103 protein-coding genes, 2 tRNA genes and 1 pseudogene (2 of these 106 only partly in view) are annotated in these 111,653 nt (G+C 66.8%); 50 read left to right on the top strand and 56 right to left on the bottom strand.

Going from position 1 to position 111,653, the window contains the following annotated elements:
* The 4 genes from ABAZ39_RS09710 to ABAZ39_RS09695 form a co-directional block, all read right to left on the bottom strand.
* Positions 1-369: the 5' portion of a hypothetical protein gene (locus tag ABAZ39_RS09710; RefSeq protein WP_051657910.1), read on the bottom strand. The gene continues 198 nt to the left of window position 1, outside the view; the window shows 369 of its 567 coding nt (coding positions 1-369); it begins with the start codon at positions 367-369; the stop codon falls past the left edge of the window.
* Positions 370-413: 44 nt separating this feature from the next.
* A complete protein-coding gene (locus ABAZ39_RS09705; RefSeq protein ID WP_014239802.1) occupies positions 414-605 on the bottom strand; it encodes a 4Fe-4S binding protein in 192 nt (63 codons plus the stop codon).
* A 79-nt stretch (positions 606-684) separates the two neighbouring features.
* Positions 685-2,241: a nitrogenase cofactor biosynthesis protein NifB gene (gene nifB, locus ABAZ39_RS09700; protein WP_038528945.1), complete on the bottom strand. Its 1,557-nt coding sequence runs from the start codon at positions 2,239-2,241 to the stop codon at positions 685-687.
* A 379-nt stretch (positions 2,242-2,620) separates the two neighbouring features.
* Positions 2,621-3,511 carry an adenylate/guanylate cyclase domain-containing protein gene (locus ABAZ39_RS09695; protein WP_038528942.1) on the bottom strand — a complete coding sequence of 297 codons (891 nt, stop codon included), beginning with the start codon at positions 3,509-3,511 and terminating at the stop codon, positions 2,621-2,623.
* A gap of 264 nt (positions 3,512-3,775) precedes the next feature.
* On the opposite strand from ABAZ39_RS09695, the gene ABAZ39_RS09690 reads away from it, so the two are divergent.
* Positions 3,776-4,801 (top strand): hypothetical protein, encoded by a 1,026-nt coding sequence (locus tag ABAZ39_RS09690; protein ID WP_144243494.1) that lies wholly within the window; start codon positions 3,776-3,778, stop codon positions 4,799-4,801.
* A 44-nt stretch (positions 4,802-4,845) separates the two neighbouring features.
* Here the strand turns inward: ABAZ39_RS09690 and nifA are convergent, their stop codons facing one another.
* Entirely contained in the window at positions 4,846-6,729 is a 1,884-nt protein-coding gene (gene nifA, locus ABAZ39_RS09685) for a nif-specific transcriptional activator NifA (RefSeq protein WP_051658094.1), read from the bottom strand.
* Positions 6,730-7,096: 367 nt separating this feature from the next.
* Here nifA and ABAZ39_RS09680 point away from each other — a divergent pair, with 367 nt between their 5' ends.
* The 7 genes from ABAZ39_RS09680 (at position 7,097) to ykgO (ending at position 13,201) form a co-directional block, all read left to right on the top strand.
* Positions 7,097-7,747: a TetR/AcrR family transcriptional regulator gene (locus ABAZ39_RS09680; protein ID WP_038528934.1), complete on the top strand. Its 651-nt coding sequence runs from the start codon at positions 7,097-7,099 to the stop codon at positions 7,745-7,747.
* Positions 7,744-8,691 carry an HlyD family secretion protein gene (locus ABAZ39_RS09675; RefSeq protein WP_038528931.1) on the top strand — a complete coding sequence of 316 codons (948 nt, stop codon included), beginning with the start codon at positions 7,744-7,746 and terminating at the stop codon, positions 8,689-8,691. Before ABAZ39_RS09680 ends, ABAZ39_RS09675 begins: the two co-directional genes overlap by 4 nt.
* Positions 8,688-9,629: an ABC transporter ATP-binding protein gene (locus ABAZ39_RS09670; RefSeq protein ID WP_038528928.1), complete on the top strand. Its 942-nt coding sequence runs from the start codon at positions 8,688-8,690 to the stop codon at positions 9,627-9,629. Before ABAZ39_RS09675 ends, ABAZ39_RS09670 begins: the two co-directional genes overlap by 4 nt.
* Before the next feature lie 25 nt (positions 9,630-9,654).
* Positions 9,655-10,788, top strand: a complete 1,134-nt coding sequence (locus tag ABAZ39_RS09665; RefSeq protein WP_038528925.1) for an ABC transporter permease — start codon at positions 9,655-9,657, stop codon at positions 10,786-10,788.
* Between the two features lie 138 nt (positions 10,789-10,926).
* Complete coding sequence (gene mepA, locus ABAZ39_RS09660) at positions 10,927-11,886, top strand: penicillin-insensitive murein endopeptidase (protein ID WP_038528922.1); 960 nt, start codon at positions 10,927-10,929, stop codon at positions 11,884-11,886.
* Between the two features lie 103 nt (positions 11,887-11,989).
* On the top strand, positions 11,990-12,955 hold the full coding sequence (locus tag ABAZ39_RS09655) for an SAM-dependent methyltransferase (protein WP_038528919.1): 966 nt from the start codon (positions 11,990-11,992) through the stop codon (positions 12,953-12,955).
* A 120-nt stretch (positions 12,956-13,075) separates the two neighbouring features.
* A complete protein-coding gene (ykgO, locus tag ABAZ39_RS09650; RefSeq protein ID WP_012973122.1) occupies positions 13,076-13,201 on the top strand; it encodes a type B 50S ribosomal protein L36 in 126 nt (41 codons plus the stop codon).
* Between the two features lie 109 nt (positions 13,202-13,310).
* On the opposite strand, the gene ABAZ39_RS09645 is transcribed toward ykgO, so the two are convergent.
* On the bottom strand, positions 13,311-13,571 hold the full coding sequence (locus tag ABAZ39_RS09645; protein WP_038528916.1) for a phage tail protein: 261 nt from the start codon (positions 13,569-13,571) through the stop codon (positions 13,311-13,313).
* A 257-nt stretch (positions 13,572-13,828) separates the two neighbouring features.
* Between ABAZ39_RS09645 and ABAZ39_RS09640 the strand changes: the two genes are divergently transcribed.
* The 4 genes from ABAZ39_RS09640 (at position 13,829) to pcsA (ending at position 18,949) form a co-directional block, all read left to right on the top strand.
* A complete protein-coding gene (locus ABAZ39_RS09640) occupies positions 13,829-15,316 on the top strand; it encodes an FAD-linked oxidase C-terminal domain-containing protein (RefSeq protein WP_038528913.1) in 1,488 nt (495 codons plus the stop codon).
* A 10-nt stretch (positions 15,317-15,326) separates the two neighbouring features.
* A complete protein-coding gene (gene glcE / locus ABAZ39_RS09635) occupies positions 15,327-16,592 on the top strand; it encodes a glycolate oxidase subunit GlcE (protein WP_038528910.1) in 1,266 nt (421 codons plus the stop codon).
* Between the two features lie 7 nt (positions 16,593-16,599).
* Positions 16,600-17,946: a glycolate oxidase subunit GlcF gene (gene glcF, locus ABAZ39_RS09630; protein ID WP_038528907.1), complete on the top strand. Its 1,347-nt coding sequence runs from the start codon at positions 16,600-16,602 to the stop codon at positions 17,944-17,946.
* Between the two features lie 265 nt (positions 17,947-18,211).
* Positions 18,212-18,949 (top strand): phosphatidylcholine synthase, encoded by a 738-nt coding sequence (pcsA, locus tag ABAZ39_RS09625; RefSeq protein ID WP_144243493.1) that lies wholly within the window; start codon positions 18,212-18,214, stop codon positions 18,947-18,949.
* 20 nt (positions 18,950-18,969) lie between these two features.
* On the opposite strand, the gene ABAZ39_RS09620 is transcribed toward pcsA, so the two are convergent.
* From ABAZ39_RS09620 to ABAZ39_RS09610, 3 genes are all read right to left on the bottom strand, one after another.
* Positions 18,970-19,245 carry a hypothetical protein gene (locus ABAZ39_RS09620; RefSeq protein WP_014239820.1) on the bottom strand — a complete coding sequence of 92 codons (276 nt, stop codon included), beginning with the start codon at positions 19,243-19,245 and terminating at the stop codon, positions 18,970-18,972.
* A gap of 68 nt (positions 19,246-19,313) precedes the next feature.
* A complete protein-coding gene (locus tag ABAZ39_RS32945; protein WP_051657908.1) occupies positions 19,314-19,991 on the bottom strand; it encodes a hypothetical protein in 678 nt (225 codons plus the stop codon).
* Positions 19,992-20,126: 135 nt separating this feature from the next.
* Complete coding sequence (locus ABAZ39_RS09610; RefSeq protein WP_014239822.1) at positions 20,127-21,926, bottom strand: acyl-CoA dehydrogenase; 1,800 nt, start codon at positions 21,924-21,926, stop codon at positions 20,127-20,129.
* A gap of 252 nt (positions 21,927-22,178) precedes the next feature.
* Between ABAZ39_RS09610 and ABAZ39_RS09605 the strand changes: the two genes are divergently transcribed.
* Positions 22,179-23,231, top strand: a complete 1,053-nt coding sequence (locus ABAZ39_RS09605) for a lysozyme family protein (protein WP_038528904.1) — start codon at positions 22,179-22,181, stop codon at positions 23,229-23,231.
* A gap of 16 nt (positions 23,232-23,247) precedes the next feature.
* Here the strand turns inward: ABAZ39_RS09605 and ABAZ39_RS09600 are convergent, their stop codons facing one another.
* The 3 genes from ABAZ39_RS09600 to ABAZ39_RS09590 all read right to left on the bottom strand — a co-directional run bounded on the left by ABAZ39_RS09600 (position 23,248) and on the right by ABAZ39_RS09590 (position 26,698).
* Positions 23,248-23,913: a hypothetical protein gene (locus tag ABAZ39_RS09600; protein ID WP_038528902.1), complete on the bottom strand. Its 666-nt coding sequence runs from the start codon at positions 23,911-23,913 to the stop codon at positions 23,248-23,250.
* Between the two features lie 103 nt (positions 23,914-24,016).
* On the bottom strand, positions 24,017-25,468 hold the full coding sequence (locus ABAZ39_RS09595; protein ID WP_051657907.1) for an FAD-binding oxidoreductase: 1,452 nt from the start codon (positions 25,466-25,468) through the stop codon (positions 24,017-24,019).
* Positions 25,469-25,726: 258 nt separating this feature from the next.
* Entirely contained in the window at positions 25,727-26,698 is a 972-nt protein-coding gene (locus ABAZ39_RS09590) for an L-threonylcarbamoyladenylate synthase (RefSeq protein WP_038528899.1), read from the bottom strand.
* Between the two features lie 111 nt (positions 26,699-26,809).
* Here ABAZ39_RS09590 and parA point away from each other — a divergent pair, with 111 nt between their 5' ends.
* A complete protein-coding gene (gene parA / locus ABAZ39_RS09585) occupies positions 26,810-27,457 on the top strand; it encodes a ParA family partition ATPase (RefSeq protein WP_038531107.1) in 648 nt (215 codons plus the stop codon).
* Between the two features lie 144 nt (positions 27,458-27,601).
* On the opposite strand, the gene bcp is transcribed toward parA, so the two are convergent.
* Positions 27,602-28,084, bottom strand: coding sequence for a thioredoxin-dependent thiol peroxidase (bcp, locus tag ABAZ39_RS09580; protein ID WP_038528897.1), 483 nt, complete (start codon positions 28,082-28,084; stop codon positions 27,602-27,604).
* Entirely contained in the window at positions 28,081-31,101 is a 3,021-nt protein-coding gene (locus tag ABAZ39_RS09575) for a bifunctional [glutamine synthetase] adenylyltransferase/[glutamine synthetase]-adenylyl-L-tyrosine phosphorylase (RefSeq protein ID WP_038528894.1), read from the bottom strand. Before ABAZ39_RS09575 ends, bcp begins: the two co-directional genes overlap by 4 nt.
* Before the next feature lie 102 nt (positions 31,102-31,203).
* Between ABAZ39_RS09575 and ABAZ39_RS09570 the strand changes: the two genes are divergently transcribed.
* On the top strand, positions 31,204-34,836 hold the full coding sequence (locus ABAZ39_RS09570; protein WP_038528891.1) for a YhdP family protein: 3,633 nt from the start codon (positions 31,204-31,206) through the stop codon (positions 34,834-34,836).
* A gap of 170 nt (positions 34,837-35,006) precedes the next feature.
* Here ABAZ39_RS09570 and tyrS read toward each other — a convergent pair whose 3' ends face one another.
* Positions 35,007-36,260 carry a tyrosine--tRNA ligase gene (gene tyrS / locus ABAZ39_RS09565; RefSeq protein ID WP_038528887.1) on the bottom strand — a complete coding sequence of 418 codons (1,254 nt, stop codon included), beginning with the start codon at positions 36,258-36,260 and terminating at the stop codon, positions 35,007-35,009.
* A 93-nt stretch (positions 36,261-36,353) separates the two neighbouring features.
* On the opposite strand from tyrS, the gene ABAZ39_RS09560 reads away from it, so the two are divergent.
* Positions 36,354-37,445: an anhydro-N-acetylmuramic acid kinase gene (locus ABAZ39_RS09560; RefSeq protein ID WP_372684150.1), complete on the top strand. Its 1,092-nt coding sequence runs from the start codon at positions 36,354-36,356 to the stop codon at positions 37,443-37,445.
* A 9-nt stretch (positions 37,446-37,454) separates the two neighbouring features.
* Here the strand turns inward: ABAZ39_RS09560 and ABAZ39_RS36110 are convergent, their stop codons facing one another.
* Positions 37,455-37,598, bottom strand: a complete 144-nt coding sequence (locus tag ABAZ39_RS36110; RefSeq protein ID WP_160174813.1) for a hypothetical protein — start codon at positions 37,596-37,598, stop codon at positions 37,455-37,457.
* Positions 37,599-37,603: 5 nt separating this feature from the next.
* On the bottom strand, positions 37,604-38,266 hold the full coding sequence (locus ABAZ39_RS09555) for an alpha/beta hydrolase (RefSeq protein WP_014239834.1): 663 nt from the start codon (positions 38,264-38,266) through the stop codon (positions 37,604-37,606).
* Between the two features lie 265 nt (positions 38,267-38,531).
* On the opposite strand from ABAZ39_RS09555, the gene epsC reads away from it, so the two are divergent.
* The 7 genes from epsC to ABAZ39_RS09520 all read left to right on the top strand — a co-directional run bounded on the left by epsC (position 38,532) and on the right by ABAZ39_RS09520 (position 43,669).
* The gene (gene epsC, locus ABAZ39_RS09550; protein WP_109138512.1) at positions 38,532-39,305 is read left to right on the top strand and encodes a serine O-acetyltransferase EpsC; all 774 of its coding nucleotides are present in this window, start codon (positions 38,532-38,534) and stop codon (positions 39,303-39,305) included.
* Positions 39,306-39,382: 77 nt separating this feature from the next.
* Positions 39,383-39,865: an Rrf2 family transcriptional regulator gene (locus ABAZ39_RS09545; RefSeq protein ID WP_014239836.1), complete on the top strand. Its 483-nt coding sequence runs from the start codon at positions 39,383-39,385 to the stop codon at positions 39,863-39,865.
* Positions 39,866-39,892: 27 nt separating this feature from the next.
* Positions 39,893-41,005, top strand: coding sequence for a cysteine desulfurase family protein (locus ABAZ39_RS09540; RefSeq protein ID WP_038528881.1), 1,113 nt, complete (start codon positions 39,893-39,895; stop codon positions 41,003-41,005).
* 144 nt (positions 41,006-41,149) lie between these two features.
* Positions 41,150-41,815: a molecular chaperone DnaJ gene (locus tag ABAZ39_RS09535; RefSeq protein WP_014239838.1), complete on the top strand. Its 666-nt coding sequence runs from the start codon at positions 41,150-41,152 to the stop codon at positions 41,813-41,815.
* A 46-nt stretch (positions 41,816-41,861) separates the two neighbouring features.
* Positions 41,862-42,191: a ferredoxin family 2Fe-2S iron-sulfur cluster binding protein gene (locus tag ABAZ39_RS09530; protein ID WP_035672428.1), complete on the top strand. Its 330-nt coding sequence runs from the start codon at positions 41,862-41,864 to the stop codon at positions 42,189-42,191.
* 138 nt (positions 42,192-42,329) lie between these two features.
* Positions 42,330-43,463: a tRNA 2-thiouridine(34) synthase MnmA gene (mnmA, locus tag ABAZ39_RS09525; protein ID WP_038528877.1), complete on the top strand. Its 1,134-nt coding sequence runs from the start codon at positions 42,330-42,332 to the stop codon at positions 43,461-43,463.
* Between the two features lie 131 nt (positions 43,464-43,594).
* Positions 43,595-43,669: transfer RNA gene (locus ABAZ39_RS09520), tRNA-Met, on the top strand.
* A 595-nt stretch (positions 43,670-44,264) separates the two neighbouring features.
* On the opposite strand, the gene ABAZ39_RS35480 is transcribed toward ABAZ39_RS09520, so the two are convergent.
* From ABAZ39_RS35480 to ABAZ39_RS35470, 3 genes are all read right to left on the bottom strand, one after another.
* Positions 44,265-44,606, bottom strand: a complete 342-nt coding sequence (locus tag ABAZ39_RS35480) for a DUF6626 family protein (protein ID WP_144243492.1) — start codon at positions 44,604-44,606, stop codon at positions 44,265-44,267.
* Positions 44,603-44,965: a hypothetical protein gene (locus ABAZ39_RS35475; protein ID WP_144243491.1), complete on the bottom strand. Its 363-nt coding sequence runs from the start codon at positions 44,963-44,965 to the stop codon at positions 44,603-44,605. Before ABAZ39_RS35475 ends, ABAZ39_RS35480 begins: the two co-directional genes overlap by 4 nt.
* A 91-nt stretch (positions 44,966-45,056) precedes the next feature.
* On the bottom strand, positions 45,057-45,413 hold the full coding sequence (locus ABAZ39_RS35470) for a hypothetical protein (RefSeq protein ID WP_144243490.1): 357 nt from the start codon (positions 45,411-45,413) through the stop codon (positions 45,057-45,059).
* Between the two features lie 595 nt (positions 45,414-46,008).
* Here ABAZ39_RS35470 and ABAZ39_RS33985 point away from each other — a divergent pair.
* The 5 genes from ABAZ39_RS33985 to ABAZ39_RS35465 all read left to right on the top strand — a co-directional run bounded on the left by ABAZ39_RS33985 (position 46,009) and on the right by ABAZ39_RS35465 (position 51,461).
* Complete coding sequence (locus tag ABAZ39_RS33985; protein WP_144243489.1) at positions 46,009-46,890, top strand: DUF2971 domain-containing protein; 882 nt, start codon at positions 46,009-46,011, stop codon at positions 46,888-46,890.
* A 247-nt stretch (positions 46,891-47,137) separates the two neighbouring features.
* A protein-coding gene (locus ABAZ39_RS33980; RefSeq protein WP_088123925.1) for an IS5 family transposase occupies positions 47,138-47,943 on the top strand; the annotation gives its coding sequence in 2 pieces (ribosomal slippage) (positions 47,138-47,465 and positions 47,465-47,943; 807 coding nt in all).
* The gene (locus ABAZ39_RS33975) at positions 47,931-48,287 is read left to right on the top strand and encodes a M48 family metallopeptidase (protein ID WP_081862939.1); all 357 of its coding nucleotides are present in this window, start codon (positions 47,931-47,933) and stop codon (positions 48,285-48,287) included. The genes ABAZ39_RS33980 and ABAZ39_RS33975 overlap by 13 nt, the downstream gene beginning before the upstream one ends.
* Positions 48,288-48,558: 271 nt before the next feature.
* Positions 48,559-50,790: a DEAD/DEAH box helicase gene (locus tag ABAZ39_RS33970; protein WP_081862938.1), complete on the top strand. Its 2,232-nt coding sequence runs from the start codon at positions 48,559-48,561 to the stop codon at positions 50,788-50,790.
* Positions 50,787-51,461 (top strand): DUF2290 domain-containing protein, encoded by a 675-nt coding sequence (locus tag ABAZ39_RS35465; protein WP_144243488.1) that lies wholly within the window; start codon positions 50,787-50,789, stop codon positions 51,459-51,461. The genes ABAZ39_RS33970 and ABAZ39_RS35465 overlap by 4 nt, the downstream gene beginning before the upstream one ends.
* A 227-nt stretch (positions 51,462-51,688) precedes the next feature.
* On the opposite strand, the gene ABAZ39_RS09490 is transcribed toward ABAZ39_RS35465, so the two are convergent.
* A complete protein-coding gene (locus ABAZ39_RS09490; protein WP_038528869.1) occupies positions 51,689-52,363 on the bottom strand; it encodes a recombinase family protein in 675 nt (224 codons plus the stop codon).
* Between the two features lie 265 nt (positions 52,364-52,628).
* On the opposite strand from ABAZ39_RS09490, the gene ABAZ39_RS09485 reads away from it, so the two are divergent.
* Positions 52,629-53,039 carry a recombinase family protein gene (locus ABAZ39_RS09485; protein ID WP_051657905.1) on the top strand — a complete coding sequence of 137 codons (411 nt, stop codon included), beginning with the start codon at positions 52,629-52,631 and terminating at the stop codon, positions 53,037-53,039.
* A 120-nt stretch (positions 53,040-53,159) separates the two neighbouring features.
* Here the strand turns inward: ABAZ39_RS09485 and ABAZ39_RS33965 are convergent, their stop codons facing one another.
* On the bottom strand, positions 53,160-54,941 hold the full coding sequence (locus ABAZ39_RS33965; protein ID WP_081862937.1) for an ATP-dependent nuclease: 1,782 nt from the start codon (positions 54,939-54,941) through the stop codon (positions 53,160-53,162).
* A gap of 187 nt (positions 54,942-55,128) precedes the next feature.
* Between ABAZ39_RS33965 and ABAZ39_RS36105 the strand changes: the two genes are divergently transcribed.
* Positions 55,129-55,278: a hypothetical protein gene (locus ABAZ39_RS36105; protein WP_160174812.1), complete on the top strand. Its 150-nt coding sequence runs from the start codon at positions 55,129-55,131 to the stop codon at positions 55,276-55,278.
* 684 nt (positions 55,279-55,962) lie between these two features.
* Positions 55,963-56,364 carry a hypothetical protein gene (locus tag ABAZ39_RS09470; protein ID WP_038528864.1) on the top strand — a complete coding sequence of 134 codons (402 nt, stop codon included), beginning with the start codon at positions 55,963-55,965 and terminating at the stop codon, positions 56,362-56,364.
* 87 nt (positions 56,365-56,451) lie between these two features.
* Here ABAZ39_RS09470 and ABAZ39_RS33960 read toward each other — a convergent pair whose 3' ends face one another.
* On the bottom strand, positions 56,452-58,704 hold the full coding sequence (locus ABAZ39_RS33960; protein ID WP_081862936.1) for a flagellin N-terminal helical domain-containing protein: 2,253 nt from the start codon (positions 58,702-58,704) through the stop codon (positions 56,452-56,454).
* A gap of 195 nt (positions 58,705-58,899) precedes the next feature.
* Here ABAZ39_RS33960 and ABAZ39_RS09455 point away from each other — a divergent pair, with 195 nt between their 5' ends.
* On the top strand, positions 58,900-59,208 hold the full coding sequence (locus ABAZ39_RS09455) for a hypothetical protein (protein ID WP_038528858.1): 309 nt from the start codon (positions 58,900-58,902) through the stop codon (positions 59,206-59,208).
* A 7-nt stretch (positions 59,209-59,215) separates the two neighbouring features.
* Here the strand turns inward: ABAZ39_RS09455 and ABAZ39_RS09450 are convergent, their stop codons facing one another.
* From ABAZ39_RS09450 to ABAZ39_RS09410, 9 genes are all read right to left on the bottom strand, one after another.
* Positions 59,216-59,803, bottom strand: coding sequence for a hypothetical protein (locus ABAZ39_RS09450; RefSeq protein ID WP_144243487.1), 588 nt, complete (start codon positions 59,801-59,803; stop codon positions 59,216-59,218).
* 14 nt (positions 59,804-59,817) lie between these two features.
* Entirely contained in the window at positions 59,818-60,258 is a 441-nt protein-coding gene (locus ABAZ39_RS09445; RefSeq protein WP_144243486.1) for a hypothetical protein, read from the bottom strand.
* A gap of 44 nt (positions 60,259-60,302) precedes the next feature.
* Positions 60,303-60,710 (bottom strand): hypothetical protein, encoded by a 408-nt coding sequence (locus tag ABAZ39_RS09440; RefSeq protein ID WP_038528850.1) that lies wholly within the window; start codon positions 60,708-60,710, stop codon positions 60,303-60,305.
* 34 nt (positions 60,711-60,744) lie between these two features.
* Entirely contained in the window at positions 60,745-61,116 is a 372-nt protein-coding gene (locus ABAZ39_RS09435; protein ID WP_038528847.1) for a hypothetical protein, read from the bottom strand.
* Between the two features lie 266 nt (positions 61,117-61,382).
* Positions 61,383-61,745 carry a helix-turn-helix transcriptional regulator gene (locus ABAZ39_RS36100; protein WP_051657903.1) on the bottom strand — a complete coding sequence of 121 codons (363 nt, stop codon included), beginning with the start codon at positions 61,743-61,745 and terminating at the stop codon, positions 61,383-61,385.
* 488 nt (positions 61,746-62,233) lie between these two features.
* A complete protein-coding gene (locus ABAZ39_RS09425) occupies positions 62,234-62,659 on the bottom strand; it encodes a hypothetical protein (RefSeq protein ID WP_144243485.1) in 426 nt (141 codons plus the stop codon).
* Between the two features lie 202 nt (positions 62,660-62,861).
* The gene (locus ABAZ39_RS09420; RefSeq protein WP_038528841.1) at positions 62,862-63,215 is read right to left on the bottom strand and encodes an HVO_A0114 family putative DNA-binding protein; all 354 of its coding nucleotides are present in this window, start codon (positions 63,213-63,215) and stop codon (positions 62,862-62,864) included.
* Positions 63,212-63,505: a toxin-antitoxin system TumE family protein gene (locus tag ABAZ39_RS09415; RefSeq protein ID WP_038528838.1), complete on the bottom strand. Its 294-nt coding sequence runs from the start codon at positions 63,503-63,505 to the stop codon at positions 63,212-63,214. Before ABAZ39_RS09415 ends, ABAZ39_RS09420 begins: the two co-directional genes overlap by 4 nt.
* Positions 63,506-63,750: 245 nt before the next feature.
* Positions 63,751-65,181, bottom strand: a complete 1,431-nt coding sequence (locus tag ABAZ39_RS09410; RefSeq protein WP_144243484.1) for a site-specific integrase — start codon at positions 65,179-65,181, stop codon at positions 63,751-63,753.
* 692 nt (positions 65,182-65,873) lie between these two features.
* Here ABAZ39_RS09410 and ABAZ39_RS35460 point away from each other — a divergent pair.
* Positions 65,874-66,386 (top strand): hypothetical protein, encoded by a 513-nt coding sequence (locus ABAZ39_RS35460; RefSeq protein WP_144243483.1) that lies wholly within the window; start codon positions 65,874-65,876, stop codon positions 66,384-66,386.
* A 433-nt stretch (positions 66,387-66,819) separates the two neighbouring features.
* Complete coding sequence (locus tag ABAZ39_RS37480; protein WP_144243482.1) at positions 66,820-68,517, top strand: Calx-beta domain-containing protein; 1,698 nt, start codon at positions 66,820-66,822, stop codon at positions 68,515-68,517.
* A 160-nt stretch (positions 68,518-68,677) separates the two neighbouring features.
* Here the strand turns inward: ABAZ39_RS37480 and ABAZ39_RS09400 are convergent, their stop codons facing one another.
* From ABAZ39_RS09400 to ABAZ39_RS09375, 6 genes are all read right to left on the bottom strand, one after another.
* Positions 68,678-70,015, bottom strand: coding sequence for an HlyD family type I secretion periplasmic adaptor subunit (locus ABAZ39_RS09400; protein WP_051657902.1), 1,338 nt, complete (start codon positions 70,013-70,015; stop codon positions 68,678-68,680).
* A gap of 14 nt (positions 70,016-70,029) precedes the next feature.
* On the bottom strand, positions 70,030-71,763 hold the full coding sequence (locus ABAZ39_RS09395; RefSeq protein WP_051657901.1) for a type I secretion system permease/ATPase: 1,734 nt from the start codon (positions 71,761-71,763) through the stop codon (positions 70,030-70,032).
* Positions 71,764-71,844: 81 nt separating this feature from the next.
* Positions 71,845-72,474: a calcium-binding protein gene (locus ABAZ39_RS32935; protein WP_051657900.1), complete on the bottom strand. Its 630-nt coding sequence runs from the start codon at positions 72,472-72,474 to the stop codon at positions 71,845-71,847.
* A 191-nt stretch (positions 72,475-72,665) separates the two neighbouring features.
* Entirely contained in the window at positions 72,666-73,022 is a 357-nt protein-coding gene (locus ABAZ39_RS09385; protein WP_038528828.1) for an Atu4866 domain-containing protein, read from the bottom strand.
* Complete coding sequence (locus ABAZ39_RS09380; RefSeq protein ID WP_051657899.1) at positions 73,019-73,528, bottom strand: carboxymuconolactone decarboxylase family protein; 510 nt, start codon at positions 73,526-73,528, stop codon at positions 73,019-73,021. The genes ABAZ39_RS09385 and ABAZ39_RS09380 overlap by 4 nt, the downstream gene beginning before the upstream one ends.
* Before the next feature lie 25 nt (positions 73,529-73,553).
* Entirely contained in the window at positions 73,554-74,285 is a 732-nt protein-coding gene (locus tag ABAZ39_RS09375) for an SDR family oxidoreductase (RefSeq protein WP_038528825.1), read from the bottom strand.
* A gap of 107 nt (positions 74,286-74,392) precedes the next feature.
* Here ABAZ39_RS09375 and ABAZ39_RS09370 point away from each other — a divergent pair, with 107 nt between their 5' ends.
* Positions 74,393-75,301, top strand: coding sequence for a LysR family transcriptional regulator (locus ABAZ39_RS09370; protein ID WP_038528822.1), 909 nt, complete (start codon positions 74,393-74,395; stop codon positions 75,299-75,301).
* Positions 75,302-75,397: 96 nt separating this feature from the next.
* Here the strand turns inward: ABAZ39_RS09370 and ABAZ39_RS36090 are convergent, their stop codons facing one another.
* The 6 genes from ABAZ39_RS36090 to ABAZ39_RS09345 all read right to left on the bottom strand — a co-directional run bounded on the left by ABAZ39_RS36090 (position 75,398) and on the right by ABAZ39_RS09345 (position 87,432).
* Complete coding sequence (locus ABAZ39_RS36090) at positions 75,398-75,571, bottom strand: hypothetical protein (RefSeq protein WP_160174811.1); 174 nt, start codon at positions 75,569-75,571, stop codon at positions 75,398-75,400.
* Positions 75,571-81,258 (bottom strand): SwmB domain-containing protein, encoded by a 5,688-nt coding sequence (locus ABAZ39_RS09365; protein ID WP_038528819.1) that lies wholly within the window; start codon positions 81,256-81,258, stop codon positions 75,571-75,573. Before ABAZ39_RS09365 ends, ABAZ39_RS36090 begins: the two co-directional genes overlap by 1 nt.
* A 506-nt stretch (positions 81,259-81,764) precedes the next feature.
* Positions 81,765-84,014, bottom strand: a complete 2,250-nt coding sequence (locus tag ABAZ39_RS09360) for a xanthine dehydrogenase family protein molybdopterin-binding subunit (RefSeq protein ID WP_038528816.1) — start codon at positions 84,012-84,014, stop codon at positions 81,765-81,767.
* The gene (locus ABAZ39_RS09355; protein WP_038528813.1) at positions 84,014-84,511 is read right to left on the bottom strand and encodes a (2Fe-2S)-binding protein; all 498 of its coding nucleotides are present in this window, start codon (positions 84,509-84,511) and stop codon (positions 84,014-84,016) included. The genes ABAZ39_RS09360 and ABAZ39_RS09355 overlap by 1 nt, the downstream gene beginning before the upstream one ends.
* 46 nt (positions 84,512-84,557) lie before the next feature.
* Positions 84,558-86,009: a cytochrome c gene (locus ABAZ39_RS09350; protein ID WP_051657898.1), complete on the bottom strand. Its 1,452-nt coding sequence runs from the start codon at positions 86,007-86,009 to the stop codon at positions 84,558-84,560.
* Between the two features lie 52 nt (positions 86,010-86,061).
* A complete protein-coding gene (locus ABAZ39_RS09345) occupies positions 86,062-87,432 on the bottom strand; it encodes an ATP-binding response regulator (RefSeq protein ID WP_051657897.1) in 1,371 nt (456 codons plus the stop codon).
* 621 nt (positions 87,433-88,053) lie between these two features.
* Between ABAZ39_RS09345 and ABAZ39_RS09340 the strand changes: the two genes are divergently transcribed.
* The 3 genes from ABAZ39_RS09340 to ABAZ39_RS09330 all read left to right on the top strand — a co-directional run bounded on the left by ABAZ39_RS09340 (position 88,054) and on the right by ABAZ39_RS09330 (position 89,447).
* Positions 88,054-88,434, top strand: coding sequence for a hypothetical protein (locus ABAZ39_RS09340; RefSeq protein ID WP_137102623.1), 381 nt, complete (start codon positions 88,054-88,056; stop codon positions 88,432-88,434).
* Positions 88,435-88,671: 237 nt separating this feature from the next.
* Entirely contained in the window at positions 88,672-89,076 is a 405-nt protein-coding gene (locus ABAZ39_RS09335) for a response regulator (protein WP_038528807.1), read from the top strand.
* 8 nt (positions 89,077-89,084) lie between these two features.
* Positions 89,085-89,447 carry a hypothetical protein gene (locus ABAZ39_RS09330; RefSeq protein WP_038528804.1) on the top strand — a complete coding sequence of 121 codons (363 nt, stop codon included), beginning with the start codon at positions 89,085-89,087 and terminating at the stop codon, positions 89,445-89,447.
* A 74-nt stretch (positions 89,448-89,521) separates the two neighbouring features.
* Here the strand turns inward: ABAZ39_RS09330 and ABAZ39_RS09325 are convergent.
* From ABAZ39_RS09325 to ABAZ39_RS09315, 3 genes are all read right to left on the bottom strand, one after another.
* Positions 89,522-89,607: transfer RNA gene (locus tag ABAZ39_RS09325), tRNA-Tyr, on the bottom strand.
* A gap of 149 nt (positions 89,608-89,756) precedes the next feature.
* Positions 89,757-90,383 carry a nitrogen fixation protein NifQ gene (locus ABAZ39_RS09320; RefSeq protein ID WP_038528801.1) on the bottom strand — a complete coding sequence of 209 codons (627 nt, stop codon included), beginning with the start codon at positions 90,381-90,383 and terminating at the stop codon, positions 89,757-89,759.
* 119 nt (positions 90,384-90,502) lie between these two features.
* Positions 90,503-90,946, bottom strand: a complete 444-nt coding sequence (locus tag ABAZ39_RS09315; RefSeq protein WP_038528798.1) for an SRPBCC family protein — start codon at positions 90,944-90,946, stop codon at positions 90,503-90,505.
* 92 nt (positions 90,947-91,038) lie between these two features.
* Between ABAZ39_RS09315 and ABAZ39_RS09310 the strand changes: the two genes are divergently transcribed.
* The gene (locus tag ABAZ39_RS09310; RefSeq protein WP_038528795.1) at positions 91,039-91,458 is read left to right on the top strand and encodes a secondary thiamine-phosphate synthase enzyme YjbQ; all 420 of its coding nucleotides are present in this window, start codon (positions 91,039-91,041) and stop codon (positions 91,456-91,458) included.
* A 19-nt stretch (positions 91,459-91,477) separates the two neighbouring features.
* Here the strand turns inward: ABAZ39_RS09310 and ABAZ39_RS09305 are convergent.
* A pseudogene (locus ABAZ39_RS09305) lies at positions 91,478-91,861 on the bottom strand (YkvA family protein); the annotation flags it as partial.
* Positions 91,862-91,876: 15 nt separating this feature from the next.
* Positions 91,877-93,187, bottom strand: a complete 1,311-nt coding sequence (locus ABAZ39_RS09300; RefSeq protein ID WP_038528789.1) for a lytic murein transglycosylase — start codon at positions 93,185-93,187, stop codon at positions 91,877-91,879.
* Between the two features lie 230 nt (positions 93,188-93,417).
* On the opposite strand from ABAZ39_RS09300, the gene ABAZ39_RS09295 reads away from it, so the two are divergent.
* The 4 genes from ABAZ39_RS09295 (at position 93,418) to ABAZ39_RS09280 (ending at position 98,647) form a co-directional block, all read left to right on the top strand.
* A complete protein-coding gene (locus tag ABAZ39_RS09295; protein WP_038528786.1) occupies positions 93,418-93,768 on the top strand; it encodes a hypothetical protein in 351 nt (116 codons plus the stop codon).
* A 34-nt stretch (positions 93,769-93,802) separates the two neighbouring features.
* Positions 93,803-94,573 carry a DUF72 domain-containing protein gene (locus ABAZ39_RS09290; protein WP_038528783.1) on the top strand — a complete coding sequence of 257 codons (771 nt, stop codon included), beginning with the start codon at positions 93,803-93,805 and terminating at the stop codon, positions 94,571-94,573.
* Positions 94,574-94,617: 44 nt separating this feature from the next.
* A complete protein-coding gene (locus ABAZ39_RS09285; RefSeq protein WP_038528781.1) occupies positions 94,618-97,257 on the top strand; it encodes a DUF2339 domain-containing protein in 2,640 nt (879 codons plus the stop codon).
* Positions 97,258-97,339: 82 nt separating this feature from the next.
* On the top strand, positions 97,340-98,647 hold the full coding sequence (locus ABAZ39_RS09280) for a hydroxyacid-oxoacid transhydrogenase (RefSeq protein WP_038528777.1): 1,308 nt from the start codon (positions 97,340-97,342) through the stop codon (positions 98,645-98,647).
* Between the two features lie 51 nt (positions 98,648-98,698).
* Here the strand turns inward: ABAZ39_RS09280 and ABAZ39_RS32930 are convergent, their stop codons facing one another.
* Positions 98,699-99,466 carry a phage tail protein gene (locus ABAZ39_RS32930; protein ID WP_051657896.1) on the bottom strand — a complete coding sequence of 256 codons (768 nt, stop codon included), beginning with the start codon at positions 99,464-99,466 and terminating at the stop codon, positions 98,699-98,701.
* A 48-nt stretch (positions 99,467-99,514) separates the two neighbouring features.
* Positions 99,515-100,282: a phage tail protein gene (locus ABAZ39_RS37475; protein WP_038528774.1), complete on the bottom strand. Its 768-nt coding sequence runs from the start codon at positions 100,280-100,282 to the stop codon at positions 99,515-99,517.
* Between the two features lie 334 nt (positions 100,283-100,616).
* On the opposite strand from ABAZ39_RS37475, the gene ABAZ39_RS09265 reads away from it, so the two are divergent.
* Positions 100,617-101,693, top strand: coding sequence for a CgeB family protein (locus ABAZ39_RS09265; protein WP_038528770.1), 1,077 nt, complete (start codon positions 100,617-100,619; stop codon positions 101,691-101,693).
* A 401-nt stretch (positions 101,694-102,094) separates the two neighbouring features.
* Positions 102,095-103,177, top strand: a complete 1,083-nt coding sequence (locus ABAZ39_RS09260; RefSeq protein ID WP_038528767.1) for a glycosyltransferase — start codon at positions 102,095-102,097, stop codon at positions 103,175-103,177.
* 11 nt (positions 103,178-103,188) lie between these two features.
* On the opposite strand, the gene ABAZ39_RS32925 is transcribed toward ABAZ39_RS09260, so the two are convergent.
* Entirely contained in the window at positions 103,189-104,313 is a 1,125-nt protein-coding gene (locus ABAZ39_RS32925; protein ID WP_051657895.1) for a GNAT family N-acetyltransferase, read from the bottom strand.
* A gap of 98 nt (positions 104,314-104,411) precedes the next feature.
* Here ABAZ39_RS32925 and ABAZ39_RS09245 point away from each other — a divergent pair, with 98 nt between their 5' ends.
* Positions 104,412-104,903, top strand: a complete 492-nt coding sequence (locus ABAZ39_RS09245) for a GNAT family N-acetyltransferase (RefSeq protein ID WP_038528764.1) — start codon at positions 104,412-104,414, stop codon at positions 104,901-104,903.
* 107 nt (positions 104,904-105,010) lie between these two features.
* Here the strand turns inward: ABAZ39_RS09245 and ABAZ39_RS09240 are convergent, their stop codons facing one another.
* Both ABAZ39_RS09240 and ABAZ39_RS09235 read right to left on the bottom strand, forming a co-directional pair.
* Positions 105,011-105,226 carry a hypothetical protein gene (locus ABAZ39_RS09240; protein ID WP_038528762.1) on the bottom strand — a complete coding sequence of 72 codons (216 nt, stop codon included), beginning with the start codon at positions 105,224-105,226 and terminating at the stop codon, positions 105,011-105,013.
* 369 nt (positions 105,227-105,595) lie between these two features.
* Positions 105,596-105,850 (bottom strand): hypothetical protein, encoded by a 255-nt coding sequence (locus ABAZ39_RS09235; protein ID WP_038528759.1) that lies wholly within the window; start codon positions 105,848-105,850, stop codon positions 105,596-105,598.
* A 218-nt stretch (positions 105,851-106,068) separates the two neighbouring features.
* Between ABAZ39_RS09235 and fumC the strand changes: the two genes are divergently transcribed.
* The 4 genes from fumC to ABAZ39_RS36085 all read left to right on the top strand — a co-directional run bounded on the left by fumC (position 106,069) and on the right by ABAZ39_RS36085 (position 108,829).
* Positions 106,069-107,469 carry a class II fumarate hydratase gene (fumC, locus tag ABAZ39_RS09230; RefSeq protein ID WP_014239902.1) on the top strand — a complete coding sequence of 467 codons (1,401 nt, stop codon included), beginning with the start codon at positions 106,069-106,071 and terminating at the stop codon, positions 107,467-107,469.
* 19 nt (positions 107,470-107,488) lie between these two features.
* On the top strand, positions 107,489-107,692 hold the full coding sequence (locus ABAZ39_RS09225) for a ribbon-helix-helix domain-containing protein (RefSeq protein WP_014239903.1): 204 nt from the start codon (positions 107,489-107,491) through the stop codon (positions 107,690-107,692).
* Between the two features lie 103 nt (positions 107,693-107,795).
* Complete coding sequence (locus ABAZ39_RS09220; protein ID WP_014239904.1) at positions 107,796-108,509, top strand: DUF599 domain-containing protein; 714 nt, start codon at positions 107,796-107,798, stop codon at positions 108,507-108,509.
* Positions 108,510-108,652: 143 nt separating this feature from the next.
* Positions 108,653-108,829: a hypothetical protein gene (locus ABAZ39_RS36085; RefSeq protein ID WP_155903422.1), complete on the top strand. Its 177-nt coding sequence runs from the start codon at positions 108,653-108,655 to the stop codon at positions 108,827-108,829.
* Between the two features lie 66 nt (positions 108,830-108,895).
* Here ABAZ39_RS36085 and ABAZ39_RS09215 read toward each other — a convergent pair whose 3' ends face one another.
* Positions 108,896-110,611, bottom strand: a complete 1,716-nt coding sequence (locus ABAZ39_RS09215; protein WP_051657894.1) for an EAL domain-containing protein — start codon at positions 110,609-110,611, stop codon at positions 108,896-108,898.
* A gap of 274 nt (positions 110,612-110,885) precedes the next feature.
* Positions 110,886-111,653: the 3' portion of a 5-(carboxyamino)imidazole ribonucleotide synthase gene (locus ABAZ39_RS09210; protein WP_038528756.1), read on the bottom strand. Its footprint extends 315 nt past the window's final position; the window shows 768 of its 1,083 coding nt (coding positions 316-1,083); its start codon lies off the right edge, out of view; the stop codon is at positions 110,886-110,888.

The following is a 111,653-nucleotide window of genomic DNA, read 5'->3' as shown; positions in this document are numbered from 1 at the left end:
CGGGGCCGGCTCCAGACCCGCGAAGTCGACCCCCAATGACTTGGAAGAATTGTTGCCGACCATGCGCCAGTCGGTGTGGTTCAGGCCGATGGCCGCCATGGCGTGGCCGAGCATCCGCTCGCCGTAGAGCAGGGCGGTGTCCAGGTTCGCTTTGTAGAAGTGGAACTTGTAATGGCCGAGATCGACCAGCCGATGACCCGGCGCCAGCTCGGCGGCGTGGGCGAGGTAACGCTGCGCCGTCTCGGCGTCGGCGTGGCTGGCGGCGGCGAGATGCAGGAACCGCTCCGCCTCGGGCGGCAGGTCGCCGCCGTAGTAACGGCGGTTGAGCCAGCCTTCATCCACCTCGTCCAGCATGGCGGTGCGCTCCATGGACACCCTCTCCCGTGATGGGACGGGAGAGGGGTTTCGGGCGATCAGGCCGGGACGCAGCAGTCGGCCGGGCAGACCGAGGCGCATTGCGGGCTGGAGAACTGGCCCTTGCACTCGGTGCACAGGTCCGCGTTGATGGCGTAGGCGCCCTTCTTGAAGCTGATGGCGTTGTTCGGGCACTCGGCCTCGCAGGCGCCGCAGGCGGTGCAGTCGGAAGCCTTGATCTTGTAAGCCATGACACTCTCCTTGCAGGTGGGGCGGCTGTTGCGGTGGGCCGCCGGGTAAATCCGTGGGTTCTGGTCGGTCTCTTGGGTGTCAGGCGCGCAGGGCGGTGAAGGCGCCGGTGCGGATCACCGCGTCCTGCCCCTCGCGGGCGTTGATCGCACCTTGGCCGAGGCGCTCGGCGTAGTCCTTGAAGTAGGTCAATGCCGACTCCTCGATGTATTCGAAGGCGAAGCGGTCAACCGGCTCGATGCCCGCGTCCTTGAGGTTCCGCGACGGGCAGCCGCCGATCTTGGCGACGAAGACCGCGGTGCAGTCGTTGATCGCCGACAGCACGCCGCCGAGCGCGTCCTCGTCGCCCGAGCCGCCTTCGCAATACTGGTCGACGCGGCGGTGGCCGACGAACTTGGCGCCCTTCGGACCGACCTCGTAGATCTGGAATTCCTTGGCGTGGCCGAAATGCTCGTTGATGCGCTCGCCGCCCTTGGTGGCGACGGCGATCAGGATCGGCTGCACCTCGGTGCCGACCGTCTCGGCGACGTCAGCCTGTGCTGCGGCCTTGGCGGCGTTGCGACCGGCGCGCTCGCCTTCGACATGCTCGCGGTAGGTGCGGGCGGCTTCCTGATCGTACTCCACCTCGCCCATCGCCTCGATCTGGTCGATGGTGAATTCGGAACCGCGGTCCTCGCCCAGCAGGCCGACCGCGTCGGCGCGGCACTGGCGGCAGTGGCGCATCAGCTTGGCCCCGCCCTCGCACTGGTCCTGCAGGACCTTCAACTCCTGCGCGGTCGGGCCGCGCTGGCCGGTCAGGCCGAAATGCGTGCCGTGCGCCGGGTCGGAGATCAGCGGCATGATGTTGTGCAGGAAGGCGCCGCGCGACTTCACGGCCTTGTTCACGTCCATCAGGTGCTCGTCGTTGATCCCCGGGATCATGACGGAGTTCACCTTCACCAGGATGCCGCGAGAGGTCAGCATCTCCAGCCCGAGCATCTGGCGCTCGTGCAGGATCTTGGCGGCGTCCAGGCCGGTCCAGCGCTTGTGGTCGTGGAAGATCCAGGGGTAGATGTGCTGCCCGACCTCGGGATCGACCATGTTGATGGTGATCGTGACGTGGTCGATGTTGTAGTTCGCGATGGTGTCCACATGGTCGGGCAGGGCCAGACCGTTGGTGGACAGGCACAGCTTGAGGTCCGGCGCCTTCTTCGCCAGCATCTCGAAGGTCTTGAAGGTGTTCTTGCCGCCCGCCGCCAGACTGTCGCCGGGGCCGGCGATGCCGATGACGGAGAGCTGCGGGATTTCCTTGGCCACCGCCATGATCTTGCGGAGCGCCTGATCGGGGGTCAGCTTCTCGGAGACCACGCCCGGCCGGCTCTCGTTCGAACAGTCGTATTTCCGGTTGCAGTAGTTGCACTGGATGTTGCAGGCCGGCGCCACGGCGACGTGCATGCGGGCGAAATAGTGATGCGCCTCCTCGGAGTAGCAGGGATGGTTCTTCACCTTCTCCCACACCTCCGGCGCCATGTCGGCGGGGCCGTCCGACGACCCGCAGGAGGAGGAGGCGCAGCCGGAGGCGGCGGCAGGCGGCGCCTCGGCGGCGGCTTTCAGCTCACCCACGCCCAGGATGCTGTCGAGCGAAATAACGTTGGCCATCGTCCACTCCCTTCCCAGCCGCGCCGTCGGCGCCCTTGGTCGGGTCGTTAAAAGCAAGTTCGGGGCCAACCTGGTGAAGTGTGGAGTTTCAATGGGTTATGGGAATGTGTCGGGCTTGTGGACCATGTCGGCAATCCGACAAAGGCGGACAAAGCCCAACAATGGCCGACAAACACGCCGCCTGTCGGGGACCCGACATGGGGCGCTGATGGGGTAACGGACTGGCATCGATTTCCCTCTCCCGTCCCGAGAGAGGGGGGCGCCAAAGGCGCCGGGCGAGGGTCGTGCGAGGATCAGCGGCTCGATCCTTGCCGGCACCCTCACCCTTCCACCGCTGCCGCGGCGGGTCCCTGCCTCTCCCGGGGCGGGAGAGGGTTGATCACGCGCTCCCCACCTGGAAGGTCAGGACATGGTCGTCGTCCGGCCGCAGCGGCTCTCCCCCGAACCCGATCAGCCCGCTGCCGGTCAGTTTCGTCGAATCGCGGCGCAGCAACAGGGAGGGGGACTTGCCCGTGCGGATGAAGGTGCCGTTGGTCGAATGGTCGGTCAGCAGGAAGCCGCCGCGGCTGAAGTCGATCACCGCGTGCTGGCGCGAGGTGCGGCGCGACGGGATACGCAGGCCGCAGCCCTCGTCGCGCCCCACCGTGACGCGCGGCAGCAGGGGAGTCAGCGTCGCCTCGGCGCGGCGCCCGGACAGGCGCAGGGACGGCAGGCCGCGCCCGCTGCCGGGAACCGATGTGGTCAGGGCGACGGTGGCGTTGTCCTCGGCCTCCGTCGGGGCGCTGCCGTCGCGGATCTGGTGGACGCGGACCGGGGCCGCCTTTCCCTTCACCGCAACGCTGTTCAGAAGGCGGGTCCGCGTCCGCAGGGGCGGTGAGAGGCGGTCGACCAGATCGTCGGTTGCCAGGATCTCGCCGGGGCGGGCGATGGATTCCAGCCGGGCGGCGACGTTGCAGGCGTCGCCGTAGAGGTCGCCGGGGCCGGCGATCACCGGGCCGAAATTCAGTCCGGCGCGCAGGCGCAGCCCGAACTCGCCTTGCCGCTCCATCATGGCAAGCGCGGCGCGGGTGGCGCCGTCGCTCATGGGGAAGCAGGCGAGCAGCCCGTCACCCAGGCTTTTCACCACCGTGCCGTCGTTCTCTCCGACGATCCGGCGCAAGCCCTCCAGCACCCGCTGGGTCAGAGCCGCCGCCTTGCGGTCGCCCGCCAATTCATAGAGCAGCGTGCTGTCGGCGATGTCCACGAAGAGGAGCGCGAGGGGCTTTTCCATCCCGTGCAAAGGCCCGAAGCTGGAGGTTGCGGGAAGCGGGGCACAGCGTAAAGCCGGTGTTCCACTGTCATATCACAACCGTTCGTAACGGTTACAGGGGCCTTGGAACCAGCAGGCTGCACGGCTGACGTGTCGCAGCCGGATCGCCGATTAGCCCTCAAGGGTTATATTGCGCGTTTATTTCTTCCCTCATAAGATGCAGCGAAGAGAATTCGCCGCGGTTGGACGTGCATCGCCGCCGGCCTGCCTTTCAGGGAGGGGATCATGACGGTATCGGGTGTGACCTCGGCGGCTTCGTCGTTTCCGGTCCTGCCCCGATCCACCGAGGCGCCCGCATCGCCAGGGGCGACCGCCGCGAGTGGCGGTGCCGCGTCCGATCGTGTGGCGCTGAGCGGGCTGGGCGGGGCGCTTCGCGGCGACGGCTTGGCCGCCTTCGGCGCGCTTTCGGACGCTCAGCGCCAGCAATTGGCCGATCTCGTCGACAGCGGGAAGATCAGTGGCGAGACGGTCAACGATGCCCTCACACAGCGGTTGAAGCAGGCCCGCGTCAGCGCGATGGGCGCGACGCAGCGCATGTACAACAACGATCACGCCGCCCTTTTCCTCGATGAGACGACCAGCAGCGATGACCTGCGCGGTGCTTTGTCACAGACGCTGGCCCGGCGGTCGTCGCTGATGGACAAGCTGACCGCGGCGATGAGCGAGGACGAGCGGGCGTCGGCGTCGAACGATTTAGCGGCGCGCACGGTGAATCCGCTCCTGGCGAAGGACCGGACGGGGATGTCACGGCACATCATGCCGGGCTTCTTCTCCATGGACTTTTCCGATTCCCGCCTGAACTCCACCAAAAAACAAGGGGATGCCACCTACAGCCTGAAGGCGTTGGGCGTCGATCTCGACGCGATCGACCAGGCACTGCGCAAGACCGGCGAAGAGGACGCCGCTGCCATCCTGTCGGAGCGGGCGGGCTTGCCGACATCCCGAAAGGTGGCGGCCGATCAGGATTATTCGTCGGACGACGCCCTGGTGAAGCCCCTGACCGTGCCATCGGGCGGTTCGTCGTCGGATGCCCTTCTCACCTACGGTGAAAAGCTGAGGTCATTCCTCCAAGCCTCTTCGGCGGAAACCCGTAAGGCCGGCACGTTGGCGGGCCACACGGTCTATCAGATCGACCGGCCCAACCATCTGACGCCTCCCTCGCTTCCGGCGCCGTCCCCGACGAGCGCCGCCGATGCCCAGGCGCAGGAGGCGCACATGAAGTACATAACCGGTCTGGCGGTTCGCTATTGATTGGCTGCTCCTGATCGGCCGCAATTGCCGGAGAGCACCGTCCCTCAGAAGCGCTTGATCTCGATGTTGTACTTGCGCAAGGCGTAGCTCACCTGACGGGTCGTCATGCCGAGAAGGCGGGCGGCCTTGGCCTGCACCCAGCCGGTGCGCTCCATCGCCCAGAGCAGGCGGTCGCGCAGCGATCCCGACTCCGGCTCGTCCAGCGGCACCTCGGCGGCGGGCGGCGGAGCGGCGTTGGCCGTCGATGCGGGTGCGGGAGCCGCGACGGCGGGCGCGCTCGGCTCGGGCAGGGGCAGCGGGATCAGGGGAACCGGAACCACCGGCTGGGCGGCGCCGCAGACCGGCGACGGGCCGGCGGAACAGCCCGACGCGCAGGCCGGCCACGCGCCGCCGCCGGCACCCGCCGGTTCCGGCACCGGGGCGGGCATGGCCGGGGTCTTCGGCGCGTTGGCCGGCGCCGGACCGCCGGGGCGTCCGGGAGGAACACGGTTGACGGACCCCGGCCCCATGGACGGGGCGAGCCCGCCGACCGACGCGCCCAGCGTGCGGTACTGGAACAGAACCGAGGAGTTGCAGAGGTTCAGGCTGCAGGACAGGGACTCGGTGCGGATGATGCCGTCGCGCGACTGGGTGGCCGCGCGCTCGATACAGTTCTCCAGCTCGCGCACGTTGCCGGGCCAGGTGCAGCGGTTCAGCACCTCCAACGCCTGGTCCTCCATGACGAGATTCATACCGTTGTCTTTGGCGAACTTCGCCACGAAATGGCGGGCCAGCGGGCCGATGTCCTGGCGCCGTTCGCGCAGCGGCGGCAGATGGATCGTCACCACGTTGATGCGGAAATACAGGTCGGCACGGAACTTGCCGTGGCCGACCGCCTCCTCCAGGTTCAGGTTGGTGGCGCAGATCAGCCGGACGTCGGTCTTGATCGTCTTGGACCCGCCGACCCGTTCGAACTCCTGCTCCTGCAGCACGCGCAGCAGCTTGGCCTGGAAGTTCGGCGAGATGTCGCCGATCTCGTCGAGGAACAGCGTGCCGCCCGACGCCAGTTCGAACCGGCCCTTGTGGTCCTTCTGCGCGCCGGTGAAGGCGCCCTTCTCATGGCCGAACAGCTCCGATTCCAGGAGCGATTCGGGCAGGGCGGCGCAGTTCACGCGGATGAAGGGGGCGTCCTTGCGCGGCGACATGTTGTGGATGGCCCGCGCGATCAATTCCTTGCCGGTGCCGCTCTCGCCGCGGATCAGCACGGTGGACTTGAAGGGCGCCACCCGGTGGACCTGGGCCATCACCTCCAGCATGTTGGGGCTGGTGCAGACCACGTCGTTGATCGGGGCGGCGACGGGCCGCAGCTCCTTCTGCATGCGGAAGGTTTCCCGCATCATGAAGCGGCGTTCCTCGGCCACGGTGCGGTGCAGCCGCACGGTCTGGCCGATCAGGTTGGCGACCATGGTCAGGAAGCGCACGTCGCTGCCGAAATGGCCCTGCGGCCCTTCGTCGGAAATGCGGTCGATGGTCAGCACGCCGACCACCACCCCCGCCGCCTTGATCGGCACGCCAACCAGCGAGGCCACCTGCTCGTCCAGGTCCTCGCGCCCGCCGGTGCGGTTGAGGAACAACGGTTCCTCCGCCAAGTTCGGGACGACGGCGGGCATGCCGGTCTTCAGGATGCGGCCGGTGATGCCTTCCCCGTCGCGGAATTCGATCTGCGCCGCGGCCTCGTTCGACAGGCCGTTCGCGGCGACCAGCCGCAGCACATTGTCCTCGCCGACCAGATAGACGCGCCCGCGGTGCATCTGCAGCTGGTAGGCCAGCGCGCGAAGCACCTCGCGCAAGGTCTGCTGGAGGTCGAGAGAGGAACCGAGGATCTTGCTGACCTCATAGATGGTCAGCAGTTCCAGGTTCGACGTGGACTGGCGCATTGCACCCGGCATGATCGACACCCCCTGCTCAACCGGGACTCCGGACGTCGCGCACCGGCGCGCTCGTCGCATTGATCCCGGCACGGCGCCTTGAACCGTTCCTCCCGGGGTGGGGTGTGCGCTCGTTGCTGATCGGCGCCTTTGACCACCGGTGCGCCCGCCGCGCGTGCTTCCGTGACAAGCCGTTCGCGCTGCGGACTGTCGAAAGTTTCGGAAACTCTCGGTCGAAAGGCAAGCCCTTTTGCATATCAGTTGCTGCGCCGCACAATGACTTACGGCTGCGGCAGAACGGCGCAACCCTTGAGAAAACTGGAATTTCTGCCGGCAAACAGCTAATAACTGACCGGTCAGTAATATTTTCTCCACCCTGGAGGACGGCATGCCGGAGGATGATCCCGCCGTTCCGCGCTGGCGCCGCCGGAAGGAGGCGCGCCCCCGGGAGATCGTCGACGCGGCCCTGACCGTCTTCGGCGAGCGCGGCTTCGCGGCGGCCCGGCTGGACGACGTCGCGGCGCAGGCCGGGGTCAGCAAGGGCACGCTCTACCTCTACTTCCCGAACAAGGAGGAGTTGTTCAAGGCGGTGGTCCGCGAGGCCATCCTGCCCAACCTGGACATGGCCGAGCGTCTGCTGGCTGGAGCGCAGGGGCCGAGCTTCGCCGTGCTGGAAACGCTGCTGACCCTCTTCGCGACGCGCATCCTGAAATCCCGCGCCGGCGCCATCCCCAAGCTGATCATCGCCGAGGCCGGCAATTTCCCCGACCTCGCCCGCTTCTATTACGACGAGGTGATCCGCCGCGCCTTCGCCCTGCTGGCGGCGGTGCTGGAGCGCGGCATGGCGCGCGGGGAGTTCCGCCCGGTGGACGTCGACTCGACCGTCCGGCTGATCGTCGCGCCGATGCTGATGAGCGCGCTGTGGCGCTCCTCCTTCGAAGCGCTGGAGGGCCGCCCGCCGGACGTCGCGGCTCTGCTGGCCGCCCATCTCGACGCACTGCGCCGGACCCTCGCTCCGGAGGGAGGGCCGCCGTCATGAGCTGGATCGCCGAAACGCTGGCGGCGGCCCTGTCCGTCCTCGGGCTGGGTGGCGGGGACGCCGTGCCGCTGGCCCATGGCTATGCGGAGGGCGAGTATCTGCGCATCGCCGCCCCGGTGGCCGGGACGCTCGACACGCTGGCGGTGACGCGCGGCGGGCGGGTGGAGGCGGGCGCGCCCCTCTTCGCGCTCGACCGCACCAGCGCGCGGGCGGAGCGCGACCGGCTGGCCGCCGCGCTGGGGCAGGCGTGGGCGCAACTGGCCGACCTGCGGACGGGCCGGCGCCCCGACGAACTGGCGGTGGTCGCCGCCCAGCGCGCGCAGGCCGAGGCGGCGCTGCGCTATTCCGAAGCGGAACTGGCGCGGCAGCAGACGCTGGTGGCGCGCAAGGTCAGTTCCGACGACCGGCTGGACGCCGCCCGCGCCAGCCGCGACGGCGACCGGGCGCGGTTGGAGGAGCTGACCGCGCAATTGGCCGTCTCCAACCTGCCGGCCCGCCCCGACCAGATCCGCGCCGCCGAGGACGCCGTGGCCCAGGCCGAGGCGGCGCTGGCCCAGGCGGACAAGCGCTTGGCCGAGCTGGCCCCGTCGGCGCCCGAGGCGGCGCTGGTCGAGGACACGTTGTTCAACCCCGGCGAATGGGTGCCGGCGGGCGCCCCGGTGGTCTCGCTGCTGCCGCCGGGGAAGCGGAAGCTGGTGGTCTTCGTCCCGGAACCGCTGATGACCCGCGTCCGTCCGGGCGACCGGGTGACGGTGCGCTGCGACGGCTGCCCGCTCGGCCTGACGGCGCGCGTGACCTATGTGGCGCCGCGGGTGGAATACACCCCGCCGGTGATCTACAGCGTCGGCAGCCGCGAGAAGCTGGTCTTCCGCGTCGAGGCGCGGCTGGAGGACGGGGCGACGCTCAACCCCGGTTTGCCGGTGGACGTGGAACTGCCGCCATGACCGGAGACGCCGTCATCGACGTACGCGGTCTGGTCAAGCGCTTCGGCGCCAAGACGGTGGTGGACGGCTTCTCCATCCGGGTGGCGCGCGGGCAGATCTACGGTTTCCTGGGGCCGAACGGGTCGGGCAAGACGACGACCATCCGCATGCTCTGCGGGCTGCTGACTCCCGACGCGGGGGAGGGGACCTGCCTCGGGCTCGACATCCGCCGCCAGTGCGCCGCCATCAAGCGGCAGGTCGGCTACATGACCCAGAAGTTCAGCTTCTGGGAGGATTTGAGCATCGCCGAGAATCTGGATTTCGTCGCCCGCATGTACGGGCTGCCGGACCGGCGGCAGAAGGTCGCCGCGGCGCTGGAGCGGCTGGGGCTGGGCAACCGGCGGGCGCAGCTGGCGGGGGAATTGTCCGGCGGCTGGAAGCAGCGCTTGGCGCTGGCCGCCTGCATCCTGCACGAGCCGAAGCTGCTGCTGCTCGACGAGCCGACCGCCGGGGTGGACCCCAAGGCGCGGCGGGAGTTCTGGGACGAAATCCACCGGCTGGCCGCCGAGGGCCTGACCGTGCTGGTCAGCACCCATTACATGGACGAGGCCGAACGCTGCCACGCCATCGCTTACCTCGCCTACGGCCGGCTGATGACCCAGGGCAGCGTGGAGGAGGTGATCGCCACCTCGGGTCTGGTCACCTATGAGGTCGGCGCGCGGGGGCGTGGTGGGCCGGACCTCGGGCACGTCGCGGCGGCGCTGCGCGACCGTCCGGGTGTCGAGATGGTCGCCGCCTTCGGCGCCCGGCTGCATGTCAGCGGCGGCGATGGTGCGGAACTGGAGGAGGCGTTGCGCCCCTGGGCCGCCGACTCGGGCCTGCTGGTGCGGCGGACGGAGCCGACCTTGGAGGACGTGTTCATCCACCTGATGAACCGCAGCACGGACAACTTCGCATGACCGCGCCGGTGGAAGGAGGAATGCCATGACGCACTTTTCCTTCGCGCGCTTCGTCGCGGTGATGGTGAAGGAGTTCATCCAGATGCGGCGCGACCGGCTGACCTTCGCCATGATGGTGGGGGTGCCGGTGCTCCAGCTCGTGCTGTTCGGTTTCGCCATCAACTCCGATCCCAAGAGCCTGCCGACCGCCGTCCACGCCGCCGACTCCAGCCCCTTCGCGCGCACGCTGGTGTCGGCCATGGCGAATTCCGGCTATTTCGACGTCACCCGCGCCGCCGGCAGCCCGGCGGAACTGGACCGCCTGCTGGCCGAGGGGCGGGTGCAGTTCGCCGTCACCATTCCCGCCGGATTCTCCCGCGATTTGCAGCGGGGCGAGCGGCCCGTGCTGCTGGTCGAGGCCGACGCGACCGACCCGGCGGCGACCAGCAACGCGCTGGCCGCCCTGTCCACCCTCGCGCGGCAGGCGCTGGACCCCGACCTGACCGGACCGCTGGCCTCCCTGCGCTCCACCCCCGACCCGGTCGAACTGCGGGTCCACCGCCGCTACAACCCGGAGGGCATCACCCAGTACAACGTGGTGCCCGGCCTGATGGGGGTGGTCCTGACCATGACCATGGTGATGATGACCGCGCTGGCCGTCACCCGCGAGCGGGAGCGCGGGACGATGGAGAACCTGCTGGCCATGCCGGTCCGCCCGTTCGAAGTGATGCTGGGCAAGATCGTGCCCTTCATCCTGGTCGGCTACATCCAGGTCGTCATCATCGTCCTGGCCGCCCGGCTGCTGTTCGGCGTGCCCATCGTCGGCAGTCTGGCCCTGCTGTCCGCCGTGCTGGTGCTGTTCATCGCCGCCAATCTGGCGGTGGGCTTCACCTTCTCCACCGTGGCGAAGAACCAGCTCCAGGCGATGCAGATGTCCTTCTTCTTCTTTCTGCCGTCCATGCTGCTGTCCGGCTTCATGTTCCCCTTCCGCGGCATGCCCGGCTGGGCGCAGGCGGTGGGAGAGGTGCTGCCGCTGACCCATTTCCTGCGCATCGTCCGCGGCATCCTCCTGAAGGGCAACGGTCCGGCGGAAATCGCGGGGGAGGTGGCGGCGCTGCTGATTTTCCTGGCGGTGGTCACCGTCGTCGCGCTGAAGCGCTACCGGCAGACCTTGGACTGAGCAGTAAACGGAGGCCGGGCACGGCTCTTCATCGTAGCCGGCAAGTTGAAATCGGCTGTGACATGAGCGTGAGCCTCACATTTCGTTAAGGAACATTGGCTCTAATCTTTCCCGATTGGCGGTCCGTGGGGGAAGATGATGGGGCGCTTGGCGATTGGCCCGACGATCGGGATTCTTGCGGCGGCCTTGGTCGCAGCCGGCTTGGTCGCCGCCGCTCTCGCCGGACCGGCCGAAGCCGGATCGTCCAAGAAGAAGAAGCCCGCACCGCCGGCTCCCAATTCCATCGCCTGGAGTCAGGTGAGCGGCCCCGCCCTGGGACCGGCCCAGTCCATCGGCGGCTACGCCGCGGGCTGCATTACGGGGGCGCAGGCGCTGCCGGGGGAGGGCACCGGCTATCAGGTGATCCGCATGTCCCGCCAGCGCTATTACGGCCATCCGGAACTGATCGACTATCTGAAGGGCTTCGGGCGGAAGGTCGCGGCGGCCGGGCTGGGGACCGCGCTGATCGGCGACATGGGGCAGGCGCGCGGCGGCCCGATGAGCTTCGGCCACGCCAGCCACCAGATCGGGCTCGACGCCGACGTCTGGTTGCGCCTCGACCACCCGCCGATGGGGCGCAACGCGCGGGAAAGCCTGAACGAGATCAAATACGTCGATTACGGGCGCGTCCGCGTCACCGAGGACTGGTCGGAGCGGCAGGCCCAACTCGTCCGCATCGCCGCCAGCGACCCTCGGGTGACCCGCATCTTCGTCAACCCGGCGATCAAGCTCGCCATGTGCCGCCATTCCTGGCCGGATCGCGCCTTCCTGCGCAAGCTGCGGCCCTGGCATGGCCATGACGGGCACATGCACATCCGCCTGGGCTGCCCGGCGGGAAGCCCGCAGTGCGAGGACCAGCGCGACATTCCCGACGGCGATGGCTGCGGCGACGAGGTCGCGTCCTGGCTCGGCTCCGTCTATCCGGTGGTGGAGAGGCACAACGGCAAGCCGCAGCCGCGCTACGTCAGCATGCCGCCCGCCTGCACCGCGGTGCTGCGCGCCGCCGGGACGCGGGTCGCCGCCATGGACGATCCGCACGTGGAGAAGGCACTACGGTAATGTGACGCAGGATTTTGCGCTTGCGCGAACGGAGCGCCCGGATACTGTGAAAGTCGGAATGAATTCGTCCGGCGGTCCAGGCAACGGGGCAGGCGCGAAGGCGATGAGCGATAACAGCGGACACGATCACGCGGGCGCTCCCCGCATCACGCTCAAGACCCGCCTTCACGCCTGGTGGGAGGGGTACGACCTCTCCGGCCTGAAGGGCCGGGGCGGGGAAGGGGACGGCAAGCCGCAGGCTGGCGCCGCTCCGGCCCAGCCCGCCGCCCGCGGGCATGGCCCCGGCGTGAACCGCTGGGGAAAGCCGCTGTGGAGCGCCACGCGGATCGAGGTCGCGGAGAAGCTGTGGGGCGAGGGCTTCAACACGCCGGGCGGCCACGACCACATCCCCTATCTGGTGAAACCGCTCGGCCTCAACCCGGCGATGAGCGTGCTGGACCTGTCCGCTGGGCTGGGTGGCACCAGCCGCACCATGGCGAGCAAGTACGGCTGCTGGGTCACCGGCCTGGAGGCCTCGGAGCTTCTGGCGAAGGAGGGGATGATCCGCTCCTTCAAGGAGGGGCTGGAGAAGAAGGCCCCGATCGAAACCTACGACCCGGAGAATTTCAGCTATCCCAAGCGCGTGGACGCCATCGTCTACAAGGAAGGGATGTTCTCCGTCCGCGGCAAGGACCAGCTTTTCGACGGGATGGAACTGGCGCTGAAGCCGCGCGGCCACCTGCTGATGACCGATTACGTGATCGAGCCGGCGCTGGCCGGGGCCAAGGCCGTCCAGATCTGGTGCGACAAGGAGCCGATGCAGCCGCATCTGTGGTCCAAGGACCAGATGGCCGCCGCCTTCGCCCAGCGGAACCTGGACCTGCGAATCGCCGAGGACATCACCGACACCCACCGCGGCCTGATCGTGAGCGCCATCCAGGGGCTGGTCGAGCATCTGGAGCGCCATCATCTGGATCACGAAACCAAGCTCGCCGTGATGGACGAGGTCGAACTGTGGGTCCGCCGCGTGTCCGCCATCGAGGCGGGCATGAAGGTGTGCCGTTTCTACGCGCTGAAACCGGCGGAGTAGCGTCGAAACGGCCGCGTCCGGCGGGAAACGCAACCGCGACGGGGGCCGTTGACAGCGGGGGTGCGCCGCACTATGGTGCGCGCCTTCGATCGAGCCGCCGACCGACCAGGATGAAGAACTATGAAGATCGTTAACTCTCTCAAGTCGATGAAGACGCGCCACAAGGCCTGCCGCGTGATCCGCCGCAAGGGCCGCGTCTACGTCATCAACAAGCAGAACCCGCGCTTCAAGGCCCGCCAGGGCTGAGACCGGCGGCCGGGTCCGCCCGGCCGACGAGTGCTGTGTTGTTGAACGCGACGCCGCGCCGTTCCCTTGGGACGGCGCGGCGTCGCGTTTTGGCGTGTCCGGAAAGCGTTCAGTCTTGCAGGCGCGGAAACACGCCACCAACGGCAATGCAGTATTGCAAGCCGGGAGCGGGCGACTCCAGCGTCGGCAAAGCGAATTCCTTCTCCCCATCGCCGCCATAGGTCGTGCCGATCAGCGAGAAAAGCGCGATGAAATGGTTGACCGAGAGCCGGCGTCCATCCGCCGGCAACCACCCGAGGGGCAGCCGGGCGTAGGAGAACAGGCGGATTTCGCCGATGTAGACATCGATCTCGGGATTGCCGGGGTGCATTCACGCGTCTCCGTTCCGTGGCATTCGTAAGGTGTGGCCGGCGCGCCGGGGCGCCGCGCCGTGGTTCCCTTTTTATCGGCTGCCGTAAAAATGGCAATCCGGGCATCGTTCTTCCGTTAAGGTTGAAGAGGTAAACCTGCCTATGGCAGGGCGGAACGCAAGGGGGGGCTGGCATCGCCCGCCGTCCGATGTTACCTGTGGAAGGGAACGCCGCGGGAACAATCCGGGCGACGGACTATGGGGGAGGACGGCCGGCCATGCGGATGCCCGCGCCCGACGACGGCGTCATCGCGCGCCGCCGCGAGATCATCGCAGCGCTGCGGGCCATCGTGCCCGGCGAGGGGGTGATCGTCGACGAAAGCGAACTGCGCGCCTATGAATGCGACGGGCTGACCGCCTACCGCCAGCTTCCCATGGTCGTGGTGCTCCCCAGCACGACGGAGCAGGTGAGCCGGGTGCTCAGGACCTGCAAGGAGATGGGGGTGAAGGTGGTGCCGCGTGGCGCCGGCACCTCCCTGTCGGGCGGGGCGCTGCCGCTGGCCGACGGCGTGCTGCTGGGGATGGGCAAGTTCAACCGCATCCTCGACATCGACTTCGCCAACCGCTGCGTGGTGACCCAGCCGGGGGTGACCAACCTCGGCATCTCCAACGCGGTGGCGCATGAGGCCTTCTATTACGCGCCCGACCCCTCCAGCCAGATCGCCTGCACCATCGGCGGCAACATCGCCGAGAATTCCGGCGGGGTGCATTGCCTGAAATACGGGCTGACCACCAACAACGTGCTGGGGCTGGAGATGGTGCTGATGGACGGCACCATCCTGCGGCTGGGTGGCAAGCATCTCGACGCCGGTGGCTACGACCTGATGGGCGTCGTCACCGGCTCCGAGGGGCTGCTCGGGGTGGTGACCGAGGTCACGGTTCGCATCCTGAAGAAGCCGGCCACCGCCCGCGCCGTGCTGATCGGCTTCCCGACCAGCGAGCAGGGTGGCGACTGCGTGGCCGCCATCATCGCCGCGGGCATCATCCCCGGCGGCATGGAGATGATGGACAAGCCGGCCATCCACGCGGCGGAGGATTTCGTCCACGCCGGCTACCCGCTGGACGTGGAAGCCCTGCTGATCGTCGAGCTGGACGGCCCGGCGGCGGAGGTCGACCATCTGATTGAGCAGGTGGCGGAGATCGCGCGGTCCAAGGGCTGCTGCTACTCCCGAGTCTCGACCTCGGAGGAGGAGCGGCTGTCCTTCTGGGCCGGGCGCAAGGCGGCCTTCCCGGCGGTGGGGCGCATCAGCCCCGACTACTACTGCATGGACGGCACCATCCCGCGCAAGGCGCTGCCCCTGGTGCTGCACCGCATGCAGGAGATGTCGGACCGCTACGCGCTGCGGGTCGCCAACGTTTTCCACGCGGGCGACGGCAACCTGCACCCGCTGATCCTCTACGACGCCAACAAGCCGGGCGAGCTGGAGCGGGCGGAGGCCTTCGGCAACGACATCCTGCGCCTGTGCGTCGAGGTCGGCGGCGTGCTGACCGGCGAGCATGGCGTGGGGGTGGAGAAGCGCGACCTGATGACCGACCAGTTCGACGAGGTCGATCTCGACCAGCAGCAGCGGATCAAATGCGCCTTCGACCCCGACGGGCTGCTGAACCCCGGCAAGGTCTTCCCCAAGCTGCACCGCTGCGCCGAGCTGGGCCGCGTGCACATCCACAAGGGGGAGCTGCGCTTCCCCGACATTCCCCGCTTCTGAGGCCACCCGCATGACCGTGACCACCGTCAAGCCCGATTCGGCGGCCCAGACCGCCGACGCGGTGCGCTGGGCCTTATCGGAAGGGACGCCGCTGGACGTCGCCGGTTCGGGGTCCAAGCGCGGCCTCGGGCGTCCGATCCAGACCGCCTGCACCCTCGACCTCTCCGGCCTGTCCGGTGTCGTCGCCTACGAGGCGGAGGAGCTGGTGCTGACCGCCAAAGCCGGCACGCCGATGGCCGAGATCCTGCCGATGCTGGCCGAGCGCCGGCAGCAGCTCGCCTTCGAGCCGCAGGACCTCGGGCCGCTGTTCGGGCAGCCGGAGGGGCAGGGGACGCTGGGCGGGGTGATATCCTGCGGGCTGACCGGGCCGCGGCGCATCAGCGCCGGCTCCGCCCGCGACCACACGCTGGGCATCGAGGGGGTGAACGGGCGCGGCGACCTCTACAAGGGCGGCGGCAAGGTGGTGAAGAACGTCACCGGCTACGACGTGCCCAAGCTGATGGCCGGGTCCTTCGGCACGCTGACCGTCCTGACCGAACTGACGGTGAAGGTGCTGCCGGCGCCGGAGGATGGCCGGACGCTGCTGCTGGCCGGACGCGAGGACGCCGGGGCCGTGGCGGCGCTGACCGCGGCGCTGCAGAGCCCCTACGATGTGTCCGGCGCCGCCCATCTGCCGGCCGCGGTGGCGGCGCGGTCCCATGTGCGAACGGTCGCCGGGGTGGGCGGGGCGGTCACGCTGCTGCGGGTGGAGGGCTTCGGCCCGTCCGTCACCGCCCGCGTCGCCGCGCTGAAGGAGGAGCTTGGCGCCGACGCCGTGCTCGACCGGGACGAGTCGCTGGCGGTGTGGAGGGAAATCAAGGACGTGGCGTATTTTGGGCCTACTCCCTCCCCTGCGTCAGCGGGGGAGGGCTGGGGTGGGGGCGACGACTCCCGCCACTCCTCCCGCCACGTCTGGAAAATCTCCGTCCAGCCCTCCGAAGGGGCGCGCGTGGCGGAGTCGATCCGCTGGGCGCTGGACGCGGACCTGTACTTCGACTGGGGCGGCGGCCTGATCTGGGCGGCGGTGGCGCCGACGCCCGACGCCGCCTCCGCGATCCGTGGCGCGCTGGGCACCGCCGGCCACGCGACGCTGGTGCGTGCGCCCGAGAACGTGCGGACCACGACGGAGGTGTTCCACCCGCTGCCCGACCCGGTGATGGCGCTCAGCCGCCGGGTGAAGGAGAGCTTCGACCCCTGCGGCATCCTGAACCCCGGCCGCATGTACGCGGGAGTGTAAGGCATCCATGCAGACCAACTTCACGCTCACCCAGCTCGCCAACGCCGATTACCGGAACTCGGAAGCGATCCTGCGCAAGTGCGTCCATTGCGGCTTCTGCACGGCGACCTGTCCGACCTACGTCCTGCTGGGCGACGAGCTGGACAGCCCGCGCGGCCGCATCTACCAGATCAAGGACATGCTGGAGAAGGGCGGGCCGCCCACCGAGCATCAGGTGAAGCACATCGACCGCTGCCTCTCCTGCCTGTCCTGCATGACGACCTGCCCGTCGGGCGTCAATTACATGCATCTGGTCGATCACGCCCGCGCCCATATCGAGTCGACCCACGCCCGCCCGCCGGCCGACCGGGCCATCCGCGATCTGCTGGCCCGCGTGCTGCCCAACCCGCGGCTGTTCCGGCTGGCCCTGATCGCCGCTTGGTTCGGCAAGCCCTTCGCCGGTCTGCTGCCGGGTCGGCTGGGAGCGCTGCTGGCGCTGGCCCCGAAGTCGGTGCCGGGGCCGAGCCACAGCGACCGTCCGGGCAGCCACCCGGCGGTCGGGCCGCGCCGCAAGCGCGCCGCCCTGTTGGTCGGCTGCGCCCAGCAGGTGCTGGCCCCGCAGATCAACGAGGCGACCATCCGCCTGCTGAACCGCCAGGGAGTGGAGGTGGTGGTGGCCAAGGGGGCCGACTGTTGCGGCGCCCTGACCCATCACATGGGCAAGACCGACCTCAGCGACGCCGCGGCGAAGAAGACCATTGACGCCTGGATCGCGGAGATGGACGGGGAGGGGCTGGACGCCATCATCGTCAACACCTCGGGCTGCGGCACCACGGTGAAGGACTACGCCTTCCAGTTCCGCGAGGACGCGGAATACGCGCCCAAGGCGCTGCGCGTGGCGGCCATCGCCCGCGACGTGACGGAGTTCCTGGCGGAGATCGGTTTGTCCGCTCCCGTGATCGAGACGGGGCAGGCCATCGCCTACCACTCCGCCTGTTCCATGCAGCATGGCCAGCGCATCAAGGACCCGCCGCGCCATCTGCTGCGCGGCGCCGGTTTCGAGGTGAAGGAGATCCCGGAGGCGCACATCTGCTGCGGTTCCGCCGGCACCTACAACATGCTTCAGCCGGAGATCGCCGTGCAGTTGCGCGACCGCAAGGTCCGCAACATCGAAAGCACGAAGGCCGCCGCCATCGCCGCCGGCAACCTTGGCTGCATCACCCAGATCGCCACCGGCACCGGGCTGCCCGTCGTTCACACGGTGGAACTGCTCGACTGGGCGACCGGCGGCCCGAAACCCGACGCGCTGAGGGACAGCCCGGCCTTCGCCGGTCCTACCCAGGCGCCGGGTGCTGCGCCGCGCGCCGCGGAGTAGGTCGGCCATATCCCCTCTCCCTTCCGGGGAGAGGGTTAGGGTGAGGGGGTTGTGCTTGTGCCGGACGTACCGCCATGTACAATTGTGCTTGTGCCGGACGTACCGCCATGTACAACCCCCTCACCGGCCCTTCGGGCCACCCTCTCCCCAGAGGGGAGAGGGCTATTTTGGCTCATCCGGCCTCCTTGCGAGGGGACCCACTGACCCCCTTGGACTTTTTGCGGCGTATGGCTAGGTTGGCGCCAACGGGACGATGAGGCGCTCAGTGGACAGCGGGTTCAAGGACGACAGCGACGGCGGGTACGGGATCGTGCGGCGGCTGTCGGCCTGGGGGGTGCACGCCTTCACGGGCAGCGGCGTGGTGCTGGGATTGCTGGCGCTGCTCGCCGCGGTCAACGGCGAGGCCAAGGCGTGCCTCGGCTGGCTGGGGCTGGCGCTGGTGGTCGACGGGGTGGACGGCACGCTGGCCCGCCGCGCCTCGGTGAAGGAGGTGCTGCCGGGCATCGACGGGTCGGCGCTGGACCTCGTGGTCGATTATCTGACCTACGTCGTTGTTCCGGCGGTCTTCCTGTACCGTTTCGGCCTGCTGCCCGACGGGCTGGGCGTGGCGCTGGCCGCCTTCATCATGATGACGTCGCTCTACTGCTTCTCGAACACCGGGATGAAGAGCGGCGACAACTACTTCGTCGGCTTTCCGGCGATCTGGAACGTGGTCGCGCTCTATCTGTGGCTTCTGGCGCTCGACCCGTGGGTCAACACCGCCGTGGTGCTGGTTCTCGGCCTGCTGACCTTCACGACGGTGAAGTTCCTGCACCCCTTCCGGGTGCGCCGCTGGATGCGCCTTAATCTTCTGGTCAGCGGGGCGTGGCTGGCCTCCAGCGCGGCGCTGGTGGTCCTGTATCCGGACCGTCCCGACGCCGTCTGGTACGTCTGGCTGGCCAGCAGCGCCTACTACGCGGCGGTCTGCCTGTGGCGGACGCTGCGCGGGCCGGTCGAGGCGTAAGGCGCGCCTCAGGGCTTCCCTCAGGGCTTTTCGGGGGCGGTTTCCCGGTTGATGTCGTCCTTGGCGTCGCGGGCCTTCTGCTGGATGGCCGCGCCGGCGTCCTGCATCATCCGGCCGGCCTCGGCGCCGATGCCCTTGGCGGCCTCGCCCACGCGCTCCGCCGTCTGATCCACCGCGCGCCCGATCTCCTGGCCGGTCTTTTCCGCCGACTGCTGGTCGTCGCAGGCGGCCAGCAGCGGCAGGGCCAGAAGGGGAAGGGCAAGGACGGCGGTGCGAATCCCGTTACGACGAGCCATGGGATGGTCTCCACAGTTGATCCATGGAGGCGTAACGGCTCACGGGGGTGTTTGGTGCCCGCCTTCCCTCAAAAGCGGTAGGAGGCGGTGATCGCGACGACCGGCCAGAAGCGGGCGGCGCGGATCGAATCCTCCACCTCGCGGCGCTGGTCCTCCAGAACGGCGGCGATGGCCGGCGTGGTCGCCACGCCGGGGGCGCTCAGGCTGACCCGCGGCTTGCCCTGGAACAGCACGCCGAGATCCACGCCGACGCTGAAGTTGGGGCTGAACACCGTGCCGTTGTAGCCGATGCCGGCATAGGGGGCGAAGCGGTCGAACTTGGCCTCGCCGTCGAGCTGGCCGGCCTGCTGCGGCGTGACCACCACCCCGCCGAAGCTGCGCGGGCCGGACAGGGTGCCCGTCAGGTCGGCCTTGTTGTAGTTGATCCGCGCGCCGCCGCTGATGCGGAAGCCGGTGCCGGCGACCGGATAGACGTCCAGCACCGCGCCGAAGCTGCGCAGTTTCACATCCAAATCGTAATCGACGCCGGAGATGCCGCGGTCGGTGCTGAAGGTGAACATGTTGCCGCCCAGGCGCAGCCCGAACATCGGATTCACCCGGTAACCCGCCTCCAGCCCAAGACCCAGCGTGCTGGCCTGCGCGCCGACATGGAAGGGGGACTCGACCGGGCCATCCATGGTCTGGGCGGTGGCGGCGGAGGCTCCGGCAGCAGCGAGGGCGAAGGCGAGAAGGGCGGCGGTGCGCATGCGGCGTTTCCCCTTGAGACGTCTCGATCGAACGGGGAACGCGGAGCAACCGCAAAGGTTGCGGCCGGCGTGGGGCGCCGGCCGCGTTTCAGCTGGCTGTGGCCGAACTGCCACAGTGATGGGGCATGACTTTGCTTAGAACTGGTCCTCGCTCAGCGCCATGACCGTGCGGTGGGCGGTCAGGATCGGCAGCAGCAGGCCCGGCCCCTGGGCCAGGATCTGCTCGGCGTAGAAGCGGGCGGTGACCAGCTTGGCCTCCAGGAAGGGCGCGTTGGCGCCGGGCTGGCGCAGCCCTTCCAGCGCCTTGGCGGCGGAGCGGGCGAGCATCCAGCCGCCGGCCACCGTGCCCCACAGCTTCAGATAGTTCACCGCCCCCGCGGCGGCGGCGCGCAGGTCGCCGTCGGCCTGTGTCTTCACCACCCAGGCCACCGCCTGCTCCAGCGCGTCCAGACCGGCGGACAGGTTGGTGCGGATCGCCTCCATGTCGTCGCCGGGGATGCTCTCCAGCTCCGCCACCGTGGCGCGCATCTCCGCGATGAAGGTCCGGGCCGACTCGCCGCCGTCACGGCCGGTCTTGCGGAAAGTCAGGTCGTTGGCGTGGATGCCGTTGGTGCCTTCGTAGATCGGGGTGATGCGGGCGTCGCGGTAATGCTGCGCGGCGCCGGTCTCCTCGATGAAGCCCATGCCGCCGTGGATCTGCACGCCGGTCGAGGCGACGTCGCAGCCGATGTCGGTGCTCCACGCCTTCACGATGGGGGTCAGGATGTCCACGCGGGCGGTGGCGGCGGCGCGCACCGTGGCGTCCTCGTGGTGGCGGGACACGTCGAGCTGGGTGCCGGCGTAGAGCGCCAGCGCGCGGGCGGCTTCCGTCTTGGCGCGCATGTCCAGCAGCATCCGGCGCACGTCGGGGTGGCGGATGATGGCGACGCCGGAGCCCTTCGGGTCGGCCAGATCCTTGCTCTGCACGCGGCCCTTGGCGTAGTCGCGGGCCTGCTGGTAGGCGCGCTCGGCGATCGCCACGCCCTGGATGCCGACGCCGAGGCGGGCGTTGTTCATCATGGTGAACATGTATTCGATGCCGCGGTTCTCCTGGCCGACCAGGAAGCCGACGGCTCCGCCATCGTCGCCGAAGGCCATCACGGCGGTGGGGCTGGCCATGATGCCCAGCTTGTGCTCCAGGCTGGCGCAGCGCAGGTCGTTGCGCGCGCCCGGCGTGCCGTCCGCGTTGGGCAGGAACTTCGGCACGATGAACAGGCTGATGCCCTTGATGCCCGGAGGCGCGTCGGGCAGGCGGGCCAGCACGAGATGGACGATGTTGTCCGTCAGGTCATGCTCGCCGTAGGTGATGAAGATCTTCTGGCCGGTGATGCGGTAGGTCCCGTCGTCGGCCCGCACCGCGCGGGTGCGCACGGCGGCGAGGTCGGAGCCGGCCTGCGGCTCCGTCAGGTTCATGGTGCCGTTCCATTCGCCGGCGATCATCTTCGGCAGGTAGAGCGCTTTTTGCTCCGCGCTGGCGTGCTCGGTCAGCAGATCGACGGCGCCCTGGGTCAGCAGGGGGCACAGGCCGAAGGACAGGTTGGCCGCCTGCCACATCTCGTTCACCGCGAAGGCGACGGTCCAGGGCAGGCCCTGCCCGCCATACTCCGGCTCGAAGGGCAGGCTGTTCCAGCCGCTCTCGGTGAACTGGCTGTAGGCGTCCTTCCAGCCGGTCGGCGTGCGGACCACGCCGTTCTCCAGCACCGAGCCCTCCTTGTCGCCGACCCGGTTCAGCGGGGCGAGAACGCCGGAGGCGAACTTGCCGGCCTCCTCCAGCACGGCGTCGACCAGATCGGGGGCCGCCGAATCGCAGTTCGGAAGCGCGGCGACCGTTTCGAGGCCGACCACCTCGTTCAAGACAAAGCGGAGGTCATCGACCGGAGCGGTGTAGGGAATCATGGATGGAGCGGCCTCCCGTGACCCGATTGTGCGTGCGTTTCTGCGTGCCCGATTGCGCGTGAACACGCCTTGGGCGGTTTACGTGCGCGTCACCATACCGTACCGAATGGTGCATGGCGAGCCTCACCGTCGGACAGGAATATTGGCATCTGGGTTGCGGCGCGAACAGCGCGGCTGCGACGCAGGAGGAGACGTCCAACTTGGCATCCCGGTTGCAGGAGTGGGGCAGCACCGCTCACAGGGGTTCCTCCCATGACCATCGCCGCCGCCCTTGCCCGTCAGGCCGAATCCGCCGTCCAGGCCGCGAAGACCAGCCGCGGGCCGGAGAATGTCGAGGCGGCGGTCCGCAACGCCAGCGCCAAGACCGGGGTCGATTTTTCCTACCTCATGGAAAAAGCTGCCGTGGAGAGCGGGTACCGGACGGACGTGAAGTCCTCCTCCTCCTCGGCGACCGGGCTCTACCAGTTCATCGACAGCACATGGCTGGCGACGATGCGCGACCACGGGGCGGACCACGGCTACGCCAAATACGCCAACGCGATCCAGACGCGCGGCGACGGGCGCCCCTACGTCACCGATCCCGACCTGAAGCGCGAGATCCTGGACCTGCGCAAGGACCCCAACGCCTCGGCCCTGATGGCCGCGGAATACACCCGCGACAACAAGGAGTATCTGGAGGACACGGTCAAAGGGAAGGTCGGGTCCACCGAACTCTACATGGCGCATTTCCTCGGGGCGGGCGGGGCCTCGAAGTTCCTGAACGCCATGCAGGACAACCCGAACCGCGCCGCCAAGGAGCTGTTCCCCGACGCCGCCTCGGCCAACAAGGCGGTGTTCTTCGACAAGGACACCGGCCGGGCCAAGTCGCTGAAGGACATCTACGACCGCTTCGCGACGAAGTTCGCGGAGTCGCCCAACGCCGACTTCGCCCCGGCCCAGACCGCCATCGACCGGGTGCGCCGCCAGGACATGCCGGACGGCTTCACCACCCAGGTGCCCAGCATGCCGCAGAAGGCGCTGAACGGCACGCCGCTGTCGATCTACCATGTGCTGGCCCTGAACGCGCTGGAGACGCCGGACGAGGTGGACAGCATCTCCGGCAGGCCCGCGCGCGGCCGCCGCCCGGACGGCGAGGACAAGGACAACCGCCGCATGCGCGACCAGCCGGTCCGCACGGATCAGAACGAGCACACCGGGCTTGGCCTCGGGCTGGGCCTGTCCAGGGTGATCGGCCAGGGGATTGCCGCCGGGACTGCGGCGACGGACACGACGGCGGCCGCAACGGCGGCCGCAACGGCGGCCTGATCGGCTGAGCGTCGGCCTACACGTCCTTGAGGCGGTCGCGGGCGTCCGCCGCGATGGACGCGAAGACCCGGCGGTCGCCGGGCAGCAGCGCGTCGGCGGTCAGCCGGCGGTGCGGCTCGAACCGCAACCCCGCCCGGTGCGCTGCCGCGGCGCTTCCCCAGAAGGCCGGCGGCTGATGGCGCAGGCCCGGGGCATGGCGCGGTTCGCGCAGCCTTACCTCCCGCAGCACGTTGGTCAGGTCGAAGTCGATGAGGAGCCGCCGCCCGCCGGGGCCGGTGAGGCGAATCCAGGCGTGGAACGGGAAGGATTCCGCCTCCTGCCGCCGTTGCGCCGGATCGGGAGGACGGACGTCGGCGGGCGCCGCCGGATAGCCGAGCCAGCGCCCCCGGCCGTGGGCCTCAGACTTGCGGAACGCCACGCGGCCCAGCGCGACCTCCGTTTTGCCGTGGCCCAGGGCCTCCAGCAGCATCGCCCCGGCGAAGGCGTAATACTGGCAGCCGCCCAGCCGGTGGGTGTGGACCAACTCGCGGTGCAGCGGATGGGCGGTCACGGCGTCATGCACCGCCCGCCGGATGCGCTCCCGCTCCGGCGGCAGGGCGCATGTGGTGGACGTGCCGTGCACCGGCGCCGTCTCGGCCTCGCCCAACATCAGGCGCATCCACGCCGACATCGCGAGAAGCATCGCCGCCTCCGTTCCGCGGTTACCGACCTGCACGACGACGAACAGGTCGGAACCGTGAAAGGTTGCCCGAGGCGGGCAGGGGACCTCTTTCGGATGGCGCCCCTTACGGCAGCATCTTGCCGGGGTTCAGCAAGCCCTTGGGGTCGAGCGCCGCCTTCATGGCGCGCAGCAGGTCGAACTCGACCGGGCTCTTGATGACCGGCATCTCGTCTTTCTTGAAGCGGCCCACGCCGTGCTCGGCGGAGATCGAGCCGTCCAGGTCGAAGATGACCTCGTTCACGACGTGGCAGATCTCGTCCCAGCGGGCGAGGTAGGCGGCGGTGTCGGCGCCCTCCGGCTGGCTGAGGTTGAAGTGGATGTTGCCGTCGCCGACATGGCCGAAGGGGGTGGGGCGGATGCCGGGGCAGGCCGCGGCCACCGCGGCCTCGGCGCGCTCGATGAACTCGGCGACGCGCGACACCGGGACCGACACGTCGTTCTTGATCGAGCCGCCCTCGAACTTCTGCGCCTCGACGATGGCCTCGCGGATGAACCAGAGCTGGTTGGCCTGGGTCTCCGACTGGGCGATGGTGGCGTCGGTGGCGAGCTCCGCCTCGAAGGCCTCGCCCAGCGCCGCCTCGACCGTCTCGCGGAAGGCGTCGGACTGGGTGCCGGCGGTCAGCTCGGTCAGCACGTACCAGGGCGACGGCTCCGCCAGCGGGTCGATGGTACCGGCGACGTGCTTGAGAGCGAACTCCAGGCAGCGGCGCGACATCAGCTCGAAGGCGGCGACGGCGTCGCCCGACGCCTCGCGCAGGCGGGCCAGCAGCTCGATGGCGGCGGCGGGGCTGGGCACGGCGATGAAGGCCGTCTCCGCCTGGCGCGGGCGCGGGTAGAGCTTCAGCACCGCGGCGGTGACGATGCCCAGCGTGCCCTCCGCCCCGATGAACAGGTGCTTCAGGTCGTAGCCGGTGTTGTTCTTGCGAAGGCTGCGCAGCCCGTTCCAGACGCGCCCGTCGGCCAGCACGACCTCAAGACCCAGCACGAGGTCGCGCATGTTGCCGTAGCGCAGCACGTTGATGCCGCCGGCGTTGGTGGAGATCAGCCCGCCGATCTGGCAGGTGCCCTCCGCCCCCAGGCTCATCGGCAGCAGGCGGTCCTTGTCCTTCGCGGCCTCCTGCGCGGTCTTCAGCACGACGCCGGCCTCCACCGTCATGGTGTAGTTCAGCGTGTCGATGCCGCGGATTTTGTTCATCCGCGACAGGCTGATGACGATCTCGCGCCCTTCCTCGTAGGGGATGGAGCCGCCGACGAGGCTGGTGTTGCCGCCCTGCGGGACGACCGGGATGCCGGCCTCCGCGCAGATTTTCACCACCGCCGCGACCTCCTCGGTGCTGGCCGGGCGGACCACCGCCGGGCTGTTGCCCTTGAAGCGCCCGCGCCATTCCGACAGGTAGGGAGCCATGTCCTCCGGCGCGGTGAGAAGGCCGTTCGGCCCGACGATGGTGCGGATCCGGTCGAGGGCGGCGGCGAGGCTGGCGGCGTCAGGGCTGGAGGCAGGGCTGGCGGAGGTCATGGGCAGGGCGTCCGAGGCTGGTGTAAGCGCTGGGCCCCCTCCCTAACCCTGCCTCGCGCGGCGGCGGGACGGCCGGCCGCCGTCGTCGACTGGTGTAAGCGCTGGGCCCCTCCCTACCCTCCCCCGCCTGCGCGGGAGAGGGGACCGCCGCCGTCCTTGCAAATCGGCCCTCTCCCGCGCAGCGGGGGAGGGAGGGACCCGCGGAGCGGGAGGGTGGGGGCAAACCGCAGAACTTCTACAGCCTTGCGGGCCGGGATTCTAGCTCCGCGGCGCGGCGGCCCGCCGCAGCCGGTCGTTGATGGCCACACCCAGCCCCTCGTCCGGGATCGGCATCACGGCGATGGCGCGGGCACCCTCCTGGTCGAGCGCGCGGAGATGGGCGAACAGGTTCGCCGCCGCCTCGTTCAGGTCGCCCTGGAGGCTCAGGTTCAGCCGGGCCTTGCCGCCGCGGATGAAGCGGTCGGGGCCGAAGGTCAGGAACGCCTCGTCCTCCTCGGCGCTTGTGGCGTTCAGCCGCACCGGGGCGTTGGGGGCGTAGTGGCTTTCCAGCTGGCCGGGCGACTTCGGGGCGTCCGGGTTGCCGGCGGAAACCTGGATGGGGCCGATCAGCCGCTCGATCTCCTCGCGCAGCACCGCGCCGGGGCGCAGCAGCACGGGCGTCGCGCCGGTCAGGTCGAGCACGGTGGATTCCACCCCGACCTGGCACTTGCCGCCGGCCACCACCATGCTGACCCGGTCGCCCAGGCTCTCGATGACGTGGTGCGGGGCGGTCGGGCTGACCGCGCCGGAGCGGTTGGCGCTGGGTGCGGCGATCGGCTTGCCGGCGGCCTTGAGCAGCGCCTGCGCCACCGGATGGCCGGGCACCCGCACCGCCACGCTGTCCAGCCCGGCGGACACCAGCAGCGACAGCCCGGCCTCGGCCCGGCGGGGCAGGACCAGGGTCAGCGGGCCGGGCCAGAACTGGTGGGCCAGCTCCACCGCCCGCTCGTCGAGCACGGCGATGGCCTCGGCCGATTCCAGGTCCGGCACATGGGCGATCAGCGGGTTGAACTGCGGGCGGCCCTTGGCGGCGAAGATCGCGGCCACGGCCCGGTCGTCGGTGGCGTCGCCGCCGAGGCCGTAGACGGTCTCGGTCGGGAAGGCGACCAAGTCGCCTTTGCGCAGGGCCTCGCCGGCGCGGGCGAGGCCGGCGGGCGTGGCGGGGATGATGTCGGGATGCTTGTCGGTCACGGGACGATTTGTAAAGCGTGGGAGGATGAAGTCAATTCGCGCGGTTGCGCCGTCTCGGTCCAAGCCTTATGACGGGTGTGCGCGATAAACAACCAAATGATGGGTGTGGGCATGGCGGGCAAGGTCTTCACCGTGGCTCAGCAGAAGGGCGGGGCCGGAAAGACCACGCTGGTGGCGCACCTCGCCATTGCCTGGATGCAGCTTGGCCGCTCGGTCGCCACGGTGGACATCGACCCGCAGGGCAGCCTGACCCGCTGGCAGGCGGTGCGGGCGGAGGCCACGGGCGGGGCGCCCGGATTCACCCATGTCCAGATCACCGGCTGGCGCACCCAGACCGAGGTCGAGAAGCTGGCCCGCGACCACGACATCGTGCTAATCGACAGCCCGCCCCACGCCCAGACGGAGGCGCGCATCGCCGTGCGCGCCGCCAGCCTCGTCATTGCCCCGGTGCAGCCCAGCCCGATGGACCTGTGGGCGGTGCAGCCGACGCTCGACCTCGCCGCGCAGGAGAAGCGCCGGCTGCTGCTGGTGCTGAACCGCGTGCCGCCGCGCGCCCGCATCGCCGACGAACTGATCGCGCGGGTGCGCGATCTGGTCAACCCGCCCGCCGTGGACATCGCGGAGTCGCAGATCGGCAACCGCACCGCCTACGCCGGGACCCTGCTGTCCGGCCTGTCGGTGACCGAGGCGGCGCGCAAGACCCAGGCGGCGGCGGAGATGCAGGCGCTGGCCGAGGAAATCCTGCGCCGGGCGACGTGAGGGGGAATGGCACTCGTGCCGAGTGTAACGACACGCGCAACCCCCTCACCCTAACCCTCTCCCCGCTTTCGGCGGACCGAAGGTCCGCCTGTCGCGTCAGCGCAAACTTCGTTTGCGCGAGAGCGGAGGGGAGAGGGGACACCATTACAGCGCCTGCAGCGCCTTCAGCACCGCGGCGACATGGCCGGTGACCTTCACCTTGCGCCAGACGTTGCGGACGATGCCGTCCTTGTCGATCAGGAAGGTCGCGCGCTCCAGGCCCATGTACTTGCGGCCGTACATGCTTTTCTCGACCCAGACGCCGTAGGCCTCGGCGACGCCGGTCTCCTTGTCGGAGGCCAGCGTGAAGGGCAGCTCGTACTTCGCCTTGAACTTGTCGTGGCTGGCCACGCTGTCCTTGGACACGCCGATGATGACGGCGTCGAGCCCGCTGAAATCCGGGAGCTGGTCGCGGAAGCCGCAGGCCTCCGACGTGCAGCCGGAGGTGTCGTCCTTCGGATAGAAGTACAGGATCACCGGCTTGCCCCGCAGGGCGGACAGCGTGACGCTGCCGCCGCCGTCGGTCGGCATGGTGAAGTCCGGGGCCGGGGTGCCGGCCTCGATGGCGGGCGCTTGGGTCTCACTCATGGGAGTCTGGCTTCTTCGTTGGTCTCTGGGGGAGGCAGCCTTGACGCCGGCTCCTCGACCAGCGCCACGAAATGGCGATGGGCGCGGGCGGCGATGTCCCGGATTCTGCTGTCGAGCGCGGCGAAGTCAACCGCCGGTTCCTCGTCCGGGAAGGCGGCGCGGGACAGGCCCTCGCGCAGAGTGGGCGAAACCTGCTGCGGATCGAGCACGCCGTCGGTGGTCAGGCGCAGGAAGCCCTGGACGCGGCGCCACAGCTTCAGCGTCGCCACCAGTTCCTCGGCCACTTTCGGGGCCAGCAGCCCGGCCGCGGCGGCGTTGAGCAGGGCGCGGCTGGTGGCGATGGACAGGATATCCGGATGCGCGTGCCCGTGGCGGAGCTGGAGATACTGGGCGGTGAACTCGATGTCGATCAGGCCGCCGCGGGCGTATTTGACGTTCCACGGGTTGGTGGTGCCAAACTCCTTGTCGATGCGGCGGCGCATGTCGGCGACGTCCCGCAGCACCTTGGCCGGATCGCGCGGGCCGGTCAGCACGCCGCGGATCGCCGACTCGACCTTATGACCCAGCGCCGGATCGCCGCCGCCGGAATCACTGCCGATGACGCGGGCGCGGGTCAGGGCCATGTGCTCCCACGTCCAGGCGTCCTTGGCCTGATAGGCGGTGAAGGCGTCCAGCGCGGTGGCGAGCGGCCCGGCGTTGCCCGACGGGCGCAGCCGCATGTCCACCTCGTACAGCCGCCCGTCGGCCATCGGGGCGGTGATGGCGTTGGTCAGGCGCTGCGTCAGCTTGATGTAATACTCGTTGGGGGCCAGCGGCTTGGCTCCGTCCGACTGGCGGGTGCCCGGCGGCACCTCGTAGACCACGATCAGGTCGATGTCGGAGGTGATGGTGAGCTGCCGGCTGCCCAGCTTGCCCATCGCCACCACCACCCAGGCGCCGCCGGGGATGCGGCCGTGGCGGGCGGCGAACTCCTCCTCGACGCGGGCGGCCAGTTCCGGAACCACCACGTCGGCCAGATCGGCGAGGAAGGGGCCGCAGCGGTCGCCGTCGGTGATGCCGCGCAGGATGTGCGCCCCGGCGCGGAAGCGCTGGTCGTTGGTCCAGCGCCGCGACAGGGTCAGCACATCCTCGAAATTGTGCGCCCCCGCGATGAAGCGCTGGTACTCCGGCGTTAGCCCCGCCGCGTCGGGCAGCGGGTCGAAGAAGTCGGGCGACAGCACGGCGTCGAGCAGAGACGGGTTGCGCGACAGCGTCTCGGCCAACTGCGGCGCCGTGCCCATGATCTCCGCGACCAGGGCGAGCAGCCAGGGGTTGGCGATGAACAGTGAGAACAGCCCGACCCCCGCCGGCAGCCGCTCCAGGAAGCTGTCGAACTTGACCAGCGCGTCGTCCGGGGCGGGCGTCTTCGCCAGCTCGTTCAGCATGGCCGGCACCAGCTCGGTCAGCAGCTCCCGCGCGCGGCCCGAGCGGGTGGAGCGGTAGCGCCCGCGGTGCCAGGTGGAGACCACGGCGATGACCCGGCTGGGGTCGCGGTAGCCCATGCCGGCCAGCGTCTTCACCGTGCCGGGGTCGTCGTCGGTGCCGGTGAAGACAAGATTGCCGGGGCCGGACAGCGACGGCGCCTCCTCGAAAAGCTCGGCGTAGCGGTCCTCCACCCGGCCGAGCTGGGCCAGCAGATCGGCGCGGAAATCCTCTGCCTGGGCGTAGCCAAGGAAGGTCGCGAGATGCGCCACCCCCTCGTCGTCCGCCGGGATCTGGTGGGTCTGGCGGTCGTCGGTCATCTGGATGCGGTGCTCGACCCGGCGCAGGAAGCGGTAGGCCTCCTCCAACTCCTCCACCGCCGCCTCCGGCACGCGGCCGACCGCGCACAGCGCCTTGTTGGCCAGCAGGGTGGGGGCGATGCGCACGCGGATGTCGCGCCCGCCGAAGATCAGCTGCTGGGTCTGGGCGAAGAACTCGATCTCGCGGATTCCGCCCCGGCCGACCTTGATGTCGTGGCCGTTCACCGTCACTTCACGATGGCCCTTGTGGGCGTTGATCTGACGCTTGATGGAATGGATGTCCTGGATGGCCGCGAAGTCGAGGTGGCGCCGCCACACGAACGGTTCGAGGAAACGCAGGAAATGCGCCCCCGCTTCCGGATCGCCGGCGATGGGGCGGGCCTTGATCATGGCCGCGCGCTCCCAGTTCTGCCCGACGCTGCCGTAATAAATTTCGGCCGCCGAGACGGACACCGCGAGCGGCGTCGCACCGGGATCGGGGCGCAGCCGCAGATCTGTACGGAAGACGTAGCCGTCCTTGGTCCGTTCATCCATAATGCGGACAAGATCGCGCGCGATACGAATGAACGTGCGGGCGAGGTTGTCCGGCTGGGGCGTTTGAACGACGGCGTCGTCGTACAGGACGATCAGGTCGATATCGCTGGAATAGTTGAGTTCGCGCGCACCAAGTTTGCCCATGCCAAGCACGATCAGGCCCGACCCGACCCATGGCCGCTGCGGTTCCGGCAGCGTCAGCGTCCCCGCCTCCGCGGCGCGGCGCAGCAGGTGGTTTGCCGCCATCCGAACCGACGTCTCGGCGATGTCGGACAGCGCGCCGGTGACGGCTTCCAGCTCCCACGCGCCGGTGATGTCGGCGATGGCGATCAGCAGCGCCGCCCGCCGCTTGGCGATGCGCAGGGCGGTCATCAGCCGGTCGATGTTGCGCTCCTCCGCGCAGTCCGCCTCCAGCCGGCGCAGCAGCGTCGCGAAGGCGTCGTCGTACCCCCGCGTCACCATCTCGCGGACGAAGGGCAGCTCACGCGTCAGGATCTGGCCGAGATACGGGCTGTTGCCGCACACCGCGTCGATCAGCGCCCGGCCCTCGGCCGAATCGGCGTACGCCTCGGCCCAGGCGCGCAAGGCGTCGCCGGTGCTGTCGCCGTCGTTGTCGGCGGCGTTCGCCGCCTCGGCGCGCCAGCGCTCCAGGCCGCGCTCGGCGAGGGCGGTGTCGAAGGGTTTCGGCAGCGTGGTGGTCATGGTCGCGGCTATCCCTGCACAAGAACTGAGCAGGAAGGTGCGCGGTCGCGAGGGTCCGGTCAACTGTGTCAACGCGCGGGCATCGTCGCCGGGACACCGACCGTGATCCGGCGCACCGCGAAGATTCTCGCCTGGACCACCGCGGGCGCGGTCGTCGTCGTCGGCGCCGCCGGCGGGCTGTTCGCGTGGCGGCTGGCCCAGGGGCCGATCGCCCTCGACCCGCTGACCCCCTATGTGGAGCGGGCGCTGAGCGACCCGCAGGGCCGCTACAGCGTCGATGTCGGCCAGCTCGTCCTGTCCTGGGTGGACGAGGAGGAGAGCGACGGGCTGACCCGCCTGGACCTGCGCGCCATCGACGTGCACGCGGTCAACGCCGAGGGGGACGAGCTTGCCGCGGTGCCGGAGCTGGGCGTCGGCTTCTCCGTGCGCGCGCTGTTCCAGGGCAAGCTGTCGCCGACCCGGCTCGACCTCGTGCGGCCCCGCCTCCAGGTGGTGCGCCGGGCCGATGGCAGCCTGGATTTCGACGTGCGCTCGATTCCGTCTCCCGGCGAGCCGGAGAAGGAAGAGCCGGACGGCGGCCCCGATTTCGCGGGGGAGATCGTCTCCACCCTGATGCAGCCCCCGGACATTGCCCGCCCGCTGGGCCTGCTGCGGCGGTTGACCGTCGTCGGCGCCGACCTGACGGTGACGAACCGGATGCTGGGCCTGTCCTGGCACGCCAACCGTGCCGACATCGTGCTGACCCGCGACGGGACGGAGATCGTCGGCGGAGCGCGGCTTCTGCTCGACCTCGACGGGCGGACGGCGGCGGTGGAGGCGTCGGGCGTCCATCGCATGGCCGACGCGGAAACCGCGCTGTCCACCCGCTTCGACGGGCTGCAGCCGGCGGCGCTGGCCAAGATCGGCCCGCTGCTGGCGCCGCTGTCGGCGGTGACCGTTCCCCTTGGCGGGCGCATCGACGCGACGCTAGATTCGCGGTTCGAGCCGGTGCGCTTCAGCTTCGACCTGCAGGGCGGCGCCGGGGAGGTCAGCCTGCCCGCGCTGCGGCCCGACCCCTACCGCGTCGAGCGTGTGCGGCTGCGCGGCGGGCTGGACGTGCCGGGCCGGCGGGCGGAGCTGGAGCGGCTGGATCTCGCGTTCGACGGGATGGCGATGGCCGGGCGGGGCGACCTGCGGGAGCAGGGCGGGCAGCGCAGCGGCAGCCTGCGGCTCGACCTGACGGCGGGTGGCACGCGGGCCTCGCTCGACCTCGACGGCACGCAGATTCCCGACAAGGGCGCGTCGGTCGCCGCAACGCTCGACGGGCTGGTGCCCGCCGCGCTGGCCGGTCTCGTCCCGGCGTTGGCGCCGCTTGCCGCGGCGCAGCTTCCCCTGTCCGGCACGGCCAGCCTGGAGCTGGACCCCGACGGGCAGCCGCGCAGCGGCCGGGCGGAGCTGAAGGCCGGCGCCGGGCGCGTCGTTCGGCCGGACCTGTTCCCGGAGCCGCTGCCCGTCGCCTCCGCCGCCCTGACGGTGGCCGGCGACCGCGCTTCGGGCAAGCTGGAGGTGGAGCGGCTGGCGGTCGACCTCGGCGGGCCGACCGTGGAGGGAACGGCGCACGCCACCATCGACCAGTTCGGCACGCCGGACGCCCGCCTGTCGGTGGAGGCCGCCGTGACGGCCAAACGGGTGCCGGCTGATGAGCTGCCCCGGTTGTGGCCGCTGGGGGTGGGCAAGAACCCGCGGGAGTGGGTCACCGCAAACCTGTCGCGCGGCGTCGTGCCGGAGGCGACGGCGACCGTCCGGGCCAGCGGACCGCTGTCCGACCTCGCGGCGATCGACGTGACGCATTTCCAGGCCGGCATCAGGGCCGAGGACATGACGGTGGACTATTTCCACCCGTTGCCCAAGGTCACCGGCTTGGGGGCGGAGGTGTCCACCGACGGCAAGACCTTCACCATCCACACCAAGGGCGGGCGGATCGACGACGTCCAGCTCGGCGAGGGCACGATCGTCATCGGCGGCCTGGACACCGGCAAGGAGACCATGGACATCCGCGTTCCGGTCCGCGGGCCGGTGCGCACCATCCTGACCGTTCTGGACAGCCCGCCGCTGGGTTATCCCAGCCGCCTCGACCTCGACCCCAAGCGCACCCAGGGGCAGGCCGACGCGCAGCTCCACTTCCAGTTTCCGCTGCTGGTCGATCTGAAGGTGGAGCAGCTGAACCTGGACGTCGCGGCGAAGCTGCGCGGCGTCGGGGTGGAGAAGGTGGCCGCCGGACTGACCGCGACCGAGGGCGAGCTGACGCTGGCGCTCGACATGAACGCCATGACGGTGAAGGGCAACACCAAACTGGACGGCATTCCCGTCACCATCGACTGGAAGGAGCAGTTCACCTCCACCGCCAAGGGGCCGCGCACCCGCATCGCCGTGAAGGGCGACGTGGACGCCCAGGATCTGCGCAGCCACGGCATCGACCTCGGCGAGCATGTCGCGGGGCCGCTGGGGGCGGACGTGCTGTTCACCGTGGACCAGCGCCGCCGCTTCGGCCTGACCGCCGGGCTGAACCTGGAGAAGACCCACCTGCGCATCGACGAGCTGGGCTGGGAGAAGCGGCCCGGCGTCCCCGGCACCGGCAAGCTGGCGCTGGAGTTCCAGAAGGACCGGGTGACCCGCATCACCGGCCTGTCCGTCGATGCCGGGGGGCTGCGTGCCCAGGCGGTCGTCGACCTCGCGCCGCAGACCATGGCGGTCACCAAGGTGGCGGTCAGCCAGATGTCGGTGGGCCAGACCGACCTGAAGGCCGACGTGACGGTGCATGACGGCGGCAAGAGCGGCTATTCCGGGACCATCACCGGCCAGAGCTTCGACGCCCGCGTCCTGGCCGGCAAGGCCGACCCGCCCGGCGGCAAGAAGCAGGGGCCGGCCGACGAGAAGCCGCTGCCGCTCGACTTCGACCTGAAGCTGAACCGCGTCGTCTTCGGGGATGGCCGCCATCTGTCCGACGTGGCCGGGCGGATCAAGCGCGACCGCCTGTCCTGGACGGCGCTCGACGTGACGGCGAAGGCGGGGCGCGACGGGACGGTGTCCCTGCGCTATCTGCCGGGCGCCCAGGGGTTCCACGACGTGGCCATCTCGGCCAGCGACGCGGGGGCGACCTTCCGCGCGCTCGACATCAACGACCGGGTGCAGGGCGGCGCGCTGGCGATCACCGGCCGCACGGTGGAGCCGCGGGCCGACGCCGCCATCGAAGGGCGGATGGAGCTGACCGACTACGCGCTGGTCGACCCGCCGGTGCTGGCGCGCATCCTGAACTCCATTTCCCCCTCCGGCTTCGCCGAGCTGATGGGCGGCGGCAAGGGCATTCGCTTCGGGCGGGCGGTCAGCGACTACCGCAAGGACGGGCGCCTGCTGACCGTGAAGGACCTGCGCACCTCCGGCTCCGCGCTCGGCCTGACGCTGACGGGGGAGGTGGACATCGAGACGGACACCGCCAACCTGCGCGGCACCATCGTGCCCATCTACGGGCTGAACCGGCTGATCGGCCAGATTCCGCTGCTGGGCGACGCGCTGAGCGGTGGCGAGGGGCAGGGCATCTTCAGCGCCACTTGGCACGTCCGCGGCCCGCTGGCCGACCCGGACGTGACGGTGAACCCGCTCGCCATGCTGGCGCCGGGCTTTCTGCGCAACCTGTTCTTCCTGGGTGACGGAGGCGACGGCAAGGAAGCGCCGTCGCCGGGGACTTTCGAGAAGTAGGGGGACACCCCTCGCCCCTCTGGGGAGAGGGTGCCCGCGAAGCGGGCGGGTGAGGGGGTTGCGCTTTTGCCGGACGTACCGCCACGCGCTTGCGCTTTGCCGGACGTACCGCCACGCGCCAACCCCCTCACCTAACCCTCTCCCCGGAGGGGAGAGGGAACATTGGTCTCTCACACCGCCTTGACCAGAGCGTGGCGCTTCTTGCCGGCGCTCAGCTTGATGACGCCGTCGGCGTTCAGGTCGGCGGCGGTGGCCTTGGCGGCCTCGTCGGGGATGGCGGCGTCGTTCATCTTGGCGCCGGCGCCTTTGATGAGGCGACGGGCCTCGCCCTTCGAGGCGGCCAGCCCGGCGGAGACCAGCAGGTCCACCACCGCGACGCCGGCCTCGAGCTCGGCGCGGGGCACGTCGATGGTCGGCAGGCCCTCGGCGGCGGCGCCCTGCTCGAAGGTGCGGCGGGCGGTCTCGGCGGCCTCCAGGGCGGCCGCCTCGCCGTGGGCAAGCTTGGTCACCTCATGGGCGAGGATCTTCTTGGCCTCGTTGATGCCAGCGCCCTCAAGGGCTTCCAGCCGCGCCACCTCGTCCAGCGGCAACTCGGTGTAGAGGCGCAGGAAGCGGCCGACGTCGGCGTCCTCGGTGTTGCGCCAGTACTGCCAGAAATCATAGGCGCTGAGCTTGTCGGCGGTCAGCCACACCGCACCCGCGGCGGTCTTGCCCATCTTGGCGCCCGACGAGGTGGTGAGCAGCGGCGTGGTCAGGCCGAACAGCTCCGCCCCGTCGGTGCGGCGGCCCAGCTCGACGCCGTTGATGATGTTGCCCCACTGGTCCGACCCGCCCATCTGGAGCATGCACTTCTCGCGCCGGAACAGCTCCACGAAATCATAGGCCTGGAGAATCATGTAGTTGAATTCCAGGAAGGTCAGCGGCTGCTCACGATCCAGCCGCAGCTTGACCGATTCGAAGGTCATCATGCGGTTGATCGTGAAGTGCCGGCCGATGTCGCGCAGCAGCGGGATGTATTTCAGCTCATCCAGCCAGTCGGCGTTGTTGACCATCACCGCGTCGGTCGGCCCGTCACCGAAGGACAGGTAGCGCCCGAAGATGCGCTTGATGCCCGCCATGTTGGCGTTGATGGCCTCGTCAGTGAGGAGCTGGCGCGCCTCGTCCTTGCCCGAGGGATCGCCGATCTTGGTCGTGCCGCCGCCCATCAGGACGATCGGCTTGTGGCCGGTCTTCTGCAGCCAGCGCAGCATCATGATCGGCAGCAGGCTGCCCACATGCAGGCTGTCCGCCGTGCAGTCGAAGCCGATGTAGGCGATGATCGGCCCCTTCGCCGCGCGCTCGTCGAGCCCGGCGAGGTCGGTGCACTGGTGGATGAAGCCGCGTTCCTGCAGCGTGCGGAGGAAATCCGATGTCAGCGTCGTCATGGCCGCGATCCGGCTGTCGTGGTAGGGTCCAGGGTCGCGTCTGTTAGCATGGAACGCGCGGCCCCACAATTCTCGGGGCCGGTTTGATCGGAGATGAGGCCCGATAGAATGAGGCAGGGAATGCAGACGGTCGTCGGGCTGATGAGCGGCACCTCCATGGACGGGATCGACGCGGCCCTGGTCCGCACCGACGGCGAACGCCGGGTGGAGCCGCTGGCCTTCGTCACCATCCCCTACGCGGACGGCTTCCGCGCCGAGCTGCGCTCCTGCCTCGGCGGCAAGGGGCCGGTGGAGGCGGTCGAGCGGGCCCTGACCGACGCCCACGCCGACGCCGTGCGCCGCCTGCTGGCGGAGGCCGGGACGGACGCTGCCGCGGTGGACCTGATCGGCTTCCACGGCCAGACGATCTTCCACGACCCGGCGCAGCGCCGCACCTGGCAGATCGGCGACGGCGCGCGGCTGGCGCGGGCGACCGGCATCGCCGTGGTCAACGACTTCCGCACGGCGGACGTGGCGGCGGGCGGGCAGGGCGCCCCGCTGGTGCCGCTGTTCCACCGCGCGCTGGCCGACGCCCTGCCGCGCCCGCTGGCCGTGCTGAACATCGGCGGCGTCGCCAACGTCACCTGGATCGGGGAGGGTGCGGACGCGGTCATCGCCTGCGACACCGGGCCGGGCAACGCGCTGGTGGACGATTGGGTGCTGTCCGGCCAGGGCGCCCGCTACGATTCCGGCGGGGCGCTGGCGGCGCGCGGCACGGTGGACGAGGGCGCCTTGGCGGCGCTGCTCGCCCATCCCTATTTCGACCTGCCGGCGCCGAAGTCGCTCGACCGCGACGCCTTCGACCCGGCGCCGGTCCGCGGCCTGTCGGTGGAGGATGGGGCGGCGACCCTGACCGCCTTCACCGCCGCGTCGGTCGCCCGCATCGTCCCGCATCTGCCGGACGCGCCGGTGCGCTGGCTGGTCTGCGGCGGCGGGCGGCACAACGCGACGCTGATGGGGATGCTGGCCGACCGGCTGGGCGTGCCCGTCGATCCGGTGGAGGCGGTGGGCTGGAACGGCGACGCGCTGGAGGCAGAGGCCTTCGCCTATCTGGCGGTGCGCAGCCGCAAGGGCCTGCCGCTCAGCCTGCCGGCCACGACCGGCGCGCCCCGGCCGATGACCGGCGGGCGCTTCCACCCGGTGTGACGCCGGAGGTTACGGGCGCGTCCGGCTGTTGTCGGTGCAATTGTCGGCGTGTTTGCACCAGTTGCCGAAGGCGCTGGCGATCTGGGTGTTGCTGCAACCGGACAGCAGGACCCCCGCGAGGCCGGTCATGATGGCGAGGCGAAGGATGGTCATGGCCGTCATTCCGCCACCGCGGCGACGGGGTTGCCCATGGCGCGGTCCAGATAGTCGTCCACCTGCACCGCCAGATCGTCGCTGCGGTTGGCGAAGAAATGGTTGGCGCCGGGCACGACGCGGTGGTCGATGCGGATGTCCTTCTGGTGCGACAGCTTGGTGACCAGCTTGTTCACCGCCGCCCCCGGAACCAGCTCGTCCTTGTCGCCGTGGATGATCAGGCCGGAGGAGGGGCAGGGCGCCAGGAAGGAGAAGTCGAACAGGTTGGCCGGCGGGGAGACGGACACGAAGCCGTCGATCTCCGGGCGGCGCATCAGAAGCTGCATGCCGATCCACGCCCCGAAGGAGACCCCGGCGATCCAGCAGACCGGGGCGTTGGGGTTGTGGGTCTGCAGCCAGTCCAGCGCGGCCGCCGCGTCGGCCAGTTCCCCTTCGCCCTTGTCGTAGGTACCCTGGCTGCGGCCGACCCCGCGGAAATTGAAGCGCAGGGCCGAGTAGCCGCGCTTCGTGAAGGACTGGAACAGGGTGAAGACCACCTTGTTGTTCATGGTCCCGTTGTGATGCGGGTGCGGATGCAGCAGCAAGGCCATCGGCGCGTTGGGGATCGTGCCGTGTGTGTAGCGCCCTTCCAGACGTCCGGCCGGACCGTTGATCATCACTTCAGGCATGGGAACGGCGATCCTGACGCGAATATAAGGTGATCCGGACCACCGGCGGAGCGGTGAGCGGACGCCACGGCAAGCGGACGTGGTTGCCCATGGACAAGCATGGATTTTTCGCACACAATTCTTGACCGTTTTGCTTGGTCATCATATATGCGTCGATGCGTCCTTCCAGGGCAACCCGCGCGACCGGCGAGGCACGGGTCGAGGGCTCTTGCGAAAGATCACCTCTTCCGGCAAGAGGGCGGACTATACCACGGCGGGTGTTCCGGTGTTCAAGCATCTTCGCGAAGAGATCGACGGTATCATGGCCCGCGACCCGGCCGCGCGGTCACGGGCCGAGGTCGCGTTGTGCTATCCGGGCTTCCATGCCATCGTCCTGCACCGCGTCGCGCGCTATTGCTGGGATCGCCGCTGGCACCTGATGGCGCGCGCCGTTTCGCAGATCGCCCGCGCGCTGACCGGCATCGAGATCCATCCGGGCGCCACCATCGGGCGCCGTTTCTTCATCGACCACGGCATGGGCGTCGTCATCGGCGAGACCGCCGAGATCGGCGACGACGTGATGCTCTATCATGGGGTTACGCTGGGCGGCACCTCGCTGAACCAGGGCAAGCGCCATCCCACGCTGGAAAGCGGCGTGATCGTCGGCGCTGGGGCCAAGGTGCTGGGCGCCATCACCATCGGGCGCGGAGCCCGCGTCGGCGCCAACGCCGTCGTGGTGGCGGATGTGGCGCCGGGCATCGCGGTGGTCGGCATCCCGGCCAAGGCGGTGGTGACGCGCGACCGCGTCGAGACGCAGAAGTTCATGCCCTACGGCACGCCCTGTGGCGACATCCCCGATCCGGTGGCGCGCGCGCTGAACGGCCTGCTCGATCAGGTGTCGACCCTGCGCCGGCGCGTCGAGGAACTGGAATCGGAGCGCGGGGACGCGCATAATTCATCCGTATACGAAACATCGGGCGTTCCCAACGGGAGCGCCCGGCCCGACAATGGGGTGCGCCAGCCGGTGTCCGTCGACGGCGGTCCGGCGGCGTCCTGTTGAACCAAACACAAACACGAGGCTTGGCGCCGATCCGCTGGACGGTCGGGCCGGGGTGAAGGAAGGGTAAGGAGGGTAAAATGAGACTCAGCACCAAGGGACGCTATGCCGTCATGGCCATGGTCGATCTTGCTGCCACCAGCCAGGGGAGCCCCGTCGCCCTTGCCGACATCGCCGACCGGCAGGAGATTTCGCTCTCCTATCTGGAGCAGCTGTTCGCCAAGCTGCGCAAGGGCGGTCTGGTCAAGAGCGTGCGCGGTCCCGGCGGCGGTTATCTGCTGGCCCATCCGGCGGACGCAACCCGCGTGTCCGACATCATCCTGGCGGTGGACGAGCCGATCCGCACGACGCGCTGCGCCAACGGCACGCCGCAGGGTTGCCGCACCAACCGCTCGCGCTGCCTGACCCACGACCTGTGGGAGGAGCTGGGCAACCAGATCCACATGTATCTCAGCTCGGTCACCGTGGCGGACGTGGTGGAGCGGCGGATCATCGGCACCAGCAGCCTGACCATCCGCGGCCCGCAGCCGGCGGACGAGGGCGCTGCGGTCGCGGCGGAGTAAGGGAGCGCCCTCCGGCCCTTCGTTCCGATGACCCGCGTCTATCTCGACCACAACGCCTCGGCGCCTCTGAAGCCGGCGGTGAAGACGGCGATGATCCAGGCCATGGATCTCGCCGGCAACCCGTCCTCGGTGCACGGCTTCGGCCGCACGGTCCGCCGCGCGGTGGAGGAGGCGCGCGCCCAGGTCGCCGCCCTGGCCGGGGTGCGGCCCGCCCAGGTCTTCTTCACCGGAAGCGGGACGGAAGCCAACAATCTGGCGCTGCGCGGCTTTCCCGGCCGGACGGTGGTCACCTCAGCGATCGAGCATGACTCGGTGCTGGAGGCGGTGCCCGGCGCCGCCCGCGTCCCGGTGGACCGCGACGGCGTCGCCGATATGGCCGCGCTCGACCGCCGGCTCGCCGACGCAGACGGTCCCGTGCTCGTTTCCCTGATGCTCGCCAACAACGAGACCGGCGTGATCCAGCCGGTGGCCGAGACGGCGCGGCTCGCCCACGCGCGCGGCGCGCTGGTCCATTGCGACGCGGTGCAGGCCGCCGGGCGGCTGCCCCTCGACCTTGCGACGCTCGGCGCCGACCTGCTGACCCTGTCGGCTCACAAGATCGGCGGCCCCGCCGGCGTGGGCGCCCTGATCCTCGCCGACGGGCTGGAGCCGGAGGCGCTGATCCGCGGCGGCGGGCAGGAGAAGCGCCGCCGCGCCGGGACCGAGAATGTCGTCGGCATCGCCGGCTTCGGCGCCGCCGCCCGCCTCGCGCGGGAGGAGTTGCCCGACAGCGCCCGCCTGACCGCCCTGCGCGACGCGCTGGAGGCGTCGGCGCTCGCCGCCGTTCCGGCTGCGCGGGTGATGGGGGCCGGCGCGGCGCGGGTCGGCAACACCAGCAACCTGCTGCTGCCCGGCGTGGCGGGGGAGACGCAGGTGATGGCGCTGGACCTCGCCGGGGTGGCGGTCAGCGCCGGGTCGGCCTGCTCCAGCGGCAAGGTGAAGCCGTCCCACGTCCTGGCGGCCATGGGCGAGAGCGCCGGGGACGCCGCCTGCGCCATCCGGATCAGCCTGGGCTGGGACAGCGACGGCGCGGCGGTGGAGCGTTTCTCCGCCGCCTACGCCGCGATGGCGGCAAGGCTGGCCCGTGCCCCTGCGGCGTAATCGCCTCTCCATGACCTCCACCTCCCGCCGCGGGCCGTGTAAGGTTGCGCGGCGCCCCGCTTCTGGGTATCACCCGGCCGAAGGGACGGCGGCGACCCGCCGCCCTCACGGCCGACCTGTGCAGCGTTTCAACGGACGGCAAGCATGACGACATCCGATTCCGGCCCGCCGCGCTTTCCCAAGGGAGAGTCTCCCAAGGGCATCGCCGGGACCATCGACGGCGATCTGGAGCCGTGCTGGCTGTGCGGCCGTTCGGTCGCGGCGCGCGCGATGTTCTGCCATTCCTGCGGGGCGGTGCAGGCGCCGCGCCCGCTCGACCATTTCTCCCGGCTGGGTCTGGAGCGCCGCTTCGACATCGAGCCGGAGGCTTTGGCCCGCCAGCACGCCGGCTTCTCCCGCGCCATGGACCCGGAGCGCTTCGCGGCGCGCGGCGCGCGGCAGCAGGCCAACGCCCGCGCCCAGGCCGACGCGCTGGGCGAAGCCCATGAGACGCTGCGCGACCCGGTGCGCCGCGCCCGCTATCTGTTGGACCTGCTGGACGCTCCCGCCGCCGCGTTGACCGCGGAGGAGGACGAGGAGGTGACGGCGCTGGCGGACCGGCTGAACGGCGCCCCGGACGCCGCCGCGGTGGACCGGCTGGCCCAGGACATCGGGCAGCGCGTGGAAAGTTGCATCAAGTATCTTGCCATTGCCTTCCGCAACGGGCAGACCGACAACGCCGCGCGCATCCTCGCGCGGCTGGAGCGGTTGGAGGCGCTGGCGGCCGAATCCCGGACGCGGCGCTCCGGCCTTGCTCCGAAGACACTCTAACCATCGCCACTCGCACACCGACGCCTTTGTTCAGGAGAGCACCCCAATGCCCAAGATGACCTTCATCGAGCCGAACGGCACCCGCCACGAGGTGGACGCCCCGCTCGGCCTGTCCGTGCTCGAGGTCGCGCACAAGCACGGCCTGGACCTGGAAGGCGCCTGCGAGGGCTCGCTTGCCTGCTCGACCTGCCACGTCATCGTGGAGCCGGAGTGGTTCGACGTTCTGAACGAGGCCTCGGAGGACGAGGAGGACATGCTCGACCTCGCCTTCGGCCTGACCAAGACCTCGCGCCTGGGCTGCCAGATCATCATCAGCGAGGAACTGGACGGTCTGGCCGTGCGCCTTCCCGGCGGCACCAACAACGCCATGCGCTGACCTACCGCCGCGGCGCCTTGCGGGGCCGCCGCGGTCTGCACCCGCCACCGGGGAACCGGCGCGCCAGCCCGCTCGCGGGCGCGGCGCCCCCGGTTCCCCGGTGGTGAATTTTTTGGGAACCAGCCCATATAGGGCGCCATGATCTCCTACGCCAATTCCCTCGGCATCGCCAAGCGTCCCCAGGACACCCGCGTGGTCGTCGCCATGTCCGGCGGCGTCGATTCCTCCGTCACCGCCGCCGTCCTGCGGGAGGAGGGCTACGACGTGGTCGGCATCACGCTTCAGCTCTACGACCACGGCATCGCCCTGCAGAAGCCGGGCGCCTGCTGCGCCGGGCAGGACATCTACGACGCCCGTCAGGTGGCCGACCGCATCGGCATCCCGCATTATGTGCTGGATTACGAGGGCAAGTTCTCCCAGGACGTGATCGACGACTTCGCCGACACCTATCTGCGCGGCGAGACGCCGATCCCCTGCGTGCGCTGCAACCAGCGGGTCAAGTTCCGCGACCTGCTGAACACCGCCCGCGACCTCGGCGCCGACGCGCTGGCGACCGGCCATTACGTGCGCCGCGTCCAGGGGGCGGCGGGGGCGGAACTGCACCGCGCCATCGATCCCGGCCGCGACCAGAGCTACTTCCTGTTCGCCACGACCCGCGAGCAGCTGGAGTTCCTGCGTTTCCCGCTGGGCGGCCTGACCAAGCCGGAGACCCGCGCCCTGGCCGAGCGCCACGGGCTGGAGGTGGCGGCCAAGCCGGACAGCCAGGACATCTGCTTCGTCCCCAACGGCTCCTACGCCGACGTGGTGGCAAAGCTGCGCCCCGGCTCGGTCGAGCCCGGCGACATCGTCCATGTCGACGGGCGCGTCCTGGGCCGCCACCGCGGCGTGGTCCATTACACGGTGGGCCAGCGCAAGGGGCTGGGCATTGGCGGCATCCGGGGCGAGGAGGAGCCGCTGTTCGTCGTCCGCCTGGAGCCCGGCCAGCGCCGCGTCGTCGTCGGCCCGCGCCGCGATCTGGCGCGCCGCGTGGTGACGATCCGCGAGGTCAACTGGCTCGGCCCCGCCCTGACCCCCGGCGAGGGGCTGGAGGTCGAGGTGAAGCTCCGCTCCGCCCAGCCGCCGGCCCCGGCGGTGTGGCGGCTGGGTGCGGACGGCACCGCACAGGCCGAACTGCACGAGCCGCAATACGGCGTGGCGCCCGGCCAAGCCTGCGTCGTTTACCAGGGCGACCGGGTGCTGGGCGGCGGCTGGATCGCCGGAACGGGGGCCTGACGAAAACTTCGCAAAAAGTGAAATTTCAGCGTTGACACCCCGGTCCCCCTGGAATACATAAGCGGCCCCGGCACGAACCGCGGCGGCCAACACCGAAACGGACCGCGCCGGGAGATGATGGTAAGCACGATGGCAGCGTAGCTCAGTGGTAGAGCAGGGGAATCATAATCCCTTGGTCGGGGGTTCAAATCCCTCCGCTGCTACCATCACAAAAGCCAGTCAGCCCAATGGGTTGGCTGGCTTTTTCTTTTCTGGAAACGATCAGAAAACCCGTCCCTTGGCGTCTTTGGGCTCACATCGGGCTCACGCCTGCGACTTAGCAATTCTTGCGTGGTGACCCCGGTTGGCTGGGGCAGGACCCACTGGCCGGGCTCCCGCGGGGGCTCGCCCCGACTCGGGGTCAACAATCCGACCCGCATCCAGACGATCCTCCAGGCCCATCAGGCAGGATTCCCGTGGCCCCTGGCTGGTCTACATGCACCGCCCCGGAAACGGGTGCGTTGGCCTTCAGCCGGCCCGGCTGGCTGCCCGTGGGGCTTGTGGTGGAGTGGGATTAGAACCGCAACAACTGGATGGCCAGAGCTTTGGATGCCCTCCAGGAGGATCTCCGAGGGAACCATGGCGGAGATGATCCTCTCCCCAGGCCGGGCCTACTAACGGAAGCGGTGAGCCGTTTCGGTCTGGCGACGGGAAATTCGGACCTGGAGGCCGAGGCCGAGCGGTATCGGGAGGAGGCCGCCCATTTCCGGCGAATCCAGGAGGGACGGTTCGAACTTGAACTCGGCTTTGCCATTCTACATTTCAACCACCGGGGATTCCGACCCAGCAAGCGGAGGAAAGAAAGGAATGGTGCTCAGGATGCTCTGGGGCACGGGGAACCCGATCCATGATCTCGATCCAGACCTGTTCAGCGAGCCGTTCCAGTTTCGCTCTTTGGAATCCTGAGTCTTCGACATGCTGGCGGAGTCGACTGTAGAGGGTCAGGAGTGCATCAGTGCTCGGTCGCCGGGCGGCCCTTCGGGCCACCATGGATGAGAAATACGAGGAGCGTTTCCCCAACCATTCGGTCGAAAATTCCCGCTGGCTGCTGACGCAGCCGACGGTCTTCAAGCTGTCAAATGCGTCGTTGATCACAGACATCATGACCGGGTATTCCGGTGTTCGATGTGGTGTTCGATGTCACGGGCGACCTCTGCCACCGACCGACTGGATTCAACGACGGAGACCTGCAATTCGGCCTGGAATGCCCCGAAGAGGGAGTAGGCGTCGTGCTTGGTGCTGACACTGATAACCGCGTGATCATCGGCAAAGAATTTGATCGCGTACGGTTCCATGGTGGAGTTCCTGAGCCACGCCAGGAGTTCCCGTGATGGCCTTTTGGAAGTCACAAACACTCCCATCAAGGGAAAATCAAATTCGATGTCGGGAGTTCGACGCTCGCCCAGGCATGAATCGGGTTCAGTTAACTTCTTGGGCGATTTGATCAGGGATGCAATTTTCATGGATTTTCCTCGTTGCTTGACCCCAACGTGCCGGACGGCGTTGACCGCCGTCTGTGGGGTATCGCAGGCGGATGTGCCTCAGCGGCGGCGATCAGGCGTTCGCCCGGCCGATGTTTTTGATGAAATTCCGAACCCGTTCCGGGCCGCCGCTCGTCGAAATGACGCTGAAGTCGAATTCAGCGGCGAACACCGACCGCAGCATGTCGGCGTCGAGCCGAGTGCCGACGGCGATCACGGCACGCCCATCGGCGAGGTGCTGGACAGAGGCGGGTCCGGTGGACTTGGCCTCCAACCAGTTCAGCAACCGCCGAGACGGGACGCTGGTGGTGACGAAAACATCGAATAGTGGGAAATCCACCTTCACTGTCGCCACCAGTGATCCCATCCATGTCGCGAAGGACCCAGGGGTCAGTGAAGCTCCGGATATCCAGAGCGATATCGATTTCATTTTTGCTTTTCCTGTATTTTTGATGTACTTGCTGCCTCAGCAGGCGACGTATTTAAATGACTTGGTGAGGGAATAAAGTCTGTATTAAACGGCATATTGCGGGGCTGTCAGCTGACGATCCCCGATGCCGTCGGTGCCCAAGGCCAGCTTGTTGCCTTCGGGAAACAACGACGTACCCTGACGGGTCCTGCCCAGGTCATCTTCGGTGGGGACGCGGACCGATCGAGGCGACAACGCGGGCTTCCGATGCTGGAGGTCGCGTGGCCGGCAACGTTGCGGAGGAGGACGACGTGGCTGATGCAGGCCCATGTCAAGAGGCCGTGTGGGGGCGAGGCTTGTTCGGTGAACGGTATAACCCTTGCTAGATACACTTTTCCTGCTAGATTTCTTTAATGTATCTTTACTTATAGGAGATATGAATGCATGAAATGCGACTGGATGCGAGAACAGGGTCAAGCCCATTTTTCGCAAACTAACAGCCTTTTGTTGTGGCGGAGTCAATTGGCCTCTTGATTGAGTGAAGATGGTAAATTTTTCCCAGATAGATCTATGATAATGCTTCCCAGTGTCCACTTGACCAGAGTTGGAGGGTTTCTTGTCAAATAAGCTAAAAACATTACTTTCACTTGATGTCAGGCCAAGTAAATCTGTATTAATGTACCATTATTGTAGTAGTAATAGTTTTTGGTCTATCGTTGAAGGGCAGGCGATATGGCTGTCTGATATATTTAAGATGAATGACTACTCTGAATTAACATGGGGTCGTGATGTCTTTTTAGGCGTTATAAATGCCAATCGGCATGCTTTTAGTTGCGATTTTATTGCATCTATCGAGAAAATTGTTCTAGAGATTGATGATTATGTTCGGCCATTTATTGCATCGTTCTCCGCAGAAGGAGACTTGATGAGTCAATGGCGGCTTTATGCCGATGATGCACGCGGATTTTCTTTGGGTATTAAGGCCATAGAGGCTTGTGATCACTGGGGAATTAGGTTGAAGAAGGTTTTATACGATAAAGAAAAGCAGAAGCACCTTGTGCAAAATTCATTAATTGAATTATTTAATGGCTGGATAGCGATTGATGAAAATATACCGGCCTTAATCGACGTGGTGTCGGAATTCGCCATTGACCTCTGTGCCTTAAAGAACCCCGCGTTTTTTGAGGAGAGGGAGTACAGAGTAGTCCGGTTGACAACTGTTTTGCAGAATGCAGAAGAAGGTTTATTTTCCGATCACGGCGGACATACCTCCGAACACGGTGTTGTGCCACCTATTCCCGTCCAGGTTCGGTTTCCGGAAAAAGACGAAATATTCTATGTTTCACTCCCGATCGATCCGCAACAGCATGGTACCGTAATTGGAAAAGTGCTGTTGGGGTCAAAGAATGAAATGAAGCCAACAGATGTTGAAACTAAACTAAAGGAATTGGGATATTCCAAGTTCAGCGTAGGGCTATCGGCAGCGACATACCGCTGAAGTGACCTGCCAATGGCCTCGCGGTGCCTTATGACGGCCCTGAATGTTTTATACAGGGCCATACCCTTGGTCTCCGGCACCACCTTCACGATGACCTGATCGAGTCGGCGTTGCGGCTGTGGCTTAGAGTGCGGATCAAAACCGGGTAGGGCTGAGGTAAATCAACGGCTTCAGCCCACTTTCCACGGGTTTTGATAGGAGCTCTTAGAGTGCGTAACAAAACCGGCTGGGAACGGTTGGTAGGGGCATGGCAGCCCCTCTTGTTTGCGACGCCTTGTGGGCGATCATCGAACCTCTGATCCCGCCGGAGCCGCCCAAGCCGAAAGGCGGACGGCCCCGGCTGTGCGATCGTGCTGCGCTGACCGGCATCCTGTTCGTGCTGCGCACGGGTATTCCTTGGGAGCTTCTGCCGGTGGAGATGGGCTGCGGCTCGGGTATGACCTGCTGGCGGCGTCTGCACGAGTGGCATCGGGCTGGCGTGTGGGAACGGCTGCATCGTGTGCTGCTCGACCGTCTCGGCTATGCCAACGCCATCAACTGGGATCGTGCGGCGGTGGACAGCGCCAGCGTCCCGGCAAAAAGGGGGGTGAGGAGACCGGCCCGAACCCGACGGATCGCGGCAAGCCGGGCTCCAAGCGCCACATCCTCGTCGATGCTAACGGCATCCCGCTCGCCCTGAGGATCTCGCCAGCCAACCGGCACGACAGCAAGCTGCTGGAGGCGCTGGTCGATGCCGTGCCGGCGATCCGCCAGTGTGCGGGCCGGCCCCGGCGGCGACCGGCCAAGCTGCATGCCGACAAGGGCTACGACTTCGCTCACTGCCGGCGGGCGCTGCGCCAACGAGCGATCATTCCGCGGATTGCCCGGCGTGGCGTCGAAAGCAGCGAGCGTCTCGGCCGATATCGATGGGTGGTCGAGCGTACGCTCGCTTGGTTTGCCCGCTTCCGCCGCATCGCCGTCCGCTACGAACGGCGCGCCGACATCTTCACTGCCTTTCACCATATCGCGGCCAGCCTCATCTGCTGGCGCTTCGTCCAGAGATGGTTCTGTTAGGCGCTCTTAGGAAGCGGCTCCTCCAGGATGTCGCCGACCCGGTCCGCCGGCACGGCGAGCCGAACGGGCTGAAGCCTAAGGATGTCTGGGCCAAGGACCAGAAGCATGCCTGGGGAAGCTGCGGGATCGACCGCGTCGTGAACCTGAACTGGCAGTTGGTCTTCGCCCCCCGGACGGTGCTGGAATACGCCGTGGTCCATGAACTCTGCCACCTGCGGCACCGCAACCACGACCGGGCCTTCTGGGGCTTGGTCGGAACCATTCTGCCGGACTGGGAGGCCCGGAAGGCGTGGCTGGACCAGAACGAACATTTCCTGACGTTGCGACGCGTGGAGCCGACCTGATGGCCATTCCCGAACTTCAAAAGCTCATACTTCTGGTTCTGAAGACCGTAACCGATGGGGCCGGGAAGCAGACGCATTGATCGACTCTGGGCAGAGTCACTGCTAAGCTCGCAGCAAACGCCGGTGGCAACATACTCGATCCATGCCCGCGTGCCATGCTGCGTTCCGAGATCGTTCTCTTTCGAATGTGCTATAATATGCAAATTCCCATTTAGACCGCCAACGGGCGTCTGGGGACGTGTGGGTCGTTCCAATTTGCAGGCGATGAGTCATGGAATACGTAGCCGGATCAATTGCTCTGGATTCAAATGTTTCTGCCAGAGAAATTGGAGCCATCCTTAAAGACCGCTTAAAAGATTTTGACGGGCAGATTGGCTACCGGCAACCCTCTGTCGGGACAAGAAATAAAGCTGAAATACCATCATTTATCATCATTTCGCCTAATTTTGGCGTAGTGATCATCGATGTTATTGACGACAAGATTACGTCCATCGATGAATCTTTAGAATTTTTCAAGACCTCTGAGGGAAGAGACGTTCGATCAAGGGATGTGATATGCGACGAGTTCGAGCAAGAAGTACAGAACCGTCTCAAGAAGGACGGCCGGCTCTATAACAGGGCAAGGAAAGAATTGTACATTAGAACTAACAAGATTATTCTGTTCTGCAGAAACACTAGAGATGAAGTCAATGACCTGAACAGCGGGGGAGCCGTACTGTCAGACACTCTTTCCAAGGAAGAGATTAGAGAGGGTCTTTTTTCCTACCTCAAGGGGCTCTATGATCCTACTGGTGTACCCAGCGACCTGATTGATGTCGCGATCTCCATGCTTGAGGGCACGTCGGCATATGATAAGGCTCGGAAAGCTGGTCCGATTATTGACCCCGAGACGAAGAATGACTTTATCAGGATATCACTAAGTAACACATTCAAGCTCGATCAAACGCAGCGACGTATCTCTATGCAGATTCCTGACGGACCACAGCGAATTCGTGGTCTTGCCGGCACTGGAAAGACCGTCATCCTGAGCTTGAAAGCCGCACTTGCTCATAAGGATTTTCCTGATTTTAAAATACTCTTTTTGTTTAACACGCAAAGCATGTATCCCCAGATCCGAAGCCTTATATCTGAATATTACGTTTCGGAGACTAAGCAAACAGTGGATTGGGGAAATTTGCATGTCTATCACGCCTGGGGGGGGAAATCTCAGGCAGGCCTATACTCATCTATCTGCGAAGAATATGGCCTAAAGCCTCTTACGTTCTCTGACGTGAAGGGCAGCTCAGATGCACTAGGTAGCATATATTCTTCCCTACTCAGGACGCATTCGTCGGTAATCAAGCCATATTATGATTTAGTGCTAATCGATGAAGCTCAAGATTTTTCGTCTCCAGTGTTTGAGGCAGCATTCCGCCTGTGCAAAGACCCCAAAAGGCTAGTTTGGGCGTATGACGAGTTTCAATCCATGACTGACATACGCATGCCTGCTCCTGAGGAGCTATTTGGGAAGAATGCTGACGGTCAGCCGAACATGCCGAATTCGGTCTTGGACGGGAGCTACCCAGGCGACATTGAGAAAGATTTTATTCTGCCTAACTCTTATAGAAACCCGAGAATTACACTTCTAAGTGCCCATAGCCTTGCCCTTGGCTTATGCCGTCAAGACGGAGCCATTGACATGATCGAGAGTCGGCGGGATTGGGAGGCTCTCGGCTATAAGGTGCTGCAACCCGCTGAGAAAAGCTCCTATGAATCCGGCGATCCCATGGTCATCGAAAGGCCACTGGAAAATAGCAGAAACATACTCGAAAACCTGATGAGGGATCATCACCGAAACGAGAAAGAGTTGATGCAGTTCCAGGTATTTGACTCAAGAGCAGATGAGATAGACTTTGTCGCTAAAGAAGTTTGCTCGCTTGTGCGTGATGAAAATGTTGCTCCTGAGGAGATAATAGTAGTCACTCTCGACATCGCAAATTCGAAGTCCGACTTCACTAAAATAAGGTCAATTCTGAACGCGGAACATATCCGCTGCATAATGCCTGGTTTTATTGAAAAGCCGTCTGCCTTCAAAGAGAAGGGGGCCGTGACTCTTACGACACCGTTTAGGGCTAAGGGCAATGAAGCAAACATTGTGTTTGTGATCGGGGCCGAGGCGGTTCCTCGTGACGCTACGTTCAGAAGCCGGAACGCTCTATTCGTCGGAATCACAAGATCTCGCGGCTGGACATATGTGTCCGGTGTTGGAGATCGAGCAAATGAGATGCGGCATGAATTTGAGTGTATCTTCAATGATTATCCTCATCTTAAATTTTCCTACCCCAGCCCCGAGGATCTTAAACGCCGGCGTATAATTTTGTCGAGAGATGACGCTGAAATTCAGAAAAAGCAAGCTGTACTTGAGGAAGTTATTGCTACGGACAAGGAGCTTCTCATAGAAATGCTAAGGTCCAATCCGGAACTTTTGCAGCAGATTGTGAAAGAGACGGAGAGCAAGAAATGAACGTCAGGGATGTTTGTCGGGAGCTTGAGCTCATAGGCAGGGAAATGTCGGGAATTATTATCGACACAAATTTCTGCCAAGTAGGCTCATCAGTAACGTGGGGAAAATACAAGACTGGTATTGCGTCCGGAGTAAACTATCTGTCGCAATACCGAAAAGTAATCGATGATAGGCAGTACAGCTTTCTGTTGTCTGGGGGGCATGCCCTGCAAATTTATTATGAGTGGCATGGCAATGATCTCATTGCGGCGAAACAGGCCATCTATCCCGCCCCATACGTCATTGATGGTTGGGAGGACGAGTGGCCAGACTTCGAGCTAAGTGAGGCTGAGCTTCTCCAGGACCCTGATCCGGAGAGCGAAGCAGGCTTAGACATGGTCCGAGCATCATGCTGGAGTCACATTCGTTTTGATTTTGATCTTAGTGCGGAGAGTCACGACATAGCCCATATACAGAACAGTTCCATAAACGAGTTTAGAGTACCAAGCACTATTGTTGTGCCTCCTTTTATGTTCATGGTGATGGCTGTTAGGCTTCTGCATCCAGCTTACTATGAGACCGTTAGAGAGCGAGGCTGGTTCCTTGAAGCGGTTGCAAGAGCAAAGCGGCAATGTGTCAAGGTCGCGGTGCTAGACACCTCGTATCCGTTCTTATCAATTGAATGCCAATAGTCAGATTCTACCTTGCCGTCCTTACCTCAGTGAGAATCACAAATTCAGCAAGTATCGTGTCTTAATAGCTTTCAATCTGATAAAAGGAGAACCCGATCTAAAATTCCCATATAGGTCATTGATGTAGGGTATGAATATTATTCGTTGTTGTCGATACCTAAACGATATCTCAGATCGCCGACTTGGATACTCAGGTTGCTGAATTTACTCGAATGGAGTAACGCAAGTCACATAGGCGTCGCCGCCAACGGCTTGTGGCGGCGAATGATATCCCGCACTGTGCTGGGGTGCCATCGTCCCCCGCGTGCTGACCGCACGCCACGTGCGTTCAGGGCATCGGCGATCCCCTGGAGTGTCGTGACGCCCGCCCGCCGGATCTCGGCGATGATCGGCATGACCCTGGCGGCGTGTTCGTCAGCCTGGGCCTGCCGGCGGGCGGTCCCGGCTTTGGCGACCTCGGCCATATTCGGGCTCCCCAGGGGTTCGCCGCGGTCACGTTTCGCCAACAGAGCCTGACGGGTCCGGTCGGCAATCAGCCGGCGTTCCTTTTCCGCCAAGGCGGCCCACAGGTGCAGAGTAAAGGGATCGACATCAAGGCCAAGTTCGGCAACGACGAACTGGACTCGGTGTCGCATCAGACCGGAAATGAAGTGCACGTCGCGGCCAAGGCGGTCGAGCTTGGCGACCACCAGCGGACACCTCTCCCGTTGTGCCTGGGCGATGGCAGCGTTCAGGCCAGGGCGGTCGTCGTCGGCACCCGACTGGATGTCGCGGTAGTAGTCGGAGACGACGTAGCCGTTCCCGGAGGCGAAACGGAAGATGGCGTCCTGCTGGGCGTCAAGTCCAAGACCAGACCGCCCCTGTCGGGAGGTCGAGACCCGTAGGTATCCGATGCAGTTCATCCCGATCCTCCATCGCCGTTTTCGAAACCAAGACGAACGTCTTGATCTCGTAAATCGACGATCTCATGGTTCCGGAAACTGTCAAGCGGAGCACTGGTAAGGCCTTGGGCACGTGCCCAAGGATGTGCAGGCGTGTTCAGATGCCGGGGCGGTAGCGAGAGGGTAAAGAAGGAGTTTAACTTGGACGAGGGTATATCTAGCACGAAAGGGCAGGATTGCCGCCCCGGCCTAGGTCCGCTCCTGAAGGGCGTGGTCAGGGGGCAGTTTGGCACGGAGGCCTGTAGCATGGATCGGCTCGGTCCGTTCCCTCGAGCATCTTGTCGAACTCCTTGGCGAACTCCTTGGCGAGATCTGGTACCGCAGTGTTGACCTCTACCTACACCAGCAGGGCCTCGACCCCGCTGGCTGGGTTATGTTCCATATGCTCAACGTCTTTTCCGAATTTGAGTGTGTCACGATCATAGACCGCACCAAGGCCGGCCTGAACCGAGCCAAGGCCCAGGAACAGCAGTACGGCTGGCCGCCAGCCTACCCCGCCAAAGAGAAGGTGATCGGCGATCTGCTGACCAGCGGCAAAGGCGTTATCAAGGTACCCCGCGAGGCAGGCGTCGGCGTCGGGATCGTTCACCGCATCCGAAAGAACATAACTGACCTCTCTCCTAACCCGACGCACTGACAAGGTGTGGCTGATGGATCTCCGATATGTCGGGCCAAGGTATCGCCGCCAGTGCTTCGACGGCACCTTCACTCGACGAAGGTGCCCGCCAATCCGTGAAGGGACAGGGCTCTTGGGCCGCTAAGCTACTGCCTCATCAGCCGTCGTTTTCACCGCGTTGATTTCGTCACCTGGGGTGGGCTCGATGCAGCACGTGGTAGCGAAAACTGTCCTCAGGGCCAGCAGCTTTACGGTATCTATAGTATTGTCGGCCAATGCTTTCAGGATTTCGATAGGCTTTTTGTCCCCGCGATCGCCGCCCGGCTTCGTAGTTCCGAGAAAGCCTTCGAGATCATCGGGGAATTGGAAAATGCCCAGCCGGTGCGAGCCGCAGAGGGAATGCACAAGATTGTTGATCGCTTCATGCTCGTTCCGGTTCGCATCGCCATCCAGGAATACCGCATGAGGGATGCCGAACGCCTCAAACAACATAATGAACCGGTGAAAATTGTACTTACCAAGGGCGTCAAGAACAAAGACGCTGCCTCGCCGTAGGTCAGACCATTGGTTCTCAAGAAGATAGTTGAACAGGGCTTTCTCGGAGGCCCCCTCGCAGATTACAACCTTCTCGGCGAAGAAGGCCGATGCCCTCTCGCTATCGAGCCAAAGCTGATACCGGAAGCAATCTTCCTGAGCCGCAACTTCTTCCGTGGGAAAGGCAGCCACAAGGTTTCTGGCCTTTTTCTTCTTCCCCTCATCTACATTCGGATCTTTGACGAACGCGTCAAGAGCGTCGATGAGCTTCTTCCCGCCCGTGAGAAGCTCGTTCAGGTCATTTTCCGAAATTTGATGGACCTTACTGACGCCGCCGCTACGGCAGAGCCTGATGATCTGTTTTAGATCACTTGCAGCTTTTCCTGCAAAAATGGGCGAGTGGGTTGTAAGGAGTACTTGTTGATCGGGCTCTTTGCCAAGCTGACGCAGGCTAAACGCCATATTTTCCTGCTGATTTGGGTGCAAAAACGCCTCAGGCTCTTCGAAAAGGATCAGAGTGTAGGCAGGATCGAATACCTTCTTCTCGGCTTGCTTGCTCTCTTGGAGGCTTGGGGCCAACCTAATCAGTTCATAAATAACGGAACGCTGAAACCCGTGGCCAAACTTGTCGATGGATAAGTCTCCATCAAAGCTGTGGTCACGGAAGGCGTGTGCGATCTGATTCTTGACAATGTCTTCTGGCGTGACGGGCTTCACGTCCAATACCATGCTCACGCCCCATTTACCTAGGGCATTGTTCATTGGTGTGGTGAGTTGAGACAGGAAACCGGCCTCGCCCTTGGCTTCGTTGTTTAGTTTCTCGAATGCTTTTCCAAGGTCTGCATAGCTCTCGCTCTTCTCAACGACTTTCTTCAGGAGGAATGAGACGATGTTACGGAATGGTGAGGCTCCGCTTACCTTCAGCGTTTCTGTAGGTGTACTAAGTACGGGTACATATATTACATCCCCAAGCTTCGCTTGGCTGATACTTCTTGCACCAAAAAAGAGAGATTCCTCTATAGTCCCATCGGGAAGGTGGGCGTAGAGGTTGCTCTGCTTTGCCTTGACCCTTGTCGGGTGCTCATCGGACCTGAGGTACTTGCGTACCTTTAGGTGATGGTGGCCTCCCTTATATTTGTCGGGAAGGGAGTCGTACTCTTGCTCGGTCAGCCTGTACTCAATGTCGATCCAAGCCTCCTTATTCTCGCCTGCAACACGCGGCAGGTCACCATCTGCCCAGGTGATGTCATCGTAAAACACTCTGAGAGCGTTTATGACTGTTGATTTACCAGCATTATTCGATCCGACAAGCATAGTGTAATCGTATAAGTCGAATGAGGCATAGTGAATGGACCGAAAATTTTTGATATCCACCTTTGTGATCTTCACTTGTCCCTCCGGGGCAAATTCGAAAGTGGTAAGATGCGGAGACGCTACCCCATTGAAGCGTCTTTGGCTATGCACTGTTCTCTGTTCTGGACGCATCAGAATAATCGATGCAATAATAAGGTAGAATTTTCTATGGCTGTCTCATGTTGCTTCCAGATCGGCCGTTGACATAGAGCCAACGGGACCGGTGAGCACCCTTGCCGCGGCCTATCTGGGCTGCACCGTCGAGCCGCTCGGGATTCCGCTCAAGGCCGAGCCGAATCGGCAGCGAATGCAAATCCGGTCGTACCGCAAGGTCGTCCAGCAGATCATGCAGATCGTCGAGGCCGCCGGCTAATTTGGGGCCAAGCACCCGGACACCAACTTAGAGCTCCTATCAAAACCCGTGGAAAGTGGGCTGAAGCCGTTGATTTACCTCAGCCCTACCCGGTTTTGATCCGCACTCTTACCCCGCCACGGCATCGACGCCAGCAAGTTCACGCCGTGCTCGTTGTTCTACCTGCCGTGTCGGGCCCGGAACACGGTCGACTCCTTCTTCCACGACCACAATCAGGTCCGGCGGCGTCTCCTCGACGTGGAGGCGTGGATCAAGCGGTCGTTCCTTCGGGAGGCGGAGGAATTCGCCTGGATGCCCGACGCGGTCGAGGCTAAGGTCCTGCCGCCGAGGCGGTCGGCGACCGCCGGGCCGAACTTGTGCATCGCCACGCTGGTGAGTACCAGGGGATTCCCGACGGAGCCGGCCGTCACTGGGGCTTCTTCCGGCTGGCGTGGAAGCTCCACTCCTTGTGCGGGATCGGGCTCTTGGACCTCGACTGGTACATGCAGTCGGCCGACACGGTCCCGCACCACACCGACGCCGACCTGAAGTCGCTGGCTTCCGGTCGGTACGCTCCGGTGTGGCGGTCGATTCGGATAGGACGACGGGACCGATGAGCAGAGGGGGGGGAGTGGGACGATGGGCTATTGGACAGCCGTTGCGTCACCATGTTGCAGTTGAACCGCTATCAGGAAGACAACGCATATGCATGGAGCAGACCAGCTTTTGGATGCACTCCGGGAGGGGCTCGTCGGGAGGGAGCGGTTCGAACATGAGATGGAGGCCGCTGGCTGGCGGCTAACGCGTGACCTGCACCTGCGGGCCTTTCTGGAGCTTGTGGCCGGCGGATTGCCGGATGGCTCCCCGTTTTCGCTACGAGGCGAGTGTCCGTCCCTCGGCGGCGAACTGGTGCACCACGACTATCCTGACCTGCCGGTCAGGCGGGCCGCTCTTGATGATGTCTGGCTGCCGCCGTGGCCACCGGAGATCATGGACGAACTCTGGTCGGAAGTGATCCGGTTTGCCCTGCGGTATCCGGAAAAATTCCGGGAAGCCGTCCAAACAATTTCCGAAACGGATCTGGACTTCAACCTCTACCCGTTGTGAATAGTTGGGGGATACTGCTCTCGGCCATGCGATGCCACGAGGAGGGACGCAGACCGACACCGGCCCTACCACTGCCTGCCAGGGGCGTCACCTGAACAGGGACAGGATCGCCTGCTGGTTCTGGTTCGCCAGCCCCAGGGCGGTCTGGGAAAGCTGCTGCCGGGTTTGGAGCGTCAGGAGGGTGGCCCCCTCCTTGTTCTGGTCGGCCAGGGTCAGTTTCGCGGCTCCCTCGTCCAGTACATCGGAGAATCCCTTCAGGAAATCCTCGCGGGTCGTGATGATGCCGAGCCCGGTCATGAAGGCTTGGGACGCCGACCGGACCCGCTGTTCGGCCGTGTCGAGGCCCGTGATGGCGTTCTCGATGTCGGCCCGGTCCATCCAGCCATTCTGGCTGAAATCGACGTGCAGCCCCTTGCCATCGACCTGTAGGTTCTGGGATTCGACGGTGATGCCGTTCTGGTAGGCGGCGTCAAAGGCCACAAACATGTCGTTCGAGCGGCTCGCCGGATTGACCAGGGCAGTCTCCAGATTTGCTTCACTGCTTGAGCCGCCCGGCCAGTAAATTTGTGATTCTTGCCAGCCGGGTTCTGGGAAAGCAGTGAAATTATATGAGAAACCAAGTATCACTGATGAAGCTGGGTAAGTGTCATTCTCCGGGAAATGCACTTCCAAACCTCCGGATAAGCTGGAAGATTCATTTGGTAGGTTGGTCGAAAATCTGCGTCCACTGTCGTCGATGACATCAAATGTTGTAAAGCCGGGTCCGCCGCTGTCGAGCCCTCCCCAGAGCATTCGTAATTTTGTGTTAATCCCAGGATTGAACCCTGTAATGGTGTCAAGCTGGAAACCTGCTGAAGCATGGAAGTATCGGTCGCTACGACTAGTTTCTGAAAGTATAGGGCTGTCAATGGCCAATCCGCTCCACCCAACAGTTTGGGTGGATGGGGTAACGTTGGCAGATAAATTGACACGTATATTTATTCCATTATCTGGCGTCCCATCACTGAGGAAAATTGGATAATTGGTAACAGCGGAATTCGGCACAAACGTGCTTGCAGTGTAGCCATATCGGAAATCATAGGCTTCTAAAGTTCGAAAACCTGGGGCATAACTGTCTTCTACCCCGGTGCCATATGTTATAATGTTTGATCGATCAAATGGAAGATATTGTCTGGCAAGAGATTTTGGAACCCCGGCGACACTCAGAGGGGGGATGCCAGTATTATCATATCCAAGATCATTGAATTCAGCGTACCACTCCCCTTGTGGAGATATGCTTTTCAGATCAACGTCCAAGCGTACTGTACCTGATGGAAAGACAAAAGAATTCTCACCGTCGTTTAGCTTGACCATGCCCTGAGCATTTTTACCATTCCGTGTTGCTGAATAGCCGGTCGAGTCGGTGACCGAGACCGCGAGATCAATTTGCTTTTCGATCTGGGCGATTCGGGTGCCGACGTTCTGGGGCGTGGCGTCGATCAAGTCAAAGTCCACATCGAACCGAATCCGTGCTCCGCCGGGGAACGAGTGGTCGAACTTCAACGGGGTGGCAGCGGCATCAGCAGCATGCCACTGGGCTGCGGTGAACCGCTGGGTGAAGCTGTCCGGCGGGTTGGTGGCCGTGATGACCTTGTCGGTCCCTGGCCCGCCCGAGACCGTGATCGAGATTGGGTTGAAGTCACCGCTGGTTGGGCTTTTGACGCCGGTGATCTTCACCGCAGCGAGACCGAGGGCCTGCTCCGCATTGGCAATGTCGCCGGCCGCCCCCGTGATTCGTCCGCTGCCGGTAATCGTGATCTGGTAATCATCGGGCTCCGAGATGTCGGTCACCCTGGCCCGACGGATGCCGATGAGATTTTGGACAGCGAGCTTTGACTCCGTGGTCGCCTCCATCTTCGAGCCGTCGCCCATCAGAAGGTTCTTGCAGCCGTAGCCGGAGTCCCCGGCGGTGCCGTTGATCTGTTCCAGGATGCCGTCGAACTGATCGGCAAGGTTCCGTCGCGTCTGGATAGACCCTGCGTCCATGCCGAGGCTGGTCAGGGCGGCCGTTGTGAGCCCTCGGGCCTGCTTGAGCAGGCTGCCGATACCGCTGACGCCTTTGTCTCCGGCCTTGATCGTGGAAATCGCCTGCCCGATGGAGTCCTTCATCGCCGACAGATCGCTGGCCCGCTGCGTCAGGGCCTTGGCGGCGAAATAGACCGGCGGGTTGTCCAGGGCAGCATTGATCTTCAACCCGGTCGCCAACCGCTGCTGGGCAGCCGACATCTGCTGCTGTCCAGCCTGGATGGTCAGCAGATTTGCCCTCATCGCGGTGGGAAGCTGGAGGTCGGGCGATACCATCGTGTCAGGTTCGTGTTTGCATGATTATTCAATAAAATAATATCAAGCAAACTTGATACAAGAAGCTAAAACCTTACACTGTGACGATCGTCACCATGTGAGGTGGTCGTGTTGCGTCGGTCAAAGAGCGAACGCCGGGCAGGTTGTTCCTGGCTGGGGAAAATTCTACCGGGTAGCTTGGGGTAGAGAAGCATCATGATCAGGGAAACCATGGCCTGGATAGCTCTGGTCACCGCCGCGACCTTGGTGATGCCGGCTGCTGCCGACACCTATGAGCCACCGCAGGTTCGTCCACTTGCCGATCCGTTCGGCCGCGACGCTCCACCAGCGGGCGGCATGGCCCCTGACCTGCGGCCCGATCCGTTTCCGGCCTACCGGGACTTTCCTCACCGGTGGAAGCTGATGCAGCAGCCGTTGTGCCAGCCGATGTTCGACCCACAGACCGGCAGAACTACGGCGTGGCATTGCCGGATGGCTGACGGTACCGTGCAGGAAGTCCGGTAGCCTCAGCCTATCGTTGAAGCGGCGGGAACTTCTCGGTCACGTTCAGGATCTGAACCTTCCAGAACAGAATCCGCTCGCGGCAGAGTTCGGGGCGAGCCCCGGCGTTGATGATCTGGGTGTACTCGATCATCGAAAAGGCCGAGGCCATCTGCTCGATAGCATGGGTCGATTCCTCGACCACCGGGTGCGGAAGGTACCCGGTCTCCATGTTCCACTGCCGGTCCTTCTGGCGGAGTTCGTTCCGCTTGCCCCGCACCCAGTCGCCGAACTCGTTCCGCAACTGGACGCAGGTCAGAAAGCCCTCGCGGAGAGCAGGGGCTTCCCGCTGGTACTGCTCCCAGAACTCACGAGGCTGCTGGTGCAGGAAGCGGAGACACCCGCCGCCCACGATATCGTCATTCGGGCACGTCGTGCGACTGGACGCCTCAGCCGGCAGATCACCGCCTCGCCCCGATGGGACGGCCACGTCGCGGTAAGGTGTCGCCCCGTCATAGGGCTGGCGGATTCCACCTTCTGGCCCTGCCTGCCGGCAGCCGGGCACCGCTCCCAACATGACCAGCAGCACCGCCGAGGTCGCCGTGATCCGGTGCAGCACCGCCGGGTCCCCGCCTACCGGCCGCACGCCTGGGCCAACCCCTTGCTGACCTCATCGAAGCCGAAATTGTCGAATGACGCTCCGGATTGGTCGGCCAGATGAACATCGATCATGAACGCGTCGCTCATCTTCTCAACCAGTTCGACGACTGCGGAGTAGTCCTTGGCGGCCACCCCACCCTGAAAGATCTGCCAGGACCCGGCGGGAACCAGCGTGCCGTTCAGTCCGAGTGTGACATCCAGTTGGCCCGAGCCCCGCACCGGGATCTTGGGCAAGTACAGGATCGCCGCCCGCTCCTGGATGGCTGCGTCGCAGGTGATGATCAGTTTGTTCCCCGCCGCATCGAGCTTGGTCGCGACGAACCAACCTTTCGCGTTTCCCATAGCCCAGGGTAGGCCCTGAGCGTGGGCGGTGCCGCCGACAAAAAGGAACACGAGGACGATCAAAATTCTCATGATAGCCCCTGCCATTGATGAGGCTGCATTTGGATCGACCCGGATCACTTGATCAGATCGGCCCGCAGCATCGCCTTGACGATCTTCTGGACCTCGCGAGACCGGCACCCGTAGTCGTTGGCGAGTTTGTTAGCGTCGTTTTCACCGCTCGCCGCCGATAGGATCAGCGGCATGCCGCTGGCTGCTCCAAGGACTTCGGCGACGCCCAAAGTGAACTTGTCGGCGTCACTCAGGACGGAGCACCGCTTATCCAACTTGTCCAGGAAGCCGATGGTGTAGCCCATCATCGCGGTGTTCTCGGTCTCGTTCCGCGGCTTCACCGATCCGGTGTCCCCGCTCAGCATCGCGGCGAGGACCTCGGGACGGTGGTACTTGTCTTGGCCCATGGCCGGGGCGGCGATGCCCACCACGCCGGCCAGGACGGGGATCATCAAGATCGACATCGACCGCATGATGGTCTCCTTGGGTGGGGTGGAGCGTAAGGCGTCAGGCCGCGATGGACCACTTCGAGCGGGCCGCTTGGGCCAGTTCGCCTTCCGGGTTTTGGAACCGGTAGCCGCGGGCCAGCAGGGCCTTGGCGTACTGCTCCGAACCCTTCACGCCGAACGCAACTGCGACCCCGACGAAAAGGCCCAAGTACACGAGGAGGGTGATCGTCAATCCTTTGTCGTCGAGGGGCATCATCAAGGGCGTCAGCGAAAACAAGTTCAAAGCGATAATGATACCACCATGGACATGGAGACCACGGAGGAAGTGTGGAATCCCAAAGACGAATACAGACAGGAAGGCACCCCAGTCGAACTCGGTCGTCAAGCTGCGGATGTCTTTGGTGGAGGGATGCACCATTTGGATCTTCATAGCCTGCTCGCGATTTAATGGCGTCAATGGGCCGGCTGAGGTGTCCCCGTGTCCGCCACAGGCTTGAACACACCACCTCATCCCAAGCACCCACTTTCCATTGTGGTATCGCACATAATGTTAAAGCAAGCTTTAACTATCAACCGATAGGAGCGGCGTCACCGGTTTATCACCTAAACCGATGGCGAACGGGTTCAACTGGAGGGTGATAACGCCTTAGTGCTCAAATTAGACCGGGAATACGCGGAAGTCCTCACCGCCTAAAGTTATGACCGCTTCCGCGATTTCCGGGTTCGTTCGGCATGCTCAACCAAGGCTTCGATCTGCCTGATGGCCACCAACAAGAGGTCATCGTCGAGTCGGCGGAAGAGCGACTTGGCCTTGGCTTCTTGGACGAGGCGTCGTTCGGGCACATGCGACGGAGAGACCACATCAGTGACATCGAGGCCAAGGATTTCAACCAGATCCACGAGGGTGTCGAGGGCCGGCAGGTACTTGGCGTTTTCCAGTGCGGAGATGGACTGCACGCTGAGGTTCGCCCGGTCAGCAAGGTCTTCCTGCGTCATCCCACGCCCCGTGCGGCTTGCCCGAATCAATGCGGCCACCTGGGCCTTGAGGTCTTCCGCCATCCACTTCGCCTCCGGTTTTAACGGAGGCAGCTTCAGGTTTCCTTGATGCCAGGGCCATAATGGTTGCTTGATGATAGTTGAGGAATTCGACAAGGAAACTGCAATACGGGATGTGGTGGTGTCCCAATTGGCATCCTGCCGTTTGACGGTTGGATCTGCGGCTGAACTTCTGGTGTCCTGACCAGAAGTCGGGAATCCAATACGAACGGTACGGTCACGACAAGGGACAGTGCGGATTCCAGTTGTTGGCAACATCCAAACCAACCTGGAGTTTGGTCGCAGGGGTACTGCCCGGTGTGTGCCGCGTCGGGGCCGCACCATCGCTGTCGGCTGCTGACCTATTCATCGTCGTAGCCCCGGCGATGTCGGACTGTGAGGAATAGGTGTCGTGCGAGTTCGGCGGATTAGACCCAAACTCCATCCACCAGTCCGATGATCAGACTGGCGGATGCGGCCCTGTGAAGCCGTATTGCCCCGCCCGGCAGGGGTTACTGATCGCATCGAAGCTCGCGAAGCCGGTGGGCAAGGAGGCTGAGGAGCATGGCCTCGGCGTAGATCAGCATCGGCTCCAGGTGGTACACCCGCGGGCGGCCAGTCGCGTGATCCCACGTCACCGGCTCGGGCCAGCCCTGGTCTGGAAGCGTCAGAAAAATCAGGTACACGACGAGTCGCTGCACCTCCATGGCGTCGGCGATCGTGAACCGCTCATGGAATGCCTGAGCCTTGTCGGCCACGGCGTCGTCGTTGGCGACCTCCAACATCCCTCCCAGGATTTCCAGGATTCGACTGCGGTACTGGGCCTCCTGTTCGGCGTTCCACGGGGTGGGATGATCGGCGGCCAGTACCATCAGCTTGATGATGGCGGCGGGCCGGTAGGCGTAGCGGTCGGCGAGCCAATCGAGGGGATCGGGCATGGGGTGCTGCTCCTGCCTTGATCCTATTTGGATACACCCGACCGGCGACCTGTCAAGTGAGCCCCCCTGGAGGCCGTACATCGGCACTGCATGCGGTCCTGCCTCCGGGGGCGGTCAAATGATTTTCGTCATGCTTCCAGGGAGCCGCGGTAACGGTTGTCAGGCTTGGTTCCGGGGCAGGCACAGCCGATTGCCGCTCTGGTTACAGTGCGATTTGAGTCTGGATCGTATTGTACTCGGCCGTTAGCCCGCCGGCAGCATCGCGTTCGATCAGGCCAGCCGAAACCAGTGCCACGACATCAGCGTGGACGTTGCGGTAGTCCCGACCCAATGCCTTGGCCAGGGCATTAATGCTGGCCGTGGGATGGCGGTGCAGGTGGCGGAGGAGTTCCAGCCGCTTGGCCGTCAGGGTCCGGGTCAGGGTGTCCCAATCGGCGAAGTTCACCGACGCCTCGGCCTGAATGACTTCGCCCCGCTCGGCCCGGTGGACCGCATCGACGATTTCCGCCGAAATCTCCCGCCACGTCTTCCCCACGGTGATCTTGAGATCGGTCATAGCGGTTCTCCTCGAATGGCCTCTACGTCGCTGGTGAAATCCTCGAACAACCGGTCGATGGTCGTGAAAGCGTATGGGGTCTCGATTCCGTTAACGTGCCGGTGGTCTCCCTTGCCCCGTTCGTTGTCGTACCCGACCACCCGCTCTCCGTCCTTGCCGTAGTAGAGGCTGTACTTGTACCGGTGGACACAGGGTGGGACCGGTTCCGGCAGTAGCCACACCCGAACTTGAATGATGGCCCCGTCGGGGAGGACGAACTTGTCGTTGCGGAGCGGTGCAGCTTTCGACATGCCTGACCGTGACGGATTTTGGTTATGGTGTCAATGCACATATGGTAAGTTTAGACACAGGCTGCTGATCAGTCTGCGGCCTGCATGCTACGTTGCTGTTCCATCTCGACCCGGCAGGTACGGGTGGTCAGGGGGGCTTGTATTGCTTCTGGATCAAGGTGACAGTCCTCGGCAGCGGATTTGCCGGGTGGCCCATTGGAACTACGTGCCGTGAGTGGTGGTGACGCCCCCACCACTGGGCACCGTCAGGACCCAACGATCCGGTCGAACACTGAAGTCCGACGTTTTTCCCGCTCCTGGGACAGCGGGCGGGAGTGCATCTCCGCAATGGTGTGTTTGTAATGACTCCGCAACATGGCCTCGCTGGTCCCCATGTTATCGGCGATGAAACTCAGCGGGATTCCAGCCAAGATCCGGTCGGTGGCGTAGTAGTGCCTGAGGCTGTAGGGGCTTCGCTTCTCGCCAAACTGTCGCAACAGGCCGGCATCCTCCAGGAGTTCATCAAACCCGCCATCAAAACTGGCAATGCGTTCACCGGTGGGGTGCATCCAAATCCATGACTGCTTGGTGATCTTCAAGTCCGGGTTCAGGTACCGCTTGCCGAACATGGACTCAGGTTTGAACCCGTGTACGTACAGGTTCAGGAGGTGCCGATACCCCCTGACCGCCAGCGGGGTCGGGACCACGGTGCGGGCATGGGTGTGATGCTTCAGAGCCGGGTGGTTGGGCTGGACGATGATTCGGATGGACGTGTTGCCGTCCTGGTCAACAACATCGTCGCGGATGTTTTCGAACTTCAGCCACATGACCTCCTGCGGGCGGAGCCCCGTCCCAGCCATGAACATGACGAAGCACAACAGAAGTCGCCGCTTTACGGCCACAATGGGGTCGAGGGCAAGGTGAAAGTCCCGGAATGTCTCGGACTCATTCTTCTTTCGAATCCTGGACCTGATCCGAGCCGCGATGAACAACTGCTGGAATTCGTCGTCGTCGAAACCCGGACGGACTCCGGGCCTGACCCGGACGGGGGCAATGTCGGGAAGCTTGACCTTGTGGAACTTGAACAAAGCCTTCAGGGCCACGAAGTCCTTGGCTACGGTCGAACTGGCCGGCTGGGAAGATTTCCGGACTGGCCTCTTGAGGGTCTTGCCGCCCCGCTGGTATTCGATTACGTCCTGGTCCCGGCCCGGCCCCGTAATGTAATAGGCCAGCCGCCACTCCCGGAATTCCGCGATATCCTCAGACGTGATGGTTTCCAAGGTCCGAGCCTTCACCTTCTCAAAGTACGGGATCAGGTATCGGGTGAAGCTGGTGGACTGCTTCTTGAATTCCTGAACCTTGAAGATCGGGCGGTTGTCCCGCCCCATGAGCTTGGTCCGGGGTTCGGCCCAGTCCAGGTACGCCTTGACTCGGTCAGGCAGGGTCACAGTCGATATGGTCCCTGTCGCCTTGATCCGGTGCGTTAGGCGGTTGAACTCGTCCCATGCCTTTCGGACTGCCTCGTCCCGGTTGGTCGTCCCGAGGTCCTTTTTGACATAGGGATTCCGTGGATTCCTCCGGAGTTCCATCGGGAGCGTGATCTTGGCGGTCCAAGTTCCTCCCCGATCCTTGCGAGAATAAATTCGAAGAGCCCCTTCCGGGTCCAGCACCACGACCCCGCTTTCTGCCACAGCCATTGGAATCCCCCGTTCTGTCCGACCCGCCGTTGGGTTCACGCGGGGCTCACATCGGGCTCACACGAGAATCCCACTCTCTGCGAATATGCGTCCAGCCGGGGGTGTGGACAAGGGGGCCTTGCCATCGCATAGAACGATTGGAAAAAAAGGAAAAATCGACTTCGGCTGTTCTTCGTGAGCCCAGGTTAAGCAAGTCGATACCGTGAAAAACACCCTGACACGCCCCATCATAATCCCTTGGTCGGGGGTTCAAATCCCTCCGCTGCTACCATCATGAAGGCCAGTCAATCCAATGGGTTGGCTGGCCTTTTTCATTTTGCTCTCCTTTCGGCGGAGAGCAGTTAGACAACCAGTTAGACACCATCACTGCCGCCGCTGTTCCGCGCGGTCCAGTTTGGTGATCGGCGACGTCGCAGGCACTTCCGCTCCGTCTCCTTGGCGCGGTGTTCGACTGCCGCATCCTCACGTGGTTCTTCTGCTTGAGGCTTTCGCCATAAGGTTGGTCTCCGAATCGTTCGCATTTTCTGAATTTTGGTGTATTCATAACTTCCTGTTCCACCAAAGGAGGTTGAGCGTTGAAGTGTGTCTCTTTGTTCGCTGCTGCTGCAGCCATCACTTTGCTTCTGAGCGGGTGCCAAACGAAACCGACTCAGCAGACGACGCGGTCGCTTACCACTTATCGAGTGGTGGGCGTGTCCTATGAGGCCGTTGCCGCGGCGGTAACGAAGGGGCTTCAAGGGACGAATGCCGATTCGGTTAAGATCGACCGTAGCTTTCCCCCGGCGCAACTGGCAGCTCAACCTGCTCGCCTTGAGTTGAAAAGCCCATTCTCGGGCAGCAAGTTGGGTGCGCTTGCCGAGGCTTCGGGAAGCCGCATTCAGGTGCCAAGTTGCCAGGATGCTCCATACATCGCCACTGGCGCTGATAAAAGCATGGCCGGTTATGGTGAAAGCACGGGTTATTATGTGTGTCTTTGGCCGTACCAAGATGGCGTGAGCCTCGATATATTCACGAGCTTCTCAATCCAGTCCGGTGGTATCGCAAACATCGGCACTGATCTCGCCCGCTCTGTTGTTGGGGACAGCAGTCAATTCATTCAGCGCTCCATTGACGCTGTGCTTGAAAACGTTCGGGCAACGGGCGCTTCCGTGGAGAAGGTTAGCGAACTTAAGAGTGCGGATCAAAACCGGGTAGGGCTGAGGTAAATCAACGGCTTCAGCCCACTTTCCACGGGTTTTGATAGGAGCTCTAAAGCCTGAAACCCATTCAGAGAGCCGATCAGAACCTCTCCCGAGCCAAGCAAGCGCAATGGCTTGAGTTCATCAAGGCGGGGTTTTGATCCGCGCGCAAGCATCGACGCCGAGGCCGGTCCGTGCGACGACACCGCAGATGGACCTTGAGCCGGCTTGGCTCTCGTGGAAACACACCGGTTAAGGCGCTTTTTTTTGGCAATACATGTTTCATTGCAATTTATCATGGTTTCGACCTATGATAATGCCATGAATGGGGTGGTCATCCATGGCGATTGCTTCCTGTCGTTGCCTGTATGGACGTTTCTTTTCCGGACAGGCTGCAAGCGGGCGGTGATCATAGCGCCTCCTGTTCTGGAACGAACAAGAACACAAGCGGAGAGTTAACGTGATCATCACCCAAGACGCCGTCTGGGATTCCAACCAATTCACGGACGCAATAATACAGATTGCCCCCGGCGCGACATTAACTATTGGGCCTGGTGCAGTTCTAAATAACAAATATATTCAAGTATTTGGTAATCTTCAGGTTGTTGGTTCTGAAGAGCAACCCGTAACCCTTAATAATGTGCATGTCAATTATGGGTCCACCACCACCTCCGACCAGCCTGGGAGGATCGATATATCCCATGTATTGTGGAACGGTGGGGGGATGTTGAATCCCGCCATGGGAACCGGTTACGGTTCTTTTTCTCTTAAAGATTCGGAATTGAACGGTCTGCAAAACTATATTTATGTCCTGTATCCAAAACAGGATGTTGACATTGAACGCAATGTTTTTCGTAACAGTGGCGGGTTCACTGTCGGTGTTAGTAATGGGAAAACTGTAAACATTAAGAATAATGTGTTCATCGATCAGACAACCTATTATGCTGTCGAAAATTTGGTCGTATATGACACGGCAAAATTGCTCGTCCAGTATAATAGTTTTTTATCTACTGATAAAGTGGCGTTAGCGCTGGCGTATCAAGCTACCGACGTAGCGATGATTGCTGACCACAATTGGTTCGGCACGGTTGATCCGGCCATCATCAACGCCATGGTGATGGACCGGAACGACAGCTTGAACTATACAGGTTTCATATCGGTCGATCCCATTCTCACCGCGCCCGATCCAAACACTCCAAGCATGTTGTCCGTTTCCGTCGATTCGGCCATTGTCGATGAGGGAAGCGTTGGTGCAAATCCGTTCACCTTCACGGTAACGCGCACCGGCGACAGCTCCGGCGTGTCCACCGTCGCCTACACGGTTGTCGGGTCAGGGTCTGCCGCGGCAAATCCGGCCGATTTTGTCGGCAATGCGTTTCCGTCGGGAGTCGTTCATTTCGCGGCTGGTGAGTCGTCCAAGACGGTTACCATACAAATAGCTGGTGATATCGACTACGAGCCGGATGAGACCTTCTCGATTGTACTCTCCAGCCCCGTCCAAGCTGCCTTGGAAAGATCGAGCGTGAACGTTGTCATCAGAAACGATGATGTGCAACCGACGCCTCCAGTCGAAACCACCCCAACACCACAACCCCCTGCCGATAACCCGCATGTTGGCGCTGCGCCTTTATTGGAACGCTATGTAGATGGACGTGCCGATCGTGTGACGGCCAGTGTGTATGAAGGTCCTGTAACCTATCTGCAGTGGCAGCATTTGGGCGACGAGCGCGGTGAAGTTATTGCCGGTTCAAGCGGCAATGACTTTATCAATCTGTTTGGTGGAGACGACGCTGCATCCGGCGGCGACGGTGACGATGTTCTCGATGGCGGGACCGGATCGAACTTTCTATCGGGCGGATCGGGCCAGGATACTTTTTTTGTGGACGGTCGCGGCGGCGGGGTGACGTGGTCGACGGTGACCGATTTGGAAAAAGGGGAATGGGCGACGATTTGGGGTTTCAGGGAAGGGGTCTCGAAGCTGACTTGGCAGGATATGTCGGGAACCGATGGGTTCAAAGGCGCGACGGCCTTCTGTGACCTGGACGGCAATGGCAGCATTGATGCCGCCATGACCTTTGCCGGCGTTGCCGTTTCGGCGCTGATGAGCGCATCGTGGACAATGGGCGATTCGCCGTATCTGGCCATCACCTTGAAATGAGGATGCCCCTTCGGAGTGCGGATCGGCATCAACTCGGGGTTTGAGGAAAGCCAATGGCTTGACATGACCGAACCGGGGCTTTGATTGGTGTTCCTGGTGCACGGCGGGGCGCGCTCGTCGCCTCAGCGCTGACGTTGGAGATGTGAAGCGGCGATGCCCCTCAATCCTCCGTCAGCGCGTGCGCCATGGCGTCCTGCAACGGCGCCAGCACATAGTCGATCGCCCGGCGCTGGCCCGTCGCGATCAGCACGTCGGCGGGCATGCCCGGATGCAGGGCCGCCGGGCCGATGCGCTCCAGCGCGCCGGGCAGGGGGCGGACGCGGGCCACGAAGTAGGGGGCGTGGGTCGTCGGATCGGTCAGGCGGTCGGCGGAGACGTCCACGACGGTGGCGTCGATCGAGGGCGTACGACGGGGTTTGAAGGCGCTGAGGCGGACCTGCGCGGTCTGGCCGGCCTTCACCACGTCGATGTCCAGCGGGTCGATGCGCGCCTCGATGGTCGGCGGGCCGCTGTCCGGGACGATGTCCATCAGCGGCTCGCCCGGCTTCACCACCCCGCCCACGGTGAAGACGGTCAGCCCGACCACGCGGCCGGGAACGGGCGCGCGGATCTCCGTGCGCTCCACCGCATCGCGGGCGGCCTTCAGGCGGGCGGCGGTCTGGTCCAGGGCGTTCTGCGCCTCCTCCATCTCGGCAGCGATGTCGGACCGGCGGGCCGTCTCCTTGGCGTGGAGCTGGGTGTCGGCGACCGTCACCGCCTGCTCGGCCAGCAGGGCGCGGGCGTGGGACTGATCGCGGGTGCCGGCCAGGTCGGCCATGGCGCGCTTCAGCGACAGGACGCGCAGCTTGCGCTCCAGACCCTTGTTGAAGAGGTCGAGCACGCCAGCCAGTTCCTCCTCGATGAAGACGATCTGCTCGGCCGCCGCACGCTCCTGGGCGCGGTGGGCGGTCACTTCGCGTTCGGCCTGGAGGCGCTGCTCGCGCAGCACGGCCATGTCGCCGTCATGGCGGGTCCAGCGGGCGGCGAACAACTGCTGCTGCACAGCCAGGGCGCGCCGGGCGGCAGCGCTCCCATCCACCATCTCCGCCGGGACGGAGAAGGCACGCTGGCCGGCGTACTCGGCGCGCAGGCGGGCCATGCGGACCAGGGCGGCGGCCTGTTCGTTGGACAGCTCCTCCAGGGTGGCGCGGCTCTGCGTCCCTTCCAGGCGGAGCAGGGTCTGGCCAGCGGCCACCGCGTCGCCGTCGCGCACCGCCAGTTCGGCGACGATGCCGCCTTCCAGATGCTGGATGGTCTTGCGGTTGCCGTCCACCACCACCGTGCCCGGCGCGTGGGCGGCGCTGTCCAGCGGGGCCAGGAAGCCCCAGCCGAGCCCGGCGCCCAGCGCCAGGGCGATCACCGCGCAGCCCGCCCGCACCGCTCCGCCGATGGAAGGTTCGGCGCGGCTCGTCTCCGCCGGGATGGCGCTTCGGCCCAGCAGCGTATCGGTCGTCGTCATCTCGATGTCTCCAATCAGGGGGTGGCGGTGGCGGCAACCGGCTGCGGGGTGGTGCTCCCCAGGCGCCGGACCATCTCGGCCCGCGTCGCGGTCTGGTCGATCATGCCGTCGCGCAGCACGACGATGCGGTCCACCGCGTCGAGGACGCAGCGGCGGTGGGCGATCACCACCACCGCGGCACCGCCGGCCTTGGCCTCGGCGATGGCGCGCAGCAGCGCCGCCTCGCCGGCTTGGTCCAGGTTCGCGTTGGGCTCGTCGAGAACGAGCAGGCGGGGGTCGCCGTAGAGGGCGCGGGCGAGCGCGATACGCTGCCTCTGCCCGCCGGAGAGCAGGGCGCCGCCCTCGCCGATCGCCGTCCGGTAGCCGTCGGGGAGCCGGCCGATCATCTCATGCACGCCGGCCCGCCGCGCCGCCGCGGTGACCAGCGCCGGGTCGGGATCGCCCAGCCGGGCGATGGCGTCCTCCACCGTGTCGCCGAGCAGGCCGACGCCCTGCGGCAGATAGCCGACATGCCGCCCGCAGTCGTCGCGGTGCCAGCGCCACACATTGTGGCCGTCGAGGTAGACGCCGCCCTGGGTCGGCTCCAGCACGCCGACCAGCAGCCGGGCCAGCGTGGATTTGCCCGCCGCCGAGGGGCCGACGATGCCCACCGCCTCGCCCGGCTCCACCGAGAAGGAGAGGCCGCGCAGGGTCGGGCGGTCCGATCCCGGCGGGACGTAGGTCACGCGGTCCAGCAGCAGGGAGCCGCTGGGGCGGGGCAGGGGGACGCCCGGCGCGGGCATCGCATCCGCCGTGAACAGGCCGCGCAGGCGGCGCAGGCTCTCGCGGGCCGAGGACCAGTTCCGCCAGGAGTCGATCAACTGCTCGAAGGGCGCCAGCGCCCGGCCCATCAGGATGGAGGCGGCCAGCATGCTGCCCGGCGACACCTGCCGGTCCAGCACCAGCATCGTGCCGGCGGCGAGGATCGCCACCTGGGCGGTCATCCGGCAGACCTTGGCGAACGAGGCCACGGCCTGCGCCCGTCCGGCGGTCCGGTTGACCAGCCGCAGATGGTCGTCCTCAACCGCCTGCCAGCGGCGGCGCAGATTGCCCATCATGCCCATGGCGGCAACGGCTTCCACGCCGTGGGATGCCGCCTCGACCTCGGCGCCATGGCGGCACAGGGCGCGGTTGGCCTCCGCCGCACCCGGCATGGTCAGCATGCGGCCGAGCAGGCTCACCCCGACCAGACAGAGGATGCTGCCACCGCAGACGAGGCCGTAGAGCGGATGGATCAGCGTCAGGAACAGCAGGAAGACGAGGCTGAGCGCCGCGTCGAGCGGCGCGGTGAGGCTCGGCCCGGACAGGAACTGGCGCAGTTCGTTGAGATCGCGCAGCACCTGGGCCGGGCGGCTGGCGCCGCCGCGCAGCAGGCCGCCCATCGACGCCTCCAGCGCGTCCATGGTCAGGCTGCGCGCCGCGAGATGGCCCATGGCCTGGGTCAGCCGCCCGCGGATCGCCTCGACCAGCCCGAACACGGCGAAGCAGCCCAGCGCCAGCAGCGACAGGGCCACCAAAGTCTCCACGCTGCGGCTGCCCAGCACGCGGTCGTAGACCTGCATCGTGTAGAGCGGCATCGCCAGTTGGATGAGGGCAAGAAAGACGCTGAATCCGCCCGCGGCGGCGAGGCCGGTGGCGATGCGCCGGCGGATCGCGCGCAGGGCCGGCGTGCTGGCGGATGGGCTGCGGCGGGTTTCCCGTGCGGCCATGGGAAGGGCGCTCCTGTCGTCCGGAGAAGGGAAAGGGGCGCGCCGGGAAGGACGGCGCGCCCGGGACCTCGGTCAGGCGGATCAGTAGAAGGAGATGTCGCCCATCGGGTTGTCGCCCTTCACGATCAGGTCGTGATAGCCGGTGTCGTTCGCTGCGTTCCACGTGACGACGTAGTAGCCGTCCTTCTGCCAGATGCTGTATTGGCCGTCGGCGGGTGCGCTGGTCGCGCCGGCGTAGCTGTAGCTGCCCTTCAGCCAGATCTGGTCCTCGTCCTTGAAGTCGGTGATGGTGTCGGCGTTGCCGGCGTAGATGTCGCCGCTGTCCTTCGTCTCGAAGAAGAACCAGTCGGCCCCGGCCCCGCCGGTCATCTGGTCCTTGCCCGTGCCGCCGTAGAGGTCGTCGAAGGTGTCGCCGCCGCTCAGCGTGTCGTTGCCGTCGCCGCCGTAGAGCTTGTCGTACCCGCTCTCGCCGTAGAGCTGGTCGTTGCCGCTGCCGCCATAGAGCGTGTCGGCGCCGTAATAGCCCATCAGCAGGTCGTTGCCCGACTCGCCGTACAGCACGTCGTTGCCGTTCCAGCCGTCCAGCGTGTCGTTGCCGGACCAGCCGAGGATGGTGTCGTTGCCGTCGTAACCCTGCACGTAGTCATTGCTGACGCCGTACTTGATCATGTCGAGATAGTCGGCGTTGTTGGTGCCATAGACGTTTGCCATTGATGCGTTTCCTTCGGATCAGGGGATTGTGCCGTGCAGGGGGAGGGGTATTCTTCGGCGTTCCTTTTGCGGCGTTCCTTTTGCCGGTTCGTTCCGAAGACCTCGCCCTTGCACAGCCATTCTTCCCGGATCGGGCATCCGGCACTGTTGTCCACTTCACAGTTTTGCACAGGAGAGAAAAAGCGCGGCGGTCAGCGCCGCCGGTGCAGGATCATCCCGCCATGGTGCAGCACCCCGTCGATGAAGTCGCCGTCGGCGGTGAAGCCGGTGTCGTCCCAATAGTCGATGTGGTCGCCGGTGACCCGATAGCGGCCTTGGTACGCCTTCTCCCGGTTGCCCCGCGCCTCGACGTAGCGGTTGTTGGGGAGAAGCTCGTGGCGGACGCGGCCGTCCTCCGTCACCCACAGGCCGACATAGGGGTGATCCGCTTGCTGCACTTCAGGCCGGTCGGCGGTCTGGGCCAGCGCCTTGCGGTCGGGCAGGGCCTCGGCGCCGGAGGCGAGCAGGGCGGCGGTCAGGGTGGCGGTCCGGGCGAACGCGCGTTTCATGGCGTGTCTCCTTCCGACGGGCGGCGTTCGGCGAACAGCTCCGACAGGGTGCGTGCGGCGGAGATCGCGCGGGGGAAGCCCGCCGGGACCGTCACCATGTATATGATCTCCTTCAACTCGTCCTCGGAGACGCCGGCGTTGAGCGCGTAGCCGGCGTGGATCTTCATGAAGGCCGTCTCGCCGATGGCGGCGAAGGCGGCGACCGCGGCCAGCTGGCGGGTCCGCGTGTCCAGCCCCGGCCGGGACCAGACGTCGCCCAGCGCGTAGGCCTCTGTGGCCTCCGCCAGGAAGGGGAACTCCTCGCGCATCCGCTCCAGGGTGGGCTGGGGCTGGCCGTTGTTCAGGCTGCGGATCACCTCGCCGCCGCGCTTGGCGCGCTCCTCTGTGGTCAGGGCGTTGGCCAGGGTGGGGGCGGGCATCGCCGGAACCGCGGCGAGCAGCCCCGCCGCGACGAGGGTGCGCAGGCGCGCGGGGGGACGGCCGAGGGTGTCGGTGCCGTGGGTCATGCTCACATCCTCCTCGATGACGGGCTCAGTGGCTGGCGGTGGGTCGGACCACGATCTCGTTGGTGTCGACGTCGTCCGGCTGCTCGATGGCGTGCAGGATGGCCCGCCCGATGGCGTCCGGCTTGATGGAGACGGCACGGTAGGTCCGCATCAGCTCCTCGGCCTCCGGGTCGGTGATGGTGTGGGCCAGCTCCGATTCCACGACGCCGGGGCAGACGCAGGTGACGCGCAGCCGCTCGTTCTCCTGGCGCAGCCCGTCGGAAATGGCCCGCACCGCGTATTTCGTCGCGCAGTAGACGGCGGCGGTCGGCGACACGGCGAGCGCCCCGATGGAGGCGATGTTGATGATCTGGCCGAAGCCCTGGCCGTTCATGACCGGCAGCACCGCGGCGATGCCGTAGAGGACGCCGCGGATGTTCACGTCGATCATGCGGTCCCATTCCTCGACCTTCAGCGAGGCCATGGGGGACAGCGGCATGACCCCGGCGTTGTTGACCAGCACGTCGATGCGCCCGAACCGCTCCTGCGCGAAGGCGGCGAAGGCGGCCATGTCCGCGCGGCTCGTCACGTCCAGCGCGCGGACCTCCGCGGTGCCGCCTCCGGCCCGGATGTCGGCGGCCAGGGATTCCAGCCGGTCGGTCCGGCGGGCGCCGAGCACCAGCTTCGCCCCGGCGGCGCCGAGGACGCGGGCGGTGCCCTCGCCGATGCCGCTGGAGGCGCCGGTGATGAGGATCGTCTTGTCGGTGATCGCGGTCATGGTCTGCTCCTCTCCGTCGATCGTTGCGGTGATGGGGAAAAGCTATGACCGACCACTGGAATGTTCGAGTTGCCAATCGTGAACGAGCTGATTAGTTTTTCTAACCAATGAGCGATCCATTCGAAGGCATGGCGGCGTTTCTGGCGGTGGCCGAGACGCTCAATTTCCGCCGGGCGTCCGAGCGTCTGGGCGTCACCCGCTCCGCCGTCAGCCAGGCGGTCCGCCGGCTGGAGGACCGGATCGGCGTGCCGCTGCTCCAGCGGACGACGCGCAGCGTCCGGCTGACCGACGCCGGCGCGCATCTGCTCGCCGCGACGCGGCCGGCGCTGGCGGAGATCGGCACGGCGTTGGAGACCATTGCCTCGACGCACGGCGCACCGGCCGGCACGCTGCGGCTGGCCGTGTCCTCCATCGCGGAAAGCATCCTGGAGGGGGAGGCGCTGGCCGGCTTCCTCGCCGCCTATCCTTCGATCGGCGTCGACATCCTGGTGACCGACGAGGAGTTCGACATCGTTGCGGCAGGTTTCGACGCGGGTGTCCGGCTGGGTGAAGCGATCGAGCAGGACATGATCGCGGTTCCGGTCTCCGCCCCGCAGCGGCAGCTTGTGGTGGCCTCACCGGCCTATCTGGCGGAAGCCGGCCGCCCAGCCCATCCGCGCGACCTGCTTGCCCACCGCTGCATCGGCTGGCGTCCGGCGCCGGATGTGGCGCCCTACCGCTGGGAGTTCACCGAGGACGGCCGCGACTTCGACATCGCGGTGAATCCGCGGGTCGCGACCAACGACATGGGGATGATGGTCCGGCTGGCCCTGGCCGGCGCCGGGCTCACCTGCGGCATGGAGGAGACCTTCCGGCCCCATCTGGAGCGCGGCGCGCTGGTGGCCGTCCTGGAGGGGTTCTGCCCGCCCTTCGCCGGGTTCCATCTCTACTATCCCAGCCGCCGGACGGTGCCGCCGCGGCTGCGCGCCCTCATCGACCATCTGCGGACGCGGAACGGCGGCCGCCCGATGGCCTGAGGGTCGTCTATCGCCCGCAAAGAAAAAGGCGGGTGCCGGAGCCCGAAGGCCCCGGCACCCGCCTTTCGTCTGCGGAGCGCGCTGCGGCGCCGCCGCTCAGCCGAACCAGGCGGCGACGTTGCCGGTCTGGCCGAGGATGGTGATGCGGTTGCCCCCGCCGACGTCGAGCGTGGTGTTGCCGCCCTCCACCCGCGCCGAGCGGATCACCGCGCCAAGCTCGACGCCGGCCTCATAGAAGGCCAGGCGGTCCACTCCCACCTCGAAGTCCATCACCACCGACCCGCCCGGGTCAGCGTCTGCGTGCCGGCCGTGGAGGTGTTGTTGGACGCGTCCCGGGCGGTGACGGACACCGCGTTGGTGCCGTTGGCGTTGAGGCTCAGCGACCCGGAGGCCGGCGTCGCCGTGGCGAGATTGATCGACCAGCTGCCGTTGGTCGCCGTCGTGGTGTAGGTCGCCCCGCCGATGGTGACGGTGACCGTGCTGTCCGCCTCCGCCGTACCGGCGATGATCGGCGTGGCGCTGTTGCTCAGCGCCGCGCTGGTGACCACCGGTGCCGCGGGCGGCGTCACGTCGGCCACGCTCACCACCGTGCTGACGCCGGAGATGGTCGCGGCTCCGGTGGCGCCGCCGCTGTCGGTCAGGCTGGCGACCGCCACCGTGCGGTCGCCCAGCGTCGCCGACGCGCTGGTGTTCTTGTAGGTGACGCCGCCCAGCAGCGCGCTCATCTGCGTGTCGCTGCGCTCCAGCCCGGTGACGGTCACCGTGGCGACCCCGCCGACCACCGACACGCTCACGCCGGCGTTGCCGCCGGCGACGCCCAGCCCGCTCAGGGTGGCGGTGGCGCCGTTGGTCAGGGCGACGTCGGTGCCGCCGATGGTCAGGACCTCGGTGGCGTCGGTCACGCCGCTGACGGTGAACACCACCCCGCGGAAGCTCTGCCCGGCCTCCACCGTGGAGGCGGCCACGCCGCTGAACAGGCTGGTGGTCGCGCCGTCCACCCCGACGCCGAAGGTCTTGCTGCCGCCGGTCGCGGTCAGGGTCGGCACGGCGTCGACGGTGATCGTCGCGGTGGCGCTGCCCGCGCTGTAGGCGTCGGCGGTGGTGGTGTCGGCGGTGGCCCCCGCCGTGCCGCTGGTCAGGTCCCACGCCTTGAAGGTCAGGCCGCCGGTGTCGGTGTTGGTGAAGCCCGAGCCGCTCGGCACGAAGCGCACGCGGTCCGACCCGGCGAGCAGCAGCGCCGCGCCGGTGGACGAGGCGGTGGGGATGTCCGTCCAGGCGCCGGTGCCGACCTTGTACTGCCAGGTGCCGTTGGTGTTGGTCACGCCGGTGACGGCGATGCCCAGCGGGAGGACGGTGACCAGCGGGAAGGGGCTGTCGTACTCGGCGTCGGTGGCGGTGCCGGCCGAGGCGAGCAGGGCGGTGACGGTGGTGCCGGTGTTGGCGGCGTCGGCGATGCCCTGGTCGATGGCGGCCAGGCTGCGGACGTCGTTGGATAGGATGGGGCTGTCGTTGGCGCCGGTGAAGTTGAGGGTGAGCTGCCGCTCGACGGTGCGGTTGCCGTCGGAGACGGTGAAGGTGCCGGTGCCCTGCATCGGCCCGGCCGGGACGCCGTTGAGGAAGGCGGCGTCGAACACGTAGGCGTAGTGGCCGGTCTGGCTGTTGACGTAGGCGGTGCCGCCCGGCCCGGTGGACCAGGTGTCGTAGGTGACGCCGTTGCTGAGCGTGACGCTGCCGTGCTGGACCGGGGAGGCCTGCGAGCCGGCGACAGAGTAGGTCAGCGTGTCGCCTTCCAGATCGGTCGCGGAGAGCTGGCCGTCGATCAGCGGGAAGGTGTCGGTGGCCGAGGTGTCGACCAGCGTCGGCGGGGTGGTGGGGACGGCGAGGACCGGCGGGGCGTTGGTGTCGATGCGGTCGTTGTTCTGGCTGATCGGGGTGGTGTAGGGGGTGTTGGCGTTGCTGGCGCTGTCGACCAGGACGATGTTGACCGGGATGTCCTGGTTGGCCGCGAGGTTGCCGGTGCGCTGGCCGTCGGCGGTGACGGTGAAGGTGGCGGTGTAGGTGGTCGCGCTGACCCTGGTCAGGTTGCCGAGCGCGAAGCCGCCGACCGTGCTGCCGTTGCCCAGCGTGTAGGTGTCGCTGTCCGAGGCCACGGTGATCGTCACCGTCACCGTGTCGCCGACCTGGGCCGGCTGGTTGGGGATCGTGACGTTGGTGATCGACGGCGGCGTCGTGTCCGCCGTGTTGTTCGTCACCGACTGGTTGGTGACGGTGGCCGCGTCGGCGCCGCCGGTGGCGTTCTGGATCGCCGCCGTGTCGTCGCCGCTGGTGGGATCGGTGTAGCTGACGGTGACCGTTTGTCCGTGCTGGACCGCCTGGGCCAAAGTCAGCGTGACCGTCTTGTTGACGCTGTTCACCGCGACGTTGGAGACGGTGACCGTGCTGCCGCCGACCTTGACCTCGAAGGCGCTTGCGGCCGGGCCGTTCACCGCGTCCAGCGCGGCATCATAGGTCAGGACCAGCGAGGTGCCGTCGACCGTGGCGCTCTGCAGCACCGGCGCGGGTGGGGCGAGCATCACCATCACCGAGTTCGAGATGGCGGCGGTGCTCATGTCGATCCCGGCCGCCGTGGAGACGATGCTGATGGGGAATGCACCGGACGTGTCCGTGCCGGACGCCGTGATGTCGAAGGTCAGGGTGAAGACGCTGCCGATCGTAATGATGCCGGTGACCGGCATGTCGAGGCTGATGTTCGCGACCGTCCAGCCGCTGGGCGCGCTGACGCCGAACTCGACCATCGACCCTACCAGGGTGATGGACTGCGTGGCCGTGATGGTGAAGGACACCTGCTTCGGCGTCCCCGCAACGAAGGACACGGTCGGGCTTGTCGGCGCGATCTTGAGAGGCGCGGGCGCGGGCATCGTGTTGGCGATCGTCACCGTGGCGACCTGGTCGACGACGGTGGTGTTCTGGCCGACGGGACCGCTGTCGGTGACGGAGTGCAGGACGATGGGCCGCGTCTCGGTGGAGCCGAACGCCGCGTTGGCCGGGCCGGTGTTCTTGTAGGTGATGCCGTCGATCAGCGAGCCCATGGTGCCGTCGCTCAACGACATGCCGTTCAGCGTCACGGTGGCGACGCCGTTGGCCAGTGTGACCGCGTAGCTGCCGTTGTTGAACGTGCCCGATCCGGTGCTGAGCGTGATGTCGCTGCCACCGATGGTCAGGAACTCGGTGCCGCCGTTGCCGGCGACGTTGTAGACCTTGAGGACCATGCCGGTGAAGTGTTGTCCGCCGTCGACGGTCGAGGCGGTCACCGCGTTGAAGAGGTCAAAGCCGCTGCTGCCGCTGCTCCCCATGAAGAATGGGGTTTCGGTGCTCAGCGTCAGGGTCGGCGGGGCGGCGTTCGGGTTGGGCGTGTTGTTGGTGACCGGCTGCGTGGCGACGGTCGCGGCGTCGATGCCGCCCCAGGCGGATTGAACGGCGTTGACGTCGTCACCCACGGTCGGGTCGGTATAGGAAACAGTGACCGCGCTGCCATGGGCAACCGCTTGGGCGAGCGTCAGCGTGACGGTCTTGTTCGCGCCGTCCACGGCGACGCCGCTGATAGTGACCGGGCTGCCGCCGGTCGTGACGGTGAAGGCGCCCGCCGCCGGCGGGTTGGCGGAATCGAGCGCCACATCGTAGGTCAGCACCAAGGACGTGCCGTCCACGGCAGCGCTTTGCAGGACCGGCGCCTGGGGAGCGCCGATGTTGACGGTGGCGGTGATGCCGCTCAGGCTGGTGCTGTTGTCGCTGCTGCCGTCGTCGGTGACGCCGGTGATGGTGATGACGCGCGGGCCATCGGACGGCGTGGCGCTCTGCAGAGCCGCGATGTTGTTGTAGGCGATGCCGTCGATGAACGACGCCATCTGGCTGTCCGACAGTTGCAGGCCGCTGATCGTTACCGTGACGGTGCCGCCACTGACCGTGGCGCTGGCCGTCACCCCGCCGACGGGCAGGGAGGTGGCGCCGTGGTTCAGGGCAATGGTCGAGGACGACCATCCGGGGACCAGGAAGACCAGCATTTCCGACGCGCCGTCCAGCACGCCGGTCACTGTGAGCGTCAGGCTGGTGAAGACCTGGCCCGAGTCGTTGGTGCTGGCCGTCACCGTCGAGAACAGGTCCGACGGGCTCGTGTAGGTGACGAAGGTGTTCGTGTTGCCGGTCGCCGTCAGGGTCGGGGGCGCCGCGGCCGCAACGACGACGGTGGAGGAAACGCCGCTGAGGGTGGAGGTGTTGTTGTTGCTGCCGTCGTCGGTGACGCTGGTGATGGAGATGACGCGGTTGCCGGGCGTGACGATGCCGGTGACGGCGTCGCCGGCGTTGACGTAGGCGATGCCGTCGATCAGCGCCGCCAACTGGGTGCCGGTGAGGCTGAACCCGCTCAAGGTGACGGTTGCCGTGGTGCCGCTGTACGAGGTGGAGAGCGTCGCCCCCGGAATCGTCGCCACGGTTACCCCGGTGGCGGGGGAGGACAGGGAAATGGGGATGGTGCCGTCGATGGACAGCCACTCGTCGTCAACGACGTTGGTGACCGTCAGGGTCACGCTGGTGAAGACCTGTCCGGTGTTGGTGCTGGCGGTCACCCCGGAGAACAGGTCCACAGGCGCCGCGTTCTGCGTGAAGGTCGGCGCGTTGCCCGTCGCGGTCACGGTCGGCGCGTTGAGCTGGACGGTGAAGCTGGTTCTGAAATCCGGAATATCGACGCCGGCCTGGTTCTGGATGGCCGTGGTGCTGTCCACCGTGTCCCCGTCGTAATAACGGAGGGAGACGAGATCCCCATTCTGGAAGATGTAGCCGTTGCCGACCTCGACGGTGACGGTGCTTCCAACGACGGCGACGCTCGAAACGCTGTAGTAGACGCCGTTGATGCGAATCTGCCCCTGCGTCGACGAGGACCCGAAGAACTGCTGGGTGGACGGGGGATTGTTGGCGTCCAGCGCCTGATCGAAGGACAGGACGACCTTGTTGGTCCCGATTTGCGCGGATGCTGAGAGGAGTGCCGGGGGGCGAGCGGTCAGAACCGTAACGTTGACGTCCACCGACACGGTGTCCAGGCCGTAGGACGCCTGGATGACCCCGGTCAGGTCGTCACCCGCCGGATCTTCGTACCGGAAGGCGATGCTGTCATTGACCTGGAATTGGTGGCCGACGGTGAGTGTCACGGCGTTGCTGGAAACAACCGCGCTGACCAGGGCGACCGAATTTCCATTGATCAGAATGGAGCCGGTGCCCGCGTTCAGGGTCCCGTCGGTCGCCACGAAATGAGACAGCAGCGGGTTGCTTGAGGTGTCGAGCTCATCGTCGTACGTGATGGTGATGATGCTTTCACCGGTGTAGGCGACCGCTTCCCGGACGGACGGCGCGGCCAGCACACCGCGATACTGGTCGATCCGCAGGGCTTCGGTCCGCGGCGTGCCGCGGGTCCAGGCGAGATCCCAATCGCCGCCCAGGTCCGCGGCGCCCGTCGGGGTCCGGGAGGCCGCCATGGCGGCGCCGGTGATGTCGGCCAGAGCGTCGAGGAACGACTCGCCATGGCCGCTCGCCACGTTGCAGCCGTACAGCAGGATGTCGCCGTCGTCGGCAAGGCAGGCGCCGATGGCCGCCAGTTCCGCGGCGCGCGCCGTCAGCGCCGCTTCGTCGAGCCGCGCCGTCCCGAGTTGCAGGCCGCCTTCGAAGCCGTGGCACAGCACATGGAGCGCCCGGACCCCCTGGCGCCCGGCCAAGGCCTGCGCCATCGCCGCCACGCCGTCGCGGCCTTCGCCGATCAGCACGGCTTCCATGCCGGAGGGAAGGCCCGCCTGAAGGTCCCGCCAACCGCTGAGGGCGGTGTCGATGACGGCAATCTGGGCCGCCGTGTCGAGGAAGCGGCCAGAGGTGATAACGCGCGTGGTGGCGGCGGCGGCGGACGCTTCGGTCATAGCGGACATTTCCTGAATGGGATGCAATCCAGGGTGGCCGTTTCTCGAAAGAAGTGGCTACCTCGTTTGATTTGACATACCCACAACCAGACGTCTTGGTCAATGAATACAGCGCGTGGAAACCGCATTTGACACAGACGTTTCTTTGTCAACGGCAAGCATAAATCTTCATTGTAATGTTACATATTGCAGAATATTGCGCTATTTGACGCATTGATGCATCGTTAATCATTGATTAACTACTGAATAAATCATGGATATGCTGGATTTTTATTGTGATGCGCTGCCGGATATGCAGCGATTGGTCAATAAAGGCGGCGCAAGCGGGAGTTGCGGCGGCAAGCAATGTGCCCCGTTTGCTGCCCTTCACATCTTGGCATAGTGAACCGATGGGGGGCGGCAAAGCCGCTTGCCCTGGGTTGGGCTCCCATCCCTCTTCGTCCGAAGGCGCCAAGCCATTTGTTCTGTTCGTTGGAAGGATTGCGGAAATCCTCCCCGGACCGGCGCTATCCGGTGGCGGTCGACTCCCGTACCCGGTCGGGGGTGAAGGGCAGGTCGCGCAGGCGCCGGCCGGTCGCCGCGCGGATGGCGTTGCCGATGGCCGCGGCGGTCGGACCCTGCGCCGCCTCGCCGGTGCCGAGGAAGGGATCGCCGGGCCGCTCGACGATGTGGACGTCGATGCGGTCGGGCACGCTGGCGAAGCGCAGGATGGGGTAGCTGGCCCAATCCACCGAGGTGACTCGGGTGTCGTCGTAGGCGACGCGCTCGAACAGGGTCCAGCTCATCGCCTGGATGATGCCGCCCTCGGTCTGGTTGCGGATGCCGTCCGGGTTGACGATCTCGCCGCTGTCGATGGCGGCGGTGGCGCGGGTCATCCGCACCCGCCCGCTGCCGCGGTCCACCGACAGCTCCACCGCCAGCGCCAGATAGGCGGCGTGGTTCTTGTAGCGGGCGAAGGCGAAGCCATGGCCGAAGCCCGGCGCGGACGCGGTGCCTGTCCAGCCGAAGCGCTCCGCCGCCAGTTCGACCACCCGGCGGGCGCGCGGGTCCTCCAGATGGCGCAGGCGGAACTCCACGGGGTCGGCGCCGGCCAGCAGCGCCAGATCGTCCATCATGCTTTCCAGCGCGAAGACGTTGGCGTAGGCGCCGAGCGACCGCAGCGCCGACACCCGCAGCGGCATGTCGGGCAGGAAGTGCCAGAGGACGCGGGTGTTGGGGATGGCGTAGAGCGGGATGGCGTTGCGGTCGCCGTTGCCGGCGGGGGTGATCTGCATCGCCGCCGATTCCGCCGGGAAGGGCTCGGCCAGATGGCGCGCGGCCAGCAGGGCGCCGGCCCCGCCGGGGCGGGTGGTGTGGGTGTTGGACCAGACGTCGAAGGTCCAGCGGTCGATGCGCCCGTTCCCGTCCAGCGAGGCTGCCGCCTCGATCATCATGGCCGGTCCGTAGGGCTCCCCGGCATGTTCCTGCTCGCGCATCCACTGCACCCGCACCGGGCGGCCCGGCAGCTTGCTGGCGATCAGAGCGGCGTCCGCCGCCGCGTCGTCGGCGCCGTTGTGGCCGTAGCAGCCGGAGCCCTCCGTATGGATCACCCGCACCCGCTCCACGGGCAGGCGCAGCATCTCGGCGATGGCCTTGCGGTCGGGATAGACGCCCTGGGTGTGCGACCAGACGGTCAGCCCGTCCTCGCCCATCACCGCCACGCCGCAGGACGGTCCGATGGAGCCGTGGAGCTGATAGGGGCGGGTGAAGCGGGCACGCAGGCTGCGCGGCCCGTCCTCAATGGCGCCCGCCTCGCCCTTGGCGTCCACCGTGCCGACCTCCCGCTCCAGCCCGCGCAGCAGGTCGGGCAGGGGGGTGTCGCCGGGCAGGGTCGCCGTCTCCTCCCAGCGGGCGGCGGCGGCGAGGGCGCGCATCGCCTTGACCGCCCGGTATTCCTTGTCCGCCACCACGGCGAGGAAGTTCCCGTCGCGCAGCACGGCGGCGACGCCCGGCATCGCCTCCACCCCGGCGGCGTCGAGCGCGGTCAGCCGGGCCGCCGGGCTGGGCGGGCGGACGACGCGGGCGTGCAGCATCCCCTCCAGCCGCAGATCCTGCACATAGGCCGCGCCGCCGGTCACCTTGGCCGGAATGTCCACGCGGGGCAGCGGCTTGCCCATCACCGACAGCCGGTCCGGCGCGGTCAGCGGGGCGTCCGCCGACACCTCCACCGTCAGGTCCAGCGACGCGGCCAGCTCCCCATAGCCGAGCGTCCGCCCGTCCGGCGCCGTCACCCGCTGGTCGGCGAAGCCCAGCGCGTCGGCCGGCGCGCCGAGGCGCCGCGCCGCTTCCTCCGCCAGCAGGGCGCGAGCCTGGGCGGCAGCGGTGCGGATGGCGGAGCCGCTGTTCTGCATGGACTGGCTGCCGGCGGTGTAGCCCTCGTTCGGGGTGCGGGCGGTGTCGGCGGTGACCAGCGTGATGGCGGCGGGCGGGACGCACAACTCCTCCGCCGCGACCTGGAGAAGGGCGGTGCGGATGCCCTGGCCGAGTTCGGCCTTGCCGGTGAAGACGGTGATGGCGCCGTCCGCGCCGATGCGGACCCAGGCGTCGAGCCGGCGCGTTTGCGCGAGGCTGCCCGGAGCGGGCTTGGAAGGCCGGGCGCCACCGCCGCCCCCGGTCTGGGCGGGCAGGGGGCGGGCCAGCGACACGGTGACGACCAGGGCGCCACCGCCGGCCAGCAGGCCGCGGCGGCTCAGGGGGAAGGGGGTGTGATCGCTCATCAGCCGGCCCTCCCGTTCGGAGCGTTGGTTTCCGCGTGGCGCAGGGTGTCGGCGGCGCGGCGGATGGCCCGCAGGATGCGCATGTGGGTGCCGCAGCGGCACAGGTTGAACTCCAGCGCGCGGCGGATCGCGGCGTCGTCGGCGTCCGGCTGCTCCTGCAGCAACGCCTGCGCCCGCATCATCATGCCGGGGATGCAATAGCCGCACTGGGCCGCCTGCTCCTCGATGAAGGCGCGCTGCATCGGGCCGGGGGCCTCGGCGGTGCCCAGCCCCTCGACCGTGGTGACGGCGCGCCCCTGCATCAGCAGGATCGGCGTGACGCAGGACAGCACGGCGCGCCCGTCCACCATCACCGTGCAGGCGCCGCATTGGCCCAGCCCGCAGCCGAACTTCGCCCCGTTCAGCCCCAGATCGTCGCGCAGCACGTAGAGCAGCGGCGTGTCCGGGTCCGCCTCCACCCGCTGGGGGGTGCCGTTCACCGTGAGGTCGATCGCCATGATGGGCTTCCTTCCGTCAGTCCGGGCCGTCAGTCCGGGCATGCGTTCAGTCGGCGGCGCCGACGTTGCGGGGTGCCCGTTCGATGCCATCGGCGGGGCGGACCGCGACGTGATGCGCGCCGCTGCGCGTGTCGGCCACCAGCCGCTCCAGCCCATCCCACGGCGGCTGCTCGCTGAAGCGCCCGCGCAGGTGGCGCAGCAGGGCCACCATGTCGGCGTCGGACAGGGCGCCGCCGAAGGCCGGCATCACCGCGCTGACGGTGCCGTCGCCGGGCGGCAGGCCGAACAGCGTGACGTTGATAATGTTCTGGGGGGTGGACGCGTTCACCGCGGTGCTGAGCGCGAAGGGCAGTCCGCCGAAGGGAAGCGGCCGCCCGGATTCGTGGCAGGTGGCGCAGGCCGTGCGGTAGATCGCCTCGCCCCGCTCGTCGCCCCCGACCCTTCCGGTGTCCGCGGCGGGGGGACGGGCCAAGCCGTCGGCGGCGGGCAGGCTGGCGCCCGGCGGCGTCCCGGCGTCGGCGCTCAGGCGCGGAACCAGGGCTTGCAGGTCTTCGCCGCGGCGCAGGCGTTCGGCGGTGGGAGTGCCCATGCGGTCGGCGACGTAGGCGGCGATGGCGGCCACGTCGGCGTCGGGCAGCCCGGCGAGGTTGCCGGTGACCTCCGCCATCGGTCCGCGCGACACGCCGTGCGCCGGGTGCCAGCCGTGCCGCAGATAGAAGGCCAGACTGTCCGCCGTCCAGGGGACGGGCGCCGGGGAGTCCTGGTTGATGGGGTAGGCGGTCCAGCCCTCGGCCTCGCCGCCGGCCCAGGCGCGATCCTTGTCCACCGCGCCCAGCGCGTTGCGCGGGCTGTGGCAGGCGCCGCAATGGCCCAGCCCCTCCGCCAGATAGGCGCCGCGGTTCCAGACCTCCGGCTTGGCCGGGTCGGGGGTGAAGGCGCCCTCGCGGAAATAGAGCAGCTTCCACCCGGCCACCGCCATGCGGATGTTCAGCGGAAAAGGCAGGTCGTTGGCCGGCGCCTCCGCCCGCACCGGGGTGCGCGTCATCAGGTAGGCGTAGAGCGCGCGGTTGTCGGCGTCGCTGACCCGCGTGTAGTGGTCGTAGGGGAAGGCGGGGTAGAGATGCCGGCCTTCGCGGTCCACCCCGCGCCGCATGGCGCGGGTGAAGGCCGCCTCGCTCCACCGGCCGATGCCGGTGTCCTCGTCGGGCGTGATGTTGGTGGAATGGATGGTGCCGAAGGGCGTCGGCAGGGCCAGCCCTCCGGCGAAGGACCGTCCGCCCGGCACCGTGTGGCAGGCGATGCAGTTCCCCACCGCCGCCAGCCGCGCCCCTTCCGCCACCAGCTTCGGCGGAAAGCCGTCCGCCGCCGGGCGCGGCTGCGGCGGGATCGCCGCCTCCCACGCCCAGGCTACCGCCCCGGCGCCGAGCGCCAGCAGGACGGCGCCCCCGCCGATCAGACCTCGCCTGATCGAGTTGTGCCGCGTCCTGCGTCGCCCCATGCGCGCTCCTCCCACAATGCGAACAGGTGGAGCGGGGGATCGTTCTCGACGCTCACCGCTCCATGACCTCGTCGAGCGTGGCGGCGAGGTCGCCGGGCTCCACCGGCTTGTGCAGCAGGCGGCAGCCGATGGAGCGCGCTTCGCGAAGCCGCTCCGGCGCCGTATCGCCGGTGATGATGATGACCGGCACGTCCCACCGGCGGCGCACCAGCTCCGCCACCGTGCGGCCCGTCTGCCCGCGCGGGAGCCGGTGATCGGCAAGCACGACATGGGGACGGCTGCGCAGCCGGGGCAGGCGGTCGGCCAGTTCCTCCGCCGAGCCGACGGCGGTCACCCGCACGCCCCAGCGCTTCAGCAGCATGGTCATGGCGTGGCGCACCCGCTCGTCGTCCTCCACCAGAAGCACCCGCCGGCCCTTCATCCGTTCGGTCGGTGACGCCGTCGTCGTCGCAGTTGCCGTTGCGCTTGTGGCGACCGCGGCCATGGCGCGGGCGGCGGCGGTCAGGCGGCGGTCGGGGTCGGGGGGGAGGGTGGCGCGCGGTACGGTGACCGTGAAGACGGTGCCCCGGCCGACCTCCGACCGCAGGTCCAGCGCGAGGCCGAGCAGCCGGGCCATGCGGGCCACCAGCGGCAGGCCGAGGCCGAAACCCTTGGCCGCGCTGCGCTCCGGGTTGTCGAGCTGGTGGAACTCCTCGAAGATGGCGGCGCGGGCGTCGGGGGGGATGCCCCGCCCGTCGTCCCACACCTGGAACTCCAGCGCAGCGGGACGCCGCCGGCAGCCCAGAAGGACCCGCCGTCCATCCCCCCCGCCATGGCGGATGGCGTTGGACAGCAGGTGGGTCAGAATCCGTGCCAGCAACCTTGCGTCGGTCCGCACCGCCACGCCGCAGGGATGGACGTGCAGGCTCGTCCCCTCGGTCACCGCGCTCTCCCGGAACTCCTGGGCCAGATGGCGCATCAGCGCGTCGGGACGGAACTCCGTGATCGCGACGTCCACCGCACCGGCCTCCAGCCGGGCGAGGTCCAGAAGGCCGCTCAGCATGCCGCTCAGGCTGTCGATGGACGCCTGGAGCAGATCGGCCGCCTCCCGGGCCGCGGGGTTCGCGTCGACCGCGCCGCGCAGGATGTGGGTGTACAGCGCCGCCGCCTGGATCGGCTGGCGCAGGTCGTGGCTGGCGGCGCTCAGGAAGCGCGCCTTGGCCCGGTCGGCGCGCTCCGCCCTTTCGTAGGCGCGGCGCAGCTCCTCCTCACGGGCGGCGCGGCGGCCCTCGGAACGGTGCAGCCGGTCGTGGAGCCGGCTCATCTCGCGGCGCTGTTCGACCAGCTCGGCGGCCAGACGCGCGCTCTCTTCGACCAGACGGCTGGCGTCGCGCTGGAGACGGTCCGCGGTCCGGAGCCCTTCGGCAAGGTTGCGGTTCAGCACCTCCAGACTGTCACGCAGCGCCTTTCCCTTGGTTGGGCCGCTCCTGTCCGGTTTATCCGAATCCGCATTTTTTGGCATGGACGTCTCCACGATGGCCCCCGCTCACCGCCGCAAAACAACTTCCGGCTCAATGAATCCACCTGCGTCAGGTCACAACAGCGCAGAACAGGAATTGTTTTCGCGGGCATAACGATTCACGCGCGTGCAGGGTTCCTGATCATCATCCCAAGGGTGTCGATTGCAGAGCAGCGACACGCTGTGCCCAAAAGGGCGGCAGATTGTCGCATATGCGCCGGGTCCCGTTTGTCCGGGAAGCGGAGCGGACGGCACCAGAACGGTCGCTGCGCTGTTGAGTCCCAAGGCGCCGCTCCGGCGTCGACACGGGCACCATGAAGCAATCAGATGGAGTTTCAAGACGATACAGGAACCCGGCGACGAGGCAGGACGGCCCTGCGCCGTTGCTTCCGTGCGCTGGCACGGTAATTGCTTCGTAAGCAAACGGATGCGGGTTTCCACCATACGGGATGTTTCTTGACCTTGTTCGTTCGGCGAACAATCTAACGTCCTTGGCGCCTGCGCCGCCCGTGGCTGGTGCATTTGGAGGCAGGTTTGATCAACCCCATGATTACGGCCACCGCCGGTTGGTCCGAGGCGGTGGAGGAGCGGGCGCAGCGCCTGCTCCGTTATCAGGTCGGGACCGAAGGGCCGGACGGTGTCCCGGTGACCGTGCAGACCATGTTCGAGCGTTGCGGCTTCACGCCGATCGCCAGCGCCCGTTTCCTGATGTGCATCCCGCCACTGACCGCGATGCACGAACTGACCAAGACCGTTACGCGCTTCCGCATCGACGGAGAGGCCTGTCCGGACCCAGCGGATATGGCGAAGGCGGCCCTGTCCTTCGCCGGGCGTGCGGTGGCGGTGCATGAACTGCACCCGGAACGCCGGTTCGTCGCGGGCGTGATCTCCTCCCTCCTGGGGTTGCAGGGACCCAGCCGGCGGTAGCATCCGGCAAGGGGCCGGGACGGAGTCCGATCCATACGGAAACCCAAGGGCCGTGCGGTGTCGCGCGGCCCTTCGCCGTGCCGTGCCGGGGAGAATCCCCCATTCTTTAAAAGTTGTAACCGTCCTTTGGTTGCTCGTTCGGCGAACTCGCATTATCAGTGGTCGACTGTATGACCATGGGCTGGTCCCGCCAGTGCTTGGCCAGTTCCCCGGGCTCGGGCGAAGGAGGGTGCGGCGATGGACAGGAAGCCGGTCGATTACGGGCAGTACAGCATCCTGGTCATCGAAGATCAGCCCTTCGTGCGCCGGACCATCATGCAGATCCTCTCGCAGATCGGCTTCCGCTCGATCGCCGAGGCCGACAACGGGGAGACCGGCATGCGGGAATGCATCCGCGCCACCCCGGACGTGATCGTCTGCGACATCGACATGAAGCCGGTGTCCGGCCTCCAGTTCCTGGCCGAGCTGCGGGCCAGCGCGGAGGTGCGGAACCGCCGCACGCCGGTGGTCTTCCTGACCAACCACACGGAATCCGAAATCGTGAAGAAGGCCATGTCCCTGGGCGTCAACGGCTTCGTCGTGAAGCCGCCGTCCTTCGGCGCCCTGAAGGAGCGGGTGGACCGCCTGCTGGCCGGCAGGTGAGGGCGAGAATGGGGGGCGTGGTGCGGCGTGCGGTGCTGTGCGGTCTGGCGGTGCTGCCGCTGGCCGCCTGTTCGGGGGAGCCGGGCGAGTCCGACATGCGCAAGCTGGTGGAAACCCACACCAAGCGGGCGCTGGACGGCCAGGGGCAGGGCGGTTTCCGCGGCTTCGAGGGCTTCCGCAAGCAGGGCTGCGTCGACACCAAATACCGCAACGGCGCCCCGAAGCCGGACGACAAGCAGTATGATTGCTATTACGCGGCGACCTTCGCGCCGCAGCCGGGTGCCGCGGCGATGACGGTCAACGGCAAGGGCCGCTTCACCCGCACCGACAAGGGTCTGACCTTCGAGGATCTGGGAGCCCAGCCGCGCTGATATGGCAACACTTCAGCGCTGTCTGGAAAAGGAAACGGCCGGTCATGACCCTGTCATGAACCGGCCGCGTCAGATGGTGGAAGGGGCTGGATTTGAACCAGCGTACGCTTACGCGGGCAGATTTACAGTCTGCTGCCTTTAACCACTCGGCCACCCTTCCGCTGATGCTTGACGCGACCATCGGAGACCTGCCGTTCATCGGGCCTTGCTTGGCCTTCCGTCCGGCGGGTGGCGTTATCTAACGGGTGGCGGCGCTCCGGTCAAGCGGCTTTCTTCACTTCCGGCGCATCTTTGTCCGGGCAGCGTCGTTCAGGCCCCCTCGCCGCGGGCCACGCGGGCCAGGGCGCTCAGCGGGTCACCGTCCTCCGCGCTGAAGCAGGCGCTGAAGTCGTCGCACACCTCGCAGTTCGGGGATTTGCAGAGCATCAGCCCCTCGCGCTCGCAGAGCTGGCGGTAGAAGAACTTCTTCCACTTCATGTCGCCGCTGTTCAGCGCGACCAGCGACGGGAAATGGCGGCGGAACATGGCGTTCAGCTCCCGCCGGTTGGCGAAGCCCATGTCCTGCCAGAGATGGTTCGGCCCCAGCGTGCGGCGGGCGACGATGGCGGCCAACCACTCCTCCTCGACCATCCCGGCGGCGCGGTGGTCGAGCAGGAAGGCCCGCAGGTCCTCCTCCTCGATGGCGTCCTCGCCGCTGCCGTCGGGCAGGGTGGGGAGAAGGTGAGCGAAGCCCGCCGCGTGCCGCCGGATCAGTTCGGCCAGCGCCTCACGCGCCAGCCCCAGGGAGGCGGTGACGCCGCCGGGATGCTGCGCGGCCAGCCCGACGATGCGGCTGAACAGCAGCCGGTCGAGGGCCGGGCCATCCGGAACGCCGTCCAGGGCATTGGCGGGCGGGTGGAGCGAGAAGACCGCGGGGTCGGCGATGTCGGCAATCATGGTCGGCGAACTCCCGCATCGGGGGGTTGTTCGGTCATGACCATGATGGTGGATCAAATTCCCGCAACTGCGAAGTGGTTTTTTGCGGGTGCGTTGTCGAGGCCTGCCCGGCATCCGCCTCAGCCGTTCAGGACCTCGGCCGTGAAGCGCTCGAAGAAGCCGTCGATGACGCGGTCGGCCTTGGCCTTGACCAGCTTGACCGCCAGCCGGCCGACGGCCCCGCCCAGCGCCGCCGCAAGGGTGAAGGACAGGTCGGTGTGGCCATCCACCTCCTCCAGCGTGATGCGGGCCTCGCCCTTGACCGCCCCGGCGAGGCCGCCCTTGCCCTCGGCGTAGAGGATGTAGAAGCGTGGCGCGTCCTCGGGCGCCACCCGGACGTTGCCGGCAAAGCGCGCGTTCAGCGGCCCAACCGTGGCGCGCACGCGCGCGGTGTATTCGGTGGGCGACAGGCGGTCCATCTCCTCCAGCACCGGGATGCAGCGTTGCAGCACGGCGGGATCGCAGAGCGCGGTGAAGACCCGCTCGCGCGCCGCCGGAATCCGGTACTGGCCGTTCAGTTCCATGAATCACCTGTTGTTGGTCGGGAACGCCAAGCGATTTGGTGTATGGATGACCCGCTTCCAAGACGCGCAATCGAGCACGGAGGGCGACAAACATGCGGCAGGCCGTCACGACGCTGACCACCCGGACCCGCGGCCAGGGCCTGTTCGAGGTGACCGAGCCGGTGGCCCGCTGGGTCGCCGCCCAGGGCATGGAGAGCGGTCTGCTGACTGTCTTCTGCCGGCACACCTCGGCCTCTCTGGTCATCCAGGAGAACGCCGACCCGGACGTGCGCAGCGACCTGGAGCGCTTCTTCAAGCGGCTGGTCCCGGAAGACCCGGCGCTCTACGATCACACGATGGAAGGGCCGGACGACATGCCCGCCCACATCCGCAGCGCGCTGACCACGGTGCATCTGTCTGTCCCCGTGCTGGAGGGGCGGATGGCGCTGGGCACTTGGCAGGGGATTTATCTGTTCGAGCACCGCACCCGGCCCCACGACCGGACCCTGGCGCTGCATCTGCTGGGCGAATGAGGGCCAGGCGCCCGCGCGTCTACCCCAGCCAGCCCGCGACATGGGGTTCGAGCCACCAGAAAAGGGCGACGGCGGCGACCAGCCAGATCCCGACCATCAGCGCGGCGGCGGCGTAGCTGACCGGTCGGGCGGCCAGCCGGGCGGCGGTGGCGCGGTGCTCCTCCAACACCGCCGCCGGGATCAGACGGATGACCAGCAGGATGCCGAGTGGCACGATCAGCAGGTCGTCCAGATAGCCCAGGACCGGCACGACGTCGGGGATCAGGTCGATGGGGCTGAGCGCGTAGGCCGCCACCGCGGCGGCGGCCACACGGGCGTACCACGGCGTCCGCGGGTCACGCGCCGCCAGATAGAGCGCGATCACGTCGCGCTTGATCCGCCGCGCCCAGCCCTTCGCCGCCGCCAGCATCGCGAGCCGTCAGCCCGCCGCCGGGACGGGAGCGGCGGACTGGCGCAGCCGTTCCAGCAGCGTCTTGGTGGCGAAGCCGTCCGGCACGGCGCCGATCGACTGCTGGAAGCGGCGCACGGCGTTGCGGGTGTTGGCGCCGACGATGCCGTCGGCCGTCCCCGGCTCCATGCCCAGCGAGGCCAGCCGCTCCTGAAGCTCGATCCGCTCGTCGCGGCTCAGCGCCGGCTCGTGGCGCGGCCAGCTTCCCTGCACGCCGGACCGGCCGGCGAGACGGTCGGACAGCAGCGCCACCGCCAGCGCGTAGCTGGTCGAGGGGTTGTACTTCATGATCGCCCGGAAGTTCTCCCGGACCAGGAAGGCCGGTCCCTGCGCGCCGGCGAGCATCAGGACGGCGGCCCGCTCCTCCTCGCCGCCGCTCAGCTCGCCGCCGGTGACCGGGCGGACGCCGAGGCGGCGCCATTCGGAGACCGGTTTGGTGATGTTGTATTCGGCCTGCTCGTAGGGGAAGCCGGCGGGCAGCGTGACCTCCTCGCCCCAGCGCTCCCCGGTGCGCCAGCCGTTGGCCTGCACGAACTTGGCGGTGGAGGCGAAGACGTCGGGCAGGCTGCCCCAGATGTCGCGCCGCCCGTCGCCGTCCTCGTCGGTGGCGTGCTTCAGGAAGATGGTCGGCATGAACTGGGTCTGGCCCATGGCGCCGGCCCAGGAGCCGCTCATCCGCTCCGGCGGGATGTCCCCGCTGTCGAGGATGCGCAGGGCGGCCAGCAGCTCCGTCCGGAAATAGCTGGCGCGGCGGCCCTCATAGGCCAGCGTGGTCAGCGCGTCGACGACGGAGAAGCCGCCGGTGAAATTGCCGAAGTCGGTCTCAACGCCCCAGAAGGCCACTAGGATCTCCGCCGGGACGCCGGAGCGCTGGCTGATGCGGCGCAGCAGCGCGCCGTTGTCCTGGATGCGCTGGCGCCCGGCCTGGATGCGGCGGTCGTTGACCGCGCTGTCCAGATACTGCCAGGGCTGGCGGTTGAACTCCGGCTGGGAGGAATCCAGCTCGACCACCCGGTCCGACAGCTTCACGTTGGCGAAGGCGCGGTCGAAGGTCTGGGCGCGGATGCCCTGGCCGAGCGCCTCGGCGCGCAGGGCCTTCAGCCAGTCGGCGAAGCTGACGGCGGGCTGGACCGGGGCCACGCTGGCCGGGGCGGCGGCGGACGCCTTCGCGGTTCCGGACGTGGTGGTGGCCGACACGGGCGGCGCGCCCGTCGTCTGGCAACCGGCCAGGATCGTGGTGGCGAGCAGGAGGCGGACGGGAAGGGACAGCAGGGGGCGCATGCGCTCTCGTGACCATCAGGGAAAAGCTGTGCCGGAGCCTAGGACGGACGGCCCTTTCACTCAACGGACAAGTTCAGGGGGCACGGCCCGAATAACCGTTCAAGCAGCCTGGGCTTGACCGTGAACAAAACTTGAACAAGCGGGCTGAAATCCCCATATCCAGGGCATTCCGAAACCAGAGACGAGACGTTCGCGGCCCGCCCCCCGGCGTGCCGCCGAGAGGGTTCGCCATGCCGTATTTTCCGACCATCGAACTCACCCCGCAGGTGTCCCTGCTGCTGGCGCGGGGGGCTCTGCGCCTGAATCCCGGCCAATGGGTGCGGGGTCCGAAGGGGCATGGCCGCTACCTGCGCACCGACCCGCGCAGCGGCACCACCTATGTGAGCTGGCTGCGCCCCGGCGACGACTGGGAAACCGCGTCGCAGCGCTTCAGCCGGGCCTGCCGGAAGGGATTCATCGGGCGCTACCGTGGCGGCTACGAGGCGGAGAAGGCGCGTCGGGAGATGGCCCGGCTGATCGCGGACGCGGACCAATCGGGTGGCGCCGCACGGCGGGACGAGCGGCAGCCGACGCTGTTCTAAGGCGGGAACGCACGCGTCCAGGGAGAGCAGAGGCTTGGCCGAAGGGACCATCAACGCCATCCGCATCGGCTGCGCCGGCTGGAGCATCCCGAAGCTCTCCGCCCCGGCCTTCCCGGCGGAGGGCACGCATCTGGAGCGCTACGCCCGCGTCTTCCCGATGACCGAGGTCAACAGCCGCTTTTACCGCCCGCACAAGCCGGAGACCTGGGAGCGCTGGGCGGCCTCGGCGCCGCCGGACTTCCGCTTCGCGGTCAAGCTGCCGCGCGCCATCACGCACGAGCAGCGGCTCAAGAACTGCGCCGCCCCGCTGGAGCATTACCTGCACGAGGTCGGGCATCTCGGCGACCGGCTGGGGCCGCTGCTGGTGCAGTTGCCGCCGACGCTGCGCTTCGAGCCGGCGGTGGCCGGCCCCTTCTTCGCGGCCCTGCGCGAGCGGTTCGCCGGCCTCGTCGTCTGCGAGCCGCGGCATCCGAGCTGGTTCGCGGTGGAGCCGGACCGCCTGCTGATCGACCACGCCGTGGCCCGCGCCGCCGCCGACCCGGCCCCGGTGCCCGCCGCGGCGGAGCCGGCGGGCTGGGACGGTTTCCGTTACTGGCGCCTCCACGGCTCGCCGGTGATGTACCGCAGCGCCTACCCGCTGGACGTGCTGGACCGGCTGGCCCGGCGCTTCCGCGAGGAGGCGCGGGAGCGGCCGGTCTGGTGCGTCTTCGACAACACGGCGGACTTCCACGCGGTCGACGACGCGCTGACGCTGATGAGCCGTTTGGGTGCCTCCACAGGTCAGAGAGACAAGCCCGGCGCCTGACCGCTATCGTTGCGCGAACGCAAGCGCAGCCGGGACGGTCGGGCATGGACGTCATTCTTCTGGTGCTGATCGGGGCCATCGTCGCCCACCGGTTCAACCGCCGGCTGACGGCGCAGGAGCGCGAGATCGCCCGGCTGCGGCAGGCGCTGGAGCGGGTGCAGGGGCCGGCGGCGGTCGACGCCGCGCCGGTCGAGGCTCCCGTCGCGGACACCGCCGTCATGGTGGAGGCTCCGCCGGAGCTGCCGATTCAACCGCCGCCGGAGCCCTCGCCACCCCCGCTGTCGGTGTGGAACCGGCTGGAGGACGCGCTGGCCGGTCGCTGGCTGATCTGGCTTGGCGGGGCCACGGTCGCCCTCGCGGCGGCCTTCTTCATCAAGATGTCGATCGAGCAGGGCTGGCTCGGCCCCAGCGTGCGCGTCGCGCTCGGCCTGCTCTCCGCCGCGGCGCTGATGGTCGGCGGTGAATGGCTGCGGCAGCGCGGCGGAGGAGCGGAGGCGGGAGGGCGCGATCCGGTGCCGCCGGCCCTGACCGCGGCCGGGCTGTTCACCGGCTTCGCCAGCGTCTATGGCGGATATGTGCTCTACGACCTGTTCGCCCCGCCGCTGGCCTTCGCGCTGCTCGGCGGGCTGGCGGCGCTGGGCATGGCGCTGTCGCTGCTCCAGGGACCCTACATCGCGGCGCTGGGGCTGCTCGGCGGCTTCGCGACGCCGCTGCTGGTCTCGTCCATCGGCGGATCGGCCTGGGGGCTGTTCGCCTATCTGCTGGCTCTGTCGGGCGCCGGCATGACGGTGGTGCTGTGGCGCGGCTGGCGCTGGCTGGGGCTGGGCACGCTGGTCGGGGCGGCGGGCTGGGTGCCGGTCTGGTACGTCGGCGGCTGGAACCCCGGCGACGCCCTGCCGGTCGGGATCTACCTGCTGCTGACCGCCGGGCTGTTCCTGATGCCCGCCCTGCTGGCCGGGTCGGTCGAGGCGATGCCGCGCACCACACTGTTCGACATGCTGCGCTGGAGGGGACGCCCGCGCGCCGACCGTCTGGCCGTGGCGGCGGTGGCGGTGCTGGGGCTGCTGATGGCGATGCTCGTCACCGTGGATGGGCACCGCGGCGGATCGCTGGTGATGCTCGCCCTGTTCGGGCTGCTCTGCGTCGCGGCGGGACGGCGGATCGAGCGGATCGCCGGCGTCGCCTGGATCGGCGCGCTGGCGGTTCTGCTCGCCTTCGCCGGCTGGACGGTGCCGCGCTGGCCTCTGCCGCCCCCCGCCGTCACCGCCGACGGGCACCCCATCGTGCCATCGCCCGGTTCGGAGTTGCCGTTCCAGTCCGGGCGGTTCCTCTGGGCGGTGGGCGGCTTCGCCCTGCTGTACGGGATGTGTGGCTTCATCGCCCTGTGGCGGTCGGCGCGGGCGGCGCTGTGGTCGTCGCTGGCGGCCTGGATGCCGGTGGTGCTTCTGGCGCTCGCCTATTGGCGGCTGGACCCGCCGCAGGCCGACACGCTGTGGCCGGTGGCAAGCCTGGCGCTGGCGGCGCTGTTGGTCGCCGGAACCGGCCCGCTGGCCCGCCACCGCCACCAGCCGGGTGTCAGTCTGGGGCTGGCCGCCTTCGCCGCCGGGGCCGCCGGGGCGCTCAGCCTCGGCGCGGTCATGATGCTGCGCGAGGCGTGGCTGACCGTGGCGCTGGCCGCGCAGGTGCCGGTGCTGGCGTGGCTGGAGCGGCGCATGGGGCTGCGCTCGCTGCGCGCGGTGATCCTGCTGGTGGCGGGCGCCGTCCTGGTCCGGCTGGCACTGAATCCGTCCGTGCTGGAGTATGGGGAGGACGGGCTCGGCTGGATCGTCTACGGTTACGGCCTGCCGGCGGCGGGCTTCTTCCTGGCCGCCCATTGGCTGCGCTCCGCGCCGGACGGCAAGGGCGACGACGGGGTGGTCGCGCTGCTGGAGGCTGGCGGGTTGGCCTTCGTCACGCTGCTGCTGTCGCTCGGCATCCAGGCGCTGACCCGCGGCACGCTGGACGAGCCGCCCGACACGCTGCGCGAGGTGGCGCTGCACACGCTGGTCTGGCTGGCGCTGGCCCTGCTGCTGGCGACGGGGCGGCGTTGGCGGACGCGGCCCGTGGCGGTGTGGGGGCGGCGCATTCTGGCCGGGCTGGCGGCGGTCCAGGCGGCGGCGCTGCATCTCGTCGCCCTGAACCCGCTGTGGAGCGACGAGGCGGTGGGCGCGTGGCCGGTGGCGAACACGCTGCTGCTCGCCTATGGGCTTCCGGCCCTGCTCGGGCTGCTGTTCCTATGGGTGGAGCCGCTGCCGGCCCGCCTGCGCCCGTGGGTCGCGCTGCTGCCTCTGGTTCTGCTCGGCACGAATTTGGCGCTGGAGATCCGCCACGCCTTCCAGGGGCCGGTGCTCTCCGGCCCGGACCTGCCGGACGCCGAATGGTACGGCTATTCCGCCGGCTTCCTGGTGGCGGCGGTGCTGATGCTGGTGGCCGCCCTGCGGTACCGGCTGGGCTGGCTGCGCCACGCCGCGATGGCGCTGATCCTGGCGGTGGTCGCCAAGGTCTTCCTCAGCGACATGGCCGAGCTGGGCGGGCTCTACCGCGTCGCCTCCTTCCTCGGGCTGGGGCTGAGCCTGATCGGCGTCGGCTATCTCTACCGCCGGCTCCAGGGCACTGCGCCGCAGGGAGGGCAAACAGTCGCCTGAGCGAACGGTCGGGTTGACAGGCGGCCCCTCTCGCGCTCCGATGGTGGAAACGAACACAGAAAAGCCAGGGAGGCCCGCAACCATGACCAACCCCATCGCCCATCCCATCCTGCCCAACGGTGACAGCGGCTTCACGGTGGAGGCCGCGTCGATGAAGTTCGGCCGCGGCATGCTGGCGGAGGCGGGGAACGATGCCAAGGCCATGGGCATGCGCCGGGTGGCCCTGTTCACCGATCCCCATGTGGCCGGGATCGCGCCCTTCGCGGCGGCGCTGGACTCGCTGAAGGCGACCGGGCTGGACGTCGCCGTCTACGACCGCTGCGCGGTGGAGCCGACCAGCGCGTCCTTCCTGGAGGCGGCGGACTTCGCCCGTGACGGCCGGTTCGACGGCTATGTCTCGGTCGGCGGCGGGTCGGTGATCGACACGGCCAAGGCGGCCAACCTCTACGCCACCCACCCGGCGGACTTCCTCGCCTACGTCAACAAGCCGCTGGGCGAGGGGCGTCCGGTGCCCGGCCCGGTGAAGCCTCACATCGCTTGCCCGACGACCTGCGGCACCGGCAGCGAGACGACCGGCGTCGCCATTTTCGACCATGTGGAGATGCGGGTGAAGACCGGCATCTCCTCCCGCTACCTGCGTCCCAATCTGGCGCTGGTCGACCCGGCCACCATCGACAGCCTGCCGCCCGGCGTCATCGCCTCCACCGGCTTCGACGTGCTGACCCACGCCATCGAGAGCCACACCGCGCGCTCTTACCGCTCCCGCCCGAAGCCCGACGCGGCCAACCCGCGTCCTCCCTACCAGGGCGCCAACCCCTGGTCGGACATCGGCAGCCTGCAGGCGATCCGGCTCGGCGGGCAGTATCTGGAGCGCGCCGTCAACGACACGGCGGACGAGGAGGCGCGCGACGCCCTGATGTTCGCGGCGACTTTGGCCGGGCTGGCCTTTGGCAACGCGGGCGTGCACATCCCGCACGCCATGTCCTATTCCGTCGCCGGGATGAACCACCGCTTCACGGCGCGCGGCTACGAGAAGGCCAACCCGATGGTGCCGCACGGCATCTCGGTGGTGCTGAACGCGCCGGCCGCCTTCCGCTTCACCGGCTCCGCCGAGCCCGAGCGCCATCTCCGCGCCGCCGAGGCGCTGGGGGCGGAGGTCCGCGACGTGTCGCCCGCGGATGGCGGTGCCGTTCTGGCCGCCCGGCTGATCGCCATGATGCGCGCCACCCATTTGCCCAACGGCCTGTCGGCGCTCGGCTACGGCGCGGCGGACATCCCGGATCTGGTGCGCGGCGCGATGGCGCAGCAACGGCTGCTGACCATCGCGCCCCGTCCGGTGACGGAGGAGGACCTGCGCGGGCTCTACGCCGACGCCATGACCTACTGGTGAGCGCACCAGCGGGCGGCCCCTTCCTGTGGGAAGAGGCCGCCCGTACCGGTGTTACGGACGGTTCGGATAGAGGCCGACGGTGGCGATGCAGACGGTCTGCCCGATGGCCGGGGACTGGGTGGAGACCTTCTGGGTGGCGCCGGCCGAGGCGGGCGCGACCGCCACGGTGCCGCCGGTGATGCCGGTGTTGGGAACCGTGATGGAGCCGCTGGCCGTGCCGGCGACCTTGGCGCCCGTGCCCGGGCCGCTGGTGTTGTACGGTCCCTTCAGGGTGACGCCGGCGCCGCCGTCGTCGAGCGAGGTCTCACCGAGGTAGACGGTGCCCGAGGTCGGGGCCGACACCGGGGTGCCGCCGTTGGTGACGGGAAGGCTGACATCGCCGGTGAAGGGAACGGTGGTCGAGCCGCCCGAACCGCCGCCGGTGCCGGTGAAGGTGGCGGTGTGGGTGTGCGGCTGCAGCGGCACCTGGGCCGCCGACAGCAGAAGCTCCTGCTGGCCGACCTTGGCGCCGATGGCGATGTTCGCCAGCCCGGGGCCGGTGCCGGACCCGATGGCGGCGCGGCCGCGCAGGTCGGGGATGCCGAAGAGATCCGCGTTGTTGCCGCCGTAGCGGTAACCGATCAGGGCGAACAACGCCTGGTTCTCGCGGACCGCCAGCGTGCGGCCGTCGGCCACCACATAGCCCTGCGGGCACCAGTCGAACGAGTAGGTGCAGATGGTGCCGATGTAGGGCTCCACGTTGCAGGCGGCGGCGGGGGTGCTGAACAGGGCCAGGCCGCCGGTCATCGCAAAGGCGGCGGAGAGGAGAATCTTGCGCATGGTGGGTCCTCGGCGTTGGAAGGGTTCGGATTCCGGGTCCGCGATCCGTTACGGACGGTTCGGGTAGAGGCCGTTGGCGACGATGCAGACGGTCTGTCCGATCGCCGGGGACTGGGTGGAGACCTTCTGGGTGGCGCCGGCCGACGCGGGGGCGACCGCCACGGTCCCACCGGTAATGCCGGTGTTGGGAACCGTGATGGAGCCGCTGGCCGTGCCGGCCACCTTGGCGCCGGTGCCTGGGCCGCTGGTGTTGTACGGTCCCTTCAGGGTCATGCCGGCGCCGCCGTCGTCGATCGAGGTGTCGCCGAGGTAGACGGTGCCCGAGGCCGGGGCCGACACCGGGGTGCCGCCGTTGGTGACGGGAACGCTGACGGTGCCGGTGAAGGGAACGGTGGTCGAGCCGCCCGAACCGCCGCCGGTGCCGGTGAAGGTGGCGGTGTGGGTGTGCGGCTGCAGCGGCACCTGGGCCGCCGACAGCAGAAGCTCCTGCTGGCCGACCTTGGCGCCGATGGCGACATTCGCCAGACCGGGGCCGGTGCCGGACCCGATGGCGGCGCGGCCGCGCAGGTCGGGGATGCCGAAGATGTCCGCGTTGTTGCCGCCGTAGCGGTAGCCGACCAGGGAGAAGAGAGCCTGATATTCGCGGACCGCCAGCGTCCGGCCATCGGCCGGGATGTAATTGCGGGGGCACCAGTCGAACGCGAAGGTGCAGACGGTGCCGATGTACGCCTCGTCGTTGCAGGCAGCGGCGGGGTTGCTGAACAGAGCCATCCCGCTTGCCATCGCAAGCGCGGCGGTGAAAAGAGCCTTGCGCATGATGTGTCCTTCGCGTTGGGATTGTTTTTTGAGTTTTGACGACTGGTTGTCACACAAGTGAATGATTTTCTTTTTTCACGAATTTATTATCTCATAACCCTCTTGGGTGGTTAAACGACATTTTTATACAAATTTATTCATAGTTGGGTCTGTTCTGTAATCGACACGCAAAGCGTGCAGTGTCGGCAGAAGAGCGGCCGGTCGGCCGGACGGCGGCCCCCTGGGGCACCCCCTCCGCGCGGGTCCGGCGTCCGGAACACGATCGGACGGGGCACGTTGTTCCGTAAGGGCCATCGGGATGGAGGCTCGGGGGCGGAGGCATGGCGCCAACATCATGAAAATCATCATCTTCGGACAATCCATCAGCTCCTCCTGGGGCAACGGGCACGCCACCCTGTGGCGGGGGCTGGTCAAGGCCTTGGCGCGGCGGGGCAATCGTGTCGTCTTCCTGGAGCGCGACACGCCCGAACGGGCGGAGCACCGCGACCTGTGGGACATCCCCGGCGGGGAGCTTCTGCTCTACGACCGCTGGGAGGATGTGGCGGAGGCGGCGCAGCGTCACGCCGACGAGGCGGACGTCGCGATGGTGACCTCCGGTTGTGCGGACGGGGCGGCGGCCTCCCACCTCGTGCTGGGGTCGACGGCGCAGCGCACGGTCTATTACGACCTCGACACGCACATCACCCTGTCCCGCTCCGAAACGGGGGAGCGGCCGGCCTATCTGCCGCCGGAGGGGCTGGGCGGATTCGACACCGTGCTGAGCAGCACCGGCGGGCAGGCGCTGGAGGCGCTGAAGACGCAATTGGGCGCGCGGTTCGTGGCGCCGCTCTACGCCTGGGTCGACCCGGACCTGCACCGTCCCGCCGATCCGGTGCGGCGCTATCTCGGCGACCTCTGCCACCTCGGCGCCTGGGTCGAGGACCGGCGGGCGGCGCTGGAGGCGCTGTTCATCGAGCCGGCCCGGCGGCTGGGAAGGCGGCGCTTCGTCCTGGCCGGCGGCGGCTATCCGGACGACGCGTCCTGGGGACCCAACATCCAGCGCGTCCGACATCTGCCGCCGGCGGAGCACGCGGCCTTCTTCTGCTCCTCCACCCTGACGCTGAACGTGACGCGCCAACCCCTGAAGGCGATGGGCTGGTGCCCGTCCGTCCGGCTGTTCGAGGCGGCGGCCTGCGGCGTTCCGGTGATCTCCGACGAATGGGAGGGGATCGGCGCCTTTTTCGAGCCGGGGCGCGACATCCTGGTCGCGCGGGAAACCGACGACGTGACCACGGCGCTGATGCTGCCGCGCGGCCACCTGGCCACGCTGGCCCAGCGCGCGCGGTCGCGCGTTCTGGAGGAACACACGGCGGAACGGCGCGTGCGGGAGTTGCGCTCCATCCTCGACATCAAGGGGGGCGGCGATGATTGATCCGACGTTCCCCGGTTGCCCGGATTGTTTCTGTTGGAAGTAAGCCGCCCTGGGCGCTCTGGCCGTCCGGTCGGGTTCCCGGTTCCGAGGTCGGCAACCCGGTGCAGGACGGCTATCCCTTCCGCGAGTCGATCCACTTCCAATACCCCGGTTACCCGAAGCCCGTTTTCGTAGAAAACAAGGAGGGGGCTATGGCAACAGGACTGTCCCGATTCCGGCTGTTCTCCGGGCCGTCAAGAGGACGGAGAGAAAGAAGAGCGTGCGTCAGACAATAAGTTCCAATGAATAACACCACAGGGACATGGGATGAACGAAGCGGTGATGCGTAGCAACAGGCCGGCTGGAAAACGTCACCCCAGCGTCGGCGTCCCTTCGGGCCTTCGTTTTCCGGAGGTGGCGCGATGGCATTGACCATCCTCACCGTGGCGTCGCCCTTCGCCCCGGTCGGCGCCGACCCGGAGAACGACGGCACGGCGGAGCAGGTGGCCGGCGCCATCGACGCCGCCCTGGTCCGCGCCGGGCACCGCTCGGTCGTCATCGCGCCGGAGGATTCGGCGGTGGCGGGAACGCTGATCCCGCTGGCGCGCGTCCATGGCGGGGCGCATGGGCAGGCGCCGGACGAGCGGGCGCAGGCCGCCGTTCTGAGGCGCGTCGCCACCGTGGTCGCCGGAGCGGTGGAGGACCACGCACCCGACCTCGTCCACATCCATGTCCGGGACTTCGACGCCCTGCTGCCGCCGCAGGACGTGCCGGTCCTGGCGACGCTTTACGAGCCGCTGGACCGCTACCGGCCGGAGGCCCTGATGTCGCGGCGGGCGAAGCTGCATCTCCAGCCGGTGTCCGCCGCCCAGGTGCGCGGGGCCTCGCCGGGGCTGACCTTCCTGCCGCCGCTGGAGATCGGGGTGGCGGTGGACCGCCTGCACATCCGCGTGCCGAAGCGCCGCTTCGCCGTCTGCCTGGGCGACATCGAGCCGGAGATGGGCTTCCACATCGCGCTGGACGCGGCGCGGCAGATCGACATGCAGCTTCTTCTCTGCGGCGGCCTGTCCCGCGGCGCGGAGGAGCAGCGCTACCTTCAGGAGGAGATCCGGCCCAGGCTTGACCCCAAGCGCCGCTTCCTCGGGCGGATCGGCTTCGGGCGCAAGCGCTGGATGCTGGGGGCGGCGCGCTGCCTGCTGGCGCCCAGCCTGATGTCGGAGCCGACCCCCGTCGCGGCGCTGGAGGCGCTGGCCTGCGGCACCCCGGTGGTGGCCTTCCCGACCGGAGCCCTGGCCGACCTCGTGGAACCGGGCGTCACCGGCTTTCTGGTCAAGGACGCCGAGGAGATGGCCCGCGCCATCGAGGACTGCGAAGGCTTGGACCCCGACGCCTGCCGCGCCGTCGCCCGCGCCCGCTACTCGCTGGACGGCATGACGGAACGCTATCTGGCGCGCTTCGAGGAACTGGTCGCGGGAGGGACGGCGGCAGCGGCGGGGGTGGCGTAGCGCCCCTTCCTTTACGGCTTGGCTCCATAGAGCTTGGCCATCGACAGCTGGTCGGCCAGCCGCCCGTCGATCAGGCTGTGACGGCGGGCCGCCGCCTCCTCCTGGAAGCCGTGCTTGGCGTAGAAGCGCCGGGCGCGGCCGTTGTGGCCGAACACCCAGAGCGACAGCCGGTGCAGCCGCCGCGCCCGCACCCAGAGGTCCGCCGCGGCGATCAGGCGTCCGCCGACGCCCAGCGCCCAGAAGTCCCGGCGCACCGCCAGCCCCAGGCCGGCCTCGTGCGCGGTGCGGGCGTAGGCGCCGGTCCACAGCGACAGCGACCCGGCGATGGTCCCGTCGGCGATCGCCAGCAGGGTGGCCGTCCGGTCGCCGATCCTCTGTTCGGCGAGGAAGCGCCGGGCCGCCGCGACGTCCGGCAGGGATTCGGCGGCGCTGCGCATCAGGAAGTGGGTTTCGCTCCGCACCGCGTGGTCGTAGGCGAGGTAGGCGGCGGCGTCCGCCGGCAGAGCGGGACGGATCTCCAGCCGTCCGATCCGCTCTTGGCGTGGCGCCTCGATGGTCGGGCCGAGGGCCGGAGCGGGCCATTCCGGAATGCCCTCCGCCCCGATGATCTTGCCCATCAGCCGCTCGCTGCGCCACGCGCCGTTGACGCGCAGGACGTCGCGCATCAGCCCCTCGTCGAGGAAGCCGAGCCGTTCGTAAAGGGACAGGGCGCGGCTGTTGCTTTCGGCCACGGTGAGTTCCAGCCGGTGCGCGCCGGTCCGCCGCGCCCAGCTCTCCGCCGCGGCGAACAGCGCGGTGGCGACGCCGCGTCCGTTCCAGTCGCGCCGCACCCCGACCGCCAGGGTTACCGCACCGCGGTTGCGGCGGAACCGCCCGCCATGGGCGCTGAGATAGCCGACGAGATCCGCGGGACGGTTGCCGGCGGTCTCGGCGACGAAGATGGTCGAGTTGCCGGACGCCTGCAAGGCGGTGAGGTCGCGCGCCCAGAAGGGCCGCTCGCCGGGCTCGCGCAGGAGGAAATCGCTTTCCGCGTCGATCCGCGCGACCAGGGCCAGCAGGGCGTGGCGCTCGCCGGGCCGGGCTTCGCGGATGGAAAAGCTGCCGATGGTCTGGCCGATGGTCTGGATGTCCCGCATGGCGCGCAGCCTAGGCCCGCCCAGGGGCAATGGCAAAGCGGTTGTTGCCGTATGGCCGGCGCGGCTATCGTCGCGCCATCGTGAGACCTGGAGTTGCCATGCCCACCGTGACCGTCCGTCCGGCCATCGAGGCCGATTGCCCGACCATTCTCCGCTTCGTCCGGGAACTCGCCGAATTCGAAAACGAACCCCACGCCGTGAAGGCGAGCGAGGCGGACTTCCGGCGAGACGGCTGGGGCGAGCGTCCGGTGTTCGAGGCGCTGATCGCCGAACTGGACGGGGAGCCCGTCGGCTTCGCGCTGTGCTTCCGCAACTATTCCACCTGGGAAGGGCGGGCCGGTCTGTTCGTAGAGGATCTCTACGTCACCCCGGAAGCGCGGCGCTATGGCGTGGGCCGCAAGCTGCTGGCGACGGTGGCGAAACTGGCGGACGAGCGGGGCTGCCGCCGTGTCGACCTGAATGTGCTGCACTGGAACCCGGCGCGCGATTTCTATCTGCGCATCGGCTTCAAACAGATGGAGGAGTGGCTTCCCTACCGTCTCACCGGCGATGCGATCGCGGCACTGGCCGCGCAGGCGGATGAGGCTTGAGGGAACGTCGGTATCTGACGGTTCCGGTGGGCTGACGGTCGGGGCTTGTTGACGGCCCCGACCTCATCGCCACCACGCGGTACTTATGCCTTGGTCCTGCGGAACCCTCAGGCGGCCTTGGCCAGCATCGCGGCGTTCAGCAGGTCCAGGTAGCCGGACCGCTCCTCGCGCAGGGTGGACAGCAGGTCGGCGAGGCTTTCGCGGACGAAGGGGTCGTTCTGGCCGTCGATCCGGTTCTGCGCCAGCTGGATGAACTCATCGACCAGGGCGATGTGAACGCGAGAGGACGAGGTAATCTGTTCGGTGGTGGTGGCGATCAGCATTTTAAAACTCCGTTTTGTCTTGTGTGTTCGTGATGTCTCTATTTGGCCATGTCCCGGTTAACGACTTACTAACGGGGGCTCCGCGGGGCTGGTGTCTTGAGGGGTAATCCCGCGACCGACAAATATAGGGAGATTTTACCCGGAAGGATTACCACTTTTCTTGAAATGAACGGACGCTTTTCTGAGGCTGTGAGACTTTTCAAGGACTTCCGGCGAAGGTCGTAGCGGCCGGACCGTCATAGGCGGGAGGGAGGCGGAGCCTTAACGGTGGCGTCCGCAAGCCTTAAGCCGCCGCGGCGGGGTGTTAACAGGCCGTCCCGCCGGGCGGAGTACATCCTTTGCGGGGCCCGGTGCGCCGGGCGTAGCTCCTTACGCGGCGCGCGGCAGCCGGGCCGCGGCGTGGTCGATGCGGTCGGCGCGCTCCAGCGCCTGGGCGACCAGATCGTCGAACAGATCGTTGACCAAGGCCGACAGGCGCACCGGCGCGCCGCCAAGCTGCGGCCCTTCCATCAGCAGGGAGCCTTCCTCGCCGGGGCCGACCACGCGCCAGCCCTTCGCCGTCATCTCGGCGACGCGGGTCTTGGCGATGAAGGCGCGGACATGGTCCATGGCGAAATCGCTCATTCGAATCTCCCAGGGCTGGAGAGGGGCAACGGGATGGGGGGATAGGGCGGCGGGGCCGGTCACGCAGAAACGGTAACGCAGGAAACGGAACGCAACAAGAACAAATTCGGCCGGACCCTTGCCCAAAGGGGATTCCGCGTTGATTCCCCTTGCCCGGCGGGCGATTCGGGAAAAAATTCGCTGACCGGAACGATGTTCGAACCGACGAGGACCTGACCATGACCGGCAAGACCGGGATGCGCACCGAAACCGACAGCTTCGGACCGATCGAGGTTGCCGCCGACCGTTACTGGGGCGCCCAGACGCAGCGCTCGCTGCGCAACTTCCGCATCGGCGGTGAGCGCATGCCGCCGGCGCTGGTGCGCGCGCTCGGCATCCAGAAGAAGGCGTCGGCGCTCGCCAACATGGCGCTGGAGGTGCTCGACCCCCGGCTGGGCCGCGCCATCGTCGAGGCGGCGGAGGAGGTGATCGACGGCACGCTGGCCGATCATTTCCCGTTGGTGGTCTGGCAAACCGGCTCCGGCACCCAGACCAACATGAACGCGAACGAGGTCATCTCCAACCGCGCCATCGAGGCGCTGGGCGGCGAGATGGGGTCGAAGAAGCCGGTCCACCCCAACGACCACGTCAACATGGGGCAGTCGTCCAACGACAGCTTCCCCACCGCCATGCACATCGCCGCGGCCGAGCAGATCCACCACGAGCTTCTGCCGGCGCTGGAGCACCTGCACGCGGCGCTGGCGGCGAAGGCGGCGGAGTTCGCCGACATTGTGAAGATCGGGCGCACCCACCTCCAGGACGCCACGCCGCTGACCCTGGGGCAGGAGTTCTCCGGCTACGCCGCCCAGATCGCCTACGGGATCGAGCGGGTGAAGGCGTCGCTGCCGCAGCTCTACCGGCTGGCCCAGGGGGGCACGGCGGTTGGCACCGGGCTCAACGCCAAGACCGGCTTCGCCGAAGCCTTTGCCGCGGAGGTGGCGTCGATCACCGGGCTGCCCTTCGTCACAGCCGAGAACAAGTTCGAGGCGCTGGCGACCCACGACGCGCTGGTCGACGCCCACGGCAGCCTGAACACGCTGGCGGTGTCGCTGATGAAGATCGCCAACGACATCCGTCTGCTCGGCTCCGGCCCGCGCTGCGGCATCGGGGAGATCGCGCTGCCGGAGAACGAGCCCGGCTCCTCCATCATGCCCGGCAAGGTGAACCCCACCCAGTCGGAGGCGATGACCATGGTCTGCGCCCAAGTGATGGGCAACCAGACCACCGTCAGCATCGCCGGCGCCACCGGCCATTTCGAGCTGAACGTTTTCAAGCCGGTGATCGCCTACAACGTCCTCCAGTCGATCCGGCTGCTGGCCGACGCCTGCAACAGCTTCACCGACAACGCGGTGGTCGGCATCGAGGCGAACCGCGAGCGGATCGGCCAGTTGCTGAACGAGAGCCTGATGCTGGTCACAGCGCTGAACCCGCACATCGGCTACGACAACGCGGCGAAGATCGCCAAGAAGGCCCACAAGGAGGGAACGACCCTGAAACAGGCCGGCGTGGCGCTGGGCCTGCTGACCGAGGAGCAGTTCGATCAGTGGGTCAAGCCGGAAACCATGGTGAAGCCCCGGTGAGCGGGGCTGCGCGCCATCCATGAAGAAGCGCTCCGTCCTCATCGCCGGGCACCCGACCAGCGTCTCCCTGGAAGAGGAATTCTGGGAGGCGCTGAAGGGCCTTGCGCAGGCGCGGGGCATGTCGGTCAACGCGCTGATCGAGGAGATCGATTCGACCCGCAGCGGCAACCTGTCGAGCGCGATCCGCGTCCATGTGCTGAACGCGGTGCAGGGGCGGGGGTAGGGGACCCGAAACCCTCGCCGGGGCGCCCCTGGACAGGCGGCGGGGGGACGGCTACACCCTTGCGCCGGACCGTCCCCTTTCCCCCGTGCCAGAGTGTCCGCCCGTGACGCCCGATATCACCGTCCTCGACACCGTTGCCTTCCTGTGGTTCCTCGCCTGCTGGGCGGGCTTCACGCTGATCCAGGACCACATGCTGGGCGGGCGCATGGTCGTCAACCAGCATCTGAAGAAGGTGCGCCGCCACTGGATGGAGCGGATGCTGGAGCGCGACAACCGCATCATGGATTCACAGCTCGTCGGCCACACGATGCAGAGCTGCACCTTCTTCGCCAGCACGAACATGCTGGTGCTGGCCGGTCTGGTCGGCGCCTTCGGCGCGGTGGAGAACGCCCACAAGCTGGTCGGCACGCTGTCCTTCACGGTGCAGACCACGCGCGAGTTCTTCGAGCTGAAGATGCTGCTGCTCGTGGCGATCTTCACCTTCGGCTTCTTCAAATTCACCTGGGCGCTGCGTCAGTACAATTACTGCTGCGCCCTGATCGGCTCCGCCCCGTTGCCACCGGTCCCGGCGGAGGAGAAGACCGCGATGGCGGACAGCATCGCCGCCGCCATGACGCTGGCCGTCAAGGCGCTGAACGGCGGCATGCGCGCCTATTACTTCGCCATGGCGGCGCTGGCCTGGATGCTCGGCCCTTGGTTCTTCATGGTGTCCACCGCGGCGGTCATTGTCGTCCTGACCCGCCGGCAGGGCTTCTCCGCGACGGAGAAGGTCATCCGCGTACAGGCGGATGCGCTGGAGAAACGCAAACGGCCATGATGCACGTTTTTGGCGATAAATATGTTAAAATGTTCTAAATCTGCGACGTTATGGCCAATACGCTGCAGCGCAAATCAATGCTTTTGTCATAGCCGCCTGATGAACGCGTGCGGTGCAGCACGCCGCGCTTGAGGGGGTTGGCCATGGACATCGACACAGCGGTATCGGTCTTGAATTCGCTGGACGAGGCGGAACGGCTCCTGGCGGAAGTCCGGCTGCATCCGGGAGCCTGCGGCGCCGCCAAGGAGTTCATGGACCGCAACCGCGAGCTGCTCGATCAGGCCCGCCACTGCATCGATGCCGCGCACGAACTGGCCTGACGCTGGCCCGATGCTGGCCTGATGCCGGTTTGACGAGGTACGGGAGCGGCCGCTTCCCGCCGCACATCAGCCCTTCCTGAGGACCTTGCCGCCCGTGCCGGCCATCTTCGCCCAATCCTTCGCGAAATAGGCGAAGTCGCGGGATGGGCGGCTGTAGAGATAGCCCTGCGCCAGCGGCACCCCCAGCTCCGTCAGGAGCTGCGCGTGCTCCGGCCCCTCCACCTGCTCCCCGATCAGCCCGAGGCCGAGCTGGCCGCACACATCGACGATGGAGCGCAGCATTGCCATGTCCCGCCCGTTGTTCACGGCGCCGCGGACGAAATGCCCGTCGATCTTGGCGAAATCGGCCTGGATGCCGTAGAGCGACTGGAAGGAGGTCGAACCGGCCCCGACGTCGTCCAGGCAGATGCGGAACCCGGCGGCGCGCAGCTTCTGCAGGACCTCGTTCAGCTTGGCGATGTCGGTGACGACGACGGTCTCCGTCACCTCGACCAGCAGCTTGCGGGCCAGTTCGCCATAGGGCTCGGTCACCGCCAGGAACTGGCGCAGGAAGATCGGGCTCATCAGCGTCTTGGCGGACAGGTTGATCGCCACGTCCGGCAGGGTCGGTTCCTTGCGGTGGGCGTGCATGGTGTCCAGCACCGACTGCGTCAGCAGCAGGTCGAAGTCGTAGATCAGCCCGACATCCTCGGCGAAGGTGATGAAGTCCGCCGGGGACGGCATGCCCTCCACCCGCGTCAGCGCCTCCAGATGGTGGACGGTCCGGGTCCCGATATCGACGATGGGCTGGTAGACCACGAAGAAGTCGCGTTTCTCGATGGTCGCGCGCAGCCGGCCGATGCGGTCCACCGCGTCGGACAGCATGCGCTTGGCGCCGTCCTCCAGGCTGGAGATGGTGAACTCGCCGCCCTGGGCCGACGCGAAGGCCTGCACCGTGTAGACCAGCGCGCGCGCCGCGTCGGCGGGGTCCAGCCGCTCGTCCGACACGTCCAGCGACCAGGTGCGGATGCCGCCGGGCAGCTCGCCGCCGACGCTCTGGATGATCTGGGTGATGTGGTCCTGCACCTCCTGCCCGTCGATGTCGGAGGCGTGGACGATGCCGTAGCGGTCGGTGGCCAGTTGCCCGGCGCTGTCGCCGTTGGCGGAGATCGCCCGCAGATAGGCCTCGATTCCCTGCATCACCTCGCTCGCCGCCCCTTCGGGCAGGGCGTCGACCATCGATTGGAGCCCGTCGATCAGCAGCAGGGTCAGGGCGTTGTCCAGCCCCTTCTCCCGCGCCTTGAGGATGCGGTCCTCCAGGATGTGGCTGAAGGCGTTGCCGTCGAGAAGCTGGCCGGCGGCGGCCAGCGCCTCGTTCGTGTTGCGCGGGCCGGAAGCCAGCAGCACGGTCAGGAACAGCGAGCCGGGGCAGGAGTCGAGCCGGCAGCCGCCGAGCAGCGCCGGGAAGCGGTTGCCGTCGCAGCCCTGGAAGACGACGCGCGCCGGCTTGATGCGGCCCTTGTCCTGGATGCGCTTGAACAGGACGGTGACGTACTTGCGGTCGTTGGGCGCCACGACGTCGAGCAGGCTGCTGCCGACCAAGCCCGCCACGTCGCCTTCGGTCAGGCGGCAGCGCGCCCCCGCGCTGAACAGGATGGTGCCCTTCGCGTCGGTCTCGATCAGCAGATCCGCCGCGGCGAAGGCGAAGCCGACGAAGCGGTCGCGCTCGCGGTGCGACGGGCGTCGGACCTGCGTGCTGGTCTGCGGCACCGGGCGTCTGATCGAGTCATGCGCAAGCTGCATCGGCAATAGCCCGAAATTGAGAAAAAATTTATCGAATTGCGCCATTCATTGAATGGAGACTAGCCGTGTTCCCGTTCTGAAAAAAGCGGCAAGATTTGCCCCACCGTTCCGAAGAAAAATTCGGAACCTAGAATTTTCAATGATTTAAAGAGAAATATGGTTTTGAGCCGCGCCGGATTATCGCACCCGCCGCGAGAAAAAAACGACTGCGGGCCGTTTCCGAACAGGAAACGGCCCGCAGCGACGATCGAAAGCGGAGAATCGACCGGAAGGGTCAGGTGCGGGGATGGAGCCGGGTCACATGGCCCATCTTGCGGCCCGGCCGGGACTCCGCCTTGCCGTAGAGGTGGAGGCGGGCGCCGGGCTCGGCCATCAGCGCCGGCCAGCGGTCCGCGTCGGCGCCGATCAGATTCTCCATCTCGGCGTCGGCCACCCGCTCCACCGAGCCGAGCGGCAGGCCGCAGACGGCGCGGACGAGCTGCTCGAACTGGCAGGAATGGCAGGCGTCCATGGTCCAGTGGCCGGAATTGTGCGGGCGCGGGGCCATCTCGTTGACCAGCACGCCGCCGTCCGGCGTCACGAACATCTCAACCGCCAGCACGCCGACGAGGTCCAGCGCCTCGGCGATGCGGCGGGCGACCCGCTCGGCCTCGGCCGCCGTCTCCGCCGGAACGCGGGCCGGGGCGATGGTCTTGTCGAGGATGCCGTCCTTGTGCCGGTTCTCCACGGCGGGGTAGGCGGCCATGCTGCCGTCCAGCCCGCGGGCGACGATCACCGACACCTCGCAGGTGAAGGAGACGAAGCCCTCCACGATGCCGGCGTCGGAGCCGATGGCCGCCCAGGCTTCCGCCGGGTCGCTGCCCGGCTCGATCCGCGCCTGCCCCTTGCCGTCATAGCCGAGGCGGGTGGATTTCAGGATGCAGCGTGGCCCGATCTCCGCCACCGCCGCCGCGACTTCGCCGGCGCTTCGGGCGGCACGCCAGGGGGCGGTCCCGATGCCCAGCGCGTTGACGAAGGACTTTTCCTCCACCCGGTCCTGGGC

Origin of the sequence: Azospirillum argentinense, from assembly GCF_000632475.1 — a bacterium.
In the GTDB taxonomy this organism is placed as follows: domain Bacteria; phylum Pseudomonadota; class Alphaproteobacteria; order Azospirillales; family Azospirillaceae; genus Azospirillum; species Azospirillum baldaniorum.
This window is presented reverse-complemented; position numbering and strand designations above follow the sequence as displayed.

Bases quoted from the DNA above. Each gene is read 5' to 3' on its own strand.
- ABAZ39_RS09360 (WP_038528816.1), bottom strand. From the start codon at position 84,014: ATGAGCGATCACACCCCCTTCCCCCTGAGCCGCCGCGGCCTGCTGGCC.
- nifA (WP_051658094.1), bottom strand. From the start codon at position 6,729: ATGCCGGGTGCAATGCGCCAGTCCACGTCGAACCTGGAACTGCTGACC.
- ABAZ39_RS09295 (WP_038528786.1), top strand. From the start codon at position 93,418: ATGCCGTATTTTCCGACCATCGAACTCACCCCGCAGGTGTCCCTGCTG.
- ABAZ39_RS32945 (WP_051657908.1), bottom strand. From the start codon at position 19,991: ATGCGCACCGCCGCCCTTCTCGCCTTCGCCCTCGCTGCTGCCGGAGCC.
- ABAZ39_RS37475 (WP_038528774.1), bottom strand. From the start codon at position 100,282: ATGCGCAAGGCTCTTTTCACCGCCGCGCTTGCGATGGCAAGCGGGATG.
- ABAZ39_RS09425 (WP_144243485.1), bottom strand. From the start codon at position 62,659: ATGCCCGATCCCCTCGATTGGCTCGCCGACCGCTACGCCTACCGGCCC.
- ABAZ39_RS09375 (WP_038528825.1), bottom strand. From the start codon at position 74,285: ATGACCGCGATCACCGACAAGACGATCCTCATCACCGGCGCCTCCAGC.
- ABAZ39_RS09420 (WP_038528841.1), bottom strand. From the start codon at position 63,215: ATGACCGATCTCAAGATCACCGTGGGGAAGACGTGGCGGGAGATTTCG.
- ABAZ39_RS09690 (WP_144243494.1), top strand. From the start codon at position 3,776: ATGACGGTATCGGGTGTGACCTCGGCGGCTTCGTCGTTTCCGGTCCTG.
- ABAZ39_RS09560 (WP_372684150.1), top strand. From the start codon at position 36,354: ATGAGGCCCGATAGAATGAGGCAGGGAATGCAGACGGTCGTCGGGCTG.
- ABAZ39_RS09545 (WP_014239836.1), top strand. From the start codon at position 39,383: ATGAGACTCAGCACCAAGGGACGCTATGCCGTCATGGCCATGGTCGAT.
- ABAZ39_RS09470 (WP_038528864.1), top strand. From the start codon at position 55,963: ATGCATGGAGCAGACCAGCTTTTGGATGCACTCCGGGAGGGGCTCGTC.
- ABAZ39_RS09280 (WP_038528777.1), top strand. From the start codon at position 97,340: ATGACCAACCCCATCGCCCATCCCATCCTGCCCAACGGTGACAGCGGC.
- ABAZ39_RS09490 (WP_038528869.1), bottom strand. From the start codon at position 52,363: ATGAACTGCATCGGATACCTACGGGTCTCGACCTCCCGACAGGGGCGG.
- ABAZ39_RS09670 (WP_038528928.1), top strand. From the start codon at position 8,688: ATGACCGGAGACGCCGTCATCGACGTACGCGGTCTGGTCAAGCGCTTC.
- ABAZ39_RS33960 (WP_081862936.1), bottom strand. From the start codon at position 58,704: ATGGTATCGCCCGACCTCCAGCTTCCCACCGCGATGAGGGCAAATCTG.
- ABAZ39_RS09245 (WP_038528764.1), top strand. From the start codon at position 104,412: ATGCCCACCGTGACCGTCCGTCCGGCCATCGAGGCCGATTGCCCGACC.
- ABAZ39_RS09300 (WP_038528789.1), bottom strand. From the start codon at position 93,187: ATGCGCCCCCTGCTGTCCCTTCCCGTCCGCCTCCTGCTCGCCACCACG.
- ABAZ39_RS09455 (WP_038528858.1), top strand. From the start codon at position 58,900: ATGATCAGGGAAACCATGGCCTGGATAGCTCTGGTCACCGCCGCGACC.
- ABAZ39_RS09575 (WP_038528894.1), bottom strand. From the start codon at position 31,101: ATGACCACCACGCTGCCGAAACCCTTCGACACCGCCCTCGCCGAGCGC.
- ABAZ39_RS09395 (WP_051657901.1), bottom strand. From the start codon at position 71,763: ATGGCCGCACGGGAAACCCGCCGCAGCCCATCCGCCAGCACGCCGGCC.
- ABAZ39_RS09335 (WP_038528807.1), top strand. From the start codon at position 88,672: ATGGACAGGAAGCCGGTCGATTACGGGCAGTACAGCATCCTGGTCATC.
- ABAZ39_RS09315 (WP_038528798.1), bottom strand. From the start codon at position 90,946: ATGGAACTGAACGGCCAGTACCGGATTCCGGCGGCGCGCGAGCGGGTC.
- glcF (WP_038528907.1), top strand. From the start codon at position 16,600: ATGCAGACCAACTTCACGCTCACCCAGCTCGCCAACGCCGATTACCGG.
- ABAZ39_RS09680 (WP_038528934.1), top strand. From the start codon at position 7,097: ATGCCGGAGGATGATCCCGCCGTTCCGCGCTGGCGCCGCCGGAAGGAG.
- ABAZ39_RS09330 (WP_038528804.1), top strand. From the start codon at position 89,085: ATGGGGGGCGTGGTGCGGCGTGCGGTGCTGTGCGGTCTGGCGGTGCTG.
- ABAZ39_RS09215 (WP_051657894.1), bottom strand. From the start codon at position 110,611: ATGCAGCTTGCGCATGACTCGATCAGACGCCCGGTGCCGCAGACCAGC.
- ABAZ39_RS09540 (WP_038528881.1), top strand. From the start codon at position 39,893: ATGACCCGCGTCTATCTCGACCACAACGCCTCGGCGCCTCTGAAGCCG.
- ABAZ39_RS09235 (WP_038528759.1), bottom strand. From the start codon at position 105,850: ATGAGCGATTTCGCCATGGACCATGTCCGCGCCTTCATCGCCAAGACC.
- bcp (WP_038528897.1), bottom strand. From the start codon at position 28,084: ATGAGTGAGACCCAAGCGCCCGCCATCGAGGCCGGCACCCCGGCCCCG.
- mepA (WP_038528922.1), top strand. From the start codon at position 10,927: ATGGGGCGCTTGGCGATTGGCCCGACGATCGGGATTCTTGCGGCGGCC.
- ABAZ39_RS09535 (WP_014239838.1), top strand. From the start codon at position 41,150: ATGACGACATCCGATTCCGGCCCGCCGCGCTTTCCCAAGGGAGAGTCT.
- ABAZ39_RS09225 (WP_014239903.1), top strand. From the start codon at position 107,489: ATGAAGAAGCGCTCCGTCCTCATCGCCGGGCACCCGACCAGCGTCTCC.
- nifB (WP_038528945.1), bottom strand. From the start codon at position 2,241: ATGGCCAACGTTATTTCGCTCGACAGCATCCTGGGCGTGGGTGAGCTG.
- ABAZ39_RS09240 (WP_038528762.1), bottom strand. From the start codon at position 105,226: ATGCTGATCGCCACCACCACCGAACAGATTACCTCGTCCTCTCGCGTT.
- ABAZ39_RS09385 (WP_038528828.1), bottom strand. From the start codon at position 73,022: ATGAAACGCGCGTTCGCCCGGACCGCCACCCTGACCGCCGCCCTGCTC.
- ABAZ39_RS09620 (WP_014239820.1), bottom strand. From the start codon at position 19,245: ATGGCTCGTCGTAACGGGATTCGCACCGCCGTCCTTGCCCTTCCCCTT.
- ABAZ39_RS09380 (WP_051657899.1), bottom strand. From the start codon at position 73,528: ATGACCCACGGCACCGACACCCTCGGCCGTCCCCCCGCGCGCCTGCGC.
- ABAZ39_RS09350 (WP_051657898.1), bottom strand. From the start codon at position 86,009: ATGGGGCGACGCAGGACGCGGCACAACTCGATCAGGCGAGGTCTGATC.
- ABAZ39_RS36085 (WP_155903422.1), top strand. From the start codon at position 108,653: ATGGACATCGACACAGCGGTATCGGTCTTGAATTCGCTGGACGAGGCG.
- ABAZ39_RS09595 (WP_051657907.1), bottom strand. From the start codon at position 25,468: ATGACCTCCGCCAGCCCTGCCTCCAGCCCTGACGCCGCCAGCCTCGCC.
- ABAZ39_RS09695 (WP_038528942.1), bottom strand. From the start codon at position 3,511: ATGGAAAAGCCCCTCGCGCTCCTCTTCGTGGACATCGCCGACAGCACG.
- ABAZ39_RS09415 (WP_038528838.1), bottom strand. From the start codon at position 63,505: ATGTCGAAAGCTGCACCGCTCCGCAACGACAAGTTCGTCCTCCCCGAC.
- mnmA (WP_038528877.1), top strand. From the start codon at position 42,330: ATGATCTCCTACGCCAATTCCCTCGGCATCGCCAAGCGTCCCCAGGAC.
- ABAZ39_RS35470 (WP_144243490.1), bottom strand. From the start codon at position 45,413: ATGAAATCGATATCGCTCTGGATATCCGGAGCTTCACTGACCCCTGGG.
- ABAZ39_RS09610 (WP_014239822.1), bottom strand. From the start codon at position 21,926: ATGATTCCCTACACCGCTCCGGTCGATGACCTCCGCTTTGTCTTGAAC.
- ABAZ39_RS09400 (WP_051657902.1), bottom strand. From the start codon at position 70,015: ATGACGACGACCGATACGCTGCTGGGCCGAAGCGCCATCCCGGCGGAG.
- ABAZ39_RS09640 (WP_038528913.1), top strand. From the start codon at position 13,829: ATGCGGATGCCCGCGCCCGACGACGGCGTCATCGCGCGCCGCCGCGAG.
- ABAZ39_RS09320 (WP_038528801.1), bottom strand. From the start codon at position 90,383: ATGATTGCCGACATCGCCGACCCCGCGGTCTTCTCGCTCCACCCGCCC.
- ABAZ39_RS09435 (WP_038528847.1), bottom strand. From the start codon at position 61,116: ATGAAGATCCAAATGGTGCATCCCTCCACCAAAGACATCCGCAGCTTG.
- glcE (WP_038528910.1), top strand. From the start codon at position 15,327: ATGACCGTGACCACCGTCAAGCCCGATTCGGCGGCCCAGACCGCCGAC.
- ABAZ39_RS33970 (WP_081862938.1), top strand. From the start codon at position 48,559: ATGGAATACGTAGCCGGATCAATTGCTCTGGATTCAAATGTTTCTGCC.
- ABAZ39_RS09555 (WP_014239834.1), bottom strand. From the start codon at position 38,266: ATGCCTGAAGTGATGATCAACGGTCCGGCCGGACGTCTGGAAGGGCGC.
- ABAZ39_RS35480 (WP_144243492.1), bottom strand. From the start codon at position 44,606: ATGATGTCTGTGATCAACGACGCATTTGACAGCTTGAAGACCGTCGGC.
- ABAZ39_RS09605 (WP_038528904.1), top strand. From the start codon at position 22,179: ATGACCATCGCCGCCGCCCTTGCCCGTCAGGCCGAATCCGCCGTCCAG.
- ABAZ39_RS09445 (WP_144243486.1), bottom strand. From the start codon at position 60,258: ATGAGAATTTTGATCGTCCTCGTGTTCCTTTTTGTCGGCGGCACCGCC.
- ABAZ39_RS36110 (WP_160174813.1), bottom strand. From the start codon at position 37,598: ATGACCATCCTTCGCCTCGCCATCATGACCGGCCTCGCGGGGGTCCTG.
- ABAZ39_RS32935 (WP_051657900.1), bottom strand. From the start codon at position 72,474: ATGGCAAACGTCTATGGCACCAACAACGCCGACTATCTCGACATGATC.
- ABAZ39_RS09355 (WP_038528813.1), bottom strand. From the start codon at position 84,511: ATGGCGATCGACCTCACGGTGAACGGCACCCCCCAGCGGGTGGAGGCG.
- tyrS (WP_038528887.1), bottom strand. From the start codon at position 36,260: ATGACGACGCTGACATCGGATTTCCTCCGCACGCTGCAGGAACGCGGC.
- ABAZ39_RS09665 (WP_038528925.1), top strand. From the start codon at position 9,655: ATGACGCACTTTTCCTTCGCGCGCTTCGTCGCGGTGATGGTGAAGGAG.
- ABAZ39_RS35475 (WP_144243491.1), bottom strand. From the start codon at position 44,965: ATGAAAATTGCATCCCTGATCAAATCGCCCAAGAAGTTAACTGAACCC.
- ABAZ39_RS35465 (WP_144243488.1), top strand. From the start codon at position 50,787: ATGAACGTCAGGGATGTTTGTCGGGAGCTTGAGCTCATAGGCAGGGAA.
- ABAZ39_RS33975 (WP_081862939.1), top strand. From the start codon at position 47,931: ATGGTTCTGTTAGGCGCTCTTAGGAAGCGGCTCCTCCAGGATGTCGCC.
- ABAZ39_RS09600 (WP_038528902.1), bottom strand. From the start codon at position 23,913: ATGCTTCTCGCGATGTCGGCGTGGATGCGCCTGATGTTGGGCGAGGCC.
- ABAZ39_RS09645 (WP_038528916.1), bottom strand. From the start codon at position 13,571: ATGCACCCCGGCAATCCCGAGATCGATGTCTACATCGGCGAAATCCGC.
- ABAZ39_RS09705 (WP_014239802.1), bottom strand. From the start codon at position 605: ATGGCTTACAAGATCAAGGCTTCCGACTGCACCGCCTGCGGCGCCTGC.
- ABAZ39_RS09260 (WP_038528767.1), top strand. From the start codon at position 102,095: ATGGCATTGACCATCCTCACCGTGGCGTCGCCCTTCGCCCCGGTCGGC.
- ABAZ39_RS09675 (WP_038528931.1), top strand. From the start codon at position 7,744: ATGAGCTGGATCGCCGAAACGCTGGCGGCGGCCCTGTCCGTCCTCGGG.
- ABAZ39_RS36100 (WP_051657903.1), bottom strand. From the start codon at position 61,745: ATGGCGGAAGACCTCAAGGCCCAGGTGGCCGCATTGATTCGGGCAAGC.
- fumC (WP_014239902.1), top strand. From the start codon at position 106,069: ATGACCGGCAAGACCGGGATGCGCACCGAAACCGACAGCTTCGGACCG.
- ABAZ39_RS32925 (WP_051657895.1), bottom strand. From the start codon at position 104,313: ATGCGGGACATCCAGACCATCGGCCAGACCATCGGCAGCTTTTCCATC.
- ABAZ39_RS09310 (WP_038528795.1), top strand. From the start codon at position 91,039: ATGCGGCAGGCCGTCACGACGCTGACCACCCGGACCCGCGGCCAGGGC.
- ABAZ39_RS36090 (WP_160174811.1), bottom strand. From the start codon at position 75,571: ATGGACTTCGAGGTGGGAGTGGACCGCCTGGCCTTCTATGAGGCCGGC.
- ABAZ39_RS09410 (WP_144243484.1), bottom strand. From the start codon at position 65,181: ATGGCTGTGGCAGAAAGCGGGGTCGTGGTGCTGGACCCGGAAGGGGCT.
- ABAZ39_RS09340 (WP_137102623.1), top strand. From the start codon at position 88,054: ATGATTACGGCCACCGCCGGTTGGTCCGAGGCGGTGGAGGAGCGGGCG.
- ABAZ39_RS09370 (WP_038528822.1), top strand. From the start codon at position 74,393: ATGAGCGATCCATTCGAAGGCATGGCGGCGTTTCTGGCGGTGGCCGAG.
- ABAZ39_RS09265 (WP_038528770.1), top strand. From the start codon at position 100,617: ATGAAAATCATCATCTTCGGACAATCCATCAGCTCCTCCTGGGGCAAC.
- ABAZ39_RS09655 (WP_038528919.1), top strand. From the start codon at position 11,990: ATGAGCGATAACAGCGGACACGATCACGCGGGCGCTCCCCGCATCACG.
- parA (WP_038531107.1), top strand. From the start codon at position 26,810: ATGGCGGGCAAGGTCTTCACCGTGGCTCAGCAGAAGGGCGGGGCCGGA.
- ABAZ39_RS09440 (WP_038528850.1), bottom strand. From the start codon at position 60,710: ATGCGGTCGATGTCGATCTTGATGATCCCCGTCCTGGCCGGCGTGGTG.
- ABAZ39_RS09285 (WP_038528781.1), top strand. From the start codon at position 94,618: ATGGACGTCATTCTTCTGGTGCTGATCGGGGCCATCGTCGCCCACCGG.
- ABAZ39_RS32930 (WP_051657896.1), bottom strand. From the start codon at position 99,466: ATGCGCAAGATTCTCCTCTCCGCCGCCTTTGCGATGACCGGCGGCCTG.
- ABAZ39_RS09365 (WP_038528819.1), bottom strand. From the start codon at position 81,258: ATGACCGAAGCGTCCGCCGCCGCCGCCACCACGCGCGTTATCACCTCT.
- ykgO (WP_012973122.1), top strand. From the start codon at position 13,076: ATGAAGATCGTTAACTCTCTCAAGTCGATGAAGACGCGCCACAAGGCC.
- ABAZ39_RS09530 (WP_035672428.1), top strand. From the start codon at position 41,862: ATGCCCAAGATGACCTTCATCGAGCCGAACGGCACCCGCCACGAGGTG.